The 108,005-nt window shown below is 62.2% G+C and carries 105 protein-coding genes, 3 tRNA genes and 4 pseudogenes (1 of these 112 running past the window's edge); 48 read left to right on the top strand and 64 right to left on the bottom strand.

The genetic code is table 11. From position 1 onward, the window contains the following. A partial coding sequence (locus F3H96_RS12465; protein WP_149802030.1) for a GTP-binding protein occupies positions 1-461 on the bottom strand: 461 nt, incomplete at its 3' end. A 228-nt stretch (positions 462-689) separates the two neighbouring features. Here F3H96_RS12465 and F3H96_RS12460 point away from each other — a divergent pair. Next, positions 690-1,577, top strand: a complete 888-nt coding sequence (locus tag F3H96_RS12460; protein WP_149802029.1) for a DMT family transporter — start codon at positions 690-692, stop codon at positions 1,575-1,577. 70 nt (positions 1,578-1,647) lie between these two features. Here the strand turns inward: F3H96_RS12460 and F3H96_RS12455 are convergent, their stop codons facing one another. Then, positions 1,648-1,905, bottom strand: a complete 258-nt coding sequence (locus F3H96_RS12455; protein WP_149802028.1) for a GlsB/YeaQ/YmgE family stress response membrane protein — start codon at positions 1,903-1,905, stop codon at positions 1,648-1,650. 130 nt (positions 1,906-2,035) lie between these two features. Here F3H96_RS12455 and F3H96_RS12450 point away from each other — a divergent pair, with 130 nt between their 5' ends. Next, complete coding sequence (locus F3H96_RS12450) at positions 2,036-2,491, top strand: YidB family protein (RefSeq protein ID WP_149802027.1); 456 nt, start codon at positions 2,036-2,038, stop codon at positions 2,489-2,491. A gap of 73 nt (positions 2,492-2,564) precedes the next feature. Here F3H96_RS12450 and F3H96_RS12445 read toward each other — a convergent pair. Beyond that, positions 2,565-2,638, bottom strand: a tRNA-Gly gene (locus tag F3H96_RS12445). A gap of 86 nt (positions 2,639-2,724) precedes the next feature. After that, positions 2,725-2,809 (bottom strand) — tRNA-Tyr (locus F3H96_RS12440). A 200-nt stretch (positions 2,810-3,009) separates the two neighbouring features. Here F3H96_RS12440 and F3H96_RS12435 point away from each other — a divergent pair. Then, positions 3,010-3,867, top strand: coding sequence for an RNA methyltransferase (locus tag F3H96_RS12435; protein WP_149802026.1), 858 nt, complete (start codon positions 3,010-3,012; stop codon positions 3,865-3,867). A gap of 118 nt (positions 3,868-3,985) precedes the next feature. Here the strand turns inward: F3H96_RS12435 and F3H96_RS12430 are convergent, their stop codons facing one another. Genes F3H96_RS12430 through gcl form a run of 3 tightly spaced genes read right to left on the bottom strand, consistent with a single transcriptional unit; the run spans position 3,986 to position 7,644 of the window. After that, positions 3,986-4,966 carry a 2-hydroxy-3-oxopropionate reductase gene (locus tag F3H96_RS12430; RefSeq protein ID WP_348530059.1) on the bottom strand — a complete coding sequence of 327 codons (981 nt, stop codon included), beginning with the start codon at positions 4,964-4,966 and terminating at the stop codon, positions 3,986-3,988. Positions 4,967-5,007: 41 nt separating this feature from the next. Beyond that, positions 5,008-5,805 carry a hydroxypyruvate isomerase gene (gene hyi / locus F3H96_RS12425; RefSeq protein ID WP_149802024.1) on the bottom strand — a complete coding sequence of 266 codons (798 nt, stop codon included), beginning with the start codon at positions 5,803-5,805 and terminating at the stop codon, positions 5,008-5,010. A gap of 57 nt (positions 5,806-5,862) precedes the next feature. Further along, entirely contained in the window at positions 5,863-7,644 is a 1,782-nt protein-coding gene (gene gcl / locus F3H96_RS12420; RefSeq protein WP_149802023.1) for a glyoxylate carboligase, read from the bottom strand. Positions 7,645-7,847: 203 nt separating this feature from the next. On the opposite strand from gcl, the gene bhcR reads away from it, so the two are divergent. Continuing rightward, positions 7,848-8,669, top strand: a complete 822-nt coding sequence (gene bhcR, locus F3H96_RS12415) for an HTH-type transcriptional regulator BhcR (protein ID WP_149802022.1) — start codon at positions 7,848-7,850, stop codon at positions 8,667-8,669. A 79-nt stretch (positions 8,670-8,748) separates the two neighbouring features. Here bhcR and F3H96_RS12410 read toward each other — a convergent pair whose 3' ends face one another. Then, positions 8,749-9,105 carry a hypothetical protein gene (locus F3H96_RS12410; RefSeq protein ID WP_149802021.1) on the bottom strand — a complete coding sequence of 119 codons (357 nt, stop codon included), beginning with the start codon at positions 9,103-9,105 and terminating at the stop codon, positions 8,749-8,751. A 116-nt stretch (positions 9,106-9,221) separates the two neighbouring features. On the opposite strand from F3H96_RS12410, the gene F3H96_RS12405 reads away from it, so the two are divergent. Continuing rightward, the gene (locus F3H96_RS12405) at positions 9,222-9,689 is read left to right on the top strand and encodes a hypothetical protein (protein ID WP_244619972.1); all 468 of its coding nucleotides are present in this window, start codon (positions 9,222-9,224) and stop codon (positions 9,687-9,689) included. A gap of 70 nt (positions 9,690-9,759) precedes the next feature. Here F3H96_RS12405 and F3H96_RS12400 read toward each other — a convergent pair whose 3' ends face one another. Both F3H96_RS12400 and F3H96_RS12395 read right to left on the bottom strand, forming a co-directional pair. Then, entirely contained in the window at positions 9,760-10,077 is a 318-nt protein-coding gene (locus F3H96_RS12400; protein WP_149802019.1) for a BA14K family protein, read from the bottom strand. Positions 10,078-10,363: 286 nt separating this feature from the next. Beyond that, the gene (locus F3H96_RS12395; RefSeq protein ID WP_149802018.1) at positions 10,364-10,531 is read right to left on the bottom strand and encodes a hypothetical protein; all 168 of its coding nucleotides are present in this window, start codon (positions 10,529-10,531) and stop codon (positions 10,364-10,366) included. 152 nt (positions 10,532-10,683) lie between these two features. Between F3H96_RS12395 and F3H96_RS12390 the strand changes: the two genes are divergently transcribed. After that, a tRNA-Thr gene (locus tag F3H96_RS12390) sits at positions 10,684-10,759 on the top strand. Between the two features lie 190 nt (positions 10,760-10,949). On the opposite strand, the gene F3H96_RS12385 is transcribed toward F3H96_RS12390, so the two are convergent. After that, positions 10,950-11,522: a DUF2569 family protein gene (locus F3H96_RS12385; protein ID WP_149802017.1), complete on the bottom strand. Its 573-nt coding sequence runs from the start codon at positions 11,520-11,522 to the stop codon at positions 10,950-10,952. A gap of 206 nt (positions 11,523-11,728) precedes the next feature. On the opposite strand from F3H96_RS12385, the gene F3H96_RS12380 reads away from it, so the two are divergent. Further along, positions 11,729-11,929 (top strand): DUF2905 domain-containing protein, encoded by a 201-nt coding sequence (locus tag F3H96_RS12380; protein ID WP_149802016.1) that lies wholly within the window; start codon positions 11,729-11,731, stop codon positions 11,927-11,929. Here F3H96_RS12380 and F3H96_RS12375 read toward each other — a convergent pair. Further along, positions 11,926-12,573 (bottom strand): TetR/AcrR family transcriptional regulator, encoded by a 648-nt coding sequence (locus F3H96_RS12375; protein WP_149802015.1) that lies wholly within the window; start codon positions 12,571-12,573, stop codon positions 11,926-11,928. The two genes, F3H96_RS12380 and F3H96_RS12375, sit on opposite strands and share 4 nt — an antisense overlap. A gap of 92 nt (positions 12,574-12,665) precedes the next feature. Here F3H96_RS12375 and F3H96_RS12370 point away from each other — a divergent pair, with 92 nt between their 5' ends. The 7 genes from F3H96_RS12370 to F3H96_RS12335 all read left to right on the top strand — a co-directional run bounded on the left by F3H96_RS12370 (position 12,666) and on the right by F3H96_RS12335 (position 20,255). Then, positions 12,666-13,748 (top strand): spermidine/putrescine ABC transporter substrate-binding protein, encoded by a 1,083-nt coding sequence (locus F3H96_RS12370; protein WP_149802014.1) that lies wholly within the window; start codon positions 12,666-12,668, stop codon positions 13,746-13,748. 8 nt (positions 13,749-13,756) lie between these two features. After that, entirely contained in the window at positions 13,757-14,602 is an 846-nt protein-coding gene (locus tag F3H96_RS12365; RefSeq protein ID WP_149802013.1) for an ABC transporter permease, read from the top strand. Between the two features lie 2 nt (positions 14,603-14,604). After that, entirely contained in the window at positions 14,605-15,387 is a 783-nt protein-coding gene (locus F3H96_RS12360) for an ABC transporter permease (protein ID WP_149802012.1), read from the top strand. Further along, positions 15,384-16,448: an ABC transporter ATP-binding protein gene (locus F3H96_RS12355; RefSeq protein WP_149802011.1), complete on the top strand. Its 1,065-nt coding sequence runs from the start codon at positions 15,384-15,386 to the stop codon at positions 16,446-16,448. The genes F3H96_RS12360 and F3H96_RS12355 overlap by 4 nt, the downstream gene beginning before the upstream one ends. A 3-nt stretch (positions 16,449-16,451) precedes the next feature. Beyond that, positions 16,452-17,210, top strand: a complete 759-nt coding sequence (locus F3H96_RS12350) for an MBL fold metallo-hydrolase (RefSeq protein ID WP_149802010.1) — start codon at positions 16,452-16,454, stop codon at positions 17,208-17,210. 438 nt (positions 17,211-17,648) lie between these two features. Next, positions 17,649-18,422 carry an NAD kinase gene (locus F3H96_RS12340; protein ID WP_149802008.1) on the top strand — a complete coding sequence of 258 codons (774 nt, stop codon included), beginning with the start codon at positions 17,649-17,651 and terminating at the stop codon, positions 18,420-18,422. Positions 18,423-18,713: 291 nt separating this feature from the next. Beyond that, on the top strand, positions 18,714-20,255 hold the full coding sequence (locus F3H96_RS12335) for a DEAD/DEAH box helicase (protein WP_188131365.1): 1,542 nt from the start codon (positions 18,714-18,716) through the stop codon (positions 20,253-20,255). A gap of 91 nt (positions 20,256-20,346) precedes the next feature. On the opposite strand, the gene F3H96_RS12330 is transcribed toward F3H96_RS12335, so the two are convergent. The 10 genes from F3H96_RS12330 to F3H96_RS30465 form a co-directional block, all read right to left on the bottom strand. After that, positions 20,347-20,955: a hypothetical protein gene (locus F3H96_RS12330; protein ID WP_149802006.1), complete on the bottom strand. Its 609-nt coding sequence runs from the start codon at positions 20,953-20,955 to the stop codon at positions 20,347-20,349. 244 nt (positions 20,956-21,199) lie between these two features. Then, positions 21,200-21,850: an OmpA family protein gene (locus F3H96_RS12325; protein WP_149802005.1), complete on the bottom strand. Its 651-nt coding sequence runs from the start codon at positions 21,848-21,850 to the stop codon at positions 21,200-21,202. Positions 21,851-21,986: 136 nt separating this feature from the next. Continuing rightward, the gene (locus F3H96_RS12320; RefSeq protein WP_149802004.1) at positions 21,987-22,355 is read right to left on the bottom strand and encodes a GFA family protein; all 369 of its coding nucleotides are present in this window, start codon (positions 22,353-22,355) and stop codon (positions 21,987-21,989) included. 281 nt (positions 22,356-22,636) lie between these two features. Beyond that, on the bottom strand, positions 22,637-23,014 hold the full coding sequence (locus tag F3H96_RS12315) for a hypothetical protein (protein ID WP_149802051.1): 378 nt from the start codon (positions 23,012-23,014) through the stop codon (positions 22,637-22,639). A gap of 261 nt (positions 23,015-23,275) precedes the next feature. Further along, positions 23,276-23,734 (bottom strand): GFA family protein, encoded by a 459-nt coding sequence (locus tag F3H96_RS12310; RefSeq protein ID WP_244619971.1) that lies wholly within the window; start codon positions 23,732-23,734, stop codon positions 23,276-23,278. Between the two features lie 146 nt (positions 23,735-23,880). Beyond that, positions 23,881-25,012, bottom strand: a protein-coding gene (prfB, locus tag F3H96_RS12300; protein ID WP_149802002.1) for a peptide chain release factor 2 whose coding sequence is annotated in 2 segments (ribosomal slippage) — positions 23,881-24,945 and positions 24,947-25,012 — 1,131 coding nt in all. Because the reading frame shifts where the segments join, the coding sequence is not laid out codon by codon here. 126 nt (positions 25,013-25,138) lie between these two features. After that, positions 25,139-27,595 carry a penicillin-binding protein 1A gene (locus tag F3H96_RS12295; RefSeq protein WP_149802001.1) on the bottom strand — a complete coding sequence of 819 codons (2,457 nt, stop codon included), beginning with the start codon at positions 27,593-27,595 and terminating at the stop codon, positions 25,139-25,141. Between the two features lie 230 nt (positions 27,596-27,825). Continuing rightward, complete coding sequence (locus F3H96_RS12290) at positions 27,826-29,025, bottom strand: N-acetylmuramoyl-L-alanine amidase (protein ID WP_244619977.1); 1,200 nt, start codon at positions 29,023-29,025, stop codon at positions 27,826-27,828. 169 nt (positions 29,026-29,194) lie between these two features. Beyond that, the gene (locus F3H96_RS30470) at positions 29,195-29,356 is read right to left on the bottom strand and encodes a hypothetical protein (RefSeq protein ID WP_188131364.1); all 162 of its coding nucleotides are present in this window, start codon (positions 29,354-29,356) and stop codon (positions 29,195-29,197) included. A 142-nt stretch (positions 29,357-29,498) separates the two neighbouring features. Continuing rightward, positions 29,499-29,636 carry a hypothetical protein gene (locus F3H96_RS30465; RefSeq protein ID WP_188131363.1) on the bottom strand — a complete coding sequence of 46 codons (138 nt, stop codon included), beginning with the start codon at positions 29,634-29,636 and terminating at the stop codon, positions 29,499-29,501. A 92-nt stretch (positions 29,637-29,728) separates the two neighbouring features. Between F3H96_RS30465 and F3H96_RS12285 the strand changes: the two genes are divergently transcribed. Then, positions 29,729-32,674, top strand: a complete 2,946-nt coding sequence (locus F3H96_RS12285) for a ribonuclease E/G (protein ID WP_149802000.1) — start codon at positions 29,729-29,731, stop codon at positions 32,672-32,674. Between the two features lie 285 nt (positions 32,675-32,959). On the opposite strand, the gene F3H96_RS12280 is transcribed toward F3H96_RS12285, so the two are convergent. Both F3H96_RS12280 and F3H96_RS12275 read right to left on the bottom strand, forming a co-directional pair. Next, complete coding sequence (locus tag F3H96_RS12280) at positions 32,960-33,889, bottom strand: glutaminase (protein WP_188131362.1); 930 nt, start codon at positions 33,887-33,889, stop codon at positions 32,960-32,962. 5 nt (positions 33,890-33,894) lie between these two features. Continuing rightward, positions 33,895-35,043 carry an aminotransferase class I/II-fold pyridoxal phosphate-dependent enzyme gene (locus tag F3H96_RS12275; protein WP_149801998.1) on the bottom strand — a complete coding sequence of 383 codons (1,149 nt, stop codon included), beginning with the start codon at positions 35,041-35,043 and terminating at the stop codon, positions 33,895-33,897. Positions 35,044-35,230: 187 nt separating this feature from the next. Between F3H96_RS12275 and F3H96_RS12270 the strand changes: the two genes are divergently transcribed. The 6 genes from F3H96_RS12270 to aat all read left to right on the top strand — a co-directional run bounded on the left by F3H96_RS12270 (position 35,231) and on the right by aat (position 40,577). Further along, a complete protein-coding gene (locus tag F3H96_RS12270; protein ID WP_149801997.1) occupies positions 35,231-36,643 on the top strand; it encodes a M48 family metalloprotease in 1,413 nt (470 codons plus the stop codon). Positions 36,644-36,701: 58 nt separating this feature from the next. After that, on the top strand, positions 36,702-37,529 hold the full coding sequence (locus F3H96_RS12265) for a DsbA family protein (RefSeq protein ID WP_149801996.1): 828 nt from the start codon (positions 36,702-36,704) through the stop codon (positions 37,527-37,529). 132 nt (positions 37,530-37,661) lie between these two features. Continuing rightward, positions 37,662-38,096 (top strand): type II 3-dehydroquinate dehydratase, encoded by a 435-nt coding sequence (gene aroQ / locus F3H96_RS12260; RefSeq protein ID WP_149801995.1) that lies wholly within the window; start codon positions 37,662-37,664, stop codon positions 38,094-38,096. 26 nt (positions 38,097-38,122) lie between these two features. Continuing rightward, positions 38,123-38,584: an acetyl-CoA carboxylase biotin carboxyl carrier protein gene (accB, locus tag F3H96_RS12255; RefSeq protein ID WP_149801994.1), complete on the top strand. Its 462-nt coding sequence runs from the start codon at positions 38,123-38,125 to the stop codon at positions 38,582-38,584. A gap of 19 nt (positions 38,585-38,603) precedes the next feature. Beyond that, complete coding sequence (accC, locus tag F3H96_RS12250; RefSeq protein WP_149801993.1) at positions 38,604-39,947, top strand: acetyl-CoA carboxylase biotin carboxylase subunit; 1,344 nt, start codon at positions 38,604-38,606, stop codon at positions 39,945-39,947. A 12-nt stretch (positions 39,948-39,959) separates the two neighbouring features. Further along, a complete protein-coding gene (gene aat / locus F3H96_RS12245) occupies positions 39,960-40,577 on the top strand; it encodes a leucyl/phenylalanyl-tRNA--protein transferase (RefSeq protein WP_149801992.1) in 618 nt (205 codons plus the stop codon). 3 nt (positions 40,578-40,580) lie between these two features. Here aat and F3H96_RS12240 read toward each other — a convergent pair whose 3' ends face one another. The 3 genes from F3H96_RS12240 to F3H96_RS12230 all read right to left on the bottom strand — a co-directional run bounded on the left by F3H96_RS12240 (position 40,581) and on the right by F3H96_RS12230 (position 42,104). Continuing rightward, a complete protein-coding gene (locus F3H96_RS12240; protein WP_149801991.1) occupies positions 40,581-40,961 on the bottom strand; it encodes a hypothetical protein in 381 nt (126 codons plus the stop codon). Positions 40,962-41,022: 61 nt separating this feature from the next. Then, positions 41,023-41,580 (bottom strand): DUF2155 domain-containing protein, encoded by a 558-nt coding sequence (locus tag F3H96_RS12235; protein WP_149801990.1) that lies wholly within the window; start codon positions 41,578-41,580, stop codon positions 41,023-41,025. A 125-nt stretch (positions 41,581-41,705) separates the two neighbouring features. Beyond that, a complete protein-coding gene (locus F3H96_RS12230) occupies positions 41,706-42,104 on the bottom strand; it encodes an NADH:ubiquinone oxidoreductase subunit NDUFA12 (protein WP_140678429.1) in 399 nt (132 codons plus the stop codon). Between the two features lie 213 nt (positions 42,105-42,317). On the opposite strand from F3H96_RS12230, the gene panB reads away from it, so the two are divergent. Continuing rightward, positions 42,318-43,157, top strand: a complete 840-nt coding sequence (gene panB / locus F3H96_RS12225) for a 3-methyl-2-oxobutanoate hydroxymethyltransferase (RefSeq protein ID WP_149801989.1) — start codon at positions 42,318-42,320, stop codon at positions 43,155-43,157. Then, positions 43,154-44,005, top strand: a complete 852-nt coding sequence (gene panC / locus F3H96_RS12220) for a pantoate--beta-alanine ligase (RefSeq protein ID WP_149801988.1) — start codon at positions 43,154-43,156, stop codon at positions 44,003-44,005. The genes panB and panC overlap by 4 nt, the downstream gene beginning before the upstream one ends. 36 nt (positions 44,006-44,041) lie before the next feature. On the opposite strand, the pseudogene F3H96_RS12215 reads toward panC, so the two are convergent. The 3 genes and pseudogenes from F3H96_RS12215 to gatB form a co-directional block, all read right to left on the bottom strand. After that, positions 44,042-44,621, bottom strand: a pseudogene (locus tag F3H96_RS12215) (AIM24 family protein). Positions 44,622-44,869: 248 nt separating this feature from the next. After that, positions 44,870-45,358 carry an N-acetyltransferase gene (locus F3H96_RS12210; RefSeq protein ID WP_149801987.1) on the bottom strand — a complete coding sequence of 163 codons (489 nt, stop codon included), beginning with the start codon at positions 45,356-45,358 and terminating at the stop codon, positions 44,870-44,872. Positions 45,359-45,362: 4 nt separating this feature from the next. Further along, positions 45,363-46,862 carry an Asp-tRNA(Asn)/Glu-tRNA(Gln) amidotransferase subunit GatB gene (gene gatB / locus F3H96_RS12205; protein WP_149801986.1) on the bottom strand — a complete coding sequence of 500 codons (1,500 nt, stop codon included), beginning with the start codon at positions 46,860-46,862 and terminating at the stop codon, positions 45,363-45,365. Positions 46,863-47,144: 282 nt separating this feature from the next. On the opposite strand from gatB, the pseudogene F3H96_RS12195 reads away from it, so the two are divergent. Continuing rightward, positions 47,145-47,358 (top strand): annotated as a pseudogene (locus tag F3H96_RS12195) (YjhX family toxin). A 166-nt stretch (positions 47,359-47,524) separates the two neighbouring features. Here the strand turns inward: F3H96_RS12195 and F3H96_RS12190 are convergent. Next, on the bottom strand, positions 47,525-47,956 hold the full coding sequence (locus F3H96_RS12190) for a CBS domain-containing protein (RefSeq protein WP_149801985.1): 432 nt from the start codon (positions 47,954-47,956) through the stop codon (positions 47,525-47,527). A 217-nt stretch (positions 47,957-48,173) separates the two neighbouring features. Next, complete coding sequence (locus F3H96_RS12185) at positions 48,174-48,911, bottom strand: rhomboid family intramembrane serine protease (RefSeq protein WP_149801984.1); 738 nt, start codon at positions 48,909-48,911, stop codon at positions 48,174-48,176. A gap of 427 nt (positions 48,912-49,338) precedes the next feature. On the opposite strand from F3H96_RS12185, the gene F3H96_RS12180 reads away from it, so the two are divergent. The 4 genes from F3H96_RS12180 (at position 49,339) to F3H96_RS12165 (ending at position 52,492) form a co-directional block, all read left to right on the top strand. Beyond that, positions 49,339-49,977: a PAS domain-containing protein gene (locus F3H96_RS12180; RefSeq protein ID WP_149801983.1), complete on the top strand. Its 639-nt coding sequence runs from the start codon at positions 49,339-49,341 to the stop codon at positions 49,975-49,977. Positions 49,978-50,148: 171 nt separating this feature from the next. Further along, the gene (locus tag F3H96_RS12175) at positions 50,149-50,766 is read left to right on the top strand and encodes a PilZ domain-containing protein (RefSeq protein WP_149801982.1); all 618 of its coding nucleotides are present in this window, start codon (positions 50,149-50,151) and stop codon (positions 50,764-50,766) included. A gap of 254 nt (positions 50,767-51,020) precedes the next feature. Further along, positions 51,021-51,626 (top strand): transglutaminase-like cysteine peptidase, encoded by a 606-nt coding sequence (locus F3H96_RS12170; protein WP_149801981.1) that lies wholly within the window; start codon positions 51,021-51,023, stop codon positions 51,624-51,626. A gap of 314 nt (positions 51,627-51,940) precedes the next feature. Continuing rightward, positions 51,941-52,492, top strand: coding sequence for an ankyrin repeat domain-containing protein (locus F3H96_RS12165; protein ID WP_149801980.1), 552 nt, complete (start codon positions 51,941-51,943; stop codon positions 52,490-52,492). 22 nt (positions 52,493-52,514) lie between these two features. On the opposite strand, the gene F3H96_RS12160 is transcribed toward F3H96_RS12165, so the two are convergent. Both F3H96_RS12160 and F3H96_RS12155 read right to left on the bottom strand, forming a co-directional pair. Next, positions 52,515-53,042, bottom strand: coding sequence for a gamma carbonic anhydrase family protein (locus F3H96_RS12160; RefSeq protein ID WP_149801979.1), 528 nt, complete (start codon positions 53,040-53,042; stop codon positions 52,515-52,517). Positions 53,043-53,060: 18 nt separating this feature from the next. Then, the gene (locus F3H96_RS12155) at positions 53,061-53,405 is read right to left on the bottom strand and encodes a hypothetical protein (protein ID WP_149801978.1); all 345 of its coding nucleotides are present in this window, start codon (positions 53,403-53,405) and stop codon (positions 53,061-53,063) included. A 110-nt stretch (positions 53,406-53,515) separates the two neighbouring features. Here F3H96_RS12155 and F3H96_RS12150 point away from each other — a divergent pair, with 110 nt between their 5' ends. Next, positions 53,516-54,244 carry a hypothetical protein gene (locus F3H96_RS12150; RefSeq protein WP_149801977.1) on the top strand — a complete coding sequence of 243 codons (729 nt, stop codon included), beginning with the start codon at positions 53,516-53,518 and terminating at the stop codon, positions 54,242-54,244. A 34-nt stretch (positions 54,245-54,278) separates the two neighbouring features. Here the strand turns inward: F3H96_RS12150 and F3H96_RS12145 are convergent, their stop codons facing one another. Beyond that, positions 54,279-55,382, bottom strand: coding sequence for an FAD-dependent oxidoreductase (locus F3H96_RS12145; RefSeq protein ID WP_149801976.1), 1,104 nt, complete (start codon positions 55,380-55,382; stop codon positions 54,279-54,281). A gap of 99 nt (positions 55,383-55,481) precedes the next feature. Here F3H96_RS12145 and F3H96_RS12140 point away from each other — a divergent pair, with 99 nt between their 5' ends. After that, entirely contained in the window at positions 55,482-56,744 is a 1,263-nt protein-coding gene (locus F3H96_RS12140) for a cytochrome P450 (RefSeq protein ID WP_149801975.1), read from the top strand. Next, positions 56,741-57,460 carry a transporter substrate-binding domain-containing protein gene (locus F3H96_RS12135; RefSeq protein ID WP_149801974.1) on the top strand — a complete coding sequence of 240 codons (720 nt, stop codon included), beginning with the start codon at positions 56,741-56,743 and terminating at the stop codon, positions 57,458-57,460. Before F3H96_RS12140 ends, F3H96_RS12135 begins: the two co-directional genes overlap by 4 nt. Before the next feature lie 3 nt (positions 57,461-57,463). Here the strand turns inward: F3H96_RS12135 and F3H96_RS12130 are convergent, their stop codons facing one another. The 5 genes from F3H96_RS12130 to F3H96_RS12110 form a co-directional block, all read right to left on the bottom strand. Continuing rightward, positions 57,464-57,808, bottom strand: a complete 345-nt coding sequence (locus F3H96_RS12130) for a cupin domain-containing protein (RefSeq protein ID WP_149801973.1) — start codon at positions 57,806-57,808, stop codon at positions 57,464-57,466. 5 nt (positions 57,809-57,813) lie between these two features. Next, positions 57,814-59,094 carry an O-acetylhomoserine aminocarboxypropyltransferase gene (locus F3H96_RS12125; RefSeq protein WP_149801972.1) on the bottom strand — a complete coding sequence of 427 codons (1,281 nt, stop codon included), beginning with the start codon at positions 59,092-59,094 and terminating at the stop codon, positions 57,814-57,816. A gap of 159 nt (positions 59,095-59,253) precedes the next feature. Further along, positions 59,254-59,775 carry a CoA-binding protein gene (locus tag F3H96_RS12120; RefSeq protein WP_149801971.1) on the bottom strand — a complete coding sequence of 174 codons (522 nt, stop codon included), beginning with the start codon at positions 59,773-59,775 and terminating at the stop codon, positions 59,254-59,256. Further along, on the bottom strand, positions 59,772-60,554 hold the full coding sequence (locus F3H96_RS12115; RefSeq protein WP_149801970.1) for an AAA family ATPase: 783 nt from the start codon (positions 60,552-60,554) through the stop codon (positions 59,772-59,774). The genes F3H96_RS12120 and F3H96_RS12115 overlap by 4 nt, the downstream gene beginning before the upstream one ends. Positions 60,555-60,598: 44 nt before the next feature. Then, complete coding sequence (locus F3H96_RS12110; protein WP_149801969.1) at positions 60,599-61,420, bottom strand: enoyl-CoA hydratase; 822 nt, start codon at positions 61,418-61,420, stop codon at positions 60,599-60,601. A 152-nt stretch (positions 61,421-61,572) separates the two neighbouring features. Between F3H96_RS12110 and F3H96_RS12105 the strand changes: the two genes are divergently transcribed. The 3 genes from F3H96_RS12105 (at position 61,573) to rpsI (ending at position 63,197) form a co-directional block, all read left to right on the top strand. Continuing rightward, positions 61,573-62,037 carry a PaaI family thioesterase gene (locus F3H96_RS12105; RefSeq protein WP_149801968.1) on the top strand — a complete coding sequence of 155 codons (465 nt, stop codon included), beginning with the start codon at positions 61,573-61,575 and terminating at the stop codon, positions 62,035-62,037. Between the two features lie 225 nt (positions 62,038-62,262). After that, positions 62,263-62,727: a 50S ribosomal protein L13 gene (gene rplM, locus F3H96_RS12100; protein ID WP_140820201.1), complete on the top strand. Its 465-nt coding sequence runs from the start codon at positions 62,263-62,265 to the stop codon at positions 62,725-62,727. Continuing rightward, positions 62,727-63,197, top strand: coding sequence for a 30S ribosomal protein S9 (rpsI, locus tag F3H96_RS12095; protein WP_040983171.1), 471 nt, complete (start codon positions 62,727-62,729; stop codon positions 63,195-63,197). The genes rplM and rpsI overlap by 1 nt, the downstream gene beginning before the upstream one ends. A gap of 56 nt (positions 63,198-63,253) precedes the next feature. Here rpsI and F3H96_RS12090 read toward each other — a convergent pair whose 3' ends face one another. Beyond that, positions 63,254-64,162 (bottom strand): LysR family transcriptional regulator, encoded by a 909-nt coding sequence (locus tag F3H96_RS12090; RefSeq protein ID WP_149801967.1) that lies wholly within the window; start codon positions 64,160-64,162, stop codon positions 63,254-63,256. A gap of 95 nt (positions 64,163-64,257) precedes the next feature. Between F3H96_RS12090 and F3H96_RS12085 the strand changes: the two genes are divergently transcribed. Further along, positions 64,258-65,130: an aldo/keto reductase family oxidoreductase gene (locus F3H96_RS12085; protein ID WP_149801966.1), complete on the top strand. Its 873-nt coding sequence runs from the start codon at positions 64,258-64,260 to the stop codon at positions 65,128-65,130. A gap of 219 nt (positions 65,131-65,349) precedes the next feature. Here the strand turns inward: F3H96_RS12085 and F3H96_RS12080 are convergent, their stop codons facing one another. Further along, positions 65,350-66,408 carry a glycerophosphodiester phosphodiesterase family protein gene (locus F3H96_RS12080; protein ID WP_149801965.1) on the bottom strand — a complete coding sequence of 353 codons (1,059 nt, stop codon included), beginning with the start codon at positions 66,406-66,408 and terminating at the stop codon, positions 65,350-65,352. A gap of 84 nt (positions 66,409-66,492) precedes the next feature. After that, positions 66,493-67,707, bottom strand: coding sequence for an acyltransferase (locus tag F3H96_RS12075; RefSeq protein WP_149801964.1), 1,215 nt, complete (start codon positions 67,705-67,707; stop codon positions 66,493-66,495). A 124-nt stretch (positions 67,708-67,831) separates the two neighbouring features. On the opposite strand from F3H96_RS12075, the gene speB reads away from it, so the two are divergent. The 3 genes from speB to F3H96_RS12060 are packed head-to-tail and all read left to right on the top strand — an operon-like array spanning position 67,832 to position 70,632. Further along, positions 67,832-68,833 (top strand): agmatinase, encoded by a 1,002-nt coding sequence (gene speB, locus F3H96_RS12070; RefSeq protein ID WP_149801963.1) that lies wholly within the window; start codon positions 67,832-67,834, stop codon positions 68,831-68,833. A gap of 28 nt (positions 68,834-68,861) precedes the next feature. Next, on the top strand, positions 68,862-69,794 hold the full coding sequence (gene argC, locus F3H96_RS12065) for an N-acetyl-gamma-glutamyl-phosphate reductase (protein ID WP_149801962.1): 933 nt from the start codon (positions 68,862-68,864) through the stop codon (positions 69,792-69,794). 4 nt (positions 69,795-69,798) lie between these two features. Continuing rightward, entirely contained in the window at positions 69,799-70,632 is an 834-nt protein-coding gene (locus F3H96_RS12060) for an aminoglycoside phosphotransferase family protein (protein ID WP_149801961.1), read from the top strand. Here the strand turns inward: F3H96_RS12060 and F3H96_RS12055 are convergent. After that, positions 70,622-71,713, bottom strand: a complete 1,092-nt coding sequence (locus F3H96_RS12055) for a COX15/CtaA family protein (protein WP_149801960.1) — start codon at positions 71,711-71,713, stop codon at positions 70,622-70,624. The two genes, F3H96_RS12060 and F3H96_RS12055, sit on opposite strands and share 11 nt — an antisense overlap. Before the next feature lie 151 nt (positions 71,714-71,864). Between F3H96_RS12055 and F3H96_RS12050 the strand changes: the two genes are divergently transcribed. Beyond that, complete coding sequence (locus F3H96_RS12050; RefSeq protein ID WP_149802048.1) at positions 71,865-72,080, top strand: DUF2842 domain-containing protein; 216 nt, start codon at positions 71,865-71,867, stop codon at positions 72,078-72,080. Between the two features lie 6 nt (positions 72,081-72,086). On the opposite strand, the gene F3H96_RS12045 is transcribed toward F3H96_RS12050, so the two are convergent. After that, positions 72,087-73,145, bottom strand: coding sequence for a polysaccharide deacetylase family protein (locus F3H96_RS12045; RefSeq protein WP_149801959.1), 1,059 nt, complete (start codon positions 73,143-73,145; stop codon positions 72,087-72,089). Between the two features lie 89 nt (positions 73,146-73,234). Between F3H96_RS12045 and F3H96_RS12040 the strand changes: the two genes are divergently transcribed. Both F3H96_RS12040 and F3H96_RS12035 read left to right on the top strand, forming a co-directional pair. After that, a complete protein-coding gene (locus tag F3H96_RS12040; protein ID WP_149801958.1) occupies positions 73,235-74,464 on the top strand; it encodes a GNAT family N-acetyltransferase in 1,230 nt (409 codons plus the stop codon). A gap of 119 nt (positions 74,465-74,583) precedes the next feature. After that, on the top strand, positions 74,584-74,820 hold the full coding sequence (locus F3H96_RS12035) for a hypothetical protein (protein WP_149801957.1): 237 nt from the start codon (positions 74,584-74,586) through the stop codon (positions 74,818-74,820). A gap of 226 nt (positions 74,821-75,046) precedes the next feature. Here F3H96_RS12035 and F3H96_RS12030 read toward each other — a convergent pair whose 3' ends face one another. Together F3H96_RS12030 and F3H96_RS12025 are read right to left on the bottom strand one after the other, a co-directional pair. After that, the gene (locus F3H96_RS12030; protein WP_149801956.1) at positions 75,047-75,481 is read right to left on the bottom strand and encodes a peptidylprolyl isomerase; all 435 of its coding nucleotides are present in this window, start codon (positions 75,479-75,481) and stop codon (positions 75,047-75,049) included. A gap of 392 nt (positions 75,482-75,873) precedes the next feature. After that, positions 75,874-78,102, bottom strand: coding sequence for an exopolysaccharide transport family protein (locus tag F3H96_RS12025; RefSeq protein WP_149801955.1), 2,229 nt, complete (start codon positions 78,100-78,102; stop codon positions 75,874-75,876). A 262-nt stretch (positions 78,103-78,364) separates the two neighbouring features. On the opposite strand from F3H96_RS12025, the gene F3H96_RS12020 reads away from it, so the two are divergent. The 4 genes from F3H96_RS12020 (at position 78,365) to F3H96_RS12005 (ending at position 83,059) form a co-directional block, all read left to right on the top strand. Beyond that, complete coding sequence (locus F3H96_RS12020; protein WP_149801954.1) at positions 78,365-78,928, top strand: polysaccharide biosynthesis/export family protein; 564 nt, start codon at positions 78,365-78,367, stop codon at positions 78,926-78,928. A 10-nt stretch (positions 78,929-78,938) separates the two neighbouring features. After that, positions 78,939-80,066 carry a glycosyltransferase family 4 protein gene (locus tag F3H96_RS12015; RefSeq protein WP_188131361.1) on the top strand — a complete coding sequence of 376 codons (1,128 nt, stop codon included), beginning with the start codon at positions 78,939-78,941 and terminating at the stop codon, positions 80,064-80,066. A 96-nt stretch (positions 80,067-80,162) separates the two neighbouring features. Then, positions 80,163-81,698, top strand: coding sequence for an undecaprenyl-phosphate glucose phosphotransferase (locus F3H96_RS12010; protein WP_149801952.1), 1,536 nt, complete (start codon positions 80,163-80,165; stop codon positions 81,696-81,698). Between the two features lie 167 nt (positions 81,699-81,865). Further along, positions 81,866-83,059, top strand: coding sequence for an O-antigen ligase family protein (locus tag F3H96_RS12005; RefSeq protein WP_244619976.1), 1,194 nt, complete (start codon positions 81,866-81,868; stop codon positions 83,057-83,059). A gap of 103 nt (positions 83,060-83,162) precedes the next feature. Here the strand turns inward: F3H96_RS12005 and F3H96_RS12000 are convergent, their stop codons facing one another. Together F3H96_RS12000 and F3H96_RS11995 are read right to left on the bottom strand one after the other, a co-directional pair. After that, positions 83,163-84,275 (bottom strand): site-specific integrase, encoded by a 1,113-nt coding sequence (locus F3H96_RS12000; RefSeq protein ID WP_149801951.1) that lies wholly within the window; start codon positions 84,273-84,275, stop codon positions 83,163-83,165. Further along, positions 84,158-84,460, bottom strand: coding sequence for a helix-turn-helix domain-containing protein (locus F3H96_RS11995; RefSeq protein ID WP_149801950.1), 303 nt, complete (start codon positions 84,458-84,460; stop codon positions 84,158-84,160). Before F3H96_RS11995 ends, F3H96_RS12000 begins: the two co-directional genes overlap by 118 nt. A gap of 72 nt (positions 84,461-84,532) precedes the next feature. Between F3H96_RS11995 and F3H96_RS11990 the strand changes: the two are divergent. Continuing rightward, positions 84,533-84,861: pseudogene (locus tag F3H96_RS11990) on the top strand (transposase); the annotation flags it as partial. A gap of 190 nt (positions 84,862-85,051) precedes the next feature. On the opposite strand, the gene F3H96_RS11985 reads toward F3H96_RS11990, so the two are convergent. The 6 genes from F3H96_RS11985 to F3H96_RS11960 are packed head-to-tail and all read right to left on the bottom strand — an operon-like array spanning position 85,052 to position 93,223. Then, entirely contained in the window at positions 85,052-87,397 is a 2,346-nt protein-coding gene (locus F3H96_RS11985) for a S8 family serine peptidase (protein ID WP_149801948.1), read from the bottom strand. A 4-nt stretch (positions 87,398-87,401) separates the two neighbouring features. Continuing rightward, positions 87,402-88,694, bottom strand: coding sequence for a hypothetical protein (locus tag F3H96_RS11980; RefSeq protein WP_149801947.1), 1,293 nt, complete (start codon positions 88,692-88,694; stop codon positions 87,402-87,404). 1 nt (position 88,695) lies between these two features. Further along, complete coding sequence (locus tag F3H96_RS11975; protein WP_149801946.1) at positions 88,696-89,877, bottom strand: hypothetical protein; 1,182 nt, start codon at positions 89,875-89,877, stop codon at positions 88,696-88,698. A 28-nt stretch (positions 89,878-89,905) separates the two neighbouring features. Further along, on the bottom strand, positions 89,906-91,594 hold the full coding sequence (locus tag F3H96_RS11970; RefSeq protein WP_188131360.1) for a GMC family oxidoreductase: 1,689 nt from the start codon (positions 91,592-91,594) through the stop codon (positions 89,906-89,908). Further along, positions 91,564-92,085, bottom strand: coding sequence for a gluconate 2-dehydrogenase subunit 3 family protein (locus tag F3H96_RS11965; RefSeq protein ID WP_149801944.1), 522 nt, complete (start codon positions 92,083-92,085; stop codon positions 91,564-91,566). Before F3H96_RS11965 ends, F3H96_RS11970 begins: the two co-directional genes overlap by 31 nt. A 25-nt stretch (positions 92,086-92,110) precedes the next feature. Next, positions 92,111-93,223 (bottom strand): HAD family hydrolase, encoded by a 1,113-nt coding sequence (locus F3H96_RS11960; protein ID WP_149801943.1) that lies wholly within the window; start codon positions 93,221-93,223, stop codon positions 92,111-92,113. Positions 93,224-93,323: 100 nt separating this feature from the next. Between F3H96_RS11960 and F3H96_RS11955 the strand changes: the two genes are divergently transcribed. After that, on the top strand, positions 93,324-94,259 hold the full coding sequence (locus F3H96_RS11955) for a hypothetical protein (protein ID WP_149801942.1): 936 nt from the start codon (positions 93,324-93,326) through the stop codon (positions 94,257-94,259). A gap of 1,676 nt (positions 94,260-95,935) precedes the next feature. On the opposite strand, the gene F3H96_RS11950 is transcribed toward F3H96_RS11955, so the two are convergent. Further along, a complete protein-coding gene (locus F3H96_RS11950) occupies positions 95,936-96,745 on the bottom strand; it encodes a hypothetical protein (RefSeq protein ID WP_149801941.1) in 810 nt (269 codons plus the stop codon). Position 96,746: 1 nt separating this feature from the next. After that, the gene (locus tag F3H96_RS11945; RefSeq protein ID WP_149801940.1) at positions 96,747-98,147 is read right to left on the bottom strand and encodes a hypothetical protein; all 1,401 of its coding nucleotides are present in this window, start codon (positions 98,145-98,147) and stop codon (positions 96,747-96,749) included. Positions 98,148-98,960: 813 nt separating this feature from the next. On the opposite strand from F3H96_RS11945, the pseudogene F3H96_RS31070 reads away from it, so the two are divergent. After that, positions 98,961-99,109, top strand: a pseudogene (locus F3H96_RS31070) (IS3 family transposase); the annotation flags it as partial. Positions 99,110-99,157: 48 nt separating this feature from the next. On the opposite strand, the gene F3H96_RS11940 reads toward F3H96_RS31070, so the two are convergent. The 7 genes in view from F3H96_RS11940 to F3H96_RS11910 are tightly spaced (at most 33 nt apart) and all read right to left on the bottom strand, a layout consistent with a single transcriptional unit that may run on beyond the window. Continuing rightward, entirely contained in the window at positions 99,158-100,345 is a 1,188-nt protein-coding gene (locus F3H96_RS11940; RefSeq protein WP_149801939.1) for an ATP-binding protein, read from the bottom strand. Positions 100,346-100,376: 31 nt separating this feature from the next. After that, complete coding sequence (locus F3H96_RS11935) at positions 100,377-100,823, bottom strand: hypothetical protein (protein ID WP_149801938.1); 447 nt, start codon at positions 100,821-100,823, stop codon at positions 100,377-100,379. Continuing rightward, positions 100,823-102,904, bottom strand: coding sequence for an AAA family ATPase (locus F3H96_RS11930; protein WP_149801937.1), 2,082 nt, complete (start codon positions 102,902-102,904; stop codon positions 100,823-100,825). The genes F3H96_RS11935 and F3H96_RS11930 overlap by 1 nt, the downstream gene beginning before the upstream one ends. 1 nt (position 102,905) lies before the next feature. Then, positions 102,906-103,130, bottom strand: coding sequence for a hypothetical protein (locus F3H96_RS11925; protein ID WP_149801936.1), 225 nt, complete (start codon positions 103,128-103,130; stop codon positions 102,906-102,908). Then, a complete protein-coding gene (locus F3H96_RS11920) occupies positions 103,120-105,264 on the bottom strand; it encodes a DEAD/DEAH box helicase family protein (RefSeq protein WP_149801935.1) in 2,145 nt (714 codons plus the stop codon). Before F3H96_RS11920 ends, F3H96_RS11925 begins: the two co-directional genes overlap by 11 nt. 33 nt (positions 105,265-105,297) lie before the next feature. Beyond that, positions 105,298-106,134 carry a phosphoadenosine phosphosulfate reductase family protein gene (locus tag F3H96_RS11915; RefSeq protein ID WP_149801934.1) on the bottom strand — a complete coding sequence of 279 codons (837 nt, stop codon included), beginning with the start codon at positions 106,132-106,134 and terminating at the stop codon, positions 105,298-105,300. Then, positions 106,131-108,005, bottom strand: the 3' portion of a protein-coding gene (locus F3H96_RS11910) for a hypothetical protein (RefSeq protein ID WP_149801933.1). 1,425 nt of this gene lie beyond the right edge of the window; the window shows 1,875 of its 3,300 coding nt (coding positions 1,426-3,300); the start codon falls outside the window, past its right edge; its stop codon occupies positions 106,131-106,133. Before F3H96_RS11910 ends, F3H96_RS11915 begins: the two co-directional genes overlap by 4 nt.

Below are 108,005 nucleotides of genomic sequence, written 5' to 3'. Positions count from 1 at the left end.
GACAGAAGCTCGCGAACCTCGAGCTCGACCAGCTCCAGCAGCTCGGCGTCGTCGACCTGGTCGACCTTGTTGAGGAACACCACGATCGACGGCACGCCGACCTGGCGGGCCAGCAGGATGTGCTCGCGGGTCTGCGGCATCGGGCCGTCGGCGGCCGACACCACCAGGATCGCGCCGTCCATCTGCGCGGCGCCGGTGATCATGTTCTTCACATAGTCGGCGTGGCCGGGGCAGTCGACATGGGCGTAGTGACGGTTGGCCGTCTCATACTCGACATGCGCCGTCGAAATGGTGATGCCGCGCGCCTTCTCTTCCGGCGCCGCGTCGATCTGGTCATAGCGCTTGTATTCGCCAAAAAACTTCGTGATCGCCGCCGTCAGCGACGTCTTGCCATGATCGACGTGGCCGATCGTGCCAATGTTCACATGCGGCTTGGTGCGCTCGAATTTACCTTTTGCCATAGTCTCTTTCCTTGGACGGCCTTGACCTTCAGTTCAGTCGAATGCGGGGCGATTAGCGACAACGGCCGAAAAACACAAGTGCCTTGTGGCTGAGCGGATTCCCGCTCGACCGAACCGATGGTCGATTTCAGTGGGATGTGGCGCGGATATAGGGATGCCGCGTGCGCAATCAAAGGCTCCGGGGCTGGCCCATTGCCGCCGCGGCGCCGCTCTGATCTTGTTCGCCGCATGCAGTTCATTCCAGCAAATATCCGCGGTCCGCTGTTCATGATCGTCTCGACGGGGTCCTATCTCGTCAACGACACGATGATGAAGCTCGCGACCGCCGGGCTGCCGCCCTATGAAGTGCTCCTGCTGCGCGGCGCGGCCGCCACGCTCTGGGGCGTGCCGCTGCTTTTGATGCTGGGTTATGCAAGGCAGGTCCCCCTGCTCTTCGAGCGCAAGGTGCTGCGCCGGAACCTGTTCGAGCTCCTGGCGATCCTCTGCTATGTGGTCGCCTTGGCCAACATGCAGATCGCGGATTCCACCGCGCTCGGACAGGTCACGCCGCTCATCGTGCTCGTCGGCTCCTCGATGGTGTTCGGCGAAAGGATCGGTGCCACGCGCATGGCGCTGATCGGTCTTGGCTTTGTCGGGGCGCTCATGGTGGCGCAGCCTACCATGCAGGGCATTTCGGTCTATGCCCTGCTGGCGCTCGGCAATGCGGCCTTCGCGGCGGTGCGAGACCTTGCCGGCCGCAAGGTCGGCGCTGACGTGCCCGGCATGATCGTTGCCATATCCGCGGTCGTGGTGGTGCTCATCGGCTCAGGCGCTGCGCACCTTGTCTCGGAGCGATGGGTGATGCCCGAGGGACGTCATTTGCTTCTGATAGCGGGAGCCGGGCTCTTCCTGATCTTCGGCCATTTCTTCATCTTCATGGCTTACAGGATCGGGCCGACGAGCGCGGTCGCGCCCTTCTATTACTGCTTCACCGTCTGGGCGGTGATTTCCGGCTTGCTGGTGTTCGGACAGTTTCCCAACGCGCTTGCCGTCTGCGGCATCCTGCTGGTGATGGCCAGCGGCCTGGCGATCGTCTCGCTCGACGAAAGAAGGCGCCGACTGGCCATGGTCGCCTGATGACGTAAACCCAGCCCAGGCCGGTCCCCGCAGACCGACCTCAGCCGAACGACGGACATTCGCCTTCGCGCTACAGCGTGCGCTTGCCGGAAAACTGGTGATACGCCCAGAGCACGACGACCGAGCCAATCACGGCCACGATCAGGCTGTAGATGTTGAGGCCGGTGACGCCCGATGCACCGAAGGCGCTGAAGATCACGCCGCCGACGATGGCCCCGACGATGCCGAGCACGATATCCATGATCATGCCCTGACCGGTCTTGTTGACGATCTTGCTGCCGATGAACCCGGCGACGATGCCGAGAATGATCCAGCTGATGATGCCCATAGTTCCCTCCAAATTCCCCCGCTGTCCCAATCATTTTCATATGATTGTCAAAAGCTCAAGGCAGGTTGAAATTCCGCCCGTTTGCGCCATTCTGGAGCCAGGCGGACTTGGCTTGACAAGGAGATCCACGATGGGCCTTTTCGACAATGCCGTTCCGGGCGGCAATATCACCAAACCCCTGATGATCGCGCTCGGCGCGCTGCTGGTCGGCAAGATGCTGAGCGGCAGAAGCGAAGATCCGGCCGCGCCGCAAGCGCCGGCGCCGACGCCCGCGGGAACCGACGCCTCGGCCGATGGCGGGCTGCTCGGCGGTCTCGGCGGCCTGCTCGACAAGCTGAAGGACGCCGGCCATGGCAACGTCGCCGACTCCTGGGTTGGCACCGGTCAGAACCAGCCGATCAACGCCAATGATCTCGGCTCCGCGCTTGGGCCGGCGGTGATCCGCGAGATCGCACAGCGCACAGGCCTCAACGAGCAGGAACTGCTGCAGCAACTCTCCACGGCGCTGCCCGGCATCGTCGACAAGCTGACGCCGAACGGCCAGGTGCCGCAGAACCATCAGGTCGCCTCGGCCTTCAACAGCTAGGCGGCTGGACGAAATGGAAACGCTGCGGGCCACGGCGCGCGGCGTTTTCTTTGGAGCATGCGAGGAGGAAATCTGGAGCGGGTAGCGGGAATCGAACCCGCATATTCAGCTTGGAAGGCTGCTGCTCTACCACTGAGCTATACCCGCGCCTTACACTGAAGTACCGGATTCACCCGAAAAGCGCCATGCACTTTCGGTCCGAGACTTTCGTTTCAGGGCATCCGGTCCGGCAGTGGTGGAGAGGGTTGGATTCGAACCAACGTAGGCTAAGCCAACGGATTTACAGTCCGTCCCCTTTAACCACTCGGGCACCTCTCCAGTCTGCCGCCGGAGCCATGCAACGAGGCATTCGCGCCGATCCGGAGCCCGAGTAAGGATCTTCTCCGAAATCAGCGAAGCGCCTTATGGCGGCAAGGCCGGTGGGTGTCAACCGGCGTTACGAGGGTTTTTCGAGGATGTTCGGCATTCATTTCGGCAGCCCATATCCTTAGCCGGGCAGGACGGCTATAGAGGCCGGCATGAGCGACGATAAAAGCAACAAGCCCGGCACGCGCAAGGACACCCACTACGCCAAACTGCGGCGCGCGCACCGCGACCAAAAGGCGGGCGGTGCCCCGGCATTCCGGCCTCGTCACCCTGTGCCGCCGGGCGAAGCCCCCGGCGACGGGCTGGTGCGGCTTTATGGCCTGCACACGGTGCGCGCGGCGCTCGACAACCCGCGGCGCAAGGTCAGGAAAATGCTGGTCACACGCAACGCCGCCGAACGGCTGGCGATCGGCGATCTCGCAGCCCTGCCGTTCAAGGCCGAACTGGTCGAGCCGAAGGACATCGACCGCATCACCGGGTCGGACGCCGTGCATCAGGGCGTGCTGATCGAAGCCGAGCCGCTCAGGCCGAAGCGCCTCGACGCGCTCGGCGACACCAGGCTGGTGCTGGTGCTGGACCAGGTGACCGACCCGCACAATGTCGGCGCCATCCTGCGTTCCGCGGTCGCCTTCGGCGCCGGTGCGCTGATCACCACCGCCCGCCACAGCCCGCAGGAATCCGGTGTGCTGGCGAAATCAGCCTCCGGCGCGCTGGAGCATATCGACCAGATCGAGGTGAAGAACCTCGCCGATGCGCTGGGACAGTTGCACGAAGCCGGCTTCCAGACCATCGGGCTCGATTCCGAAGGGCCGGCCGAGCTCGAACAGACCTTCGGCGGCGCGAAAATCGCGCTGGTGCTGGGCGCGGAAGGCAAGGGCCTGCGCCAGAAGACCCGCGAGACGGTGACCGCGCTCGCCCGCCTGGACATGCCAGGCGCCATCCACTCGCTCAACGTGTCGAACGCGGCGGCGGTCAGCCTCTACGCGGCGAACGCATTTCTGAAGCGCTGAGCCCGGACCAGGGCTTGGGCACCGAAGCGAAAACGGGTTCCGGCGAGCAACGCAGGAACCCGTTCTCTGACAGGAAAAGAGCAGGCGGCGTGGGAACGTTGAGCCGCCTACTCCTGACCTAAGCCGCCTTGCCCTTGGCTTTCGTTGCTCCATCGCCAACCTCATGCGCCGCCATGCGCTCCAGCGCCCTGACCAGCGCCGAGTGATCTTCCTTGGCCCCGCCATTGGCGGCGCAGGAATTGAACAGCTGCTGCGTGGTCGAGGTGTTGGGCAACGAGACGCCAAGCGCCTTCGCGCCTTCCAGCGCCAGATTGAGGTCCTTCTGGTGCAATTCGATACGGAAGCCCGGCGCGAAGGTGCGTTTGATCATGCGCTCGCCATGCACTTCCAGGATGCGCGAGGCGGCAAGTCCGCCCATCAGCGCCTGCCTGACCTTGGCGGGATCGGCGCCGGCCTTGGAGGCGAAAACGAGCGCCTCTCCGACGGCTTCGATGGTGAGCGCAACGACGATCTGGTTGGCGACCTTGGTCGTCTGACCGACGCCGTTCGGGCCTACCAGGGTGATGTTCTTGCCCATCTTATCGAATACCGGTTTCGCGCGCTCGAAGGCCTTTTCCTCGCCGCCGACCATGATGGTGAGCGAGGCCGCCTTGGCCCCGACCTCGCCGCCGGAGACCGGGGCGTCGAGATAATCGCAGCCGAGATCGTTGATCTTCCTGGCGAATTCCTTGGTTTCGATCGGCGAGATCGAGCTCATGTCGATGACGAGCTTGCCCTTGGACAGGCCCAAGGCGACGCCGTTCTCGCCGAACAGCACATCGGCGACCTGCGGCGTGTCCGGGACCATGGTGATGATGATGTCGGCCGCCTTGGCCACCGTGTCGTGGCCGGTGACGGTCTTCAGCCCCTTGGCGAGCAGGTCTGCCGGCGGCTTGGAGCGATGGTCGCTGGCGACGACCGCATAGCCGGCGTCGAGCAGATGCCCCGCCATCGGCGCGCCCATAATGCCCAGTCCGATGAAACCGATGGTCTCCATTTGTATCTCCATCAATTTATCGAGGTCGCGTTCCTTCGCGCCCCCCTCTGGCCTGCCGGCCATCTCCCCCACAGGTGGGGAGATTGGAAGCTTCGTCGCCGGCCCTAAGCGGCAGCGCTCCCCTGCCCGGCGAACTCTTTGAACCAGCCGAGCCCGGCTTCGGTGCCGGACTTCGGCTTGTATTCGGCGCCGACCCAGCCGGAATAGCCGAGGCGGTCGATGTGGTCGTAGAGGAAAGGATAGTTGATCTCGCCCGTCCCCGGCTCGTGACGGCCGGGATTGTCCGCAAGCTGGATATGCGCGATGCGGCCGAGGTTCGCCTCGATGGTGCGGGCGAGATCCCCCTCCATGATCTGCATGTGGTAGATATCGTATTGCAAATAGATGTTCTTCGAGCCGATGCGATCGATCAGCGCCAGCGCCTGGTCGGAATGGTTCAGGAAGAAGCCGGGGATATCGCGGGTGTTGATCGGCTCGATCAACAGCCTGATGCCGGCCTGCTCCAGTTTCTCGGCCGCGAAGGCGAGGTTTTCGGCAAAAACGTTTTCCAGCACGGTTCGGTCGGCGCCCTGTGGCGCGATGCCGGCCAGGCAGTTGATCTGCTCGCAACCCAGGGCGTGAGCGTAACTGATCGCCTTGGCGACACCCTGGCGGAACTCCGGCACACGGTCTGGGAGCACGGCAATGCCGCGCTCGCCCTTCGCCCAGTCGCCGGCCGGCAGGTTGAAGAGAACCTGGTTGAGGCCGTTCTTCTTGAGGCGCGCGGCGACGACATCGGGCGCATGGTCGTAGGGGCCGATATACTCGACGCCCTTGAAGCCGGCACGTGCCGCGGCATCGAAGCGGTCGAGGAACTCGTGCTCGCCGAAGAGCATCGAAAGATTGGCTGAAAAACGCGGCATTCTTTCTCTCCTTCCTGTTCTGCCTAAGCGTATTGAGGCTCAGGTCAGGCAGCAGGTCTAGTCCAACATCATGATGGCCGTCGGCGCATCCTCATTGCGTTCGGCAAGTTCCTCGAATTCCGTGATCTTGTCGATTTCCGTGCCCATGGAAATGTTGGTGACGCGCTCGAGGATGAATTCGAGCACGACCGGAACCTGATGCTCCTTCATCAGCCGCCGGGCCTCCTTGAAAGCGGCGGCAAACTCCTCCGGTTTGCGCACGCGGACCGCCTTGCAGCCCATCGCCTCGGCGACCGCGACATGGTCGACGCCGTAGCCTGCCTCCGGATCGCCCACCCGGTTGACGTTCTCGAAGGCAAGGCTCACCTCGTAATCCATCGAAAAGCCGCGCTGCGCCTGGCGGATCAGGCCGAGATAGGCATTGTTCACGACGACGTGGATGTAAGGCAGCTTGTGCTGCGCGCCGACCGCCAGTTCCTCGATCATGAACTGGAAGTCGTAGTCGCCGGAAAGCGCGACGATATCGCGATCGGGATCGGCGGCGCGCACGCCGAGCGCCGCCGGCAGCGTCCAGCCGAGCGGGCCGGCCTGACCGCAATTGATCCAGTTGCGCGGCTTGTAGACATGCAGGAACTGCGCGCCGGCGATCTGCGACAGGCCGATGGTGGTGACATAGGTGGTTTCGCGGGCGAACGCCTTGTTCATCTCCTCATAGACGCGCTGCGGCTTCAGCGGCACCTGCTCGAAATGCGTCTTGCGCTTCATCGTCTTCTTGCGCTGTTGGCATTCCCTGGCCCAGCCGGACCAGTCGCGCAGCTTGCCTGCCGTGCGCCATTCCGTGGCGACGTCGAGCAATATCTTCAGCGCGGCGCCGGCATCCGAGACCAGGCCGAGATCCGGCGCGAAGACGCGGCCGATCTGGGTGGGTTCGATGTCGACATGGATGAATTTCTTGCCCTTGGTGTAGACGTCGACCGAGCCGGTGTGGCGGTTGGCCCAGCGGTTGCCGATGCCGAAGACGAAGTCCGATGCCAGCATCGTCGCGTTGCCGTAGAGATGCGAGGTCTGCAGGCCGCACATGCCGGCCATCAGCCAATGGTCGTCGGGGATCGCGCCCCAGCCCATCAGCGTCGGGATGACCGGCACGCCGGTGACTTCTGCGAACTCGATCAAAAGGTCCGAAGCATCGGCATTGATGATGCCGCCACCGGCCACGATCAGCGGCCGTTCCGCTTCGTTGAGCATCGCCAGCGCCTTCTCGGCCTGGGCGCGCGTGATCGCCGGCTTGAAGACGGAGAGCGGCTCGTAGGCCTCGATGTCGAACTCGATCTCGGCAAGCTGAACATCGAGCGGCAGGTCGATCAGCACCGGTCCCGGCCGCGAGGAGCGCATCAGGTGGAACGCCTTCTGCAGCGCCATCGGCACCAGATAGGGCTCCATGACCGTGACCGCCCATTTGGCAACGGGCGCTGCGATCGAAGCGATGTCGACGGCCTGGAAATCTTCCTTGTTGAGGCGCGCGCGCGGCGCCTGGCCGGTGATGCAAAGGATGGGGATCGAATCCGCCGAGGCCGAATAGAGGCCGGTGATCATGTCGGTGCCGGCCGGACCCGAGGTGCCGATGCAGAGTCCGATATTGCCGGCCTTGGCCCGCGTAAAGCCTTCGGCCATGTGCGAGGCGCCTTCGACATGGCGCGCCAGAACGTGGCGAACGGTGCCGCGCGCCTTCAGCGCCGAATAGAGCGGGTTGATCGCCGCGCCCGGCACGCCGAAGGCATTGGTGATGCCTTCCTTTTCGAGAACGAGAACCGCCGCATCGACAGCGCGCATCCTGGCCATGGCAAGCCTCCATTTCGTTGGTCGGCTTGAGAATGCCAGCGCGCTCTCAATTTTTCAATTTTTTCAGAATATTTTTTCATTTCGAGAAAACGGCTTTTAGCAATTGATTTTCCGTCATTTTCCGTTTTCCAGAAAATCGCTCCGCCACATCGATGAAAAACTTTTCCATTGCGTCTCGCCAGAAATCAGCGAAAGTGCACGGCATGGAAAACACCGAGAAACGCCAGCGCGGCCGGCCGCGCGCCTTCAATGGTCCATCCGAAGCGGCGTCGGTGCAGTCGCTCGATAGGGCGCTGCGGATTCTCGCGATCGTCGCCGAGGCCAGCGGCTTGTCACTGAGTGAAATTGCGGCGCAAAGCGGCATTGCCGCCTCCACAGCTTATCGCATGCTGACGACGCTGGAAAATCACGGCATGGTCGAGTTCGATACGACCGACCAGCTCTGGTCGGTCGGCGTCGAGACCTACCGCATGGGCGCGGCCTTCCTGCGCCGGCGCAAGCTTGTCGACCGCGCCCGCATCGTCATGCAGGAGCTGATGGAAAGGACCGGCGAAACCGCCAATCTCGGTGTCGCCGAAGACGATTGCGTCGTCTTCGTCAGCCAGGTCGAGACGCATCAGGCGATCCGCGCCTTCTTCCGTCCGGGCACGCGGAGCCCCTTCCATGCCTCGGGCATCGGCAAGGCCGTGCTGGCGCATCTCGAGCCGGAACGGGTCGCCGCCATCCTGCGCAAGGCAGGCCTGCAGCGCTACACCGACAAGACGCTTTCCGACATCTCCGCGCTCGCCCACGATCTGGCGACCATCAAGCATCGCGGCTGGTCGGTCGACGACGAGGAGCGCCACCCCGGCATGCGCTGCGTGGCCGCCGCCATCTTCGACGAGTATGGCGAGCCGATCGGCGGCGTTTCGGTGTCCGGCCCGACGGTGCGGGTCACGCCCGAGCGGCTGGCAGAGATCGGTCCGATGGTGCGCGACGCCGCGGGGGAAGTGACGAAAATGATCGGCGGCGTGAGAGCAGGCTGATCAAGACCACTTTGTTTTGCGCATGGTCCTTTCCGAACCGGAGGTCAGCGAGGCAAAAATCCGAGCCGATTTTTCGGAGTCATGCGCCGGGCAGCGCACTCTTGGCTGCTATGTCGAAGAAATCGAGCAGGATCGCCAGCCCGACGCCACAGGCCGCCAAGATGAGGCCGGTGATGAATATCCGACTGGCGCGATCATGAATGCTTCGCTGCAGGGATTTGATGTCGAGCAGAATGGCAAGCGCCCGCATCTGCAGCGCAATACCGACTAAGATCGGCAGGACGGCAATCAGATGGTAGGTCTGCCACGGGATCGGGTTTGCCGCCCAATGAGTGATGAAGCCTAGCGAAAACGCAAGCAGGATGCCGACGATGGTGATGGTGCCGTTGCGGAAAACCGGTTCGACCCGTTCTTCCTTGGGATCCTGGTTGTCCAAGCTACCCTCCCCCCTCGACTGGCGCGTCAAAGCCAGACTAAACGCTTGTAAAATTGCTGTACATCGTTGGTTGCTCAAATGGAGCCGACCGGCCACAGCATCGCTGGACGCCCGACTTGACCGTCTTGCCGCGGCATTCGAATGCATGCGAAAGGGCACGGATGCGGAAAACTGTTTACCTCCTATCCGCCGCTTCCCTTTGCGGATGCGTGGCGGCGGCACCGCCGCCGGATGCCGGCGGCCAGCGTGTCGATCCCATGCCGATGTCGCTGGCCCTGGAGGAGATCATCACAACAGGTGTCCGCCAGCATCTGAAAAACCCTCTGGGCGCGAGGTTCGGGGCGATGCTGGCCGGCGAGCGGACGCTGAACGGACGCCAGGAGATCGTGGTGTGCGGCTCTGTCGATGACAAAGACGCTGCCAACGGCACAGGCGGCGACAAACCTTTCATTGCCAGGATCTACCCGGACGCCGGGAATAGCTTCGACCTCGTCGCGATGGGCGACGAAAGGCCGGATAGCGGGATTCTCGTCGGCGACGCCTGCCGCATGGCCGGACTGTCGATCGAGTCGAAGAAATCGTAACCGATCAAACGGACGAAAAAGGGGCCGCGCAGCCCCCTCTTCTGGATTGCCGAGACGGTCGCCCTCGTTTTTAGAGGTGGCAATAATGCGGGTAGCCGTCATAGCCGATGTAGGTGTTCGAACCCGGATCATAGCTGGCGTAGCGGGCCATGCAGCGACGGACGTGCCAGGACCCTTCGTAACCGTCGTCCTCGACATAGACGGTGCGGGGCTGCTGCTGGGCGAGCAGGCTGCCGAGAACGAAACCGCCGACGCCGGCGGCGATGCCGATGCCGAGTTCGCGGCGATGATGGTGGTCGTGGGCGGCCGAAGGCTGGACGGTGCCGACGAGCGAGCCGGCGGCGACGGTGGTGGCGATGAGGCCGGAAACGATGGTGCGCTTGAGCATGACGATCTCCTGGTTTCAGTGGAGAGGCGAACCATCCGCCTCTTGATCATGGGTCGCGGCGGGCCGGAGAAAGGTTCGAAGATTTTTTGATTTTTTCGCGAGCGACTTTCCAGGCCTTTTCTCCCGCCTCCGGTTGCCTATCGCCTTCTCGTCAAAAGAAGATGATCACCTTGCCGTGGTGGTGGTGATTGTGGTGCCACGGCCACCGGGCATGTGATGATGGTGGTGATGGCGAATGTGAATAGTGAATGGGTCAAAAGGCGTCCGCCCTTCACCATTCACTCCCTTACCCCATCCCCATCACATGGCGCAGCCAGAAGGCGAGCACGATGAAGCCGATGAAGGTGGCGACGCCGGTCCAGTCGATATTGGCCTTCTTCAGGTCGCTGATGGCCTTTACCAGCAGAAGCCAGGTCACGACGATGAGCGGCAGGATGATGACGAATCTGATCATGCGGCACCTCGTATGGTGCGATTGCACCTGAAGAGAAATGTAGGAAGCGGCACGCCGCATTTCAGCAGGCCGGCTAAGCAGCTCGATCCATTGGCAATCCAAAACGGAGTTTTGTCTTTACTGGCGCACCAAATGTGCTACCGGAGCGCTGTGCCCTTGTAGCTCAGCTGGTAGAGCAGCGGTTTTGTAAACCGAAGGTCGCGGGTTCGATCCCTGCCGGGGGCACCATCCTTCGCTCTTCGAGCTTCGGATGGCAGGCCACCCCTTCGCTCTTCGGGCTTCGGATGACAGGCCACCCGAAGATCGTTAGACGAAGATGTGTCCTCCGACGCCTGGCCGAAGGAGGATTGCTGACGGCTCGAGCCAAATTCGGCCGAGGCGCGAAACTCAGCCGTATTCGAAGAGCTGACCTCTGCTCCTACTGAAAGGCAGACGCGATCTGCTCAGTCGCCGCGGCTCTGTCGAACGTGTTTCTCACCCGGACGGATTTGTAGACATAGACGACCCAAATCCCGGTCGCTGCAAACGATGCGATGACTGTGACCATCATATCTCCTGCCAGGATCCGGCTGATTGAAACGCCGAGAACGGTCGAAGTCCAAACAGCATCGAGGACGAACACGACGGGAATCGCAATCCACTGGTAAAGGAACAGCCGCTTGAAGCGAGGGCTACGCCGCAGCATTGCGAACAGAGCGACCACCTGAAGCACCGCAAACGCCAGCAACAGCACGATTTCGCCACAGACGGCCAAAGGGCCGTTGGGCAGCGGCATGAGCTGCTGGTAACCCTCGCTCGAGGAGAAAAGCTCAGTCAGCGTGCGGAACGGCGACAAGACCTGCCCGATTGCCAGGAGCATGAGCCAACCGCCAAACCCTACCAAGCCGTTCGGATTCGCTGACGGCTTGATCGCCGAGCGAACAGCAAAGAAAACAGGCACGCCGATCAGCAGCAGCACGATCGCCCAGTGCCAGATAGAAAACGTCCCCATTCAATCCTCCCCCTGCATTCTACTTTAGATTGTAACAGATTTCAATCTCAACTCAAGGGACAATCTCGGGAAGTAAAGCGCCTTCGCGGTCCAGGCGGCAAAGTCGCCCGATAGCCGAAAAGGCAGAGCAGGCTTCGAACCCAGCCCTGCCGGCAAGAGCCACCGCCCTATATTCCAGCAAGATGCTGTTCCGGCAGGATGCTGCCATGTCGCGCACACTGATCGTCGTTGGCCTCAGCATAATTGCTATGGGCCTGCTGTGGCCCTGGCTGACCCGGATCGGCCTTGGCAGGCTTCCCGGCGATATCGTGATCGAGCGCGAGAACTTCAGGCTCTACGTTTCCATCACCACGGGAATACTGATCAGTATCGTGCTCTCAGCCATCCTATGGTTGATCAATCGCTAGGGGCACGTTCTTCTGCTCGCTCCTGGCGTCACGCCCCCGATCGCCGCCACCAAGATCCGGTTCTGCCGCCTGATCGCCGCCCGCAGCTCCGGTATCCTCGCCTCGTCGTGTTTCACGAACTCGATGAACATCATGTTCATGTTGTTGAAGATGAGCTCGCCCACCGCCGGGCCGTCAATGTCTGGGCGCACGAGGCCGATCTCCTGCAGGCGTGCGATGAGCGCCCTTATCTGCTCGGTCAGCGCGCGGTCGAGCCCGGTGTAGGCCAGGCCGAAAGGGCTGTCGGGCAGTTGCGTCGAGATTGCCATTGCCTGCCGCCACATCTCCTTGCTCAGGTAATTGAGCGAGTGCTCGATATAGATGCCGATGAGCGTATCCAGCGCGTCGCCGACATTGGCCGGCGGGCTGGCTACCACCCCTCGCCCGGCATTCAGCACCTCGTTGACTTCGAGGGACACGATGGCGCCGAGAATGTCGCCCTTGTTCTGGTAGTAGTTGTAGATGGTTCCGATCGACACTTCCGCCTGCGCGGCGATCGCCTCGATCTTGGCGCCTTCATAGCCGACCTCGCGGAACAGCTCTGCCGCCGCCTCGATGATGCGGCGGTGCCGGTCCGCTTTCTGCCTCTCGCGCAATCCGCTCATATCGGTCCCTTTGCCAGAAAATCATAATTGACTCAATTTTAGAATTGGTTCAAGTTTTCTCCAACAAGCCAGCAAGGCAGGGAGAACACTCGATGACTACCAATGCCCGGAATCCGCTTTCCACTTTGAAGTCCAGCCTCGCCGGCGCCTGCGCGGCCGTGGCGCTGCTCATCGCGGCGGGTGGCGCCAAGGCCGCCGATCTGAACGCGCTGATCTGGTGCGATCACTCCGATCCGGCGCTGCTGCAGCCCTTCGAGGAGGCCAACAACGTCAAGGTCAACGTCAAGGAGTTCGAGGGCACCGGCGCGGGGCTTGCCATCGTCGACCAATCGCAGCCCGGCGACTGGGACGTGATGGTGATCGATTCCATCGACGTGCCGCGCGGCGTCGAGAAAGGCCTGTTCGAGCCGCTTCCCGAGGACAAACTGCCCTTCGCCGACCTCTTCCCTGAAGTGAAGATGGACAAGTCCACCATCGTCGACGGCAAGCGCTACGGCATCACCGAAAAGTTCGGCTACAACACGATCGGCTTCAACAAGACCAAGGTTGATCCGGCCGACATGCAGTCGCTGGCCTCGCTGACCAGCGATAAATACAAGGGCAAGATCGCCATCTACGATTACTACTTGCCGGTCATCGGCATGGCGGCTTTGGCCATCGGCAAGAAGACGGCTGACCTCACCGAAGCCGACCTGCCGGCGCTGAAGGCCGAGCTGCTCAAGATGAAGACCAATGCCAAGCTGGTCGGCGAGGTCACCGCCAGCCAGACCGCCTTGGCGACCGGCGAGGTCGACATACTGGTCGGCGGCGGTGAGTGGGTCACGGCGGGCCTTGCCAAGGAAAACCCGGCGCTCGACTTCTCGATCCCGAAAGAGGGCGCGGTGCTGTGGTCGCAGTCGCTCGCCATGTTCAAGGATTCCAAGAACAAGGACATGGCGCTGAAATTCATCGAGTACATCATGAGCCCGGAAGGCCAGGCGCGGCTTGCGACCTCGTCCTGCTACTGGGGCATGCCGTCGAACAAGAAGGCTGCGCTCACCGACGACCAGAAGAAGATTCTGCGCTTCGACGAGCAGCCGGGCTTCCTCGCCCGGGCCCAGGCCTATCCGGCGCCGAGCGCCGATCTCGACAAGAAGATGCAGGATATGTGGACCGCAATGCTGCAGGCGCAGTAAATCGGCCGATGAGCGTTGCAGGAGACAATTCGCGTGCCCTGCCCTGGGCGCTGGTCACGCCGGCGCTGGCATGGACGCTTCTCTTCTTCGTGCTGCCCTTCATCGCCATGGGGCTGTCGAGCCTGACGGCGCATGAAGGCGGCGCCTTCACGCTGGCCAATTACAGCCAGTTCTTCACCGACCCATCCTACTGGCGCGCGATGGTGAACTCGCTGGAGGTGACGGCGATCGTCACCGCCGTCTCGATCCTGCTCGCCTACCCGTTCGCCTGGATCCTCGCCGAGATGGTGCCGGAACGCTGGCAGCGGCTGGCGCTGATGCTGGCCGTGCTGCCGTTCTGGACGTCCTATGTCGTGCGCTCCTATTCGTGGCTGCTGGTGCTGGCGCAGAACGGCGTCATCAACCGGGCGTTGACCGACATCGGCCTGATCGGCGAACCACTGCAGCTCGCCAATACCCGCTTCGCCACCGTCACCGGCTTCGTGCACTTCTTCGTCATGCTGCTGACGCTGACGATCTTCGCCAATCTCAAGCAGCTCAGCCCGAGCTACCGCAAGGCCGCCGCCGATCTCGGCGCCGGGCCAGTGCGCATATTCCTGCATGTCGTGCTGCCGCTGACCTTGCCCGGCATCATGGTTGGCGCCTTCCTCACCTTCGTGCTTTGCATCGGCGACTACATCACCCCGCAGATCCTCGGCGGCAACAACGAGCTGGTGATGCCGCAGCTCGTCATGATGCAGATCGGTCGCCGCGGCGATTTCCCGCTGGCCTCGGCGCTGTCGATCATCCTGATGGCAGTGGTGACCGTCGCCTACCTCGCCTGCGCGCGCTGGTTGAAGATCGAGCGGGCCTGACCATGCGCGCCATCGTCCGCTTCGCCGCCTGGATCTACGCAATCGCGATTTATGGCTTCATCTTCCTGCCGGTGGTCGTGCTGGTGCTGTTCTCGCTGCAGGCGACCTCCTTCCCGATCCCGCCTTTCACCGGCCCGTCATTGCGCTGGTACCAGGCGGTGCTTTCCGATGCACGGCTGACCTCGGCGTTGGTCAACTCGCTGCTGGTGGCGGTGCTGTCTTCTCTCGCGTCGGTCACGCTCGGCTTCCTCTCCGCCTGGGGTTTTGCCCGCTTCGTGCTGCCGGGTTCGGCGCTGCTGCGCGGGCTGATCACGCTGCCGCTCACCGTCAGCTATCTGATCATCGGCATGGGGCTCTTGGTGCTGTTCAACTGGGCAGGCGTGCCGAAATCGTTGCTTGCCGCCGGCATCGGCCATGTCGTGATCAACCTGCCGCTTTGCTTCGCCATCATCTACAGCCAGATGGGCGATCACCAGATCAATATCGAGCGCGCCGCGCGCGACCTGGGTGCTGCCGAATGGAAGGTGCTGATGATGATCACGGTGCCGGTGATGGCGCCGGCGATCTTCGCCGGCTTCTTCCTGTCGATGACCTTCTCCTGGGACGAGTTCGTCATCTCCTTCCTGCTCACGCGTTTCGAGACGACGCTGCCCGTGGAAATCTGGAACCTCCTGCGCTCCGGCCTCAACCCCAAGACGAATGCCGTCGGCTCGCTGGTGTTTGCCGTCTCCATCGTGCTCGTGGTGTTTTTCGAATTGACCCTGCTGCGGAGAAAGCCGGCATGAGCGCGCCTCTGGTCGATATCCGCAATGTCTCGCACCGCTTCGGCCAGCTTGCGGTGCTGAAGAACGTCTCACTCGCGATCGAACCCGGCAGTTACACGATCCTGCTCGGGCCCTCGGGTTCCGGCAAGACGACGCTGCTTTCCATCCTCGGCGGCTTCGTCACGCCCAGCGAAGGCAAGGTATTCATTCGCGGCGCGGATTGCACCGCCGTGCCTCCGGCCAAGCGCCCGACGACCACTGTGTTCCAGGACTACGCGCTGTTCCCGCATATGAGCGTCGGCGGCAATGTCGGCTTCGGGCTGCGCATGCAGGGCGTCGACGGCGCGACGCGGGCGGCCAAGGCGCGCGATGCGCTTGCCCTCGTCGGGCTGGCGGCCGCCTTCGACAAGAAGCCGCATCAGCTCTCCGGCGGCCAGCGCCAACGTGTGGCGCTGGCCCGCGCGTTGGTCATCGAACCGGCGGTGCTTTTGCTCGACGAGCCGCTCGGCGCGCTGGATCTCAAGCTGCGCCGACAGATGCAGGACGAGTTGAAGGCGATCCAGAAGCGCGTCGGCACCGCCTTCATCCACGTCACCCACGACCAGGAAGAAGCGATGGCGCTGGCGGACCATTGCGTGGTGATGAATGACGGGCGCATCGAGGACGAAGGCCCGCCGGAACGGGTCTATGCGCGGCCGGCGACGCGCTTTTCCGCCACCTTCATGGGCGAAAGCACGATCCTTGCCGGCACCCTGGCCGAGGCGAAGAACGGGATCGTCACGGCCTCGACCCCGGTTGGACCGGTTTCGCTGCCCGGCGCTTCACCTGCCGGCGCCAATGTCGCCCTCGCCATCCGGCCGGAGCATCTCGTTCTCGGCGAAGCGAAGGGCGATGTCGCGCTCGGCACCGCCAAGGTCGGCGATGTCGTCTTCCAGGGCAGTTTCAAGCGAGTGCTGGCGGTCTCAACGCTCGATCCGGCATTGCAATTCATCGCCAAGGCCCCCGCGTCCGCCGCCGTCCGGGCGGGCGACACAATCGCGGTTTCATGCAACGCTCAAGACATCATCCTGCTGGCGGACTGATCCATGAGCATGCTTCCGGTCATCGAGGCTCCTGACTGGTACGAAACCATCCGCATGGGTGATGACATCACGCTCATCCACGAGCCATGGATAAAGCCGTTCTTCCGCTGCAACATCTGGCATGTGCGCGGGCGCGACCGCGACCTGTTGTTCGACACCGGCCTCGGCCATTTCAGCCTCAGACGCCATGTGCCGCTGGTGACCGGGCGCGGGCTCACCTGCGTCGCCAGCCACACGCATTTCGACCATATCGGCTGCCACCATGAGTTCCCCGATCGCTGCGTGCATTCGGCCGAGGCCGCGATCCTCGCCGATCCGCGCAACGAATGGACAGTCGCGGACCGCTACGCCAATGAGGATATGTTCGATGGCATGCCGCGAGGCTGGGACACGGCGCACTATCGCGTCCAGCCCGCGCCGGCCGGCCGGCTGCTCGAGCACGGCGACGTCATCGATCTCGGTGACCGCGCCTTCGAGGTCATGCATACGCCCGGACATTCGCCGGGCGGCATCGCGCTCTACGAAAAAAAGACCGGCATCCTGCTGTCAGGCGACATCGTCTATGACGGGCCGCTGATCGATGACGTCTATCACTCCGACATCGATGAGTATGTCGGGACGCTGCTTGGCATGCGCGAGGTCGACGTCTCGGTCGTGCATGGCGGCCATTTTCCGAGCTTCGGCAAGGTGCGCTATCGGCAACTCATCGACGAATATGTTGAGGGCAAGCGCAAGGCCGGCTGTCACCTGCAGAGTGGCTGAGCGAGCGGAAAAGCGAACCCTATAGCGCCCTTTGCGGACAGGGCGTCCCGGTGGCGTCACCACAGCGGGAGGTCGTCGGCTGCGGCCGCTGGCTCATCTCTTCCGAATGGCGCACCAGTTCAGCGAACATCAGCGCGAAACTTCCCATCATCAGGAAGACTATAATCAGACGCGTTACTGGCAATAGACAGGTCTCTCGACTGGTCAGCCCCCGCCAACCCATCCACTGTCGGCTAACATGGTCCTCGTGTGTTTACGAGTGTTTAAGCATCGCCTTAACCATTGCAGCCATCACATTCGTGTCGCGGCTGTCACGAAGCGCGATTGTCGCGTCCGCGAACGCATCGGCCGGCGCGACATAGCGCCCTTCACAGATATGGGTGCCCCATGCTACGCCGTCGCCGGCGCGGCCCCTCAGATGGTCGCCCTCCGGGAGCCATGAGCAAAGCCGACAGCCGTTTCGCCTTCGTCTCGTCCGACACCGACGACGCCCGCGCCGCGCTGGAAAGCCTGTCGACGCGCTATGGGCAGGTGCCGGTCGCGGAGGCCGAGATCATCATCGCGCTCGGCGGCGACGGTTTTCTGCTGCAGACGCTGCGCGAGACGATGAGCACGGGCAAGAAGATCTACGGCATGAACCGTGGCACCATTGGCTTCCTGATGAACGAATATCGTGCCGGTGGGCTCGAGGAGCGCATCGCCAACGCGGTAGCCGAGACGATCCGCCCGCTGGAAATGGTCGCGCTGACGCATGACGGCGACACGATTTCGGCGCCGGCCATCAACGAAGTGGCGCTGTGGCGCCAATCCTACCAGACGGCGAAGATCCGTATCACCGTCGACGGCCAGGTGCGGCTGGAGGAGCTGAACTGCGACGGCGTGATGATCGCGACACCCGCCGGCTCCACTGCCTACAATCTGTCGGCGCATGGGCCGATCCTGCCGCTCGACGCGCCGCTCCTGGCGCTGACGCCGGTCAGTCCTTTCCGGCCGCGCCGCTGGCGCGGAGCGCTTTTATCCAACAAGGCGACCGTGCGCTTCGACATTCTGGAAGCTGAAAAGCGCCCGGTGAACGCCGCCGCCGACCATACCGAGGTCAAGGCGGTGGCCTCCGTCACCGTGCGGGAATCGCCGACGGCGACGGCGACTTTGCTGTTCGATCCGAACCATTCATGGAACGAGCGCATCCTTGCCGAGCAATTCCGCTACTGAGCCGGCGCAACGATACCGTTCGATCAATGCATGTCGGCCAAAGTGCCCAGCGGTTTTGGGAACACGACATGCATCAAGCAGGATTTAAAGCGCCTAGCCTGATTCCGTTTCGACGCGACGCGCTTTAAGCATCGCGATTAAGGTTACGTCTTCACAATCGCCGGATTCCTGCCCGTTTCTGTTGACAAATCGCGGACTTGCGCCTAACTGCAACCGCGATCTTGCAGGTGCGCGGCGCCTGCCGCAACACGTGTTGCGATTTTTTCCGAACCAGCCAAAGACATCAAACACTTGTCCTCAGACACCACGACCGCTCAAGAAGCGTTGACATTTTCGGACCTCGGCCTGTCGCCGAAGGTCCTCTCCGCAGTCACCGATGCCGGCTATACCAAGCCGACGCCGATCCAGGCCGGCGCCATCCCGCATGCGCTGCTCGGCAAGGACGTGCTAGGCATCGCCCAGACCGGCACCGGCAAGACCGCTTCCTTCGTGCTGCCGATGCTGACGCGCCTGGAAAAGGGCCGCGCCCGAGCCCGCATGCCGCGCACGCTGATCCTCGAACCAACGCGCGAGCTGGCCGCGCAGGTCGAGGAAAACTTCATCAAGTACGGCAAGAACCACAAGCTCAACATCGCGCTGTTGATCGGTGGCGTCTCGTTCGACGAACAGGATAAGAAGCTCGAACGCGGCGCCGACGTGTTGATCGCAACGCCCGGGCGCCTGCTCGACCACCGCGAGCGCGGCAAGCTTCTGCTCAACGGCGTCGAGATCCTGGTGATCGACGAGGCCGACCGTATGCTCGACATGGGCTTCATTCCCGATATCGAGCGCATCTGCGAGATGATCCCGTTCACGCGCCAGACGCTGTTCTTCTCGGCCACGATGCCGCCCGAGATCACCAAGCTCACCGAAAAATTCCTGCACGCGCCGGTGCGCGTCGAGGTTTCCAAGGCCGCGTCCGCCGCGACCAACATCATCCAACGGCTGGTAAAATCGGGCACGAAGCCGTGGGAGAAGCGCGAGACGCTGCGCAACCTGATCAAGGCCGAAGACGCCGACCTGAAGAACGCCATCATCTTCTGCAACCGCAAGGTCGAGGTGTCGGAGCTGTTCCGTTCGCTGCTCAAGCATGATTTCGACGCCGGCGCGCTGCATGGCGACATGGACCAGCGCGCGCGCATGCAGATGCTTGCCAATTTCCGCGACGGCAAGCTGCGCTACCTCGTCGCCTCCGACGTTGCCGCGCGCGGCCTCGACATTCCCGATGTCAGCCACGTCTTCAACTACGACGTGCCGATTCATGCCGAAGACTACGTCCACCGCATCGGCCGCACCGGCCGCGCCGGGCGCTCAGGCAAGTCCTTCACCATCGCGACCCGCTCCGACACCAAATATGTCGACGCCATCGAGAGGCTGATCGGCACCAAGATCGAATGGCATGACGGCGACTTTTCGATGGTGACCGAAAGCGAGGGCGAGGAGTCTCCGCGCCGCGGCCGTGGCGCTCCGCGTCGCGCCGGCCGCAAGGACGAGGACCGCAAGGACCGGGGCGAGCGCAAGAAGGACCGTCATACGAAGCGCGACGAGACGCCCGACACCGCGCATGAGGAGCAGCCTGTCGCCGAGGTGGCCGACATCGCCGAGCGCCGCGCCCGCAAGGATGCGATCCGTTCCGAGAACGAGCGCAAAGGTTCGGGCAACCGTCACGAGCAGCGGGGCGACGCCCGGCCGCAGCGCGACCGCCCCGGCCGCCATCGTCAGGAAGAAGACGATGCAACCGTCGGCTTCGGCGACGACGTGCCGGCCTTCATGCGGATCGTCGCGAAAGTTTGACTGTAGTCGATACCGGAATGAAAACGGCCCCTGAACGGGGCCGTTTTCTTATCGTCGTCGCTTCGCCCGATGCAATCCGAGGGCCGATGTCTCACATCGGGCCCGGCATCATCTTGGTCGGCTTCTCCAGCATCGGAAATTCGGCCTTGGTGCATTTCACGTTCGGGTTCGTCGGGCTGAACATGCCGTTGGGGTTGTCCCTGAACAGCCAGGCATGCAGGTCGTAGTGGACGAACTCCCTCGGAATGAGAGGATAGTGCCCCTCCATCGGCCCCATGAATTTCTGGCCAAACAGCGTCGGCGCTTCCTTGGTGTCCGGGGTCAGCGGCATCAGCCATTCCACACCGACCAGTTTCAAGCCTTTCCCGGTCGGCTCGTAGATCAGGACGTTGGGCTTCATCGGGTCGAGCGGCTTGCCGATACTGGGGACGTTGACGAAATGAATGCCCATGGCACCCTTCGGATAGTACATCGCGCCGGCTACCTTTTCGCCGCCATAGTGCACGCAGCCGACGGTCGACAAATAGAGGTCGCGGACAGCGGCCGTGTAGTCTTCATACTTGGCCAGCGACTTCTTCAAGGCTTCGATGTCGGCCTTGTTGGCGTCCTCGGCCCGTGCCGCGCCGGCCCCGAGCCAGGCGCCTAATAGACCAGTCAAAACGAGGACGCTGCAGCGCCCAAGGCGAGCCGTTCTTGTCATGCCTTCCTCCCAGATCTGGCCGTGCAAGACCGGGGCGGCAGATGCAGATTGCGCGGCCGTTTTTTCGCCCCATCCCCTTGGGAACGGCACGAATGTTAGTCCTTTCCCCGGTTTGGGAACAGTATCATTTAGGGCAAGCTAATGTCCTAAGACCTTTGACCCATCTTTGGATGACCCCAAAACAAAAACGGCCCCGCTCGGGGCCGTTTTGGCTGTTTGAGTTGCTCCGCCGGAAGCGGTTTTCTCAGGTAAGCGGCGAGAGCTGGATTTCCACGCGCCGATTCTGCTCGCGGCCGGCAGCCGTCGCATTGGATGCGATCGGGCGGGTCTTGCCGAAGCCGGTGACGGCGAAGCGGCGCTGATCGACGCCCTGGCCGGCCAGATAGTTGGCGACCGCAAGCGCGCGGCGCTGCGACAGATCGAAATTGTGCTCGTCGCCGCCGGTCGAATCGGTGTGGCCGAAGACGTCGACCGTGGTCTGGCGGAACTTCTTCAGCACCAGCGCGACCGAATTGAGCACCGGATAGAAGCCCGGCTTTACGGCGTCCTGGTCCACGTTGAAGGTGATGTCGGACGGCATATTGAGGATGATCTGGTCGCCGCTGCGGGTGACGCTGACGCCCGTGCCCTGCAGCTGACGGCGCAGCTCGGCCTCGTTCTGGTCCATCGTCGCGCCGATCGCGCCGCCGGCGAGCGCGCCGATGCCCGCGCCGATCAAGGCGTTGCGGCGGTCATTGCCGCCGGCGAGCAGACCAAGGCTGGCGCCTGCCAGCGCGCCAAGGCCGGCGCCGGCGGCCGTGTTGGAAATCTTCTGGTCGCCGGTATACGGATCGGTGGTGGTGCAGGCGCTCACCAGTACAGCCGTCGCCACGGCGACGAGCACAGTCTTCTTCATACGATTGGTCCCTCTCCAATTCACGGCCTTTGCGGCCGTGCCAAATCAGCCCTTCCGGAGCCTTGTAGCATGAAATGCGGCGAAAAACGGAACGGGAAGGCAGTCGGCAAGTTCGGCCGTCGTTCCCGCTTCGCCTCTACCATAAATTCTTGCCGTCGATGACCACCACCTCGACCTTGTCCAGATCGAAATCATCGAACAGGCGCGAATTGACGCTGATTTTCGGGTTGTCGAAATCAGGCTTCCCGGTCGACCAGTCGGGGGTCTCGGTGAAGGTGCCGCAGCCACAGATAGCGCAAAAACCATGCTTTATGGTCCTCGAGCCCCAGCGGTAGAAGGAGACGTTCTTTGGCGGACTCGTGAGCTTGAACTGCGACGGCACATAGTAGGACCATAGCGAACCCCGCTTGGAGCAGAACGAGCATGTGCATTGCGTCACCGTCTGCGGCGCCTCGGCAACCTCGAAGGTCGTCGCCTTGCAGTGGCAGCTTCCCCTGATGGTCATGAACTCACCTCCCTGTTGTCCGCCGCGCCCTTGGTCCACAATCCCCGACGGAAAACCGCTGCGCGGTCTTCCTGGAATTGCTCGCCCTTCCTTCACGCAACTCCGCACGGAAAACCGCTTCGCACTTTTCCCGGAATTGCTCCGTGGCAAGGCAACATAAAGAAGCCGTCCTGACAACCGCCTGTCGGCAGGCTCGGCAACGTTCTCCTGCCATGGATCGAGGCCCCCGCGCCTTGCGCCGGCCTGCCGCGGCAGCTTCACAACCCCAGCAGGAGGGCGGCCTAGTAAGAGGGTGGCGGCACGAACAGGCAGATGGTCTTGCCGGCGTCGAGCCCGGCCTGATGCGCGCACCAATGATATTCGCCGTCGGGCGAATTCTTGACCCGCTTGTCGCTATAGGCCACCACCTCGCCCGTGCCTTTTATGACATAGCCTTCGGGCCGCTCGCTGATCGACGACTGCGGCACCTCCTTGCAATCGAAGTTGGCACAACAGGCAAAGGGGTATTTCCAGCCTTGCGGCATGGCCGCCGTGGGCTGCGCATCGTGTGCGGCAGCCGGTGGCGACAGCACTGCGATCATCCCAATAGCGATCAGGGAAAACAAAAGTCGGCCAGCCGGTCGAACGGCTTGGGCCGATCTTGATATGGCAGCAGACATCGAAAAGTTCCTTTCGAGCATCAAGCGTTTTCGCTTGCCCGTTCCCGGAACGTGTCTTCCCAGCAGCCGGATCGTCAGTCGCAGATATGCCGCGTCCGGCCATAAATGCTTCTATCCCACAGCCCGAATGCTGAGCTGATTCCTTGGTCGGCGCAAGAAGTGGGCGCGTCCTCGGGGCGCGCCGGGCTTCAGGCTTCGGCCGCGGAAAAGATGCGCAGGCTTGGCTGGTGAGAACAAACGACAGGCCTGCGCCCAGGGTGCCTAAGAACGAAGTTCCGCTGACGGAGGTTCCGGGCTTCGGCCGTCGACATGTTCACGATATTGCGGCAGATCGTCTGCAATCGTGAACCACGGCGCCTTTGAACCGACGAAGATATGTGCGCTCGGGCGGATGCTTGGGTCATCCACCAACGTCCCCATGGCGACATGGACGTAAGCGCCATCACGCACCAGCGAATAGACGAGCGAGCCGCATCGGCCGCAATGCGCGTCATGGCCGCTCTCGTCGCCGAAAATCAGCAACCCGTCATCGCCGGCGCTGAGACGGAACTTGTCGCGCTCGATGCCGGCGAAGGGTTTGAACGCCGACCCGGTCGTGCGCCGGCAGTTCGAGCAATGACAGTTCGCGGCGTAAACGAATTCGTCCGCCACCTCATAGCGGACGGCGCCGCAGAAGCATTTTCCGGTAAGTTTGCGCGTCACCTGCTCCTCCTTCTCCACGCCGGGATATGTTCAGATTCAGGTCAGGCTGAGCCGAGAATAGTGGTTTCCTAGAACCGGAGCGGAGCGTATTCAAAGTACGTGAGCACCGGAAGCGCAGGAAACCATCAACTCGCAGGCCAGCCTCACCTGAATGTGGGCATATCCTAGTCGAGGTCCGCCACCGCTTCGCCCGCGCCACCCTCGATGCGATGCGAGAGCGAGGCTTCCATGAACTCGTCGAGGTCGCCATCGAGCACGCTCGACGGCGAGGTGCTTTCGACGCCCGTGCGCAGATCCTTCACGAGCTGATAGGGCTGCAGCACATAAGAGCGGATCTGGTGACCCCAGCCGATGTCGCTCTTCGATGCCTCGGTGGCATTGGCAACCGCCTCGCGCTTCTTCAGCTCTTCCTCGTAGAGGCGCGAGCGCAGCATTTCCCAGGCCTTGGCGCGGTTCTTGTGCTGCGAGCGCTCGGCCTGGCAGGCGACCGCTATGCCGGTGGCAAGATGGGTGATGCGCACCGCCGAGTCAGTGGTGTTGACGTGCTGGCCGCCAGAACCCGAGGAACGATAGGTGTCGATGCGCACATCGGCTTCGGAAACATTGATCTCGATCGAATCGTCAATGACCGGGTAGACCCAGACGCTGGCGAAGGAGGTATGGCGGCGCGCATTGCTGTCGTAAGGCGAGATGCGCACCAGGCGGTGGACGCCGGATTCCGTCTTCAGCCAGCCATAGGCGTTGTGGCCCTTGATCATCACCGTTGCCGACTTGATGCCAGCTTCTTCGCCATCATGGACTTCCAGCACCTCGACCTTGAAGCGGCGGCGCTCGGCCCAGCGCGTGTACATGCGCAGGAGCATCGAGGCCCAGTCCTGGCTCTCGGTGCCGCCGGCACCGGCATGGATTTCGAGATAGGTATCGTTGGCGTCGGCTTCACCGGAGAGCAGCGTCTCGACCTGGCGGGCCTTTGCCTCGCCCTGCATCGAGCGCAGCGCCGCCTCTGCTTCCGCGATGACGCCTTCGTCGCCCTCTTCCTCGCCGAGCTCGATCAGGCCGATATTGTCCTCCAGCGCCTGTGTCATGCCCTTGACGGCGGCGATGCCTTCCTCGAGCCCCTGGCGCTCCCGCATCAGCTTCTGGGCTTCGATCGGATCATTCCAGAGACTGGAATCCTCGGCGCGAGAATTGAGATACTCAAGCCGCTTTACAGCCTGATCCCAGTCAAAGATGCCTCCTCAGCAGGGTTATCGCCTGCCTGATCTCGTCGACAATGTTGAGCGTTTCCGCGCGCATGGGTCTTCGTTCAGTCCTGTTCTTTTCATTTTTTCGGAATAGGCGCGATACATAGGCACGCCGTCGCGGCCTGTAAAGCGAAATGGGCCGGCCGCCTTCGGCCGGCCGGTCTCAAAAACAAGGACGTCAGTAGAGGCCGCCGCCGCCGCTCTGAATGGCCTGGTTCGCCTGCGGCGACAACGGCCCGCCGGCGCCGTTGGAGCCGTCCGCGCCCATGCCGATCACCCAGTAGCTGTCGGCCGGGCCGGTGCCGGGCTTGAACGCCTCGACGATGGTGTTGGGATCACCTTCGGCAGCGCGCATGCCGGTCTTGCGGTTGATGGCGATCAGCTTCATGCCGTCCGGAACCTGGAAGTCGGTGTTGGGCTTGCCGTCGAGCGCCACGCGCATGAAGTCCTTGAAGATCGGCGCGGCCAGACCGCCACCCGTGGCGCCCTTGCCAAGGCCGCGCGGCGTGTCGTAGCCCATATAGAGGCCGACGACGAGGTTCGGCGTGAAGCCGATGAACCAGGCGTCCTTCTCGTCATTGGTGGTGCCGGTCTTGCCGGCGATGTGGCGGCCAAGCTCGGCAATGGTCGCCCCGGTGCCGCGCTGCACGACGCCCTCCATCATAGAGGTGATCTGGTAGGCGGTCATCGGGTCGAGCACCTGCTCGGAATTGTCGACCAGCTCCGGCTCGGGCTGGTTCTTCCATTCGGTCGCGTTGCAGCCTTCGCAGCCGCGCTCGTCCTGCTTGAACACGGTCTTGCCGTAGCGGTCCTGGATGCGGTCGATCAGCGAGGGTTTGATCGACTTGCCGCCATTGGCCATGATCGAATAGGCCGAAACCATGCGCATGACGGTGGTCTCGCCGGAGCCCAGCGCCATCGGCAGGTACGGCGCCAGATGATCGTAGACGCCGAAGCGCTCGGCATATTCCACGACCAGCTTCATGCCCATGTCGTTGGCGAGCCGCACCGTCATCAGGTTGCGCGACTTCTCGATGCCGGAGCGCAAGGTGGCCGGTCCCGCGACCGTGCCGTCATAGTTCTTCGGCGTCCAGGTGGTATTGCCGCTCTGGATGGTGATCGGGCCGTCCATGATCACCGAGGCCGGCGTGTAGCCATTGTCGAGCGCTGCCGAATAGACGATCGGCTTGAACGAGGAGCCCGGCTGGCGCATCGCCTGGGTGGCGCGGTTGAATTCCGACTGGGCGTAGGAGAAGCCGCCGACTATCGCGAGCACGCGCCCGGTATGCGGGTCCATGGCGACGAGGCCGCCCTCGACTTCCGGCACCTGGCGCAGCATGTAGGTGTTGTCGGAGCCCTCGTTCTTCTGCACGAAGATGACATCGCCGGGCTCCAGCACCTCCGCCGGAGATTTTGCCCTGACGGACTTGCCGTTGACGAAATGGCGCATGGCGAAGCCCATGTCGTCCTTGCTGACGGTGCCCTCGACCCGCTCCTTGGCAAGGTCGCCGGAGACCTGGCGCGTCGGCTGGATGCCGATGGTCAACCCGTCGGCGGAACTGTCGAGCACGACGGCCAGCGTCCATTCCGGCACATCCTCGAGGCCCTTCACGTTGCCGAGCGGCACGCCCCAGTCGCCCGAGACGTCGATATGCTTCACCGGACCGCGATAGCCGCGCAGCATGTCGTATTTAAGCAGGCCGTTCTGCATCGCCTTGCGCGCGATAAGCTGGATCTTCGGATCGAGCGTGGTGCGCACCGACAAGCCGCCCTCGTAAAGCGCATTCTCGCCGTAGCGCGCGATGATCTGGCGGCGGACTTCCTCGGTGAAGTATTCGCCGGCAAACAGGTAGGAGCCGTTGCGACGCGGCGTCACGCCGAGCGGTTCGGCCTTGGCCTTGTCGCCCTCCTCGCGGGTGACGTAGCCGTTCTCGACCATCTGATCGATGACCCAGTTGCGACGCTCCAGCGCGCGGTCGGCATGCTTGAAGGGATGGTAATTGTTCGGGCCCTTCGGCAACGAGGCGAGGTAAGCCGCCTCGGCTACCGTCAGTTCGTTGACCGACTTGTCGAAATAGGTGAGCGCGGCGCCCGCGACGCCATAGGCGCCGAAGCCGAAGAAGATTTCGTTGAGATAGAGTTCGAGGATACGATCCTTCGAATAGGCCTGCTCGATGCGGAAGGCCAGGATCATCTCCTTGATCTTGCGCTCATAGGTCTGGTCGGAGGTGAGCAGGAAGTTCTTCGCTACCTGCTGCGTGATCGTCGAAGCGCCGACCTGCCGCCTGCCAGAGCCCAAATTCTGCAGGTTGACGAAGACGGCGCGGCCGAGACCGGTGATGTCGATGCCAGGGTGGTTGTAGAAATTCTTGTCCTCGGCCGACATGAAGGCGGCCTTGACGCGGTCCGGGATGGCCTGGATCGGAAGATAGAGACGCCGCTCGCGCGCGTATTCGGCCATCAACGAGCCGTCGGAGGCATGAATGCGCGTCGTCACCGGCGGTTCGTATTTGGCCAAAACCTCGTAGTCGGGCAGGTCCTTGGTCAGATGGCTGATGTAGATGGCAAGTCCGGCCGCCACCAGCAGCGCCAGCGTCGTGCCGATGCCAAAGAAATAGCCGATGAGACGAATCATGCCCGCTCCAGTCCGAGGTTCGGGAATTTCCTAGACGAAGCCGACAGTCGCGCAAGCTTCCCGGGGCGGTCCCAATCCGCAATCAAAGACCCATGTCGCGGCCATGTGGACAAAATACGGCAGCGCGAAATTTGAGGACTCGGTTGGCCGAATAATAACGCTGGGTGTTGTCGTCATGCAACGCCGCTTGTGGTTGTAGACGTCCGGCGGTTGTCGGCGAGTGCGGCCGTTCAGCCACCCGTCGTGGTTCCGGCCTTGGCCGCGGCAAACAGCGCGATGGCGTTGGTTATGCTTTGCGCCGCCTTGCCGCGCCAGTCGGCGTTGAGCAGTTGCGCCTCGTCCTTGACGTTGGAAAGATAGCCAAGCTCGACCAGAACGGACGGCACGTCGGGAGCCTTGAGCACCCGGAAGCCGGCCGAGCGCTGCGGGTTGTTGATGAGGCCGACGCTGGTCGACAGCTGACCGACCAGCGTGTGGGCGAAGCTCATCGAGAAACCATGGGTTTCACGGCGGATCAGGTCGATCAGGATGTCGGTGACTTCCTTGTTGTCGTCCTCGATCTTCATTCCGGCGAACTGGTCGGACAGGTTTTCGCGATCGGCGAGCGCCTGCGCTTCGGGGTCGGATGCTTTGTCCGACAGCGTGTAGACCGTGGCGCCGCGAAGGCCTTTGACGGCGATCGTATCGGCATGGATCGAGATCAGGAGATCGGCCTCGTGCTGGCGGGCGATGCGCACGCGCTCGTCGAGCGGCAGGTACACGTCGTCGTCGCGCGTCATATAGACATCGTATTTACCGACAGCGGCCAGCTTGTCGCGCAATTCCCTGGCGAACGCGAGCGTGACGTCCTTCTCGACAGTGCCGGCAGAGCTTTCGGCGCCGCCGTCGACGCCGCCATGGCCCGGATCGATCACCAGGGTGAAGCGATGGCCGGGCGCCGAGACCGGACCGGTGCCGACCCGCTCGCCCTTCTGGGTGGAAACCGTCGAACCGGTCGTCAGCGACTGGTTGGCCAGAGCGTCGTTGAATTCCCGCTCGGAGGCGGCCGACATGTCGATGGCGATGCGGTAGCCGCTGCCGTCGTCATTCTTGAGCACGTCGAGCCTGTCGACGGCGAACGGGCCCTTGCCGGTGAGGATCAGGCGCGAACCATGGCCCTGGTCGCCATAGCGGACAGCGCGCACGAGGCCGCGCGGCTTCACATCCTTGGCGTCAAGCGCGAATCGCGTGCGCGGCAGATCGACGACGAGGCGATTGGGGCCGCGCAGCAGGAACCATTTGACGTCCGGCTCGCGGTCGAAATTCACCACGATGCGCATCTTGGCGGCGTCGCCGGCCATCTTATAGCCGGTCGCGCCAAGCAGGGGGTCGGCACGCGCGGCGACCGTCAAACCGGACAGAACCGCCAGTAGCAGGGCGATCCAGGCCATGCCCAGGAAATGCCTGGCGACCCCACCCCTCTTGCCTGCGGCGCCCGTCAGTCCCATCTCTTCCCAGTCGCTCCCGGTATGACGCATTGCGCCCGGTCTTCTCGCAGAATGCCCGCCAGGCCGCCAACTCAATTAACGATTGGTATTCAGAGAAGGTTAACCAAGCCTTTCATGGATTGGATGAAAGACTCCTTCCCTTGCGGAAGCGCTTTTTGCCGGCATCCGAAATCGGGGTTGCCTTCCATCCCGTCAAATCATAAAAGCGACGTTGGATCACTGCAATCCTGGAACCGCTCGCCTCAGCAGTTTCCTGCCAAAGGTCGGGTGCCAAGGCGGCTCCTTCACCCTTCCAGGCTCAAGTGATCGCGACGATTTTCGCAGGCGTGCTCCCGTGGCGGGGGAATCGCTTGCGTGAGGAAAACGGCCGGGTTTGCCCCGCGCCGGCTCTTTGTGAGCAAACAAGCTGGTCCGGCTCAGCCCGGGCTTTGGTTCAAAAGGTTCTGCTGGGTGCCAATGGCTACAAGCGCAATCATGGAAAGGTCCGCATCAAACCGCGCCACAATGGCTGCGGGCGGCACCGCCATTGCGCTCAAGCGGCGGCTGGCGGACATTCAATTATCCGGCATGCACACAAGTACAAGCGCACAGCGGCGGGCTCTGCCACGCCAGCTGCGGCTGTCGGCTGCCGGCAGGAAACAAAATAATGCCCAACAAGATGCTGATAGACGCCTCCCACCCGGAGGAAACACGCGTTGTTGTCGTTCGCGGTAACCGTATCGAAGAATTCGACTTTGAATCTCAAGACAAGAAGCAGCTCAAAGGAAACATCTACCTCGCCCGCGTAACCCGCGTCGAACCTTCCCTCCAGGCAGCCTTTGTCGAGTATGGCGGCAACCGTCACGGTTTTCTCGCCTTCAGTGAAATTCACCCCGACTATTACCAGATCCCGGTCGCCGACCGTCAGGCTCTGCTGCGCGCCGAAGCGCAGGAGGCCGAGGACGAAGACGACGAGGAGACCGAGAACGGCGAAGAGCAGCAGGCGCGCGATCGTGGCGGTCGGCGCAGCCGGCGGCGCGGCGGCAAGAACCGCGACCGCGGCGAGCACAAGCACGATGCTGAAATCGCCGCCTCCTCCGAAAAAGGCGAAAACGCGGCCGAAGCAACAGCCGCAGCCGACGAAACCACCGCCGCGGTTGCCGTGAGCGAGGATAGTGAGGCTGGCGGCGAGACCATCGACGCCCCGGCTGAAAACACGGAAATGGCCGCCGAGGTGGTCTCCTCCGCATCGGAAGCGGCTGAAGAACCCGCGGCCGAGACGGGCGACTCCGCCGGCGACGAGGATGGCAAGCCATCCGAAGGCGGCCCCACCTCGATTGCAGCGAGCGTCGAAGCCGACGTGATTTCCGAGGCTGCCCCGCAGGCGGATCAGCCCGAGCAGACCGGTGAAGCCGCGGCCAGCGACAATGATCGCGGCATGCTGGAGGATGTCTCATCCTCGCATTTGGATGAGCACGAGGTCGAATCGGTCGGCGCCGAGGACGCGCTCGAGGAAATCCGCAACCGCCGCAAGCCGGTGCGCCGCCAGTACAAGATCCAGGAAGTCATCAAGCGCCGCCAGATCCTTCTGGTGCAAGTGGTCAAGGAAGAGCGCGGCAACAAGGGCGCGGCGCTCACCACCTATCTGTCGCTTGCCGGCCGCTATTCGGTGCTGATGCCGAACACGGCGCGCGGCGGCGGCATCTCGCGCAAGATCACCAACGCGCAGGACCGCAAGCGCTTGAAGGAGGTCGTGGCCGACCTCGAAGTGCCGCAGGGCATGGGCGTCATCCTGCGCACGGCCGGCGAAAGCCGCACCAAGGCCGAGATCAAGCGCGATTACGAATACCTGATGCGGCTTTGGGAGAACGTGCGCAGCCTGACGCTGCAGTCCACGGCCCCTGCCCTGGTCTATGAGGAAGGCAGCCTGATCAAGCGCTCGGTGCGCGACCTCTACAACAAGGACATCGACGAAATCCTGGTCTCCGGCGAGGACGGCTACCGCGAGGCCAAGGACTTCATGCGCATGCTGATGCCGAGCCACGCCAAGGTGGTTCAACCCTTCCGCGACACCACGCCGATCTTCGTGCGCAACGGCATCGAGGCGCAGCTTGACCGCATGCTGCAGCCACAGGTGACGCTGAAGAGCGGCGGCTACATCATCATCAACCAGACCGAGGCGCTGGTTTCGATCGACGTCAACTCCGGCCGCTCCACCAAGGAGCATTCGATCGAGGAGACCGCGCTCCACACCAATCTGGAAGCGGCCGAGGAAGTGGCGCGCCAGTTGCGACTGCGCGACCTTGCCGGCCTCATCGTCATCGACTTCATCGACATGGAGGAGAACCGCAACAACCGCTCCGTCGAGAAGCGGCTGAAGGATCACCTCAAGAACGACCGCGCCCGTATCCAGGTCGGCCGCATCTCGCATTTCGGCCTGATGGAAATGTCGCGCCAGCGCATCCGCGCCAGCGTGCTGGAATCGACCATGAAGCCCTGCCCGCATTGCGGCGGCACCGGCCATGTGCGCTCCGATTCCTCCGTGGCGCTGATGGTAGTGCGGGCGATCGAGGAATTCCTGCTCAAGGATTCGCGCAGCCACATCATCGTGCGCACGCCGTCCGCGACCGCGCTTTACGTGCTCAACCACAAGCGCGCCAACCTGGTGGAGCTCGAAACCCGCTTCGGCCTGACGATCACGATCGAGGCCGACGAGACGCTCGGCACCCAACACTACGCGATCTTCCGCGGCGCGATCGCCGAGAAGCCTGAAGGCTTTGTCGAGGTGCGCAGCCTGCCGGCTTATGTCGAGCCGGAAGAACCCGAGGACGAGATCGTCATCGAGGAGGAAGAGGAAGTTTCGGTCCAGGCCGAACAGCCGCGCCACCCGCAACAGGGCCAGCATCAGCGCTCCGAGGACGGCGAAGGCCGTGATCGCAAGCGTCGCAAGCGTCGCCGGCGGCGTGGCGGCAGGGATCGCGAGCGCGAGCACGGTGAGGATGCCGTGGCGGCGCCGACCGAAGCGGGTGAACCCACCGACGATGCGGCAGAAGAAGCCCAGGACGTGACCGCCGGCGGCGAGGCCGTGGCGGCGACCGCCGAGGACGGTTCCGGCAAGAAGCGCCGGCGCGGGAAGCGCGGCGGCAAGCGCAATCGCCGCGAAGACGAGGCTTCAGAAGCCGTTGCCGGCGAAGCTGTCGGCGACACTGCAGATGAAGCGGCGGAGGCCGCCGGCGAGCCGGTCGCGGCAGCGGCGCCCGAACAGCCTGCCTCTCCCGCGGCGGCCAATGACGATGCCGAGGCGGCCAAGAAGCCGAAGAAGCCCCGCCGTTCGAGGGCAAAGAAGGCGGCCGAGGAAACCGTGGCCGAGACGGTGTCCGAACCTTTGGCGGCTGCCCAGGTCGCGCCTGTCGCTGCCGAGCCCGAACCGGCTGCCGCGGCTCCAGCGGCAGCGGAGGCGGAGCCTGCCGCCAACGCGCACCCGACGCGGCGCAAGCCGCAGCCGGTCGACGCCCCGGTTGTCCCGGTCGTGTCTTCCAGCGTGTCGGACGAGGCAAAGACCGAGGACAAGCCGAAGCGCGCCGGCTGGTGGCAGCGCAAGGGTTTTTTCTAAACCCTTCAGACTGTTAGGCTGATCTTTTAAAAAATCCCGCGCCCAATCCGGCGCGGGATTTTTATCGTATGCAGCCATTTCCACGGCGGAAAACCACTGTTCACTTTTCCTGGAATTGGCTTTTAGCCGCGCAATTCCGGACGGAAAACCGCTGCACACTTTTCCTGGAATTGGCCTTTACCCGCGCAATTCCGGACGGAAAACCGCTGCGCACTTTTCCTGGAATTGGCCTTTACCCGCGCAATTCCGGACGGAAAACCGCTGCGCACTTTTCCTGGAATTGCTTTACGGCGCGAAGATCGACCAGTTCATCATCCGGGCGAGCTTCTCCAGGGCGATTGAGCCGAGCTTGGAGTTGCCGTTGTCGTTGAGGCCGGGCGACCAGACCGCCAGCGAAGCCACCCCGGGCACGATGCCGAGAATGCCGCCGCCGACACCGCTCTTGCCCGGGATGCCGACGCGGAAGGCAAAATCGCCCGACCCGTCATAGTGCCCGCAGGTCAGCATCAGCGCGCCGATGCGGCGCGCCCGTTCGGCCGACACGACCGAGTGCCCGGTCGCCGGGTTCCTGCCGCCATTGGCGAGGAAGCGGCCCGCCATGGCAAGCTGGCGGCAACTCATGGCAATCGCGCAATGATGGAAATAGACGCCAAGCGCGAGCTCCGGGGCATGGTCGATATTGCCGAAGGATTTCATGTAGTTGGCCAATGCGAAGTTGCGGTAGCCGGTGGCTCGTTCGGATGCAGCCACTTCGCGATCGATGATGATCGTCTCGTCATCGGCGAGAAACTGGACGAAGCGCAGGATCTCGCCGATCGCCTCGCGCGGCTGATGGCCGGCGAGCAAGACGTCGGAGACGACGATGGCGCCGGCGTTGATGAACGGATTGCGCGGGATGCCGTTCTCATGTTCGAGCTGGACGATCGAATTGAACGGATTGCCGGACGGCTCGCGGCCGACGCGCTGCCACAGCGCATCGCCGACCTTGCCGAGCGCCAACGTCAGGGTAAAGACCTTCGAGACGCTCTGGATCGAAAAGGGTTGATCGGCATCGCCGGCAAGGATGACGCGACCATCATTGGTCACGGCGGCAATGCCGAACCTCTTCGGATCGACCTTGCCGAGCTGCGGGATGTAGGTCGCCACCTCGCCGCGATCGGTGCGCTCCGCCATTTCCGCGGCCACTTCGGCCAATGCCTGCTCGAGCTCCGGCATGGCTTCTATTTCAGCCAGCGTTCGATGCGCGCCAGAGCCTCGACCATGTCGTCATGGCTGCCGGCATAGGAAAAGCGCATGGTGCGATGGCCCTGCAGCGGATCGAAATCGCGACCCGGGGTTGCCGCGACATGCGCCTCGGCAAGCATTTTTCGCGCAAAAGCCATGCTGTCATTGGTATGGCGGGTGACGTCGCAGAAGGCATAGAAGGCGCCGTCCATCGGCGCGGCGAGCGCGAAGCCGAGTTCCGGCAGACGCTTCATCAGAAGATCGCGGTTCCAGGCATAGCGCGCCTTGACCTTTTCCAGCTCCTGCGTGGCCTTGAACGCCTCGATCGCGGCGATCTGCGACAGTTCCGGCGGCGAGATGTAGAGGCTCTGGGCGATGCGCTCGACCGGCCGCACCAGTTCCTGCGGCAACACCATCCAGCCGATGCGCCAGCCGGTCATGCAGTAGTATTTCGAGAAGGAGTTGATCACCGTCACGGCGGCGCCGTACGCCAGCGCGGTGACATCCGGCGCCGCATAGGCCAGCCTGTGGTAGATTTCGTCCGAGATCACAGCGATGCCGAGTTCCTCAGCCGTTCTCACCAGGGCCGCAAGTTCATCCGCCGGAATCACCGCGCCGGTCGGATTGGCGGGACTGGCGAACAGCACGCCCTTGAGCGGCTTTTCGCGATGCGCGCCCTTCAGGTGCTCGGCATGAAGGTAGGCATCCGCGCCGAGCTCGATCTCGACGATCTCGATGCCGAGCGCGGCCATGATATTGCGGTAGGCCGGATAGCCTGGCGCGGCGATGGCGACGCGGTCGCCCGGATCGAACATTGCCAGGAAGGCGAGGTTGAAGGCGGCTGACGAGCCGGTCGTCACCGCAACGCGCGACGGCGCGACGTCGATCCCGTAATGCTCGCCATAGTGCGCCGCGATCGCCTGGCGCAATTCGGCCAGACCCAATGCATCGGTGTAGCCGATGCGGCCATGCCTGAGAGCCGCGGCCGCCGCCTCGCGGACCCCGGCCGGCGCGGGGTCCGACGGCTGGCCGACGGCCATCGACACCACGGGCACGCCGGTAGCCTTCAGCCGATTGGCTTCGGCCAGGATATCCATGGCGTGGAACGGCTCGACTTCCCCCCGGCGCGAAAGCGAAACGACCATTTGACCTCTTCCAGCTGCCGTTATTCGGCGAAATTCCAGACGCAACCCGCCGCAGACTTGCCCTTGAGCTGCCCGGGTTCAAGGACAGCGCCGCACAAATGCCCGATTGATGTGGGGATCACAAGCGCGCAGGAAGTTGCCGGCGCCGACTTTTCATCTTTCGCCCGCTCGTCTACCAGTGGACCTTATGTTGAGCCGACCCCGACCATTGATTGGCAAACCGAAATCTCTCGGCCGAACCGCGCGCGGCTTGGCGACGCTTCTGCTTGCCGCGACTGTTGCCCTCTCGAGCTCGGTGAGCGTCTTCGCGCAGGGCGTGCCAGTGGTGCGCGACGCCGAGATCGAGGCCTTGGTGCGCGATTATGCCCGGCCGATCTTCAAGGCGGCGGGGCTCGCCAATGACGGCATCGATATCGTTCTGGTCAACGATCAGAGTTTCAACGCCTTCGTCACCGGGCGGCGCCTGTTCATCAACACGGGCGCGCTGGCGACCGCGGAAACGCCGAACGAGATCATCGGCGTCATCGCGCACGAGGCCGGCCATATAGCCGGCGGACACCAGCAGAAATTGCGCGACCAGCTCGACCGCGCCAAGACCATGGCCATCATCGCCACGCTGCTCGGCGCCGGCGCCATGGTTGCCGGCGCCACCACCAACAGCCGCGGCCTTGCCGGCGCCGGCATGGGCGTCGCCGCCGGCGGCGGCGAGATGGCGCAGCGCAGCATCCTTGCCTATCAGCGTACCGAAGAAATCACCGCCGACCGTTCGGCGATCACCTATCTGAACGCTACCGGTCAGTCCGGCATGGGCATGCTGAAGACCTTCGGCCGCTTCCAGAGCGCGCTGTCGCTGGCGGGCACCCAGGTCGACCCCTACCGGATCAGCCATCCGATGCCGCAGGAGCGCATCGCCAACCTCGAAGCGCTCGTCAAGCAAAGCCCCTTCGTCAACAATGTCGACCCGCCGGCGCTGCAGCAGCGGCATGACATGATGCGCATCAAGATCGCCGCCTATATGCAGGGCCAGGCGGCCGTTGCACGGCTGATGCGCAAGAACCCGACCAGCCTCGCCTCGCGCTACGGCGACGCGCAGCAGACCTATCTCTATGGCAATCCGGGCGCAGCGCTGACCAAGACCGCGGCGCTGATCAAGGAGCAACCGAAAAACCCGTATTTCCAGGAGCTGCGCGGCGATATCCTGATGAAGATCAACAAGCCGAAGGACGCCGCGGACGCCTATGCCAAGGCGGTCAGCCTCGATCCCGCGCGTTCCGGCCTGCTGTCGGTCTCGGTCGGCCAGGCGCTGATGGCGGTGGGCACGCCCGATTCGCTGAAAAAGGCGGTCACCCAACTCAACATCGGCGTCGGGCGGGACAAGGACAATTCGGAAGCTTATCGCTTTCTGGCGCAGGCATATGGTGAACTCGGCGACATCCCGGCCGCCGATCTCGCCACCGCCGAAGGCCACTACTATGCGGGCGACTACAAAAACGCGAAGATATTCGCCATGCGCGCTCAACAGAAATTGAAACGCGGCGAGCCCCGCTGGGTCCGCGCTCAGGATATCATAAACTACACGCCATCGAATAAACTGAAATGAACCTCCCGGACTTTGGCGGCGACCAAGGCGGACAGGAACAGGCAAAAGGAACGAGATGATGAATAAGGCAATCCTGCTCGGCAGTGCCGGCGGTCTGGCGGTGGCGCTCGGCATGTTGGCCTTCGGCTTCGTGGCGGGAAATCCCCAGGCCGCGAGGGCCGACACCGTGCAAGTGGCACAGATGACGTCCTCTACCGACACCAAGGCCCCTGCCGACACCAAGATCGATCGAAAGGAGGTCGAGGGCATCATCCGCGACTATCTCTTGAAGAATCCGGAAGTTCTGCTCGAGGTGCAGGACGCGCTCGAGGCCAAGCAGAAAGAGGAGCAGCGGCTCGCCGCCCTCGGCGTGATCAAGAATTCCAAAGACGAGATCTTCAACTCCACCTTCGACGGCGTCGTCGGCAACCCGAAGGGCAAGGTCACGATCGTCGAGTTCTATGACTACAACTGCGGCTTCTGCAAACGCGCCATCGAGGACATGCGAGCCTTGACCAAGTCCGACCCGGACCTGCGCTTCGTGCTCAAGGAATTCCCGATCCTCAGCCCGGATTCGCAGAAGGCCAGCGTCGTTTCCATGGCGTTCCACCTGATGCACCCGGAGAAATACGGCGATTTCCACACCGCGCTGCTCGGCGGCCAGGGCCGCGCCACCGAAGCGACCGCCATCAAGGTGGCGCTTTCGCTCGGCGCCGACGAGGCGACGCTGCGCGAGAAGATGAAGGATCCCCGCATCGCCGAAACGATTTCGCGCACCTATGACCTTGCAACGAAGCTGTCGATCACCGGCACGCCGTCCTATGTGGTCGGCAACGAGGTGATCTTCGGAGCGCTCGGCCAGCAGGTTCTGGCGGAAAAGATCGAGGAGGCAAAGAGCGCGCTCTAAGCACCCACGGGTGCAGAAGCCGACCGCTGTGAACAGCGAAAGAACGCACTTGCGCTCTTTTCGCGGGCGGCTATGCCCATTATAGAGGCCCAGTGCGCCGGCTTGGGGTCGGCGCAGAAAAAGGTCTGCATATTGAAAACGATTTTCGTCCTCAACGGTCCCAATCTCAATGCGCTCGGCAAACGCGAGCCGGGGATTTATGGCGGCAAGACGCTTGCGGCCATCGCCGAGGACTGCAAGGCGGCGGGCGCCGCGCTCGGACTCGAGATCGACTTTCGCCAGTCCAACCATGAGGGCGACCTGGTCGACTGGATCCAGGAAGCCGGCGACAAGGCGGCGGGCATCGTCATCAACCCCGGCGCCTACAGCCACACATCGATCGCCATCCACGACGCCATCCGCGCCATCGCGCCGCTGCCCGTCGCGGAAGTCCATCTTTCCAACATCCACGCGCGGGAGCCCTTCCGCCACGTCTCCATGGTCTCGCCGGTCGCTGTCGGCATGATCTGCGGGTTCGGGCCGCTCGGCTACACGCTCGCGCTGCAGGCATTGGCGGCACGCCTGTGACCGGCCCCCAAACAGAAGGCTCGAAAATGTCGATAAAAAAGAACGGTGTTGACCAACAGCTGATTCGCGACCTGGCGGGCATTCTGAACGACACCAACCTGACCGAGATCGAGGTTGAGCTCGGCGATCTCAAGGTGCGCGTATCGCGCCAGACACAGGCCGTTCATGCGGTTGCCGCGCCGATCGCCGCAGCTCCCGTAGCCGCGACGGCTCAGTCCGGTGCGGCGGCCGCAGCCGTGGCCGCCGATCCGTCCAAGAACGCCGTGCCTTCGCCTATGGTCGGCACGGCCTATCTGGCGCCCTCGCCCGACGCCAAGCCGTTCGTCGAGATCGGCCAGAAGGTGAAGGAAGGCCAGACGCTGCTCATCATCGAGGCGATGAAGACGATGAACCAGATCCCCTCGCCGCGCGCCGGCACGGTGACGGCGATCCTCATCGAGGATGCCCAGCCGGTCGAGTACGGAATGCCGCTAGTGGTCCTTGAGTAAGGCCGGGAACAGTCAACAGATGTTCCAGAAGATCCTCATCGCCAACCGTGGCGAAATCGCGCTCCGGGTGCTGCGCGCCTGCAAGGAACTCGGCATCCAGACGGTGGTGGTCCATTCGACCGCGGATTCCGACGCCATGCATGTGCGGCTTGCCGACGAGAGTGTGTGCATCGGCCCGCCGCCCTCGCGCGAAAGCTATCTCAACATCCACCAGATCGTCGCCGCCTGCGAGATCACCGGCGCCGACGCCGTGCATCCGGGCTACGGCTTCCTGTCGGAAAACGCCAAGTTCGCCGACATCCTTGCCGCCCACAACATCACCTTCATCGGCCCGTCGGGCGACCATATCCGCGTCATGGGCGACAAGATCGAGGCCAAGCGCACCGCAAAGCGGCTCGGCATCCCCGTCGTGCCTGGCTCCGACGGCGCGATCAGCGAGGAGAAGGAAGCCAAGCGCGTCGCCGCCGAGATCGGCTATCCGGTGATCATCAAGGCTTCCGCCGGCGGCGGCGGGCGCGGCATGAAGGTGGCGCACACCGAGGCGGATCTCGAAGTCGCGTTGCAGACGGCAAGGTCGGAGGCGGGTGCGGCCTTCGGCGACGATGCCGTCTATATCGAGAAGTATCTGCAGAAGCCGCGCCATATCGAAGTACAGGTGTTCGGCGACGGCGCCGGCCGCGGCGTGCATTTCGGCGAGCGTGACTGCTCGCTGCAGCGCCGCCACCAGAAGGTCTGGGAGGAAGCCAATTCGCCCGCGCTCAACGCCGAGGAGCGCTCGCGCATCGGCGGCATCTGCGCCAAGGCGATCGCCGATCTGGGCTATTCCGGTGCCGGCACGATCGAATTCCTGTATGAGAATGGCGAGTTCTATTTCATCGAGATGAACACCCGTCTGCAGGTCGAGCACCCGGTGACCGAGGCGATCACCGGCATCGACCTCGTGCATGAGCAGATCCGCGTCGCCTCGGGCGGAGGGCTGTCGGTGAGGCAGGAAGACATCAAGTTCAATGGCCATGCCATCGAGTGCCGCATCAACGCCGAGGACGCGCGCACCTTCACGCCCTCGCCCGGCACGATCACGCATTTCCACACGCCTGGCGGCCTCGGCATCCGCGTCGATTCCGGCGTCTATTCCGGCTACAAGATCCCACCCTATTACGACAGCCTGATCGGCAAGCTCATCGTGCACGGCCGCAACCGCGTCGAATGCATGATGCGGCTGCGCCGCGCGCTCGACGAATTCGTCGTCGACGGCATCAAGACGACGCTGCCGCTGTTCCGCGACCTTGTCGGCAATCCCGACATCGCCAATGGCGACTACGACATCCACTGGCTGGAAAAATACCTGGCCAAGGGTGAATAGCACGGGAACGCGATGACCCGACCCTACGCGCCAGGCTATCGCATACCAACCGATCTCTTGCTCAGGGCCTATGCCTCGGGCGTCTTCCCGATGGCCGAAAGCGCCAACGACCCGGAAGTGTTCTGGGTGCGGCCGGAAACGCGCGGCATCATTCCGCTGGATGGATTCCATACGCCGCGCAGCCTCAAGAAGACGATCCGCAGGCATCCGTTCGACATCCGCTACGACTTCGACTTCGAGGCGACGATCGAGGGTTGCGCTGAAAAGCGCGAGGAGCGCCGCTCGACCTGGATCAATGCGCCGATCCGCGAAGCCTATGTCGAGCTTTTTCGCCTGGGCCACTGCCATTCGGTCGAAGCGTGGCGCGAGGAACGCCTGGTCGGCGGTCTCTATGGCGTTTCGCTGGGAAGGGTGTTCTTCGGCGAAAGCATGTTCGCCAGGGAGACCGACGCTTCAAAGACCTGTCTCTACCATCTCGTCGAACGGTTGAAGGCGCGCGGCTTCGCGCTGCTCGACACGCAGTTCACCACCGAGCATTTGAAGCGCTTCGGCGCCGTCGACGTGCCGCGCGGCCAGTATGAGAAGCTGCTGGCCGAGGCGTTGAAGGGCGAGGCCGTGTTCTATCCCTGAGGATCAGTCTTGCGCTCTATCCAGCGGCGCCTGCGCATGGAACATCATCTTCCAGCCGTTGACACGGTGGACATAGCCGGTGCTGACGAGGGCGGCATAGCGCTCCCCGTTCTCTCGCGTCGCGCGCGCATCGTAGGTCAGCATGACGATGTCGCTGCCGGGTTCGATCATGCCCTTCAACTTTATGTCGAGGTCGCGCCAGCGATTGGGCTTGCTGGCCGTCTCCGCCAATTGCGCATTGGTCATAGCCTTGGCCATCTGTGGAAACGCGACCAGGCATTCCGTGTCGGCATTGGCTTCATAATAGGCGGAATCGCCGGTCCAGAACCCTCTCTCGATATCGAGGAGTTCTTCCTTGTTGGCGGTGATCGGCTTCGTGGCCATCGCGCAATCCTCCTCGCCTGTCGCCAATTTGGAACGGCTGAAGAGCGGGCAGGTTCCGAGATCAGTTTGCGGTGGCGGGCTCGTCGTCAGCCGGTTCGGGCGCGGCGTCGGCAGGTTGCGCCGGAGCCTTGGGCTTGGCGGCCTCGATGTTCGGCTTGGTCGCGTCGGCCTTGGCCGCGGTCGGCGGCGGCACGTCGGACTTCTGCTTGCAGCCCTTGAGCCAGACGTCATAGACGGCGTGCTCGACCGCATTGAGGCCAGGGCTTTCGGCAAACATCCAGCCGGTGAAGATGCGACGGATCTTGCGGTCAAGCGTGATTTCGTCGACCTCGACGAAGGAATCGGTCTTGGGCTGCTCGGTGTCCGGCCGCGAATAGCAGACGCGCGGCGTCACCTGCAAAGCGCCGAACTGCACGGTTTCGTCGATATAGACGTCGAAGGTGATGATGCGGCCGGTGATCTTGTCGATGCCGGCGAACTCGGCCACCGGATTGGTGATGCGGTCGGAGGACGAAGGCGCGGCGGCCGGCGCCTGCGCGGCGGCGACGCCCGCCGGGGCGGCAACCAGAATGGACGTCGCCGCGATCAGCGCCTTTGAGATTTGGCCGAAAGAGCTCATGCGAAATACCGGTGGTTGCGCCCGGGTGATTCTTCAATGCCCAAGGCTAATCGTGGCTGCGCCATCAGCAAGCAGCTAAACGCCAATTGTGGCGACAAAGGACCGAACCTGTGCAGCGGAAAGGATTAAGATCCGGGCGTCCAGGCGTCGTAGTCGCCGGTCACCTGCGGGCGGTGCTGGTTGGTCAGAATGGAACCCTGCGGACGATAGGCGCCGGGCGTTCCGGTCAGGTTCGGCCGATGCTCTTTCTGCCACTCGCGAGCCTTGTAGCTCTCGCTCGATGGAGGTGTGTCGACGCGGTGGTGAATCCAGCCATGCCAGCCCGGCGGGATCTTCGAGGCTTCCGAATAGTCGCGATAGATGACCCAGCGGCGGGTCCGGCCTTCCGAATCGATGCCGCCCTCATAGTAGACGTTGCCGGCTTCGTCCTCGCCGACCCTCTTGCCGAAGCGCCAGGTGTGGAAGCGGGTGCCGAGCGTCTGGCTGTTCCACCAGGTGAAAAACTGCAGCAGGAAAGTTTTCATCCAGATCCTCGCGGCGGCAGCGGCTGCGCCTTTCCCCTGCTTATGGCGTCACGCCACAACGAAGGCAAGGGTTTTGCCATAACCCAAACGCAAATGCTTCGTGCATTAAATCGATGCAGCCGCCCTGCCGGCTACAACGCGGCTTGCCAAGCGCTGCCTGTCTTTCTAAAGCTCGGCCCGCCTATTTCGGGCACGCCTTGAGGGAGGTGACGATTGACCCGGGATCCGTCCGCCGACCGCCGGATCGACGCCGAAGACATTCGCCGCCGCAAGGGTGGCGTGCCGATCGTCTGCCTCACCGCTTACACCTATCCCGTCGCCCGCCTGCTCGATCCACATGTCGACCTGCTCCTGGTCGGTGACAGCGTCGCCATGGTCCTGCACGGCCACGCCACGACGCTCGGCGCCTCGCTGGAGATGATGATCGCGCACGGGCAGGCCGTGATGCGCGGCTCGGCCAAAGCCTGCGTCGTGGTCGACATGCCGGCCGGCAGCTATGAGGCCTCGCCGGCACGGGCCGCGGCGTCGGCAAGGCGTATCGTCGAGGAAACAGGCTGCCAGGCCGTGAAGCTCGAAGGCGGCGTCGATATGGCCGCCCAGATCGCGGCGATCGTGGCCGAAGGAGTCGCGGTCATGGGCCACATCGGCCTGCAGCCGCAATCGGTGGAAAAGGACGGCGGCTACAAGATCAAGGGCCGGACGGAGGAAAATATCGCCGCGCTGTTGCACGATGCCGAAGCGGTTGAAAAAGCCGGCGCCTTCTCGCTCGTCATCGAGGGCACGATGGAGGCCGTGGCCGCGAAGCTGACCCGTCATATTTCCATACCGACCATCGGTATCGGCGCCAGCGCCGACTGCGACGGCCAGATCCTGGTGATCGACGACATGGTCGGCATGACCGTTGATCGCGTGCCGAAATTCGTCAAGGAATATGCAGACTTGCGCCGTGTGATTGCGGATGCGGCGGCGCGCTACGCCGCTGAGGTCCGCAGCCGCGCCTTTCCCGGTTCAGACCACGTCTTCACGACGGCATCCGGCAAGGACGAGACATGAACGAGCCAATCGTCGTCGACAGCGTCACCGCCCTTCGCGCGCAGGTTCGGGACTGGCGGCGGGCCGGTCTCGGGGTCGCCATGGTGCCGACCATGGGCGCATTGCATGACGGCCATATCTCGCTGGTCAGGATCGCGCTCGAACGGGCCGATCGCTGCGTCGTTTCGATCTTCGTCAATCCGACCCAGTTCGCGCCGACGGAAGATCTCGACAAATATCCGCGCCACCTGGCGCGCGATCTCGACCAGCTGCGGGATGCGGGCGCGCATCTGGCCTTCACCCCAGGCGTGAGCGAAATGTACCCCGATGGCTTCGCCACCAAGATTTCGGTGGGCGGCCCCTCCTTTGGCCTCGAAACGGATTTCAGGCCGAGTTTCTTCGATGGCGTCGCGACCGTGGTGGCCAAGCTCTTCCTGCAGGCGGCGCCCGATTGCGCCGTGTTCGGTGAGAAGGACTACCAGCAGCTTTGCGTCGTCAGGCAGCTCTGCCGCGATCTCGACCTGCCCGTCGAGATCGTCGGCGCGCCGACCGTGCGCGACGCCCACGGCCTCGCCATGTCGTCGCGCAATGCGTATCTCGGCGCGGCCGAGCTCGAAACCGCGTGCAAGCTCAACGTGATCCTTCGCCGCACGGCGGCCGCACTTTCGGCCGGCGCGGATCAAGCTGGCGCCACGGATGCCGCTGTAAAGGCCCTGGTCTCCGCCGGCTTCCGGAAGGTCGACTATGTCGCCGCCCGCACGAGCGTCACGCTCAAGCCTTGGCAGCGGGATCGCGACGGCCGCCTGCTCGCGGCAGCCTGGCTCGGCACGACAAGGCTGATCGACAATGTGGAAATTCCCTCCACCTGACCGAGGGCTCAATGCATCCGGATCAGGCGCGCCCTCTTATTCGTCCGATGGCATGTGCAGGTACATCGACTGGATGCCGACACGGCCAGGCCCGGTAAAGCGATTGACGACGAAGTTCATGGCGGCGCCGAAGAAGCCGCTGGAAAGCCGATCGATCCTGGTATCCATCTTCACCGAAGCGTCCTTGAACAGCCAGCCGCCGGGCTCGACGTCGATGGTCTCGCCTGGCGCCAGCACCTTCTCGAAGACATTGCCGTAGCCGTGCAGCCAGACGATGCCGTCGCCGGACTCGCCACGGAAGCGATCGATGAAGAAGCCGCTCTGGCCGAACAGCATCGTTCCCAGTCCGCGCACGCGCTCGAAGGTGTAGTCGACGCTGGCCGTGGCGGCGAGAATGCTCGCGCACCTGGATCTCCTCGCCGCGCCGCAGATGGATCGGCACGTTATGGCCCGGTCCGTCACGGCTGAAAGCAATGACGCCCGGCCCGGACGCCTCGGTGACGAAAATCTGCATGCCGGCGATCATGCGTTTCAGCGCGCCGCGCAGCGACTTCAGACCGATGCTGATCGTGGTGTTCTTCCAAAGCAGAATGTGGTGTTCGAAATAGACCGGCATGTTGGTCACATCGACCGACAGCACCGGCACCAGTTCGCCGGCGACGTGATAAGTCACGCCGCCAAAAGTCTCGTCCGACACTTCGGTCGGCATCAGTTCCGGCAGGCTCGGCATGGTTTCCCCCCTCAGCGAGCGGCGCCCCTTGCCTTGTGGCGGGTGCGAGCGCTGCGAGGAACAGGTTTGATCGGGCGGATAGGCGCGATCAAATCAAAACCGCGCGATGATGTAACGGCATGCACGCGGGCGACCTAGCCGAGCCGCTTCTCCAGGATGAGCGCGGGCAATCCCGAATTGCCGCCGCAATCGGCGGTCCTGCCTGCAGGCCGGAACCCATTCGCCTCGTAGAAAGCGATCGCCACGGCATTGGCTTCCTCGACCTCGAGGCGCAGCGTATGCATCTCCGGAAAGCTGGCCTCGACCTCGTCGAGCAGCGATTGGCCGATCCCTTGCCGCTGGCAGGCCGGGTGCACGTAGAGCTGGCTCAGGAGGACGATCTTCGGGTCGGTGGTGGCGGCGGCGAACGCCATACCGCCGAGCCGCCTGCCGTCATCAGCGACCAGGAACTCGGAATTCGGCCGCGTCAGCCGCGCCTTGAGCGAGGCGATCGAATGCCAGTCGTCGGTGATCTCGGTCACCCGCTCGACGCCATAAATGGCGTCATACGTCGCATGCCAGGTCTCGACCAGCAGCGCACGGACCGCAACAAGATCGCGATCGCTGGCGGTGCGGACAAACACCGCCCTACTCGATGCCGAGCTTGATCTTGACGAGGTCGTTGACCGCCTGCGGGTTGGCCTTGCCGCCGGTCGCCTTCATCACCTGGCCGACAAACCACCCCGCCATGGTCGGCTTGGCGCGCGCCTGCTCGGCCTTGTCCGGGTTGGTGGCAATGACCTCGTCGACCGCCTTTTCGATGGCGCCGGTGTCGGTGACCTGCTTCATGCCACGGCTCTCGACGAGCGCGCGCGGATCGCCGCCTTCGTTCCAGACGATCTCGAACAGGTCCTTGGCGATCTTGCCGGAAATGGTGCCTTCCTTGATCAGGTCGATGACGGCGCCGAGCTGCTCAGGCGAAAGCGGTGCATTTTCAATATCCTTGCCGGCTTTGTTGAGAGCGCCGAGCAAGTCGTTGATGACCCAGTTGGCGGCGAGCTTGCCATCGCGCCCGGAGGCCACCTTTTCGAAATAGTCGGCGATCGACTTTTCCGACACCAGCACCGAGGCGTCGTAGGTCGACAGACCGAGCGAGCCGATCAACCGCGCCTTCTTGTCGTCGGGCAATTCCGGCAGATGCTGTGCCAGGGCGTCGACATAGGCCTGGTCGAATTCCAGCGGCAAAAGGTCGGGATCCGGGAAATAGCGATAGTCATGCGCCTCTTCCTTGGAGCGCAAGGAGCGCGTCTCGCCCTTGTTCGGATCGAACAGCCTGGTTTCCTGATCGATCGCGCCGCCATCCTCGAGGATGGCGATCTGCCGGCGCGCCTCGGATTCGATAGCCTGGCCGATGAAGCGGATCGAGTTGACGTTCTTGATTTCGCAGCGCGTGCCGAAGGCGCCGCCCGGACGGCGCACCGAGACGTTGACGTCGGCGCGCAGCGAGCCCTCGTCCATGTTGCCGTCGCAGGTGCCGAGATAGCGCATGATGGTGCGCAGCTTCGTCACATAGGCCTTGGCCTCGTCGGCCGAGCGCATATCGGGCTTGGAAACGATCTCCATCAGCGCGACGCCGGAGCGGTTGAGATCGACATAGGACATGGTCGGGTGCTGGTCGTGCATCGACTTACCGGCGTCCTGCTCCAGGTGCAGGCGCTCGATGCCGACCTCGATATCCTCGAACTCGCCCTGGCGGTCGGGGCCGACGGACACGATCACCTTGCCCTCGCCGACGATCGGCTGCTTGAACTGCGAGATCTGATAACCCTGCGGCAGGTCCGGGTAGAAATAGTTCTTCCGATCGAAGACCGACTTGTGATTGATCGCCGCCTTCAGTCCCAGGCCGGTACGGATCGCCTGCTTGACGCATTCCTCGTTGATGACCGGCAACATGCCCGGCATCGCCGCGTCGACCAGGCTGACATTGGCGTTGGACGCGGCACCAAACGACGTCGAGGCGCCGGAGAAGAGCTTGGCATCCGAGATCACTTGCGCATGCACTTCGAGCCCGATGATGATTTCCCAGTCGCCGGTGGCGCCGGCGATCAGACGTTTTGCGTCGGGGGTGCGGGTGTCGATGATGCTCATGGGGGCCTGCGAACTTAGAATTCTTGGATGCATTAATGCACATTTCGGTGCGCAACTTCGCTAGTGCAAACAGCACGGCGAGACAAGCGCAAAGCCCGCACACTGGCCTTTTCCGCCGTATTCGCCTATAGGGACAACCATTCCAATGGAGAGTGGATCTCCACTTACGCTCAGTCCCGGTGAAGCCCTGACCTCGTAGCGAGGCAGGGCAGCAAAACCTGAAACCCCGTGCCACGACGTCTCGCGGCGGCGGCTTTTGTTGTTTTCCCGGGACTTTCTCCAATGGATATTTCGCGTAACGAACAGCGCGTCCTGCACCTGCTCGCGCAGGGCGGGCGCATCGAAATCGAAAAGAACAAGAGCAGAAAGATCGCCTCGGTCCAGTGCCAGACCCGCGACGGCTGGCGCTACCCCGGCTTGGTCAACGGACGGCGGACCTTATCGCATCACCCGACGCGGGCTCGAGCTCGTCCGCGCCGAGCTCGACAACCGATAGAAGGTGCTATGCGCCGCCGGCTGGAGACAGCCGGCGGTTATCACCGTCTCAGTCCGCTTGACCGTCACTCTCGAGCATGATGCCGATAATTTCAGATCATGCTCTATCCCGATCGACCCAGAAACGGATCCAGATTCAGGTCGATGCGACCTGAAATCATCCTTCCCTAGGCGGTGGCGATATAGGCCTTGATCTCCTCGGCTTCGCGCTCGACGTCCTCGATGCGGCGCTTGACCACGTCGCCGATGGAAACGATGCCGTCCAGCTGGCCGCCCTTTTCGACCGGTAAATGACGGAAGCGGCCTTTCGTCATGATCTCCATGACCTCGTTGACGGTGTGGTTTTCGTTGCAAATCTTCACCTTCGGCGTCATTGCCGAACGCACGGGGATGTCGAGCGCCGCGGCGCCCTCCCTGGCCACCACCCGCACGATGTCGCGCTCCGAGAGAATGCCGACGATCTTGCGATCGCCATTGGTGATAACGAGCGCACCGATCCTGTGCTCGGCCAGCATGCGAATGGCCTCGCTCAGTTTTTCGTTGGGCCCCAGCGTGAACACGTCATGGCCCTTGCTTTCAAGAATTGCCTTAACCGTCATGGCGTCCTCCACTGCCGTTGACGCCGGCTCCCCGCCCCGACCGGCTTTTCCGCCCTGGCGCCCCAGTTAGAGACGCAGGGTGTTTGAAGCGCGTCGAAGGCGCTTCAAGTTTGTGTTTTGATGCATGTCGTTTCCCAAAACCGCTACGCACTTTTGGGCGACACGCATGGCAACATCGTGCGCCGTGATTGGTTGCATTTCAAGTGGATGCGAGGTTTCAGATCGCAGGCAGCGGGCGGTCGAAAAAGCGCAGTCCGAAAAAGCCGGCGACGAAGCCGCCGATATGGGCTTCCCAGGCGATCTGGCCTTCGATACCCGGCGCGAAGCCGAGCAAGCCGGTGGCCAGATTTATGACCATCCAGACGCCCAGAAACGTCATCACGCCTCGCGAACGCAAGACCGCCGCGATCGGCAAGGGTTTGCCGGCGAAGGCCGCCCGTCCGGACGACCGGTCGATGCGGAAGCCGTAGCGCGCCGCCGCTCCCATCATGCCGGAAATTGCACCAGACGCGCCGACCAGCGGCTCTTGGCCAAGCGGATGAAGCGCCCAGAAGAGCGCAACCGAAGCCAGGCCCGTCGCCGCGAAGAACAATGCGAAGCGCGGCGCGCCAAATCGATTGGCCAAAGGCGAACCAAAGGCGGCAAGCCAGATCATGTTGATCAACAGATGAGCTAGCCCACCATGCAGGAATGCATAGGTGAAGGGGCTCGAAAAGGCATAGAAATCAATGTCGTATCGGCCGGAATAGCGAATGGGGACGAAGGCTGCCCGAACGAGCAGGGCAAAGTCCTGATCATCGGTGAGCAGATAGACGCGCACCAGGTGCACCGCTACGCATATGCCGATCACCGCCAGCACCGCAGGCGGCAGGTTGAACACAGGCTCGCGACGCCGAGGTTCGGAAGCCTCGTGCGGCAGCGGTTCGTTCTCGGCGGGACTTGTCGGTTCGCTCATGCGCCCTTGCAGGTCTTGGGGGGACTCGATTTCGGCGAGCATGTAGATCACGCCCTTTCGAATCACAAACAGCGAATCGCCACAGTGCCGATTGGAAACCAGCCGAATCAGAACAGGGGCGAATCAAAAAAGAAGGCCGTCCAGGATTTCCCTGAACGGCCGGTCGAGCCCCCTGCTCCCCATAAACCCTTGACTGAAATGCTGCCGATCGCTGCTGAAACGACCTTTTTGGAGTGGTTTTGATGTGCCACAGGCCTCGGCCATGCGCAACGTAAACCACTTGTTAACCTTAACGACCCCGAGGCGTGAACAAACGTTAACGATACTGGCACGCATCCTGCTCCGCACCGCATGAAGGTCATCGGAGGGCGCCCTGTCTGTTCGCCGATGGGACATCAAAAGACAGATTGTGCGGAGCGGAACGAAAATGAAAGAAAAAGGATCGATCGCGCTGTTCCAATATTGGAACGAGCTGCGTGATGGCCGCCTCGCCCCGAAACGATCGGAAGTGGAGCCGGCCGACATCAAGTCGCTTTTGGCCGATACTTTCATCCTCGAGCGCGACACGCGTGGCCAGGCGGTGTTCCGGCTCGCCGGAACAAGGCTCTGCGCCTATTACGGCCGGGAGCTCAAGGGCTTCTCCTTTCCTTCGCTCTGGCGCGAGAAGGACCAGCGGCTGGTGTCGCGGCTTATGCAAGGCGTTTTCGATCAGAAATCGGTTCTGCTGATGACCTATGAAGGGTTCAGCCGCAACGGGCGTTCCAACAATTTCGAACTGCTGGCGCTGCCGTTGGACGGGGGCGCCGAGAACCAGCGCTGCCTTGGCATCATCAGCACCGCCGACAGGCCGTTCTGGCTCGGCGCCGACCCGCTCGCCGACGCGCTCATCGACACGATCCGGGTGATAGACCCCGAGAAGGAGCCGATGTTCCTGAAGAACCGGCCGGCGATCGATGTTCCCTCGCTCGTTCCGACCGAATTCGAGCCCCCCGAAACCATCTCGGCGCTCGGTCGCGTGCGACGCATCCGTCATCTCGTCGTCTTCGACGGCGGGCGTCACGAATGAGCTCGGACGCGGGGTATTTGCCTGGCCAGCTGTTGGCTTTTGCGCTTGGTGACAGCCTTCCGACGTAAGCATTCGCGGCCGACTTTTCCCGTTTGTTAACCTGCTTCGCTGTAGTTTTTGCGGGAAATTCCTCGCATCGTCGCGCGGAATGCCAACAGGGTGTAGGCAGTCATGAGGTCAGCGGCGGTAGAATATGCACCGTCACGAGCTGAACGGCGCAACTTTCAGCGTGTCCGTGTCAAGATTTACGGGCGCTTCATGCTGGAAGACCGCACCGAGCATCCATGCCAGGTGATCGACATGTCACCCGGCAATGTTGCACTGCGCACGGACCGCATCGGCATGCCGGGCGAAAAGGTCATCGCCTATATCGATCATATCGGCCGTGTCGAAGGCGTCGTGACGCGCACTTCGCAAGACGGTTTCGCCATGACCGTCATCGCCTCGGATCGCAAGAAGGACAAGCTTGCCGCGCAGCTCACCTGGCTTGCCAACAAGCATGAGCTCGACCTGCCCGAGGACCGTCGCCACGAGCGCGTGGCGCCGCGCAATCCGACGAGCGTTCTGCAACTCGTCGACGGACGCCAGTATCAGTGCCGCATCATCGACCTGTCGCTCTCCGGCGCGGCAGTCGAAATCGACGTCAAGCCGGCGATCGGCGTCCAGGTCATGCTCGGGACGATGCGCGGTCAGGTGGTGCGCCATTTCGAGGACGGCGTCGCCATCGAGTTCGCCGTCATCCAGCGACCGGAAACTCTCGATCAGGAATTCAACGCGCCGCGGGCCTGACGCGGGCCGCACCGCAATCGAAGCAAACCGGCCGTTAGCGGCCGGTTTTTTGTTGCCTTGCTTTGGCAGGTCGGACAGGCTGCCCAGCGCCGTCGAAACGTCCCGCGAGCCGGGCGAAATCTGAACAATCCAGGATCGCGATAGTTCAAATTTTATGTTTATTCTACTGGCGTTTTACTCAATAACTACTTCGGGTTTTTGCGTCAAATAAATCCCAACGTGGCACAGTCTCCTCAAACGGGGAGACTACCACTATGAAAATGACGAGGGGCAAGCTGTTGCTCTTGGCAATGGCGATGCAGCTTTCCGCGTGGGGGACGGCAAGCGCAGGACCGGCTTTCATGCATACGGGTGGCCGCACCACCCAGCCCGTCGGTCACTATGATTTCTGCCAGCGCATTCCGGCCGAATGCAACCAGCGGACGCCGAAGGGGGCGCCGGTCGAACTGACGCGCAAGCTGTGGACGACGATCGTCAACGTCAACAATTCGGTCAACACCCGCGTCAAGCCACGCACCGACATGGAGAATTACGGCGTCGAGGAATACTGGGCCTATCCGGTCAACGGCTATGGCGATTGCGAGGACTATGGACTGGAGAAGCGGCGCGAGCTGATGGCCGTAGGGGTTCCGGCCGGTGACCTGTTGATGACGGTGGTGCGCCAGCCGAATGGCGACGGTCATGCGGTGCTGACCGTGCGCACCAACCTCGGCGAGTACATCCTCGACAATCTCGAGCCGAAAGTGCTCGCCTGGAACGACACCGTCTACACCTACCTCAAGCGTCAATCGACCGAGAATTCTGGCGTTTGGGTTACCATCAACGACGGCCGCGACGCCGCGGTCGCCAGCGTCCGCTAAGGGCGCCAAGCATGTCGCCCGGAAGTCCACAGCGATTTTTCGATCGCGGCATGCGCATCGAGGACAAGCACGCCGCCTTGACGCGGCGCGCTTAGGAAGAAAGCCCGGTCGAGTCCCCACCCTCCCCGTCCCCAACGACCGGGTTTTAGGAGCCGGCCCCCGTCCCCGGGGCCGGCTCCGCCATTTTCTGCCTTGAGTCTGTCGTGGTGAGTCCGTCGTGGTGGGTCCATCATGGCCGACGGCGTGTCACGCAGGACCGCTTTCGGATCGGAGCAGACGGGAGCAGTATGGGCCATTCATTGCGGAAGAAGGCGATGCTGGAAGTCCCTGAGGATCGCGGTGCCCGACACCGGTTGTTCAAGGCGATAGACGAAGCCTTCAAGGCCGGTGATTTCGAGGGCCTTGGCAGGATATTCGGTGGTTGGGCGCGCTGGTTCGACGAGAGAATGCCGTTCGAGCTCGGCCTTGGCCATCCGCTGGAATATGCCATCTACTGGAGCCCGACCACGTTCATCACCGCCTTGCTCGATGCCGGTTCAAACCCGAATTATGAGGATCTTGCCGGCTTTCCCTCGATCATTGCCGCGTTGTCGACGGAACGGCCGGACCGGCTGGAAGTCGTCCGTATCCTGCTCGCGCATGGCGCCGATCCGGATATGCGCGGCGTGAACGATTGGACGCCCCTGCATTATGCAGTGTCCCGGCGGGATGCCGAATCGATCCGCCTGCTGCTTCTCTCAGGCGCCGACCCGTCGCTGAAGACCCGCATCGACGATTATGAGACGGCACTGGAAGGCGCAGAAGAGGCCGGGTTCGAAACCGGTGCTTCCCTGCTGCGTGAAGCGATGAGTCGCGTGCTACGATGATGCGCGAGGCAACCCGCCGCCGTCACACCGTCTTCAGCTTGGCCTTGAAGCGTTTGGCGTTGGCGACATAGTGGGCGGCGGAGACGCGCAGCCGCTCTATCGCCGTTTCGTCCAGCGTCCTTATCACCTTGGCGGGCGAGCCGACGATCAGCGAATTGTCGGGAAAAACCTTGTTCTCCGTCACCAGGGCGCCGGCGCCCACCAGCGAGTTGTTGCCGATCCTGGCGCCGTTCAGCACGATGGCGCCCATGCCGATCAGGCTGTTGTCGCCGATCGTGCAGCCATGCAGCAGCGCCCTGTGGCCGATCGTGCAGCCTTCGCCGATGGTCAGCGCAAAGCCCGGATCGGTGTGCATGATCGTATGTTCCTGCACGTTGGTGTCGGCGCCGATCGCAATGAGCTCGCCATCGCCGCGGATGACGACGCCGAACCAGAAGCCGGCGTTGCGGCCGATCCGGATATTGCCGATCAGGGTGGCGTCCGGCGCAATCCAGTTCGTATCGGCATCCTCGAACTGTGGCGCTTTCCCATCGATCGCATAGACCGGCATTTTCGTCTCCGAATCGTCTCAACCAGAGAATTCGAAAGACCCTAAGTTGGCGGTCGCCCAGGATGCAATGGCGATCAGCACGACGCCGAGCGCCAGCGCCCAGGCAATGGCCGTGCAGCCGCAGGACAGCAGCGCCATCGTGCCGATGCGGCCCTCGCGCCTGGCGGCCAAAGCCTCGTTGGTGAGCATGAACGGCCCGGCGCAAGCGGTTGCCGCGAGCGACCGCAGGATATGGAGCGGCGAAACGTAAGGTTCAGCAAAGGCCAGGCGTCGGCCGGACAGCAGTTCCATGACCGATCCGGCCAGCCCGCAAGCCGTGAGACAAACCGCAAAAGCGTAAAGAACAAGCACAACGGGAGCCATGTTTACCAACCATTTACCATGAAAACGCACAGTCGTGCCAACGCGCTGCAAGAGCCATGCCGCGCAGCTTGTGCCGCCCAAGGACAGGTAGGCGGATCGGAGAAATGCGAATGAGAGAGGCAAGCGTCGCCGAGAGCCCGGACTTCGAGGTCGTCGATTCGACCTTGATGAAGCGGGTCTTCTATGTCTTCGCGGCGCTGGCGCTGCTGTCGGTGGCGATCAGCGTCGGCGGCAAATGGCTCGGCCGGTCGATCGCCATGGCCGGCTACACGGATGACGCGACGGTGCGCCGGATCGTCATGGGCAACAATCTGATCAGCGTGCCGGCAAACCTCATCCGCTTCGACCAGGCTAGGCGCGACGGCATCGCGTCGCGACTTGACCTCTACCTGCGCTATCCCGAGATGGACGGCTACAGCACGGCCGCGCGCGACGACTTCAATCACGCGACGACCAGGAAGATCATTTTCCTGTCGTTCGAGCCGCGAATGATGTCGCGCGACATGAGCGGCCGCTTCGCGCCGATCTACAGCGCCCTGATCGAAAAGCCGGGCACACCCGGTCCGGGCGGCACGACGGTTTATGCCTTCACGGAAAAATCAGGCTATCTGAACGAGGTGCTGGCCGTCGCCGAACGCCCAGGCAAGGGTCCGTTCGTCGCCCGCTGCCTGAGCGGGCCGAGCGCGGAGGAATCGTTGGCGCCCTGCGAACGCGACATCCAGGTCGGCGACGATCTCAGCCTCACCTACCGTTTTCCGCACGAACTGCTCGCGAATTGGCCGGCGCTGGACGCGGCAATCGCCGCCAAGGTGGCGAGTATTCTCAAGACGGGCCACTGACGCGATCGCGCCGATCAATCAGCCGGCCGTCCAGCTAGATCATTTCGGCGCGCAACCAGCGTTTCAGGCTGGCTATGTCGCCGTCCCCGACGGCCTTGGCGACACGTCGGCCGACGCTCGCGCCGAACTTGTAGCCATGGCCGGAACAGGCGGAGACGACCAGGCATTTGCCTTTTTCATGCGCGAGGAATTTCTCGTCGGCGGTAAAGGTGTAGGCGCAGGTAACGACCTCGGTCACCTTGTATTCGGTGATGCGGGCGATCGGCGGCGAGAACAGGTTGCGGATCACCTCGCCCTCGCCCGGCACCGGCTGGCGGTTCCAGTCGGCATCGCTGGTCGGCACCTTGTGCAGGCCGGAGCCGAACTTCATGCCGGCGCCGCGCGTGATCGGGATCATGTAGCCATCGGTGACGCCGCCGACGTCGAGGATGACGGGCGCCGCTTCCCAGGCGGCCTTGAGATCCGCCGGCGGTTCGACATAGGCAAGCGCGGTGCGAAAGATCTTCAACTCGCCACCGAGTTCCGGAAACAGCTTCAGCACCCAGGCACCGGCCGCCACCACGACGCGATCGGCCTGCATCGTCTCGCCGCTTTCCAGCAAGATGCGGCCGGCATCGGCGTCGATCTCGACCACTTTGCTGTTTTCATAGACATTGGCGCCGTGGGCGCGCAGCCATCTTGCCAGGCCGGCTGCGATCTTCCTGCAGTGCAAGGCGCCGCCTTCGGTGGAAAAATAGGCATAGCGGAAGGTGCCTGCTTCGAGGAACGGCCAGCGCTCCACCGCGGCCGCCGGTTCGAGCAATTCGAAGGGAAAATTTCCTTCCTCCAATCCCTCGCGATATTCCTCCGCCTCGTCGCCCGCCTCTCGCGAGACGCAAAGGAAACCACGCGGATCGAGGTGGTTTTCGCCAAGGTCGGCCCACAGCTCATCCCAGGCCTCATAGGCCTCGCTGATCAGTTGGCCGTAGCCGGTGCCGGCGCGGTAAGCACGGCGGATGATTCGGTGATGGTCGCCGGAAGCCGCGAGCGGATTGGGGATGGTTCCTTGCTCGACGATCGAGACATTATGGCCGGCCCTGACCAGCGACCAGGCGGTAGACAGTCCCGCGATGCCTGCGCCAACGACGATCACATTCATCAAGACATCCACCCCGGCTCGCCTGGCTCAACGTTTCGGCTTCACGGGCGCCAAAATACGGTCTGGCATCGGGCTGACAAGGCGCGCTAATGGTCTGGCATGACCGATTTGATGCCTGCCTATCTCGCATTTGATCCAACCGGCCGCCGCCTGCGGCTCGACCCGCACGAGCCGGCTTTTGTGCAGAACCCTTATGAGGCCTACGCTTTCCTGCATGGCGCGTCGAACGCCTTCTTCTGGGAAGACTACGGGTTCTGGTGTTTCGGCGGCTTCGACGACGTCAACCGTCTGTTGCGCGACCGCCGCTTCGGGCGCCAGAACCCGGCCGGGATTCCCGACAGCCGCGGCGTGGGCGATGATCGCTCGCACCTGACTGCCTTCGACGCGATCGAGGCCAATTCCATGCTGGAGCTCGAGCCGCCTGTGCACACCAGGCTACGGACGCTGGTCAACCGCGCCTTCGTCTCGCGCCAGGTCGAGCGGCTCAGGCCACGTGTCGAGGTGCTGGCCAAAGAGCTGATCGACCGCTTCGAGCCGGGCGGCGTCGACCTTCTGCCGGCCTACGCCGCGCCGCTGCCGATCACCATCATTGCCGAGATGCTCGGCGTTCCGGTCGAGATGGGGCCGCAACTGCTCGACTGGTCGCACCGGATGGTCGCCATGTACATGCATGGCCGCACCCGCGACACCGAGGACACGGCCAACCGCGCCGCGCGCGATTTCGCGGCCTTCCTGCGCGGCTACGTCGCCGAAAGGCGCAAGAAGCCGGGCGACGATCTGCTTTCGCTGCTGATCGAGGCGCGCGACAACGGCCAGAAGCTTTCGGAAGACGAGCTGGTCTCGTCGGCCATCCTGCTTCTCAATGCCGGCCACGAAGCGACCGTGCACCAGACCGGCAACGCGGTGCGCTCGATCCTCGCGCAAGGCGGCGACCCGCGCCGCTTCTTTGAGACGCCGGAGAGAAACGTCGCGGCCGTCGAGGAATGCCTGCGCTTCGACGCGCCGCTGCACATGTTCCTGCGCTACGCCTATGAGGAGATCGAAGTCTCGCCGGGCATTCTGGTCAAGCCCGGTGAGATGGTGGCGCTGCTGCTCGGCATGGCCAATCACGACCCGCTGGCGTTTTCCGGGCCTGGCACTTTCAACCCGGCGCGCACGGACCAGAAGAATGTCTCCTTCGGCGCCGGCATCCATTTCTGCATCGGCGCGCCACTGGCCAGGCTCGAACTGCAGGTCTCGCTGAAAACGCTGTTCGAGCGGTTGCCGGAGTTGCGCCTGGCCGAGGCGCCGCGCTTCCGCGACAGCTATCACTTCCACGGGCTAGAAAAGCTCGCGGTGACTTTCCGGGGCAACACGAAATGAGATTCGCTTTCCTGCAGGAACCTCCTTTCTGCTTCACCGATGCTTCCGGCAAGCTCGGCGGCTGCGACGCAAAGCTCGCCGAGAAGATTGGCCAGATGCTTGAGCTGGCGGATTTCTCGCCCATCGAGACAGAGTTCGCCGAGTTGCTGCCCGGAGTGGCCAAAGGCCGCTGGGATATGACCACAGGCCTGTTCATCTCGGACGAGCGCCGAAAGCTCGTCGACTTTACGCGATCGATCTGGGCATTGCCTGACGGGCTGATGGTCGCGAAGGGCGATCCGCTGGGGTTGGCGGGCTACCGCTCGCTCGCCCGGAACCCCTCGGCGATATTGGCCGTGATCTCAGACCAGATTCAGCATCAAACCGCACTGCGGAACGGCGTTCCCCCCGGACGAATCAAAACATTCGCAACGCAGGCGGAAGCAGCGGAGGCCGTGGCGCAGGGTGCAGTGCAGGCCTATGCCAGTGTCGCCATGGCGCATCGAGGTTACATCACCCGCGAACCCGATGCTCGGCTCGACGTCGTCGATGTTCCAGCATCCGAGAAGCAGCCTGCCGCCGGCGCCTTCGCGCTGGCCAAGAACAATGCCGCGCTACGTCAAAAGGTGGATCGGTGCCTGGATGAATTGCTCGGCAGCTCGTGGCACCGGGAGATGATGAGCCAATACGGTTTTTCCAACGATGATATCGACCGGCTGCTGTGGGCCGGCCGCTAGCCGTTAAAGCCTGATCACATATTCCTTGCGGGTGGTCTCGAGCACTTCCCAGGTCCCTTTGAAACCCGGCCGCAGCACGAAACTGTCGCCCGCCCGCACGGTGCGCGCCTCACCGCCGTCCTCGGCGATCACCGACACGCCCGCCAGGATGTGGCAGAACTCCCATTCGTCGTAGACAATGCGCCACTTGCCCGGTGTCGCTTCCCAGATGCCGGCATAAAGGCCGCCGTCGCGTTCCTCGACATTCCAGGTGCGGAATTTGGGATCGCCCGAGATCACCCGGTCCGGGGCCGGCGCGCCGGCCTCCGGTTCGATAGTATCGGTGCTGACCGCAAGGAAAGCCGACATCGCGGTCAGACCTTGCTCAGCGCCTGTTCCAGGTCGGCGACGATGTCCTGGACGTCCTCGATGCCGATCGACAGCCGGACCGTGTCCGGGCCGGCGCCGGCCTTGATCTTCTGCTCATCGGAAAGCTGGCGGTGCGTGGTCGAGGCCGGATGGATGACGAGCGACTTGGTGTCGCCGACATTGGCGAGGTGCGAGAACAGTTCCAGCGCCTCGACGAATTTGACGCCGGCCTCGTAGCCACCCTTGAGGCCGAAGGTAAACACGGCTCCCGCGCCCTGCGGCGAATATTTCTTCTGCAGCGCGTTGTTCTTGTCGCTTGGAAGGCCGGGATAGTTCACCCAGGCAACCTTGGGGTGGTTGGAAAGCCAGCCGGCTACCGTGACCGCGTTGTCGCAGTGGCGCTGCATCCTGAGCGGCAGGGTTTCCAGCCCGGTCAGGATCAGAAAAGCGTTGAACGGCGAGATCGCCGGGCCGATGTCGCGCAGGCCGAGCACGCGCGCGGCGATGGCGAAGGCGAAATTGCCGAAGGTCTCGTGCAGGACGATGCCGCCATATTCGGGGCGTGGCTCCGACAGCATCGGATACTTGCCCGACTTCGACCAGTCGAAGGTGCCGCCGTCGACGATGGCGCCGCCGATGGAATTGCCGTGGCCGCCGATGAACTTGGTCAGCGAATGCACGACGATATCGGCGCCGTGCTCGATCGGCCGCACCAGATAGGGCGAGGCCAGCGTGTTGTCGACGATCAGCGGCAGGCCGTGCCGGCGGGCGATGTCGCCGATCTTCTCGATATCGACGAAGATACCGCCGGGATTGGCAAGGCTTTCGATGAAGATCGCCTTGGTCCTGTCGTCGATCTGGCTCTCGAAGGTCGAAGGCTCATTGGTGTCAGCCCAGCGCACCTCCCAGCCAAAATTCTTGAAGGCGTGGCCGAATTGGTTGATCGAGCCGCCATAGAGCTTTGTGGCGGATACGAAATTGTCGCCCGGCTGCAGCAGGTTATGGAAGACGAGGACCTGCGCGGCGTGGCCGGAGGCGACGGCAAGTGCTGCGGTGCCGCCCTCGAGCGCGGCAAGGCGCTCCTCGAGCACGGCCTGCGTCGGGTTCATGATGCGGGTGTAGATGTTGCCAAAGGCCTTCAGCCCGAACAGCGAGGCGGCATGGTCGGCATCGTCGAAGACATAGGAGGTGGTCTGATAGATCGGCGTGGCGCGGGCGCCGGTTGCCGGATCGGGCTTTGCGCCTGCATGAACGGCAAGCGTGTTGAAACCGGGCGTGCGGGTCATCGAAACCTCCCTCTCAAATCTCTCGAAAATCGCCGGGCATTCTTGGCGAAGCGCGGCTGGGAATGCAAAGAAGAAAAAACCTTTCGGGATGCGATCTGCGACGAACGCCCGGGAAAATCCATTTCTTCCCGGAATAATTTTGCGCGAGCCGTAGCCGGCCTATTTCTGCCGCACACCAAGACTCTGGAAGCCCTGCCGCATCAGGGGCTTCTTCGAAGACAGCACGCCGGAATTGACGCCGGTCCAGCCGATCTCGCCAGACAGCTTGCCGTATTCGATCTTCGGGCAGCGGTTCATCACCACCTTGATGCCGGCGGCCTCGGCGCGGGCAGCCGCCTCGTCATGACGCACGCCGAGCTGCATCCAGACCACCTTCGGCAGCGGGTCGAGCTTCAGCACCTGGTCGACGATGCCCGGTATAGCTGCCGAACCGCGAAAGATGTCGACCATGTCGACCGGCTGAGGCAGGTCGGCCAGGCTGGCATAGACCATACGACCAAGGATCTCCTTGCCCGCATGACCCGGATTGATCGGAAATACCGAAAAGCCCTTGGCCAGAAGATATTTCAGCACGAAATAGCTCGGCCGCACGTCGTTTGGCGAGGCGCCGACCATGGCGATCGTTTTCACCGCGTTCAGAATGCCGGCGATGTAGGTGTTGTCGTAGGCGTCGTGATTCATGGTTCGTCCTCATACAGCGCTTCGGCGAGAAAGGCAGCCGGATCGCTGCAGAAGTCGCGCATCATGCGAAAATGATCGGTGTCCTGAAAATCGATCAGGTCGAGGCCGAAGCGGCTGATGCGGAACAGCCGCGCATTCGGACACGCCATCAGCAGCGGCGAGTGCGTGGCCATGATCACCTGCGCGGTGCCGGACTGCTCCATGCGCCGGAGCAGTCTCAGCAGTTCGATCTGGCGCGTCGGCGACAGCGCGCTTTCGGGTTCGTCGAGGATATAGATGCCTTGCCGTCGGCAGCGCTCCTCGAAGAAGCGGATGAAGCCTTCGCCATGCGACCACGAGAGGAAATCGGGCGGCGGTGGCTTGAACGGATCTTCGAGCGCCGCGCGGTCGAGATAGCGTGCGACGGAATAGAAGGATTCAGCCCGGAAGAACCAACCGGCGGTGACCTTCGGCAACCAATGGCCGCGCAACGTGTCAGCGAGGGACGCGCCGCTTTTGTCGATGGCAATGGAATGGTCGACCGGGCGGTAGCCTTTGCCGCCGCCGGCCTCGTCATATCCGGCCAGCGCGCCGATGGCTTCCAGCAGCGTCGATTTGCCGGTGCCGTTCTCGCCGACGATGATGGTGATGGCGCTCGTGAATTCAAACTCGAATTCGCGGGCGTGGAAGATCGGCAGGCTCCACGGATACTGGTCCCAATCCGCGACGCGCGACGGCTCGAGCAGGATGCGCTTGAGATAGGGCGCCTTCAGCCGCGTCAGTTGCTTGCGGGCAGCCACGTCGAACCTTCAGCGATGCAATGGCGCGGCTCCATTCAAGTCGACTACTCGTCGGTCCATTCGGGCTTGCGCTTGCCGATGAAGGCGCCGATGCCTTCCTCCGCGTCTCGCGCCAGCATGTTCTCGACCATCACGCGGCCGGTATAAGCATAAGCGTCGGCCAGCCCCATTTCGGCCTGAGCGTAGAAGGCTTCCTTCCCGGTCTTGACCACCAAAGACGATTTGGATGCAATGGTTTGCGCGTATTTGTTGACAACTTGATTCAGATATTCGCGCGGCACGATGCGATTGACCAGGCCGAAATCCTTGGCCGTCGCCGCATCGATCGTCTCGCCGGTCAAAAGCATTTCCATCGCCTGCTTGCGCGAGACGTTGCGCGACAGCGCCACCATCGGCGTCGAGCAGAACAGGCCGATGTTGACGCCGGGCGTGCAGAAGCTCGCCTCGTGCGAAGCGATGGCAAGATCGCAGCTCGCGACCAGCTGCAGGCCGGCGGCGGTGGCGAGGCCATCGACCTCGGCGATCACCGGCTTCGGATGGCGCACGATGGTCTGCATCAATTTCGCGCAGGCCGCGAAGGTCTTTTCGAAGAAAGCCTTGCCGCGGTCCGCTTCAGCGCGGTGCGCCGTCATTTCCTTGAGATCGTGACCGGCGCAGAACACCTTGCCGGATGCCGCCAAGATGATGACGCGCACAGATTTGTCGGTCTTCACGCGGTCAAACTCCGCCTGAAGTGCCGCCATCGTCGCCAGCGAGAGCGCATTGGCCGGCGGGCTGGCGAGTGTGAGGCGCAAAATGCCTTTGTCCTGGCTGACAAGAACGGGGCCGTCGGCGACGGCGGGCTTGATGGCGACGACTTCAGCCACTTGTGAAACCTTTCGATTTGCTCACGCAGCCATGGAGCAACAGAACTAGCACGCTGCCGGTTGAAGAACAGCCGGGAGGCGTGTTTTCTCCGTCGCGCCGATTGGTCCAGGCATACCGCCCGGAGCTTACCATCTCATATAGGACGCCGCCCATGCCTGCCCAAAGCAATCTGAAGCCAATGCTCAACGCGGCTGAAGTCAATGCGCTGATGGCAAGCGTCTATCCGCAACTTAACGACCAGTTCACCTCCTATGAGGCGATCGATGTGTTTCCAGGCGGCTGCACGGTGCGGCTCAACGCCGACGAGCGACATCTGCGTCCCGGCGGAACGGTGTCCGGTCCGTCGCTGTTCACGCTGGCCGACATCGGCGGTTATGTCTGCGTGCTCAGCCACGCCGGTCCGGACGCGCTGTCGGTGACGGTCAACCTCGACATCAACTTCATGCGCAAGGCCGGGGCCGGGCCGATCGACGGCCATTGCCGGATCCTCAAGCTCGGCAAAAGCCTGATGGTGTTCGACATCGACATGGTCGCCGGCCCGGACGGACACACGGTTGCGCACGCCACGGGGACCTATTCGATCCCGCCGAAGCGAAAGAACGATGGGGTAAAATAATACCACTCTATCAAGCCATTGTTTTTGCTTTATTTTGTTCGCCAAGCTTGTTTTCCAGTGCCTTGACGTTCGAACCTCCCTCGCCTATAAGCCCACCCGAAGCAGCGGCCCGCAATGGCCGCCGTTTTGTTATTGGCGGTTGGCTTCGGCCGCGCGCCAATCCAAGCAACAAGAAACGCCTTCCTTGTTCCTCACGGATCGGAAGGTCAACGTGAGAGCAAAACCATGGCTACCTTTTCGCAGAAGCCTGCGGATGTGGTGAAGAAGTGGGTGCTGATCGACGCCGAAGGTCTCGTCGTCGGTCGTCTGGCCACCGTCATCGCCAACCATCTGCGCGGCAAGCACAAGCCCACCTTCACCCCGCATGTCGATGACGGCGACAATGTCATCGTCATCAATGCCGACAAGGTGGTGTTCACCGGCAAGAAGTACACCGACAAGGTCTATTACTGGCACACCGGCCACCCCGGCGGCATCAAGGAGCGCACCGCGCGCCAGCTGCTCGAGGGCCGCTTCCCAGAGCGCGTCGTCGAAAAGGCCGTCGAACGCATGATCCCGCGCGGCCCGCTTGGCCGCCGCCAGATGAAGAATCTCCGCGTCTATGCAGGCGCTGAACATCCGCACACCGCCCAGCAGCCCGTCTCGCTCGACGTGGCCAAGCTGAACTCCAAGAACAAGAGGGCCTCGTAATGGCTGAGCTTTCCTCGCTCGCAGAACTCGGGACTGTCGCCGCGCAGCCGGCCGCGCCGGTGCACGTCCAGAAGCTCGACAAGTCCGGCCGCGCCTATGCCACCGGCAAGCGCAAGAACGCCATCGCGCGCGTCTGGGTGAAGCCGGGCTCCGGCAAGATCACCGTCAACGACAAGGAATTCGCGAGCTATTTCGCGCGTCCGGTGCTGCAGATGATCCTCAACCAGCCGATCGTCGCGGCCAACCGCGCAGGCCAGTACGACATCGTCGCCACCGTCATCGGCGGCGGCCTTTCCGGCCAGGCGGGTGCGGTGCGTCACGGCATCTCCAAGGCGCTGACCTACTACGAGCCGGGCCTGCGCTCGGTGCTCAAGAAGGGCGGCTTCCTGACCCGCGACAGCCGCGTGGTCGAGCGCAAGAAGTACGGCAAGGCGAAGGCCCGCCGCAGCTTCCAGTTCTCGAAGCGCTAACGCAACGAGATCCAAGCTTTTCGAAAGGCCGCCTCCGGGCGGCCTTTTTGTTTCTGCTACCAGCGGCCAACCGGCGTCTTGATATAGTCTATGAAGGCGCGCAGCGGCGCCGGCACAAGACGGCGGCCGGGATAGTAGAGGAACGGTCCTGAAAATTCCTCCCACCATGGCTCGAGAACGGGCTCGAGCGCGCCGCTTTCAAAATGCGGGCGAAGCCAGTCCTCGAACAGGCTGACGATGCCGGTGCCGGCGACGGCGGCATCGACGGCGAGATCGACGGCGCCGCCCAATGTGACTGTCAGCGGGCCCGAAGGATTGACGCTGACCACCTCGCCATCCCGCACGAATTCCCATGGCATTACGCCGCGGCCCGCGAAGCGCCCGCGCAGGCAGGCGTGATCAAGCAGGTCGCGCGGGTGCTGCGGCCGGCCGTGCCGGTCGAGATAGACAGGCGAAGCGGCTGTCGCAAAGCGCTGCGCGCGCGGGCCGATCGGCACCGCGATCATGTCCTGCTCCAGCCGCTCGTCATAACGGATGCCGGCGTCGCAGCCCGCGGCCAGCAGGTCGACGAAGCTTTCCTCGGCCGTCACCTCAAGGCGGATGGCCGGATAGGCGGCAAGGAAACCTGGGACGATCCTGGGCAGAACCAGCCGTGAAGCACTGACGGGCACGTTGAGCCGCAAGGTCCCTGCCGGCCGGTCGCGAAAACCGTTCACGACATCGAGCGCCGCCTCGACCTCGCCGAGCGCCGGGCCGAGCCGCGCAAGCAGGCTGGCGCCGGCCTCGGTCAAGGCGACGCTGCGCGTGGTGCGGTTGAAGAGCCTGACGCCAAGTTGGGTTTCCAGACGGCGGATCGCTTCGCTCAGCGCGGAGGCGCTGCCCGCGGTCGCGCGGGCGCCTTCGCGAAAGCCGCCGGTGCGCGCCACGGCCAGGAACGCCTGGAGATCGTTGAGTTCAGTCGCCATTGTTCTTAATTCCGCACAAGCCGTGCCGATTATATCCGGTTATCAGGACAGCGGCCATGCCCTATCTCCCTCGTCGACAGCGAAGGAGAACCACGATGTCCAGCGTAGACAAATCCGGCACCTACACTCTCGGCGACCGTTCGGTTCACCGCCTCGGCTACGGCGCGATGCAGCTTGCGGGCAAAGGCGTGTTCGGTCCGCCGAAGGACCATGATGCGGCGATCGCCGTGCTGCGCGAAGCGGTGGCGCAAGGAGTGAATCATATCGACACCAGCGATTTCTACGGCCCGCATGTCACCAACAAGCTGATCCGCGAGGCGCTGGCGCCCTACCCTGACGAGCTCGTCATCGTCACCAAGATCGGCGCCCGCCGCGGCGACGACGCCTCGTGGCTGCCGGCCTTTGCGCCCGAGGAACTCGAGAAGGCGGTGCACGACAATCTCCGCAACCTCGGACTGGACGTGCTGGACGTGGTCAACCTGCGCCTGATGTTCGACGTGCACGGACCCGCCGAAGGCTCGATCGAGGCGCCGTTGACAGCCTTGGCCGAACTTCAACGGAAGGGTCTCGTGCGCCATATCGGCCTCAGCAACGTCACCCGCGCCCAGATCGCGGAAGGCCGACGGATTTGCGAAATCGTCAGCGTGCAGAACCAGTACAACCTGGCGCATCGCGACGACGACGCGCTGATCGATCAACTGGCGCGCGACGGCGTCGCCTATGTGCCGTTCTTCCCGCTCGGCGGCTTCAGCCCGCTGCAATCGTCGACCTTGTCGGGTGTTGCCGAACGGCTCGGCGCGACGCCGATGCAGGTGGCGCTGGCGTGGCTCTTGCAGCGTTCGCCGAACATCCTGCTGATCCCGGGTACGTCGTCGGTGGAGCATCTGCGCGAGAATCTGGCGGCAGCGGAACTGGAACTGTCGGAAGATGTGCTGCGGGAGTTGGAGGGCGCGGCGAAAGCGGCGTGATTAGCTAGTCTCCCCCCTCGTGGGGGAGATGGCCGGCAGGCCAGAGGGGGGCGTGAAGGAACTCGACCTTGCAAAATGACCCCCAAAAGCGATCTGAAATGCGAATTCTGTTGCGCGAACACCTTGTAGGCTGGCGGGACAGCGCCCCCTCTGCCCTGCCGGGCATCTCCCCCACTAGGGACCCACAAGGGGGGAGATCAGCAGCGTCAGCGCCGCGCTCTAATTGATGCTCGCCGTATGCGTTGGCTCGGCTGGTTTCGCGTCCGTCGCGTAAGGCACGCGATGACCGTTGGCCGCCAGCCAGTCGATCGCCGCCTTCGGCTCGTCTGTCTGGATGATGGTGGCGCCGCGGTCGACCCAAAAACCCCAGGCTTCGCGCGGCAGGCTGGCGGCGACGGCCAGTTCGTCGCCACGGCCGCCGGCGAGGAAGCCGCCCGGTTTGTTGACGATGGCGTAGGTGTCGGCCCAGAGATGCCAGTCGCCGCGCGCCGCTTCGGCCCGCATTCTGGTGCTGAAAAGCGGGCCGCCGGTCGCCGTCAGCGTCTCGGCGCCGTTGCGCCAGTTGATCAGCTCGACCGCGCGGAGGGGAAACGCCCTGCCTACTTCCTCGGCAAAGGCGGCATCATGCACGGCGTCGTCGGCGAGAATGGGCATGAACTGGAAGCCACCGCCAGCCTGGCCAAGCGCCGCCCTGGCGGCATCGATGCGCGGCCGGTTCCACAGGTTTTCCTTGACGATCACCTGGTCGGCCATGCCGAGATCGCGCGCCACCGCGATCATGCCCGGCAAGTCGGTCACCTCAAGCTTGTTGTCGAGATTGATCAGGACCCGGTCCCTGGTCGCGAGCAGCATCTCGCGCAGTGTCGAAACCGGCTCGTTGGTGACCGCGCCCGTGCCCTCGATCACCAGCCGGCACGTCTTCAGCTCGGCAAGCGTGTATTTCACCACCTCGCCCTTGCAGGTGGTCGTGCGGTCGAGCCAGCTGTCATGCATGATGACGAATGCGCCGTCTTTCGCGCGCCGGACGTCGACCTCGACGATCTCGGCGCCGATCGCGATCGAGGCCTCGACCGCGGCCAGCGAATTCTCGGCATAAAGGGTCTTGCCCGCCTGCATGCTGCCGGCGCGGTGCGCGGCGATCATCACATGGTCGCGCCACTGGTTGGCGTGGTCGAAGCGGTCGAGGATCTGCGCGGCGCGCGTCTCGCCGGCTAAACTTTGACTTGCGCAGGTCGCAAGCGCGGCGGCAAGCATAAGGCTCAGCCAGAGTGTTCGCATCGGGGAATCGCTCCGTTCCGGGTCGGAACCCGGTTAGGCGATGCCCATGACAGGGCGGTGAACGAAGCCGGCTAGTGGTTCAAGTCAAATCCGCTTGGCAAGGCGGCGGAACCAGGCGAGCGCCGGCATTTCGACGAAACGCCAGGTGAACCAGGACACGACGATGACGGCGAGCAACATTGCGATCACAGCCACGAAGCCGATCCAAGGCGAGCCGGTGCCGAAGCCGGTCGCATGGTCGCCGCGCAGCACCAGGTCGCCGACGATGGCGAGCCCGAGCTTGCGTTCGATCAGGCCGCCGACATTGATCATGCGGGCCTGGACGAAGATGTGGACCATGTAGATCGAATAGGAGAGCGAGCCGAGCAACAGCATCGGCCGGCTGCGCAAAGCCAGGCTGACCCATCCGCCTTCATGGGCAAACAGATAGAGCGCCAGAGCGAAGACGACTGGGGCCGCGATGCCCGCGTCATTCGTTCCCGCCACCGAGACAAACGGCGCGATCACCGCGATCATCGCAAGCTCGGCCAGCGTCCAGGCGACACGCCCTGCCCCGCCGCTAAGCGCCTGTCGCGCCTCTGCAATGGAATCGTGCTGAAACCAGGCGAGCAGCGCGCCGAGCGAGAAGCCGTAAAGGCAGCGGATGAAGCCGAAATCGAAGGACACGTCCATATGACGGGTCGAGAACGCGAGCAGGAGGAGCGGAGCCGTCACGGCGGTGGCGACGAACCATATCCAGGCACGCCGGCCTGCGGTGAAGACGACGGCGGCAAACAGCAGATAGGTGAAGAACTCGGCCGAAATGCTCCAGCTTGGGGCGTTCCAGCTCAGATGATCCTCAACGCCCATGCCCTGCAAAAGGAAGAGGTTGGCGACGAGGCTTCTCAGGTCGAAACCGGCGGTGAAGGGTGCGGGACCCGTTCCGTGCAGCGCCGGCAGGACGAGCCGCAGCGCCTCGAATCCGCCGAAGGCGGCAAGCATCAGGACATGCAGCGGATAGATGCGGCCGAATCGCACCAGCGCGAACCGGGCAAGCTCGTCCTGCTCATTCAGCCGTCCGCCGTAAGCGCCGGCGATGACGAAGCCGGAGAGCACGAAGAAGAAATCGACGAACAGATAGGAGCCGCCGACAAAGGCGCTCTGCGAAACCATCGAGGTGGTGGGGAAGTGAAACAGCGCCACCAGCAGCGCACAGATACCGCGCCAGGAATCCAGCACCAGGAAGCGCTCGCCAGCCGCCGTGCCGACACGGGTCGCCGTGGGTGCCGGTACCAGGTTGAGCAGAGCGGTCTCAGCCATAATGATACAGATCCTGTGTTGCCGCGGCACGCGCCGAGCGCCGCCCCGTTTCCGCAAGCTGTGACTGGCATGTTGCGTGCCGGTTCTGTAGTGGTGGCTGCCCGATGAAACCGAGGGATCCGTAATGGCGAACCAAGAGATCGACCACGCCTTCACCGCCCGCTCCAAGACGGGCGCGTCGTTCGAGCCGACCTATGCCGGCGCGCTGTCTTTCATGCGGCGCAAATACACGAAGGACGTGAAGGGCGCGGACGCCGTGGTGTGGGGCATTCCGTTCGACGCAGCCGTCACCAACCGGCCGGGCGCCCGCTTCGGGCCGCAGGCGATCCGCCGCGCCTCGGCGATCCTCGACAACGATCCGCAATATCCGTTTTCTCGCGATCTGTTCGAGCACCTCTCGGTGGTCGACTATGGCGATTGCCTGCTCGACAGCGGCAACCACCAGAAGACCCCCGGCACGATCGAACGCGAGGCGGCCAAGATCCTGAAATCAGGCGCGTTCCTGCTGACGCTCGGCGGCGACCATTTCGTCACCTGGCCGCTGCTCAAGGCGCATGCCGCGATCCACGGGCCGCTGGCGCTGGTGCAGTTCGACGCGCATCAGGACACCTGGCCGGATGACGGCAAGCGAATCGATCACGGCTCATTCGTTGCCCGCGCGGTGAAAGAAGGGATCATCGATCCGGACCGCTCGATCCAGATCGGCATCCGCACCCATGCGCCCGACACGTTCGGCATAAAGATCCTGTTCGGCCACGAGGTCGAGGACATGCGCGCCTCAGACATCGCCTATGCGATCGTCGAGCGCACTGGCGGCAGGAAGACCTATCTTACCTTCGACATCGACTGCCTCGACCCGGCCTTCGCGCCCGGCACCGGCACGCCGGTGGCCGGCGGCCCTTCCTCGGCAAAGATGCTGTCGACGCTGCGCCAGCTCGGCCAGATCGACATCGTCGGCGCCGACATCGTGGAGGTTGCGCCGGCCTATGATCATGCCGATATAACGGCGATCGCCGGATCGATCATCGCCATGCACTATCTCGGCCTGCTGGCGGAGCGAAAGGCAAGGCTTGACGAATTGAGCAACGGCGATCATGCAGCGGTGAATCACGCGCACGGCATATAACATTGGAATCGCAGGGAATCTGGCAGAGATGAAACCGAAGATCTTCATTGACGGCGAACACGGCACCACGGGCCTGCAGATCAGGGCGCTGCTGGCCGATCGTGGCGATCTCGAGATCATCTCCATCCCGACGGAACGCCGCAAGGAAGCCGCCGCCCGCGCCGAATTCCTCAACGCCGCCGATGTCGCGATCCTTTGCCTGCCGGACGTCGCGGCGAAGGAAAGCGTGTCGCTGATTACCAACGACACGACCAAGGTGATCGATGCCTCGACCGCGCATCGCGTTGCCGAGGGCTGGGAGTATGGCTTCGCCGAGATGGACAAGGACCAGGCGAGGAAGATCGCCAGCGCGAAACGCATCGCCAATCCGGGTTGCTGGCCGCAAGGACCGATCGCGACGCTGCGGCCGCTGGTTGCGGCCGGCCTGCTGCCGCCCGACTTCCCGGTGACCGTCAACGGCATTTCCGGCTATTCCGGCGGCGGCCGGCCGATGATCGAGGACTATGTCGGCAAGGGCGAGGACGCGCCGGAGTTCCTGCCCTACGGGCTGACGCTGCAGCACAAGCACGTCCCGGAGCTCCGCACCTACGCGAAGCTGTCGCGCGATCCGATCATGCAGCCGGCGGTCGGAAATTTCGCGCAAGGCATGATCACAGTGGTGCCGCTGCAGCTTGGCGGCCTCGACCGCGTGCCGACGGGCGCCGAGCTTCACGCCGCGATCGCCGACCATTACGCCTCGATCGATGGCGGCGTGGTTGAGGTCGCGCCCTATACCCATATGGAGCGCATGCCGGAGATCGACCCGGAGGTCTATAACGGCACCAACCGGATGAAGGTTTATCTGTTCGCCAATGACGACCGGGCGCAGGCGCTGCTCCTGGCGGTCTACGACAATCTCGGCAAGGGTGCCTCGGGTGCGGCCGTGCAGAACCTGGACCTGATGCTCGGCATCAAGCCCTAGAGCGATGCAGGCATTCCCTGAGCGCTGGAAAGTCAGCGCTCCCGAACTCATCGCCGAGACTTTCTCGAGCCGGATCTGGAAGGTAACGCGCGCGGATGGTTCGCCGGCGATCGTCAAGGACCTGAAACCCTTCGACGATGTCGCGGACGAGCTGCGCGGCGAGCATTTCCTGGCCTGGCGGCGTGGCGAAGGCGCGGTGCGGCTGCTCGGCCGTGACGGCAATCGCATGCTGCTCGAATATGCCGGCCACCGGCTCTTGTCACAGCATCTCGCCGAGCATGGCGACGACGCCGCCACAGCGATCGCGGCCGAGGTATTGGCGAAACTGCTCTCGCCTTCGGAACCTCATCCGCCACCGGACCTACAGCCGCTGGGCGAAAGATTTGTCAGCCTGTTTCGGGCAGCCAAAGCCGACCGCGATGCCGGCCAGGGCACGCTCTACGTCGAAGCGGCGACAACCGCCGAGCGGCTGCTTGCCGATCCCCACGAGGTCAAGCCGCTGCATGGCGACCTGCATCACGACAACATCCTGTTCGGGTCGCGCGGCTGGCTGGCGATCGACCCGAAGGGCGTGCTCGGTGACCCCGGCTTCGACGCGGCGAACATGTTCTACAATCCGCTCGATCGCGACGACCTCTGCCTCGACCCGTGCCGCATCGCGCATATGGCCGAGGTATTTGGGAAAACGCTCGGACAGCCGCCGCGCATCATCCTCGACCACGCGATCGCGTATGGCTGCCTGTCGGCCGCGTGGCATCGCGAGGATGGCAATGCGATTGATGAAAATCGCGAGTTGGCGGTCGCCGAGGCGATCCGAAACGTTCGTCTCAGCTTCTGACGGCAATCTCGGTGGGCAGCGGATAAGCACCCTTGGTGCCGCGCCAGTGCGCAGTGGCGAAACCGAGCAACACCAGCGCGATCGCCTGATGCGTCAGCGCCATGTGCAGCGGCACCTCCATCAGCAGCGTGCCGATGCCGATCGAAGCCTGCACCGCGACAAGCACAAACAACAACGTGGCGCGGCGGGCATGCGTGGTGCCCGGCAAGCGCCGCCATGTGGCGATCATCTGCCAGAGCGCTACGACAAAGAGCGTATAGGCGCCCATCCGGTGCACGAACTGCACGGTCTTCGGGTTCTCGAAGAAGTTTCGCCAGGCTGGTTCGAGCAGCAAGAGATCGGACGGGATCAGCTTGCCGTCCATCAGCGGCCATGTGTTGTAGCTCAGGCCGGCGTGCAGGCCGGCAACCAGCCCGCCGAGATAGATCTGGATCAATGCCAGAAGCACGATGAAGCCGGCGAGCCGCTGCGTCGAACGGTCGGCGGCGGGCTCCGAATGCGGCGCTAGGCCGCGCGCCACCACCATGGTGGCGGTGAAGATCAGCGCGGCAAGCGTCAGATGCGTGGCGAGCCTGTACTGGCTGACCGAGACGCGATCGACCAAACCCGACGCCACCATCCACCAGCCGATGGCACCCTGAAGGCCGCCGAGCAACAGGATGCCGGCCAGCTTCCGTCCGAGACCGCGCTCGATGCGGCGTGTTGCCCAGAAGAACAGAAGCGGCAGAGCAAAGACGACGCCGACGCTGCGGGCGAGGATGCGGTGCACCCATTCCCACCAGAAGATCGACTTGAAGGCTTCGATGCTCATGCCCTTGTTGAGCTCGGTATATTGCGGGATCTGCTGGTAGCGCTGGAACTCTTCCTGCCATTCGGCATCGTTCAGCGGCGGGATGACGCCATGGATCGGCTGCCATTGGGTGATCGACAGCCCCGAGCCCGTGAGACGAGTGGAACCGCCGACCAGCACCAGCGCGAACAGCACGAGCAGGACGAGATACAGCCAGCCACGCACCAGGGCGCGGTTATGCAGGTGGCGGTCGCGTGCGGCATAAGGAGCCGCGGCGGTGATGGCTGCCATTTCGCTTTCCCGGCGGTTGAAACGCGCGATTGGTGGACCAAGGCTCGCGTCGTGGCAAGACTGCACAGCGCGGCACGCCGTCGCGCCGGACCGCGACGGTTGCACGCGGGCTCCAATCGGCCTAAGCCGGGCTGGTCAACGAGACCGCGATATGCCCATTCGCCTGAAAAAGCTGATCGGAACCATTTTGCTGGTGGCGCTGGTCGTCATCTACGCGCTGATCGCCTCGGCCGTCGCGGTCACCAGGCTCGCCGCGTATGGGCCCACCGCGCATCTTTTGTTCTTCCTGCTCAGCGGCTTTCTCTGGGTTCTGCCGGCGATGGCCATCATCAAATGGCTGATCATCGAGCCACGCCCCAAAGGCTGACACGCCTTAGACCGTAACGACCATCTTGCCCGCATTGGCGAGCGGCGTTGTGATGCCGGACAGCATCGTGCGGAGATGCGACACGCTCTGGTAGCGGCCGTTGACGGAGATGCGCGGCAGCGCATGCAGGAAGCCGGCATGCTCGGCGCGCAGCACGCCGTGCCGTGTGGTCACCGCCGAGACATAGCCCGCGTCGCGGGCGAAGCCAACCTCACGGCGGCCGACGGCGCTGGCATAGCCGTAAGGATAGGCCAGATGGTGCGGCTCTCCGCCGAGCTTTTCCGCGAGAATGCGGCGAACGTCCTCGATCTCATGGCGCGCATCGGCCTCGGACAGCCGCTTCAAGTTGCGGTGATTGACGGTATGGCTGCCGATGGTCACCAAAGGGTGCGTGCTCACGGTGCGAAGCTCGTCCCAGTTCATCAAGGTGCATGGGCGGCCCGAGCCGAATTCGAACCCGTTCGAACGAGCCAGGTCTCGCAGTGCCGCGCGCTGCTCTTCCTCGGGGACTTCCAAGGTCAGCCACGCGTTCAGCCGCGCGACGGCCTGGGCCTTTCTGCCGGGTGTCGAGCAATCGACGACCGTCGTGCCGTTGGCGGCATTCAGCGTCAGACGCGATCTGGTGTCGACGATGTCTTCAATCACATCCCACCAAAGGTCGGCGGCGCCGTCGATCAAACCGGGAGCGACGTAGATGGTGATCGGCGCGCCGTGCTTTTCCAGCACCGGCAGCGCTTCCGTCATGTTGTCGCGATAGGCGTCGTCCGCCGTGATCGTGGCGAACTGACCGCCCTTGCCGCCAGTCCTGATGCGCTCGATCGCTTCATCAAGGGATACAAAGGCATAACCCTGTCCCTTCATGTCGGCGATCAACCTGTCGAGGAAGGCGGGAGCGATGTTCAGGTGGCGATTGACGCTGTTCGGCTTCTCGGGCGCCGCGGTCACGCGGTGCAGCATCAGGATCGCGCCGATGCCGCCGACAAACGGCCGCGCCAGAGGCGCAAGGCCGGAGTAGCGGGCAAGGTTCAACGCCAGTTTGCGGATCGCCTCGCCCCCGTCGATCATTCCTTCACCTTTTGCGCCTAGGCTCTTCCAAGCACACTTGCGCCCATGCGAACCCCAGGTTGCAACCAATACGTCTTAAGGATTGAGGGATGGTTGACGCCGCCGCGTCATTTGACGGCAACCGGGTCGCGGCCAATGAGGCTTCCGCGCGATCCGTTGGCGCCGATCAAGGCCGGTGGGCTGCGATCGCAAGCGACGGCGCCGGCCTTGCCGATTACGTGCAATTCTGCGCCTCGGCGCTGTTCGCGCCGGCGCAAAGCGCATCCTGGGTGAGGAACTGGGCGACAGCGACCGGCGCCGACATCGTCGTCGCGACGCTGACCTGCGATGGCCGTCCGGCGCTATCTCTGGCGCTGGAAGTCATTCAGCGCGGTCCGTTCAGGCTTGCCCGTTTCGCCGGCGGACGCCATGCCAACGGCAATTTCGCGGCGGCGGATCCGCGTCTCCTGCCCGCTGTCGACGGCCCGGCGATCCGCTCGATGTTCAAGGCAATCACAAAGGCCCGGCCGGACATCGACCTCATCTCGTTGGAAAGGCTGCTGCCCGACCTCGACGGCGTCGCCAACCCGCTCGCCGCGCTGCGCAGCTTCCCCAGTCCGAACCTCGCGCTCGCGGTCGATCTCGACGGCGGGTTCGACGCGCTGCTGTCGCGCGCGAGCGGTAAACGCAAGCGCAAGAAGCACCGCTCGCAAACGCGCAAGTTCGAGGCCGTCGGCAGCTTCCGCCGCATCGAAGCCGGCACCCGCGACGAGGTCGACAGGCTGCTCGATGCCTTCCTCGATATGAAGGAAGCGCGTTTTGCCAAGATGGGGATCGCCAATGTCTTCGGCGACAGGCAAGTACGCGACTTCTTTCGGGCGCTGTTTGCCAACGCGCTGACGGAGGAAAAACCGTCCTTCCTGTTGCATGGTCTGGAGGTGGCGGGAAAATTGCGCGCCGTTACCGGCTCCAGTCGATCGGGCAAGCGGCTGATCTGTGAGTTCGGCGCCATTGCCGAGGACGACCTGGCCTTCACCAGCCCCGGCGACTTCCTGTTCTTCGACAATATCCAGGAAGCCTGCGAGCTCGGCTTCGACGTCTATGACTTCTCGGTCGGCGACGAGCCTTACAAGCGGCTCTGGTGCGATATCGAGATCCAGCATTTCGAAGTGCTCGCACCGCTGACGCTGAAGGGCCGCGCACTGGCGGCGGCGATGCGGCAAGGCGCACGCGCCAAGGCCTTCATCAAGAACAATCCGACGGCCTGGAAACTGACCAAGATGCTGCGCCGCAAGGCAGCCGGGCCGGCGGCGCCCGCCGCGGCCGAAGACGACAGCTAGGCCTGGTAAGAGTTGCACAATAACCGTCGCGGACTGCGGGCAAGCGTACCAAGACCCAGAGGGACTCGACGGAACCTATCGAGCGCCGAGAGGTTTTCGCACTCGGAAGGAGAATGGCCATGGCTAAATGCGACCAGTGCGGCAACGACTATGACAAGGCATTCCTGGTGAGCCTGGGCGGGCAAACCTACACGTTTGACAGCTTCGAGTGCGCGGTCCAGAAGCTTGCGCCGACCTGCCCGCATTGCAGGGTGCGGATCATGGGACATGGCGTCGAGCAGGGCGATATCATCTATTGCTGCGCGCATTGCGCCGGGCAGGAAGGGGCCAACGCCCTGACCGATCGCGCGCCGTGACAATCGCGATTCCTCTGCCTCTGCCTTGGAGGGCCGCGCGGGAATGCCTTTCTGGTAGCGCTCGTGGCCGCGCTCCCCGGGGCAGTCTTTCAGTCCTAGAGCGGTTTCACCGTTTCACGGAAACGGCGAACCGCTCCATCTCTTTGTTTTTAACGCAATTCCGGACGGAAGGCTACGCCGACGTCGCCGAGCCTAACCGCTCACACTTTTCCTGGAATTGCTCCAACTACGCCGCCTGAACGATCTCGACCAATTCAACGTCGAACACCAGGTCCTTTCCGGCCAACGGATGATTGCCGTCGAGCTTGACGCTGGCGTCGTCCACGCCGATGACCGTTACTTGCATGGCACGTCCCTCGCGGGTGCGGGCCTGCAATCGGGTGCCAATATCGACGTTGATGTTTTCCGGCACGCTAGCGCGATCGATGGTTACGACCGCTTCGGGGCGATGCGGGCCATAGGCGGCGTCAGCAGGAACGGTGACGGTGCTTTTCGTGCCGACCTCCATGCCCTCGACATGGGTTTCGAGACCAGGAATTACCTGTCCTTCACCCAGTGTAAACTGCAACGGTTCGCTTCCGGAAGAATCGAATTGGGTGCCGTCGACCAGACGCCCAGTGTAGTTGATGAGTACAGTGTCGCCATTCTTGGCCTGTGTCATAGCAGCCATCCTTTGGGAGTTTTGGGGGACCGGCCAGGGGGTTCACGGTCCCGCTCTCGATCATCCACGCACGAAAATGCGCAGCGCGAAACATCAGAACTAGGTGTTTTGCCGCCGATGTAAAGGTGCAGGAGCCGCCGAGAAATGCCCCTTGTTCGGTCTGCGACCCTAAAGCGGGTCGCGCTGAGACAGATTCAGGCGACGCGCTTTTAAGTCTTTGTTTTGACGCATGTCGTCATCCCAGAACCGCTGCACACTTCTGGGCGACATGCATTAAGGACTGCCATACCCCCGACCGAGCAGTGCTCGATTCGTCGCGGCCTGGGCCTCCGGTATCTCGCGATTATCCTTGGCTAGCGTCGCAGCGCAGGACAGTCCTGTCGGCCCCCGCCTCAGGCAGCCGAGCGGCGCCCGGGCACCGGTGTCCCTGGCGGTTCGTGGCCGACCGGCGTCACCAGCGTCAGATCCGGATAGCCGCTTTCGATCAGCTTGACCGCGGCCTGCGTCACCTGCTCGTCGGCCTCCAGCATCGACAGGAAGACCTCCGTGCCGTCGCCGACCAGGCGGCCGATGCCTTGCGCGTCGGCCGGGCCGCATTCGACCACGACGAGGTCGTAAGCCGTGGTCAGCGACTGCATGATAATCGGCAGGCGGTCGGCCGCCCGCATGGCGCGGACCGGATCGGCGGTGCCGACCGGAATGACATGCGCGTCCGAATAAAGATCGGGATGGATGACGTCGCTGAACTGCGCCTCGGAAGCAAGCAGATTGGTGATGCCGGGGAAGAGGCTCGAGTCCAGCATCGGCCGCGACGCGGCCCCCGATGCGGTGAGGTCGAGCAGCAGCACGCGCAGCCCGGCGTCGGATACTTCGCGCGCCACCAGCACCGCGGACGCCGCCGCCTCGTCGCCCTCCGGCGACACGAAGATCGCGCGCGCGGCACCTGAAGCGATCAGCTTCTCGGCCGCCTTGTCGACATCGATCTCGCCGAGCCTCGACGGACGTGGCTCAGCCTGCTCCGCTGCCGCCGCGCCTGGCGCTGCCTCGACCGGCTCACGCGCCTTGCCGCCTGCCATGCTGGCAGCCGGCGCCTCCGCCGGAGGCTCGCCGGCCACGACTTCCTCATAGGGAGCAAAGGGGCGGCCATCGTCTTCGGCTTCAGCCGGTTCGCTGCGCGCGGCTGGCATTGCAACCTGTTCTATGTCCTCGATGCGGGCGCCTGGGGCCGGACGCATGGCGCGACCGGAAAACAATTCGCCGAGCAGCGTGGCGATCGACATCGCAAGCAGCGAGGCCGCGGCGGCGGCCCCGGTGATCGGCCCGATCTTGGGGAAGTAAGGCTGGGACGGCACCTGCGCTTTCCCGATCAGGCTCGCCGCGACGGGCGAGTATTTGCGATCCTTGCGCGAGGCCACGGCGTTATAGCTGGCCATATAAGATTCAAGCTGTTGGCGCTGAACGTTCGCGTCGCGCTGCAAGGCGTCAAGTTCGACCTGCTGCTCGCCGGCGCGGGCGGACGCGGCTTTCAGGGTGTTGACGTCCGAGACCAGCTGATCCTCGCGGGCCTTGGCCGTCTCAGCCCGAGCCGACAGCCCGCGAATGATCTTTTGAGCCTCGTTGCGTATCTGGCCGTCAAGGTCGGCAAGCTGCGACTTCAGCGCCCGGATGCGCGGATGATTGTCCAGCAGGGTCGTGGAAAGATCGGCGATGTTGGCCCTGAGCTCGACCTGACGCTCGCGCAGGCGTTGGATCAACTCGGAAGACAGGACTTCCGGCACGCTGTCCAGCGAACCGCCATTCTGCAGCGCCCGACGCACGCTCTCGGCGCTCGCCTCGGCCGCGGCGCGGCCGGCGCGCACGCGCGACAACTCGCTCGACAGTTCAGACAGCTGCTGGGTCGGAAGAACTGAATTGTTGCCGCCCATCAGAAGATCGGATTGGGCGCGGAAGGCGGCGACCTTGGCCTCGGCGTCCTTGACTCGATTCTGCAGGTCGGCAATTTCCGGCGCCAGGAAGTCGGTGGCGGCGGCATTCGATTCGAGCTTGGCGTCGCCCTTCGAGGCGATATAGGCGTCGGCAATGCCGTTGGCGATCGCCGCGGCAAGCTTTGGATCCTTAGAAGAGAATTCGATCGCGATCGCGCGAGTCTTTTCAACGGCATAGACATTGAGCTTGTCGTGCATGGCATTCAGCACGCGCTCTTCCGGCGGAATATCGAAGGGATCGCTTTTCAAGCCGACGAGGACCAGCACGCGTCCGAGCGCCGACATCTTCAGCGTTTCGTCGAACTCCGGCAGCTTGTCCAGGCTGAGCTTGGTCGCCACCTGCTTGAGGATGTCGGGCGAGGAAATGATCTGAACCTGGGTGGCCACGCCTTGCTCGTCGAAAATCGGCTTGTCGTCATCATTGGTGCCCGGCGGCCGGGTGTATTCCGATTCGCGCGAGCCGATTTCCAGCTTGGCCGTCGCCTTATAATAGGGCGTGGCGAGCCAGGCGAAAGCGAAGGCCAGCCCGGTAACCAGAAGCGTGACAAAAACAATGCGCAGCCAATTCCTCGCCAGGCTGGCGAAGAGCTGCCTCAGATCGACATCGACGTCTGCGGCCGCGGACTGAACGGACATGCATCCTGCTCCGAACTTTGAGTCGAGGATGGACCGTAAACAACTATGGTAACTCACCCGTTAAGATCAGAATGCGCGCTTATTAGTTATCACTCAAAGAACATTGAGCGAAGACAATGGAACAATTGGGCTTTTTGCCTGCCTTCTCCGCCTCGGGCTACGAGCCTTTACCGCCCATTAACCCTAACAGGATGATAACGGACGCACTTTCCTGGGGTTGGCCGCGGCATGCGGCAAGAGCGATGAAGGTTCCTGGCCGGTCATGAAAAGCACTGCTTCCCTCTTTCGCGCTTTCATTGCCTTGTCACTGCTCACCGGCTGCTCGAGCTACCGCCCGACGCCGGCCGCCTTCCATGAGGTGCTCGACCAACCCTACCGACTCGGCGCCGGTGACCGCGTCCGCGTCACGGTGTTCGAGCAGGACGGATTGACCAACACCTACAGCGTCGATCAGTCCGGCTATCTCTCCTTCCCGCTGGTCGGCGCGGTTCCGGCCCGAGGCCACACCGCGCAGCAGCTGGAAAAGGAGATCGCCGACAAATTGCGCCAGGGCTATCTGCGCGATCCAGACGTCTCGGTTGAGATCGACCGCTACCGGCCGATCTTCGTCATGGGCGAAGTCGGCGCCGCCGGCCAGTATTCCTACGTGCCCGGCCTCACCGTGCAAAAGGCGGTCGCGATCGCCGGAGGCTATACGCCGCGCGCCAACCAGGAGAGTGTCGACATCACCCGCGACATCAACGGCAAGGTGATGACCGGTCGGGTGCTGACGTCCGACCCGCTCCTGCCGGGTGACACCATCTACGTCCGCGAACGCCTGTTCTGAAAAAGACGTCGTGGCGAATCTCAGGATCGTCCACTGCTTTCGCTCACCTGTCGGAGGAATCTTCCGGCACGTGCGCGATCTGACCGAGGCGCAGGTCGCCGCCGGCCATTCGGTGGGCATTGTCTGCGATTCGACCACGGGCGGCGACTATGAGGAGCATCTTTTCGAGGCGATGAAGGACAGCCTCGCGCTCGGCATCCACCGCACGCCGATGCAGCGCCATGTCGGTCCGGGCGATCTCGCCTCGGCCAGGCGCACCTACCGAATCATCCAGGAATTGCGGCCGAACGTGCTGCACGGGCATGGCGCCAAGGGTGGCGCCTATGCCCGTCTGTTCGGCTCACTGTTGCGGGTATCAAGGTCTCGCGTTGCCCGCCTCTATTCGCCGCATGGCGGCTCCCTCCACTATGACGAAACGACGGCGACCGGAAAGCTGTTCTTCGGCCTGGAACGCTTGATGGCGCGCTTCACCGACTGCCTGCTGTTCGTGTCCGACTACGAGCGGACGACCTACCGGCGAAAAGTCGGCGAGCCGCCCATACCCAACCGGCTTGTCTATAACGGCCTGCGCGCCGCCGAGCTCGAACCGGTGGCGACAGCAACGGATGCCGCAGATCTCCTCTACATCGGCATGATGCGCGACCTGAAAGGACCGGACATCTTCATCGATGCGCTGGCGTTGGCCGGCAATGCGCTCGGGCGCCCCTTGAGCGCCGTGATGGTCGGCGACGGCGACGACCTGCCGCGCTACCGCGCGCAGGTCGAACGCCTCGGGATCGAAGGCCACGTCCGTTTCCTGCCGCCGATGCCGGCGCGGCAGGCTTTTGCGCTGGCGGAGATGATCGTCGTGCCCTCACGCGCGGAAGCGATGCCCTATATCGTGCTTGAGGCACTCGCCGCGGGCATGCCGATGATCGCGACCGCGGTCGGCGGTATTCCGGAAATCTTCGGCGACGGCTCCCCTGCCCTCATCCGGCCCGATGCCGGCGAACTCGCCGGCAAGCTGGAGAGGGCGTTCGGCGACCTCGACGCCTACCGGAAACTGATGCCGCAGACCGATGAGCTCAAGGCACGATTCGGCGCCGACGTGATGGCGGGCGAGATCGAGGAGGCCTATTTCGCGGCGCTGGACAAGTAGGCCACGGCGCACAACAACTCCAAAACCACCGGTTGCTTCAAGGCTTTCTTAGCTCTCTTTTGCTATGCGGTTGCGCGAAGCTCGCGGACAGTTCCCATGAATGAGATCGACCCTGCGCACCGCTTTTCCATGGATGCGGTGCGCAACTACGACGCTCCTGCCGGTAGCGAAAACGCCGGCGGCATCAACGACGTCGCGCGCCAGGTCGCCTCACAATACCGGCGCGATACCATGTCGCCGATCATGGTCAGCGGCGTGCTGCGCATGGTCGAGTTCGCGCTGCTGTTCCTGTCCGGGCTCGGCGTCTATTTCTACTATGTCGGCTTCTTCAATTATCTGGCCTGGCAATATCCGCTGACGATGGCAGCCTCGTCGCTCCTCGCCGTGGTGCTGCTCGACGTCACCGACTGCTACCAGATCGCGGCGCTGATGCGCCCACTCGCCAATTTCGGCCGCGTGCTGCTGGTGTGGGCCGGCAGCTTCGCGCTGATGGCGCTCACGGCCTTCGCCATGAAGGCGTCGGAAGACTATTCGCGCCTGTTGTTCGGCACCTGGTTCGTGGTCGGCCTCTTGCTGATCTTCGGCCTCAGGCTGGTGATGTCCAGCCTCATCCGGCGCTGGGCGCGTGACGGCCGCATGGAGCGCCGCGCCCTCATCGTCGGTGGCGGCAAAGCCGCCGAACAGCTGATCCGATCGGTCGAGAAGCAGCCTTATAACGATATCCGCATCTGCGGCATCTTCGACGACCGCAACGACAAGCGCTCGCCGCCGATCGTCGCCGGCTATCCGAAGCTCGGCACCATTTCCGAGTTGATCGAATTCGCGCGCATCGCCCGTATCGACATGCTGATCGTGTCGCTGCCGCTGACCGCCGAATCGCGTGTCCTGCAACTCCTGAAGAAACTGTGGGTGCTGCCGGTCGACATCCGGCTGTCGGCGCATTCGAACGCGCTGCAGTTCCGTCCCCGCGCCTACTCCTACATCGGCTCGGTGCCGATGCTCGACATCTTCGACAAGCCGATCAACGACTGGGATTCGGTCGCCAAGCGCGCCTTCGACATAGTCTTCTCGCTTGTCGGCATCATCCTCTTCTCGCCGGTGATGCTCGCCACCGCGATCGCCATCAAGCTCGACAGCAAGGGCCCGGTGCTGTTCAAGCAGAAGCGGCACGGCTTCAACAACGAGATCATCGAGGTCTATAAATTCCGCTCGATGTTTACCGACAGGTCGGACCCGACCGCCAGGCAGACGGTGACCAAGAACGATCCGCGCGTCACCCGCGTCGGCCGCTTCATCCGCAAGACCTCGATCGACGAGTTGCCGCAGTTCTTCAACTCGCTGTTCGGCTCGCTGTCGCTGGTCGGGCCGCGCCCGCATGCGATCGCCGCGCAGTCGCACAATTTGCTCTACAACGAGGTGGTCGACGGCTATTTCGCCCGCCACAAGGTCAAGCCCGGCGTCACCGGCTGGGCGCAGATCAACGGTTGGCGCGGCGAGATGGACACCAATGAAAAGATCCGCATGCGCACCGAATACGACCTCTATTACATCGAGAACTGGTCGATGCTGTTCGATTTGCGCATCCTGTTCCTGACGCCGATCCGCCTGCTCAACACGGAAAACGCCTATTGAGCGCCATCGCTCATGAAATGCCGGCTTCAGCGGTCAGCAAGTTGCAGCCGCGGGCTGTCAACAAGTTGCCGCCCTCAGCGGTCAACGAGTTATCGCCCTCGGCGATCAACAAGTTGCCGCCCTCGGCGGTCAACGCCAAGCTGATTTCGCTGATCGCCTCGGCCGCGATCGGCACCGGCATGCTGCTCTCCGGCTTCGTCATCAGCGAGCCGGCGCCTTACGAAATCTATATGGCCGGACTGATCGCGGTCTGGGCGCTGTTCGGGCTGCGGATCTCACGCGCCATCGTGCCGTTGCTGGTGCTGCTGGCGGCGATGAACGTCGGCGGCATGATCGCCATGACGCAGATGGCGGACCTCGCCAACACGCCGCTCTACCTTGCCGTCTCGCTGTTTCTCGCCTTCAGCGCGGTGTTCTTCGCCTCGGTGACCTCGGTTCAGCCGAGCCTCTACCGGCTGATCTTCATCGCCTATGTCGTGTCGGCCGTTGCGACGTCGCTGCTCGGCATCGCCGGTTATTTCCACGCCTTCCCGGGCGCGGAAATGTTCACCAAATACGACCGCGCCGCCGGGGCCTTCCAGGACCCGAACGTGTTCGGGCCGTTCCTGGTGCTGCCCGGGACCTATCTGCTCTACCTGCTCTTGACCGGCCCTGTATCGCGCATGCCGCTGCTGGCGATGCCGCTGCTCGTCATCACGGCCGGCATCTTCTTTTCTTTCTCACGCGGCGCCTGGGGCATGTTCGCGGTGTCAGCGGTGCTGCTTACCGCCTGCCTTTTCCTGCAGAGCGCCAGCGGCAAGTTCCGGCTGCGGGTGGTGGTGATGACGATCGCGGCCGTGGCGCTGCTGGTGATCGCCTTCCTGATCATCCTGCAACTGCCGGGCGTGTCGGACATGTTCACCCAGCGCGCGCAGCTCGAGCAGAGCTACGATTCGGCGCGGCTTGGCCGCTTCGCCCGCTATGCGATCGGCTTCCAGCTGGCGATGGAGCATCCGTTCGGCATCGGCCCGCTGGTCTTCGGCACCATCTATGGCGAGGACACGCACGACATCTGGCTGAAGGCGCTGATGGATTACGGCTGGCTGGGCTTCGTGTCGTTCCTGACGCTGACACTATGGACGATCGGCGCCGGCTTCCGCATCCTGCTGCGCGACCGGCCATGGCAGCCTTATCTGCTGTGCGCCTACGTCGCCTATCTCGGCAATATCGGCCTCGGCACCTTCATCGACATCGACCACTGGCGCCATCTTTACCTGCTGCTGGGATTGATCTGGGGCGCGATCGCGCTGGAGTACCGGCATCAGCGGGAATTGCGGCCGAGAGCGCCTGCATCCCTCCTTGCAATTTCGCTTGCGCGATAGGCACCGAATTCGGTTGACCCGCACGGGGTTATCACGATACATCGCCACCCGGTCCGGAGTGTAGCGCAGCCCGGTAGCGCACTTGACTGGGGGTCAAGGTTGCTCAGGCCGATTTCTTCTTATCTTTCAATTTACTAGAGGCTTTCTTTCCTCTTCCGGTGGGACTTCCGGTGTGATTTGCTGCCTCCATTGCGACGCGCATATCTTCGATCATGGCATGCGCGTATTTCGCCGTAGTAGCGATGTCTTCATGGCCGAGCATCCTCTGGACAACCTTCATATTGCCGGTGCGGAGAGTGCGCGTAGCAGCGGTGTGGCGCGTGTCATGGAAGCGGAAGTTCTCAACTCCGGACTTGGCACGGTGACGCCGCCAGGCCGTCTTGAAGCCCTCCATCGTAATCGGATAGCGCTCGCCCCGAATAAGCCCAAGCTGTTTGCTCGTCCTTTTCGCCACATAGGTGAAGACGCCGGTCGAATGGTGTCCCCGAAGAGCCCAGAGCAGATCGTAGACTGCATCCGTCATTGGCAACATCCGGGTCTTCTCGCCCTTGCCTACGATGGTGAAGGTCTTGCCGAAGAAGTCAACTCGCGCCCAGGTGAGATCCACGATCTCCATCCGACGGCAACCGGTAAGGATCGCGAAACGGACCGCGGGTGCGTAGTCATCACGCATGGCGGCCATTAGGCGCTTTTCCTCGTCCACGCTGGCCTCGCGGACACGCTCCTTCGGCTCCTTTAGCAGATGGCGGCTCCAGTCGATGTCGGCGACCGGGACCTTCCACGTTTTCTTCGCCCGAGTCATGATGCCGCGCAGCGGGACAGTCGCGGTCCGATTGACAGTCGCGTTGCTGACACCATCGGCCCGACGCTTAGAGACCATAGCCGCGACCTTTGAATCCGTGATGCGGTCGAGCGTTAGGTGCTTACCGAAATGACCAAGGAGCCAACCGAGGAAGCGGAAATAGTTATCGGAGTTCGCCAGATGCTGCCCCACCTCGTGCCAGTAGCGGGAAGTAGCTATCTCGAGTGTCATGGGGCCTTCAGCGGTGAAGCTTGCAGCCGTTTTCAGCGTGGCACGAGCTTCCTGCCGCTTCTGCTCTAGGATGCGCTCCGCCTGCCGCTTGTTGCTCGTGCCGGTGGGGCCGAAAAATCGACGACCGCAAAGCTGGAAGTCAAACGTGTATTCTGGTTTGCCGTGCTTTCGATATACCGGCATGCCTTTTGCCTCCGTCTTTCAATGAAATCAGCAAGGTCGTCTTGTTTGTAGCGCCGGGTAGGCCTCTTGCCCTCAAGACCTATGTTCACCCAGCGCAAAGCGCCCTCGTTGGTCAATTCAAGCAGGTGCTTGGGGGTGACGGCGAGGAATGACGCGGCTTGGGCGGGGGTTAGCAGGCTCGACATTCACGACGTTATAGCGGTCGTCGAACCGGTTACTTTCACGAATTATTACAAATCGCAACGACTCCGGCGCGCGGTGCATGGAAGACGCAGACCTTCATCGCCGGCTTGAGATGCCACGCCATGATTGCGCCTTGGATCGTCGATGCGCCGATGAACAAGGCGCGTTTCGAACTCTATGTCGAGACCCAGCTTGCACCCGAGCTCAAACCGGCGACGTCGTCATCCTCGACAACGTCGCCTTCCACAAGAGCGAGCGGGCGGCCGAACTGGTGCGCCAACGCGGTGCTTGGCTGCTGCCGCTGCCGGCCTACTCGCCGGACCTCAATCCAAGGACATATGCGACCTGTTCGACCCGCTACAGTGCAGAAACTTCAAAGGCTGCCGGATTTGAGGCCAATTAATCGTGACGTGCTTTAGGATCCAGTTGCGCCCGTCCGCGAGAAAGGAGCTCGCTCCGGACGTTCTGGACTAGAATGCCAATAAGCGCGTGGCTTTTGCCTTGATTAGCACCTGCCATGATTCAAACTCTGCTGTTTTCAAGGCTGCACCAAGAAGACTAAAATCAGTCAACAACCTGATTGGGTTCGGAGCTTAAGGATCGGCATGAAGGGTGCCGGTCAATTCGCCGCAGATGGCTAAGGCGTAGCCTTGGGGTGGGTAGACAGTGTTGCGGGCCCAAACGCGTACCCGATATTCGCCGGCTTCGGGCGAAGGAATCCGGACCTGCTCCACGGTGTTGTGGCGGTCGGAGATGAAAGGATCGCCAGCATCCGGCGGACCGAATATTCGGTCGAGCTTGTGGTCGGGATTGCCGACGATCTGCTTATTGCTCGGGGTAGTGACAAGAAGCTGCAAGTCGTTCTGCACGTCGGCCCCAGGCGCGTCGGTCCAAGCGAGTGTGATCCGCATCTGATCGACTGCGCCCGGCTTCGCGGTAAAGGAGTAGCGGCGCAGGCTTCGACCATTATCACCGGGCCTAACGCCGCTGGTTAGCGCCCGTCTCGGATCGTCATTAGGCACGTCGTCGAACATGATCGTTCGGCCGCTCGGAGAGCCCGATACTGGAAGCAGCGTGGCCAGGTCGAGGCGTCCAAAGCCCTGGTCGAAGTCCGGATAGCCAATAGGCGGGGCGGCCGGATGATCCAGGGCTGGCATCGGTCGCGTGGCGCTTATAAGAAGTGCTCGCATCAAAGCGGCTGAGGGCGGTGGGCCGCTTGCCAAGAGGTGCTGTCGCAGGATCGCCGCTGCTCCTGCGACTACCGGGGCGGCCATGCTGGTTCCATGAAGATAGCCATATTGGCCGCCGTAGGCATCAAAAGGTTCGTAGGGGAGCGGCCCGCCCGCCAAACGCGGCGCTAGCACCCAAACCCCCGGCGCTGTCAGATCGGGCTTGATCCCGCGGGTATCAGTGGGCCCGGCGCTTGAAAGCAAAGCCACCTCGTCGATTGCCGGCGTCATCCTTGCCGCACCCGCCGGATTCGCGAACAAATTAGAGTCGTAAACATTCCACGTCTTATCAATGTTAATCCGATCTGTGCCACTGGCACCGACAGCGAGTGCATTCTTGGCGGTAGCGGGCGAGCCTACAGTCCACAGCGAATGGGTGCCGGATCGCGCGTCGCCCTTGTTGCCGGCAGCAAATACCACCAGCACATCCGGATGAGCGCACACGAATCTGTCCACCGAAAGAGCGGCGGAATCGTAGACAGCGCCAACGGGGGTACCCCAGCTGCAGTTGATTATTCGAGCACCGTTGTCGACTGCGACTCTAAGGAGGTCACCTAAATCCAGCGGGAGAGCAAGCTCGCCGTTATCACGGCGCATGCCTATTACGACCAGTTCTGCGGCCGGTGCTATGCCACGAAGCACCCCACCCGAAGCAGCGCCTGAGCCGGCCGCAATACCCGCCACATGAAGACCATGACCGTAGATGTCCTCGGGATCGCAGCCGTCGAAACCTATCTTGCTTTTGATCCGGCCCTTGAAATCCGGATGGTCAGTAATGCCACTGTCGAGGATCGCGATAATCTGGCCCTCGCCCATTAGTGGAACCTCGCCGCCAGCCGCCGCAACGCCGCAAAGCGGCCGTATATGGTCGACGGCTAATCTGGCGGCTCGTACCGGGGTAAGCATGCGCACTTGCGGCAAGGTCGCCACCCGGGCCAAAAGGGCATCGCTGCCGACAGCGCAGAAACGCACGGCATCCACAGACGCGGCAACGAAGGTGACACCCGGCATAGCCTTGAGTCTGCTGGACAGTCTGCCTGTATCTTCCGCATGGTGAGTCAGGGCATCATAAGTCGCCAGAGTGGGTGGCCTACCTGCATCATCATGGTCGGCGAGTGCGCGAAGCAGGTCGCTGGAGACGCTATCGAGCAAATCATAGGCTCTCAGACTCGCAACAAACGGCAGCGCCTTTACTGCTTCCCGAACGGATGGTGGCACCTCGACCTGATAGTAGGCTTTCCTAAAGTTAAGCAGGCGAACGCCGAGGTCCTCCAGTGTCTGGCGGCGCTCGGTTGTTAGCGATCCATTTAGAGCCAAGCGCATCGGACCCCGCTTTGGCTTGCCTCGCGGCACCTGACTGGCGAGTTGAGCGAACCGGCGCTTGAGGCGAGGATCGTGGCGCTTGTCGGGTTGGGCGATCCACACCGGCTGTGGCTCGACGATCCCCGGCGTGTCGGCAGCGAACCCGGCTTCGGGAGGCGTAGGGATGGCGTCAGAAGGTTGTGCGCCTAACTCAAGCGACTGCTTCGCCTGCGGTCGCAGGTAGGTCTCGAACCCCGCCGCGGTGACCCGCGCAAGCGTGGCGCTGTCAAGATCGGCCTCTACATATTCCTTGAAGCGAACCGGGGCCGTGGCGGCCTGAGCGAGGATCGCGTCCAATTCGTTGGCCCGCTCTGATTCGCAGAAGATATAGCCACGCGGACCGCTCATCGGCCTAGTCCTCCGATGCCTCGTCGTCGCTCCATAGGCCAGGCGCAGGGTTCAGGTCGGACAGGAAAGCGCCCATCAGCGACTGCTGCGTCGCCTTGTCCGGGCCAATGCCGGGAATTCGGTCTGCAGTCAGTGTCGGCTGAAGCTCGAGAGGCGTTAGCTCGCTGCGATAGTCGCAGGGGCCGACGTCGAGAATCGGGCAAAAAGCGCAAGAACCCGGAGGCCGGGCCAGTCGCCTAGTGGCGGTGTTGAAGGTCAGCCGGCCCTGTCGGGCGGCAGCTACCAATTGGGCCAGAACCTTGGGTTTACCCGCAGCCCACGCGGCTGGACTGCCGGTGGGATGGGGCCCGAAGACCACTCGCGCATCGAGCGACCGGCCGTCCGGAAGGTCCCCATAATGCAGGATGACCTCACGGCTCATCAACTCTTCGATGGTGTCGGTGTTCTTGGGATCACCCTTGGAGAAACGGCCCTGCAACTCCCCGATGAAGGTCGAGGCGGTGTTTTGGCTGAACACCACGATCACCGACGGCAGGCTCTGGAACAGCTGGCGCAGGAAGTATTTCCGTTGCCGAAAGCATTCCGATACGATCCCCACCTTCTGGGTGTCGGTCATGCCCGGAAGGTTGTCTGGTGGAACCGGGTTGCCCGTCACCCATTTGGCGGAGGGGCAGGCCACCATGTTGCCGTAAGAGAGGTCTTCGCCGACTGCAAGGCGGCCGTCTGGCCAGCCCATTGCGTGGGCTAGTCCGTCTAGCAGCCCCTGATATTCGAGATACATCTGCTGGGAGCGCCACAGCAGATTCAGCGGGTAACCCCCATCAGCACCGGGCGGCACATTAAGTTGCAGCGTGCCATCGGGCGGCGTGTCACCGGGGCCACCGCCTCCAAAGGCTGCATAGTCGGCCTTGGACAGTTCGGGCTTCGAGGTTCCGCGCCAGCGAAAATAGTGGGCATATTGGCGGTAATCGTCAAACAGCGGGTTCAATGAACTACGAAGCGGCGCCCACCACCCGGGTAAGTTGGGATTGATGCCGACGGCCATCAGCGGCGCCTTTCGGCAACCGCTAAGCATCTCCGGCACCAAGGGCGCACGGCCCACATACTCGGCAGTCGTCTGCATGCCCGGCTTGGGCGGCCCCGCGGTCTTGTAGTCGAAACTGTGATAGGTGCCCCACTCGCGGAAATAGCTGCACGCATGTGGGGTGGGGCCAGGGGTCTGAGCCACACGCTCAGCTTGGCAGGGCATGAGTTCGAAGGCGAGCTCTACCTCGACGGGAATCTGTGAGCTGGCCACCTCAGTTGCCCGCAATCACGGCCCAAGTGGTGATCGCGCTGTTCACCGAGGTCCAGTAGCCGAAGCCCATATAATAGTAGACCGCCCACATGGCCTGCAGGCTTTGCTTGGACGGACGGTTGCGTAAGGCCCCGTTGATCTGCGGGTCCGAGCAGTTGCGGATCACCAACCAGTTGGGGGTAGACTTTCCGCTGGCTGCCCGCTCCTCGACACAGAGGCCGAGCGCGGCATCGCCCATTTCCACCGCTGCCCCGAATTGATCCAGTTTGTTCACCGATGTCCCGAACTCAAAAAAGTCGGTGGTTAAGATCGGGTGGAAGGCCGGCATATCAATGCCGTCCATCTTGATGTCGGGGTCATTTTCGGCAATCGGCTTCGGAATATGGTCAAGTGGGGCATAATTGGCGGTGGGAGGCAGGAATTCCGGCGCCGCCACCTGCGATTTGAAGCCGCGCATCAGCTCGACTGCCTTGCCGAACAAACGCGTGTTGACCTGCCAGTCGGACTTATACGTTTTACCTGCAAACGGCGCTTTGCCGAACTCCTTCTGCACGCGGAACATGGCGCCGCGAGTGACCACTACGTCGCCCAAATCATGCTCGGCGAAGACGGCGCCAGCTGTGCCCGTGGTGATGATGATCGAAGGGTCGGCCTCGTCCAATATCTGGTGGAAGAGATCCTTCACCGGCAGGCTGGCATTGCCCGCCGAGAAAGGAGGATCCTGCACGCCGTCCTGGTTTAGGTGTAACTCTGACTTCAAGCACAGCACCGTCTTGGTGCCGATCTTAGTCATATAGTAGCTGGCCAGCCGCTGCGCGTTGCGTGCTGGCGCATGCTCGCGAATTTTGGGCAGATATGCGGAAAAATTTCGCGCATAGCGATACCAATGATCTCGCGTGATCTGTGGGGTTAGCACGTCAGCGAGTGCTGAAACCTCGTCCACCGTCCAAGTCACTACCACGACATCAGCTTTTGGAAGCGGATCGTTTAGCTGCGGCTCAGGGTTGATAGGATAAGGGGCCGGCCTCAGTCCTGAAGGGAAAGGAATCTTCAAGTCCGCCGCGAGCGCAGCCGACGTCGCGAGCACGCTCGGAGGCACGTCGTTCGTCATGTCTGTTGCAGTAATACCGGCGCTGAGCAGTTCGACAGCGAGTTGCTGTCGGAAGTCGAGATCGTCCGTCATGTTCAACTCCTAAGATTTTGCGGCCAGGTCAAGCCTGCGGCATAGCTGTGCAGACACGGTAGGCATTCGCGAGCAAAGTCAGGGATGGGTTTGATGCACCGGCGGTGGGCATCCACGCCGCGTCCAGCACCGTCAACCCAGCCACCTCGTGGGATTCACAATCAAGGTTGAGCACCGAGGCGCCGCGGTCAGCACCGGCGCGCAAGGCGCCATGAACATGACCGTAGCCGGGATTGGCCTCGTCCTGCGGATCGTTCTTGCGCAGCTCGCCGCCTGCGTTCCCAACCGCTTCGGCAATAGTATCCAACGCAAAGCGACTCGTAGCCAAATCCCACGGGTCGTGGCGATAGAACGTCTTGGGGACCGGCACGCCCCAAGGGTCCTTGACCACCGGGTCAAGCTCAACACGGTTGTTGTATAGGCTCATAGCGTCGCCGGTGAACGAAACCGACACGCCACCCTGGGTGCGAAGCTCCTCCATGTAGTTCACTAGGTTTGCACCCCAGATGTTCTTCTCGGATGGCCCCAGCGAGGCGCCCTTCACGAGCCGCAGCGGCGTAGTGCAGGTGAAAGGGTCATAGACCGAGAATTTGCCGCCCTTGCGCATATCGCCTGCGCTGTCCTTGTAGGTATAGAGGCCGCGCAACTGCAGGCTCCCGATCGCGGTCACCGGCTGGTAGAAATTGTTCAAGCCCGGGTTCCAGACCCCCTTGCCTGGGAAAGTAAAGTGGGCGTCGCCCTTGGTGTGATAGGTAAGGAAACGGCCAACCAGCTTATAGGGATCGGGCACCTCGGAAAGAAGAAAGAGCCGCGCCGACTGGATAGTCTGCACGGACACGATCACCCGGTCTGATGCCATGAATTGTTCCGGCCCGCCCGGCTCGGTCACATACCAGACGCCGCGGATCCGGCGGCGCCCGTCGGGGCCGGGCTCATGCTCCACGCGGATGACATAGTGATTGACCCGAAGATCGCAGCGGCCGGTGGCGAGCGCCCGACGCAACATGGTATTGGCCGCGTTGGCACGGCTGTTTACGGCGCAGCCGAAGAACTGGCAGAAACCACAGAACGAGCAGGCGGGCCGTCCGTCATAGGTCTGTGAGTTGATCGCCCTCGCGCCGAAATAAGGTTTCAAACCAGCCTTGCGGAATAGACTTCGCAGGAAGGCGGAAGACTGGTGAGGTTTGAGCACGGGCATCGGATACTGATAACCAGCTCGCATCTCCTCTTCAGACTGGCCCGCTGCCCCCGAAACGGCCCAGTCCCACTCGGCCATCTCGAACCAAGGCCGGAATTCCTCGTAGCTCCAAGGCCATTTAACCATGTGGCCGGCGTTTGGAATGCCCTTCATGTAGGGCGTGACGTCAAAATCGGGCGTTGTATAGCGCGGGAAATTGGCGTCCCAGACGTTGGTGGACCCGCCGACCATGGTGACCTCCCACCATCGCTCGCTACGGACCGGGCTATTGCCGTCGAGACCGGCGTAGATCATCGGGTCGTCGACAATCTTGGGGATCAGCGTCTTGTGTTCGCGGAAATGCAACTCATCGAAAGGCAGAAAGTCTTCAGCGTCGACCGGCCCGCCCTTCTCGAGGACCACGACGTTCCAGCCACGCTTGGTCAGAATGCGTGCGGCCGTTGAGCCGCCAGCGCCGCTTCCGACGATGATAGCATCGGGGCGAGCTATCACAATGGCGCCTGCTGCAAATGTGCGCACAATGGCGCTTGCCGGAAAGGTGCGCCGGGATAGCCCAGCCACTTCCAAATCACCCCGTTACGATTTCCGCCCCAGCGAGGGTCTGCCAGGCAACCTTCGATCGCGTGGCTTCGAAGCACCGCGAAGAAGTTCTTTTGCCAAGCCACGTCGGGGAATTCGGCCAGTGCGCCCGCCTGTAGTTGGCTTAGCAGATCCGTCGCCTGATTCGGCTTGAGAGCGGCTAGATTCGCCAGCCCCGGGAATCGCGTCTTTGCCCCTGCAGTCAGCATGGCCAGACCTTCCTGGTATGTGACGCGCCAGCCCGGCACCTCATAATATGCCTCCGCCACGGCGAGCAACTGATCAACATAGTCACTGGCGCCGGCGTCGCGCGCGCCTGGACGTCCGGGCGCACCAGGCCAAATGGCTTCGAACAAGGTTGCGAGATCTTCGTTCTGAGCCGGAGTAAAGTAGCGTGCGCCGGTCATTTTTGGTGCGCGCGGGACTGTCATTGCTGCGGTCCTCCTTCACTTGGTACTATTCCGGCTTGATCCCCAACAGAGCCTCGGCCCGCTCAACCATGCCGATATATGGAGAGATATCGGGAACGCCCGAGTGTTGGATCATGTTCAGCACGAGCGCGTCATCAGCATCGTTGAACACGGCGCCGGCATCTGGGTAGAGCTGATTGTTCTCGCGCACAGCGTGGGCCTTGAACAGTACTACGAACGCGTCGGCGAGAGCCTTGAAATCTTGCAGAGCATAGAAGCGGTCGTCATCGTCGCCGGTCTGGATCCGCCGCCAGGCGACATCAATCGCCTTCCAATAAGCGCGTGCCTGATCATGCTGGTCGAAAACCCACTGACCAGTTTTGCGCGACATCCCGCACCCTACCGCGAACTCGATCATCGCCTCCTCCGCCTTTAGGTGCACGGGGTCGGCGAAGTGGTCGATCAGATGCAGGAACAGTGCCATGGCGCGACGCAGTTCGCCGGGGACGGCGATATTCGGCGGCGAGGTCCAGCGGTCGGGAACCTGGACTGGTGCCTTGCCATCCACCAACACGCCGATGCTGGCGGCAATTGCGCCTCCGACTGCGAAGATCCGCTCGCCGAGCATATGTTCATGCTCAAGCATCGCCTCGAACTGGCGGCCGCTGCTGTTGGTAGATGCGTCGAGCTTGCCCACTAGCGCGCGCATGAATTCACCGCCAGGGGGGTTAGGCTTGATCAGGCTGTCCATCCCGGCCAGTTTCGCCCCGACGCACTCGTTGAAATTCTCCCCGATAAAAAGACATTGGCCGATCGGAACTTTGAACTTATTGGCGGCGAACTCATAGATCGCCGCAGCTGGCTTGTCGGCCGCCGCTTCGTGATTGGTAATGATATCGTCACGCGCAATGAAGTCCCCGATCGTCACGTGACCGCCATCCGGCCTCTGCGATAGCACCGCTTGGGTGACCATCTCGCGACCATGGGCATCGCTGAGGCCTGACGGCAGATTGGTAATTGCCCCCATCCGCACGCCGAGGCTCTTCACCGCCTCTAGCAACATCTGAGTAGTAGGTCGAAAGGGCACAAGGTGGCCGGGGCTGTCCACAGTACCTAGCGTATCCCGCACGTCGAAAAATATGGCGTCTATTGCCGACATTTCGACTCCCCCTATCCAGGCCTTTAAAGATGTGATTATTTCGTGCCAAGTGTCAATATGTACCTTTTCCTAGCTCAATATTCACTGGAAAACACTGACCATGGTTTTGCAGGTAGGCGCTTTTCTTTTCGATCCGGAACGTGGCGGCAGCACAGCAAAGCTGACATCTCTAACCACGGCCGCAGCACAAGACATTTTCGGGCGCTATGACCTAGTTGCCTCGGTCGAGCTTGGGGGCCTCCCACATCTTTTGATGTATGAACGCCGTAGCGGGGCAGCACAATTCTACGTGGCCGGACTTACGGCGCCATTTTTCACCTTGGCCGGTAACGAAAACCTTGGGGTGGGGTGGGACGCAATTGAGAGTTTCGTGCTCGCCAACCAACCTTATGTGATGTGCTATCAGCGTGAGAACGGACGCTTCGAATTTCGCGCGATTGACCAAAAACTTACCCTGAGCGATGCACTCGAATTCCATCGCTCGCACGAGCCAGGACCCACAGCCGGGTTCACGATGATACGGCCGTTTGTCTCGATGAACCAAGTAGCCTTCATGGGCTACAATAGCGCGACCGGAGCTGTGGCGATGTATACCGTCGCTGCCACCGTTGCAGCGCCACCAACCAAGCCGCCCCTGCAGCCGCTCTGTGTGTGGTCCCATACTTGGGCGAAGAACTGGACGCGCTTTGTGTTCTTCGCGATGGGCGGCGCTAACTTCTTCCTAAAGACCAACACTGGCGGCACGGGTAACGTTAATATAGACCGGATAATGGATGGTCTCGCCGCTGGAACGCTTGAAGTTTCAGCCCATATGGAACTCCACGAGGCCCTTGACCAGACGCTGAACGCCGCGCTGATTCTCGACGATGGATCGCCCTACTTTGTGAACTGCAAAGCTGATGGTTCGGGCGTGATCTACCGTATCCACACAGACTGCCAGGGATGGGATAAAATCTTGGATGTTGAGGGCCCTAACATGCCTGAGCACTTGCTGACCCTGCGCTTCGGAACCCGACACCTGGTGCTGTTCTGCTAATCCGGCACGCCGGCTCATGCTACAGACAAGCCGGGAAGCCGACATTTACTTACTGAAAGCCACGGCGGGCAGCGTCGCGCCTTGGCATTATGGAAAGGCAGTCCTCACCGACCGGTAAACCCCTAGGAGCTCAAGGAAACCAGAACTCCTGGGCACTCAAAACGCAGCTTCGCCATTTTTCTACCATCCGCGAGCCTGATATGGATGGTTGAGCGATGGTCGGCCGCGATCTGGTCGTGGTGGGCAATATACAATATAAGAAGCAAGCACGATGTGCCGATTTGCTGGCCGCTCGCGATCTCTAGGCCCCGACGGCCCTTAGGACAACAGCTGCTGTGGCGCGATCCACCCGTCAACCAAACGAGGTGCCGCCCTGCTGGAAGCCGCCGTACGCACTCCCGCGAGCCCGTCCGGCAAGTTGCCGCAACCCGCGCATATTTCAATCAAACCGATGTTGAAGATATCGTGTTCGGAACTGGCTTCCAAGCCGCTTGCCTCAAGAGTCGCAGAATGTTCGAACGGCAGTCAGTCGGCCCCGCAGTTTGGAGAAACGTGTCGATCGCGCACCATGTCACCCGTCTAAAGTTACCTTGATGATCGCCGATGGCGCGAGCCTCATATTGCAACAGATGAGCTCCCGGGTGGTAATTGGTTGGAGCTTTGATGTATGATGGATTAAAACTCGGGACAATTTCAATCGCAGTTTTGTTTCCAAGACTGCAAACCTGCGATAAGTGCTTACGAAATGCACTTTTGTACTCATAATGCTCCAAATCTATTAGTAATATCCGCTTCGATTTCCGCCTCCGCCGCCCTATCTGAACATTCGTGAATTCGAACACTGCGGGTAGAGTGAAATCAGTATCGCGGCAAACGCGCTGTATTCGTTCGGCAAAGTCTCCAGTCAACAATCGATTACCTTGGGTAACTGGCATACCGTCTGATCTGCTTCCGACCGCAATATCCCTGTCTGCCTGGCATGATGTGATGCCAAACCCTCGAAGAAAGAGCTCTATCCCAAGTTTGTAAATCGACTCTTCGCTATCCAGTGGATCTATGTCTCCACCAAAGCGATGCCGAGACACATGCGGCCTGACATAGAGAACGACCGGCACCATGATCGATAGTCTACTACTGAGTTTTATCATGATCGGAAGTTGTATTATGGCGAGGCACGAAACGACTCCAACCAATCCGTCGCCATCGCGACGAAAAATCTCACTGAGCAGTATTGACGTGTATAGCTCTGTGACCGCCAAATGAGCATGGAAGAGACCTGTCGAATATTCACCAAATGCCGGAACTCGGCCGGGTGGTAGGCCACCACCCTTAATATCGTACCAACTTCCGTCCACCTCGATGACTATGCTTCGATCATACTGTGGTGGCCGAACTGCCGTCACTTGGCGGTCAGTAACCGGGATTGCGCGATGCAATGCATTATCGGAAGTATGTGGAGCAGATACGAACGCAAATTGTTGCAATATCCATTCACCCAACCTCTCATCATCCCCCCCGAAACGATGCCTGCGAACCGTTCTGCAGTTCGCACGAAAATACTCCAGGTTCGCCCAAAGCAAAGTAGCGGACCGAACTTGAAAGACGCGCTCCGCTGTAGACCTTGGGCGATCATCAGCACACGGCATCCGCATCGGCCGGCTTCCTCTTCGGCGGATTTACATCCAGAATCTCAGATCCGAGATCTCTCGCCGACGTATCTCCTGGAAAAACGAAGCCATCGCATGCGCGCCCTCGACAGAAGCCTGAAACCCCACAGAGACTTCATAGCCAAGAGGGTAGTCTGCATCTATCCCGAACGCGTTGAACACGTGTCTATCAATGGAGAGCGGACGAAGACCGAACAATGGCGCGGCGCGAAGTCCAATCGCAACTCCACCCGAATTCCGTCGTACCAAACCGGATAGTTCGACATAGGTAGCTGCACGCTCTACCCTGTGGTCTACATCTTCGAATTTGAGGCCGATACCCTGCAAAATGAGATCAAATCGGCGATCAAGCATAGTCACGAATTCCCCGCCGCGCCGCCGCTCTGAAGGCCGCAACCTAAAGATCCGGACCAAGTTTTTGGAGCCCCCGAGGTCGGACCAATACCTTACCTCGCCGGTCAACAGGGAGCGAAGTTGCGTTACAGTCAATTGGCCGCAACGAGCTTCCATATTCACGAAGAGCCCTGCTCGCTCCGAGAAGAAGGGGATCGTGATCCAACCTGCCTTTCGCGCGAGAAACCCGCTCTGCACAACTACCTGTTTTGGAGAATAGACGTTTTTCCAAAAGTCTTCCGGATTTTGAACGTGGACAAACCCGGGCTTTGTTTCCGTGTCTATGGTGGTGCATACCAAGAATGGTCCGTGAGACTGAAGCCGGCCTACAACCTGCTTAGCTATAGTTGGCCAGCGCCCCGACTTCCACTGACCAAGACCGCTAACTTCAAGCTCTGGCGTATAGTTGACTGATTGAACAGGCATTCTAATACCTCCATCCCTGATCAATTGTACCGACCATGACATAATTGGAAGCAGCGGAATCGAGTTGGGCCGCGTCCACAGTCCCCTTTGACCATTGCGTACGGAAGCTGTCATTGATCCAGCTGCCCTCGGCTCCGCCTTTAATTGCAGCTAACAGTTTATCGTTGTACGATGGACAGCCGGCCTTTGCGGCCTCCAAAGCTCTGGCGATATCTTCTTGGGCCTGCAGGCCCTTTCGCCATTTTACAATGTGCCAAAACAGCATCAGCTTCCCAGGCGGCTGCATCCACATAACCTTCCCATCATAAAACTTTATGACGTCAGCCCGCAGATTCACAATAGAAGCAAAACGTCTGGCAGCCATATCAGCCGCCATTTCTTCTCGGTTTGATGACCCGATTGCATGAAAGAAACCACATTCTTCGACATATGCTTGAGCAACGAGGTCAGAACTCTGCTGAAATATTTCATGCAATCTGACAGACGATCGAGGAGCAGCATCCCTGTTCAAAATTTCTTCGATGCTCGACCGCGTGGCAACAAGGGAAGCCAGGGCTTTCGAAACGGTCGCCTTTCTCTTATTCAGTGAGCGGAATCTCGATATCTGCTGCGCGATATCGATGTTCTTGACTGCCAGTTTTCGAGTTGATGTCTCCGGTACGGCATTCAGGAGAGCGCTACTATATGCGAGATTTGAAGAGTAACCGGCGGGTGGCGCAACTGTTCTGTACCCCTCCAGTGCCAAATTTACTAAGAATGGAACGGGATCATAGTTTGTAAACGGCGTATCGCCGCACTGGCAAAGATCGTCCAGCAGGAAAGAATAGTTGGAATGAGAGACAAGCGCACCAATTTGTGAGAGGTTGCCGGGGTCGCCGACTGTTGACTCGAGCGCCCATCGGCTAAAGGCACGAAACTCCTCAAGTGAGGCGGGATCGTTTCGCCGCAATTCGGCACTACGAGTCGCAATTAACAACGGTATTTCTTTGCGGGTTGGATAGGACGAGAAATTGGAAGAGAGGGCCGTCACCAATGAAGACGACGATGGCACGCCGGGCGAATCTCGTAACTCTTCGCTGGCACTTCGAATGGCCGCATCATAAAGACTGTGCTTTATCTGGCATATTAATATAAGCACAGAAAATAAAAGTAGTGGTAAAGTCACAATCGCGAAAAAAGCAACAAGCCTGCGCGTCGAGCGGCCTACGATACGCTTTGCACACTCAACGCAACGTCTGATAGCGTCCGACCATTCTGACACGCCAATCACTGCAGCCAACAGCGCAATGGCAGATACAAGAGGCCAGAAACGCGTGTTGAACGTTTCCGCAATCCTGGTGCCGGTGTGGCTTAGCACCACGAAGACGGCTAGGAATGCAGAAAAATAGACGACGACGCTCACTTGGCTTGATCGATGCTTATGCATCCTTACTCGAAGACGAGCAAACATGATTGCGATCCCCCGATCAGTATAGACATTGGCATTCTTTGCCGAGATCAGCAATGCCAAAACTGCCGGCGCAGGACTGACGAATATAGCATCCAGAGCCAGATGCCTTGACCGACTTGAAGCGAAGCACTGATGGATAGTGCCGCAGTTCGCGGCGTCATAATGAACCGCTTGGCCTATCATCGGCTCGGCGTCAACTATGTCTGCTTTCGAAGTTCAGGCCGGGGCATGCGCAGCGCGCATATGCGGTGCCAAGCCGTTGCAAGCTATAAGTGCGATATCCAGCGTGTCTCGACTATTTGAGAGCTATCGACATGCTGTGAACTCTTCAAATGCCCGGAAAAGTTATGAGGCCACCTTGAACTATCCATCGCCGATCGAAATGGTGGCGCCGCAAACAGTGCCAGGCTTACCGGGCCACCATGGCAACCATTAGCCGAACATTTGCAACTGCCTGGGCGCAAGCACATGTCGCAACAGGCCAGCCCCGAAGTGGGTCGTTCTGGGCAACTACCTGCTGCTTAAGTGCTGCCCGCTCCTGCCGGAAAGGGGCTTGCTGGCACGCGTTGCTGCTCCTGGATCAAACGTCGTGCCTTGCAACCTCTGGGCCAATAGTTTTTGGCTTCGCCCGAAGCTGCACTAACGCCAGCAGTAGCGAAGTGCCGCGCCGGGGCTGCCGGCGCTTTAACTCCGGAGGGCGGTGGAGCATGCAACCAACAAGTTTGCAGCAGAAATCCGCGTGCGTGCCATGCTGATTTGTGGTCGTGGCGTAGCTTCGAAGCCGTCGGTGCCACGCCCAAACGGTCGACTGGCTGACCAGTCGCCGGCAGCTGGAGCCCTTCGGGAACATTCCGCCTGCCGAAGTCGAAGAGCCATATTCTGCCGCCGAAAACAAGATGGGCATGGTAGCGTGACTCACAGCCCGATGCATTCGCCAGACCACGCGCGATTCAATTGGGCGATCAGGCCTTGGGTATAAAGTCCGGTATCTCGCGACGCATGAACTCGTCGAACATCGGCACGGTGAAGCACACGTCGCCATGGGCGGGCGAGTAGATCATCGCCTTCTTTATGAGCGCGGTGCGCTGTTGGTTAGCTTTGTCGGTGTCGCAGCCGAGTTGGTCCGCAACGTCGCCTGAACGGTGCGTCCCTTTGCCGAGTTCGGCGAGGGCGCGCATATAGTTCTTCTCGGTAGGCGTGCACCGGTCATAGCGCACGCGAAAAAAGCTCTCATCAAGCTTGCCCCGCGCGACTTCGGTCGCGTCGAGCACGTCCGACCAGGTGATCTTCTTGCTGTCAGGAGCGATGTTCCATGCGCAGAATGCCCATTGCTGCAGGAAGTATGGGTAACGTTCGGTGACACGCAATATCTCGGAAATAGCGTCCGCTTCGAATTCAACTTTCAAGGCGGCTGCGGGGTGCTCAATCGCAGCGATTGCGGCTTCTTCGCTCAAAGCGTCGATGCGAGGGTACACGAACAGCCTTTCCGCATATGATTTCGCACTGCCGGCAAGTGCTAACACCTGTGGTAAGCCTGCTCCAATGAACGTCACGGGAAGAGCTTCCTGGCTTATTCGGTGAACCGCGGCGATCAGCGCGCTGAGTTCCTGCTTTTCGAGAATCTGGAGTTCATCGACGAATATGACCACCGCCTTGTTGGCGGCCGCGGCAGCTTCACCAACCTCAACAAGGATATCGGCGAGGTCGGCCTCGAGGTCGCCGCTATCCGCTACACCGATTGTCGGGTCGTAAGAGAGCGAGACGTCACCAAAGGTCAGGCCTAACCCGGCGACGAAAGCTTTCAATGCGCCAAGACTGCGTCGTGCGCGATCCTTGGCGGCTTCGATCAGGCTTAAAGAGAGCAATGCCTTGCGTAGGCCTGCCATGAGAATTTCGGGAAGCTTCTTCCCTTCGGTCGCCTCGGCGTAGATGACCTCGAAACCGGCCGCCTTGGCCGTGTCGTGCATGTGCCGCAGCAACACTGTCTTGCCCACACCTCGCAGCCCAACCATCACCATCGGCTGGATTGATCGGCCCGCAAGAAGCCGCTGAAACATGATATCTGCTTCTTTGATGACCTCATTCCGGCCCGCTAGCTCGGGAGGGCGGTTGCCGGCACCCGGCGAATAGGGATTTTCGACCGGGTTCATGATGCTGCTTGGTCGCGGATGCTGGGAACTCTCATTTGGTGAGCATGGCCTCGATAGCCTCGGACAGATGATCGAGGGCGGTATCTCCACCCCGACTCTCAAGGATTTCCAGCAATTCCGGGAAGCCTACATGCGCGTAGGCATTCGCGATGCGCATCATCTCGCCAGGCCTGTCGACGATAGATGCGTCGCCATTTTCAGCGATGGCGAGCAAGGTAAGCGCGGTCGGTCGCCATTCCGGCGACCCCAGCGCCACACCTTCGGCGGCCTTGTAGGTTTTCCCGGTCGGAGGGGACGGTTTGATCCCGTTGCGAACCGCAACGCAGATCGCGGCGAACCAGAAGTCCACGTTCCTGTCGAACGGCTGGTGCTCAGGCCGCGCGCCTTTCCCCTCGCGCCGCTGGACGTAGGTCTCGAAATGCGTCCGATAATTATCCGAAACTGTGACATCCTGACCGGCGAATGGATTCTCTGCCATCAGGCCGCCTCCCCAACCTGTTTGGGCGTCGACGGTGTGTTGCGCTCGCATATCTCGCACGAGGAGACGTGATCGCACTTGCAGATCAAAACCCGGGCGTCCGAGGTTCCAGGATCATGCTTTAGCATGACCGGATAATGGGCCGGGTTGGTCATCGTGACGACCTCACCAGCGACCTGATCGAGAATATCTTCGCAACCGTTGATTTCATCCGGGGTCAGCAAAAGGATGAGCTGGGAACTCGACGAGGCCGCGACCTTGACCACTTCCCTCTTCACGAAGCCGGTCATCATGCCGAGAGGCGTGTCGATCACATTGGGGGCTTCAACCCCGCTAACCTGCGTCAGCGCGAGAATAAAAGCGATGGTTAGAGCGCGGCGCGATGCCCCGTTGAGATCTTGTGACGGGTCGAGGAGGCGCTCGTTTCGGCCGTAGACGATGATGTTGAAATCCGTCGTGATCGCCGCGCGTCGGATCATTGCGCGGTCCGGGTCCGCGCCGATCATCTGCAAAAAAAGCTCATTCATGTGGCGTGAGACCGCATCGACCTCCCGCGTTTTCATCGTGACAAGCGTCTGCTCGACAATCTTGCGCAGATCGCCGGCGGCAGACAGCTCGGCCGCGAACTTGCGACCCTTGGTCTCGCGAGCCAGAAGCGTCTCCATCTCCTTCGCCCGTTCCCCGCGCTGTTGCCGCAAGTTCCGAACGGTGACGTCCAGTCGCGTTGCCTGTTCGCGCTTCGACGTCAACTGCTGGAGATAGGTGTCACGCATCTCGCGCGCCGACTGGACGTCATTGTCTTTGATCTTACTCAGCCGCGCTTCAAGTTCGGCCGCCTGACGCCCGAGCTCCTCGTAGGTTTCCTGCTCGCGCGTGCGCGCCGAATAGGCCTTCACATATTGATCGTGCCAAGCCATCTTGCCGTTAGTGAGTTCGCGGCTCTCGTAATATATGGTCGAGATGCGCGATTTGAGCACGTCAGTCGCGCGGCTATCCTCAATCAAATGGAGAATATGCGCGCGCCGTCGTGCGCCATCCCTGTCGTTGGGATCTAGGGACTCGCCGCAGATGCAATCAGCGTGTGTCAGCCTCTCCTCGAGGACCGGTATGGTGGAATTGGGAATCTGCCCTTTCTTCCGGAGTTGATCTAGGACCTTGCCGGCCGCCTTCAACTTCTCGCCCATCATCCCCTTGGCGAAATCGATGCCGGACAACAAGCGGGATTGATCTAGGTCCGCCGTCCGCTTGCGTGCCTCGGAGGCGGCCCGCTGCTTCTCGATGCGCTGAAGATCGCCTGCGATTTCTTCGCGGTTGCCCTTCTTCAGTGCATCCTGCAGTGTGCGATCCGCACGAGAATAGAGATCACTGAGATTTGCGATCTCTTCGGTGGTCGCTGCCAGCTTGGCTTCGTTGTCGGGGATAGCCAAGTCGAGGGCCTCGAGCTGTGCACGAACGTCGGAAAGTTGCTGGCTGCCGGATACGTTATCGGCCTTCGCGCGGATGTCGCGCTCGGCCTTCTTCACATGTTCGAGCGCAGCCTCCAGCAACGGCAACCCCATCAACTGCTCGATCGCTCGCCGGACCCGCTTCTGCTGATCGCCACGCCGCCCTTCGATGAAGCTCAGTGCGCGGTCGCCGTCGGTGAAGAATACTTCTCGAAGGTCCGCCGGCATATGTTGGCCGAGATAGCTTTCGACGTTCGGGACGGAGTCATTGCCGGTCGGCTTGATTTCCTCAAGAGCCACCGACGATTTGGGGCGACTGGAAGATCCAGCCCGATCACTCAACGACCGCACGAGGCGGTAGCGCCGCGTGCCCTTCGGGGTCTCGACCTCATAGGTAACTTCAGCCGTCGTAGTCCCGACCATGCCCTCAGGTATATCCATCGAAATCGTGGTGTAGGTGCTCGGTAACGCTTCATCTCCGAAAAGCGCCCATTGCAGGGCGCTCAGGAGTGTGGTCTTGCCGCTTTCATTGGCGGCCCGAATTACGGTCACATTTTTCTTTTTGTCGACGGAGAAGTTGAACTCGGCGCCGTCCAGCAGCCGAAATCCGTCGAAGCGGGCTTTGATCAGACGCATGTCAGCTTCCGGTTCCGGTATGCTTATTTAGGTAAGTCCCTACCCTACTGACAATGTCGCCGACCTTCACCGCGATATTTGTCTTCGCGAACTTGTTCTGTCGCTCCAGCGCGATGATGTCGGCCACGGCATGTTTTAACTCGTCCCGATAGCCAAGAACCCGTTCTTCAGTCGCTTCTGCTTGCTCCATCAAGATACTGATGACCCGTTCGTCCTTATACGCCATCTCGCCCTCCACCTAGCAGCATGGATCGAAGCTGCTCGACTTGCTCGAAGGGTCCGCCCGTCCGAGCGCCGTTGCGGCTCAAGCGTGCGAATTCCCAAACCCGGTCTAACTCCGAGCGGATCACCTTCTTCGATTCTTCATCCATTCGTTCGCCCTCCATTGCCCCCGGCGGTAAAGTCACGAGATCATGAATGACCGCGTGCGTCTTGCCAATCTCCTTGCACATCCGAAGCAGACGCCCCCGTCGTTGCACCCATTGGCGGCGAACGGTGGTGCTCGCAAGAATATAGGCCTTTTCAATTTGCGGGACATTCACGCCTTCGTCGAGAACTCTCTTGGCGGTCAGTACCCGCAGCGCACCGGACTGGAAGCGCGCCAATATTCTGGCCGACATTTTCGGGTCGGCCGTTTCGGTCGCCGTCAGCTGGTGGAAGGAGATATCGCGGCCAGCCAGCAGCGCGTTGACGAGCTCAAGCTGGGTAGGATCCTTATCGGTCGCATAGATCAGAGTGTAGCGGAGGTTCTCGATCGGTTCGTCATCGAGCAGCTCGGCCAAGCAGGTCATCTTAGCAGACGCGGTTTCCAAAACACGTCGCCGCTGTAGTAGGAGACTCTCGAGCCACTCATCCTTAATCCCCGCATCGAGCTTCCAGGCCAAACGGACGATCTTCTCCGTGAGATCTCGCCATTCCACCATTTCGGTATCGTCGAGTGAGACGAAGTGGGCGTGATAGTCATATGGGGTCAGGCAGCGTCCGATCGCTTCTTCTAACGTGAAACTGAAACAGGTTGGCCCGAAGTATTCGAAAAGGGCCGCGGTCCCATCCTGGTCATATTGGCGGACCGGAGTGGCGGACAAGCCGAGTCGATGGTCAAAACATGTCGGGGGCGCGGTCATGAAGCCGGCGGCGCCGAGATTGTGACACTCATCGGCGATTAGCAGCTTCGGGCCGGCATGTCGTGAAATCGCTTCGATGAATTCGGCCGTGCACAAGGTGTCGTTCGAGGTCACGAGCACTTCGGCTGGGCTCAACCCAAGCCGAAGCCGCCGGCGCGCATCGGCGATCACGCGGTCGCGCCCTTTGGGGCCTGGCTCGGCTGTTAGATTTACGGGGTGCAGCCCGAAAAGCTCAATCTCGTTACACCATTGTTGGACCAAAACATTGTATGGCGCCGCGACAATTATCAGCAACGGCCCGACTTTCGCATGGAGCGTATGGGCGCCGACCATCGCAGTCAGCGTTTTGCCCGAGCCCGTGCACATTTCCAGAATACCGCGCCATCCGGAATCTCGCCATGAGTCGACTGCTACACCCTGATGGGCGTAGTCTCCGCTGCGATAGTCGAGCCATTCCGGGATGGCGAAGACGATCTCGCCAGCCGGGCGACTCGCCGATTCCGGGACGAGCTCAGGAAGGCCGTGCGCCTGCCTCCAAAGCAGACGGTAGTCATCCTCGTCGGGCGGTCGCTCGCTTTTGTAATCCCGAAGCAAGCGCTCCTCGATCGCCGTTGGGAGGTCGATGACTATGCAGTCATTGTCTCCGCCGCTCCATAAAAGCTCGAACTCGGCCGCCAAGCGCGCGCAGGTCCGAGAGGCGTCGTCACCGGTCCAACCCCGGGCGATCGAAAGCTGCTCCCGATTTCGACCCAAGCCTGCCCCGGTCATATTGGCAGACCCGTGCAACGCCGCAATGTTGTCCTCATCGTGGAACAGCCAAACCTTCGGATGGAAAAGAGCGTCGCGCATCAGCGCAACTTTCATTTCGAGTCGCGCCTGCGCGATCAGCCAGGCCAGACATGTCAGCGCATGCCGAGCCAGGGCATCGGCATTCGGCAGTTGGTCATCGAATTTGATACCCACCAACGTTTCCGGGCTGAGTCCACGCCGAAGTGCGTCCTGATCCGTCGCCGAGAGGTAGGGACTAATGACCAAGCGGAGCGGTGCGCTGCTCGCGCGTAGATAGCTCGCCAACCCCGGCGCGATCTCTGCAAGCGACTGGCTTGAAAAAAAGCCAATCATAACGTCCGCATGGGCGGAGGCGGACAAACCCGGGATGATCACCTCTGTGGCGACATCGTCCTTGGGCAAGATATAGATCGGCTCAACCGCTTCGAAGGCTTTAATGAGCGACATCGCAGTACCGGAAATTTGGCGAGGCTGGAGGCGTCATTTGTGGCAAACAACGCAGCCGGCCGATTCTTCGTCCAATCCATAGACATCGTCGATGGAGCACGTCAGATCGGCACGAAGTGGGTTGGCGCGGCGACGACGCCGCAGCCTTTCCAGCCGCGCCTCATAATCACTTTCTATTGCAGCGATCCTTTCGGGACGGGCAAGTTGCTCAAGGCTTTCGCCCTGCGACCAAGTGAACGGCGAGCCGTGATCGACCGCATTCTTCTCATAGGCCTTGGCTTCCTCGAACGCGTCAGGATGCTCTCGCATCAGCCGAACCCACTCGATTTTTTGTTGGAAGAAACAGAAGGTGCAGCCTGAGCGGGAACGCCACGAATAATAAGCCGGTTCTCCGACGCCCGACCCATTGAGCAGGTCAATGACACCCTGTTTGTCGATGCCGGCGTCGCGCAATGGAAAATGGACGATCATATTCTCATGGGTGGCTTGATAGCCGGACCTGTCCTCGTCGGCACGAATAGCGACATAGGAATGCACCTTCACACCCGCTTCCAAGCTTGGTCGAAGCCACTGTTCCAGCGGGCGCAGTTTCAGTTGGCGCGTACACCATCGCGTGCGTGGTGAGGGCAGGAAGCTGTTATATTCGCGCAGCCAGAAGTCGAAGTTGCGGTCGGGATTGAGCCGAGTGATTGACTGGCCGAGATAACCTTCCAGCCGATCCAGGAAGTCGTGGACCTCGGGCAACTCCTTGCCCGTATCCGTGAAGAAATATTCCAGCTCGATATCAGGCCGGTGCTCGCGCATCCAAATCGCGAGCGACGCAGAGTCTCGCCCGCCCGACAGCCCCAGAATATGACGGGCCGGGGTCATGCGGCCGTCTCGCATTGCTCGGCGGCTTCAATCCGGCGAAGTGCTTCCACAACCGCTGCGAGCTGGACCCGCGCGCTGCCTTGTCGAAGTGCCGCTACAAGCACGTCCGCGATCGCATTGGCTGTTTCGGCCTCATCGGCGCTCACCTCGAAGGTGTGTACATGTGGCTCGCCGCCCCGGCTCGCTCTCACGATACTCAGCGCCTCCGCGCCGCTTGCGCGCCCCCGTGCGACCGCGACGGCCTCCGCCTCGCGCAGACCTCGGGCAAAGCGGACCAGTTCGGCATGGGCCTTATCCACATCCTGGTCCGCCCACTGATTCGCTGGCTTATGTACCAAAAAGCTTGCCAACCCCTCGATGGCGCCGCGACGATTGCTCGCACGCTCGAGTGCGGCCGTGCGCTGTGCAAACGCATCCAGCCTGAGATCGCCACTCATCCCAATCGCGGTAACGACCCGGCGCCCGATGCCATCGAAAGTCGCGGGGTCGCAGCCGAGCATCTGGGCAAGCGCGCCGGCAAGCTGTTCAAGCATCGCCGGATAACCCTCTTCCAGCTCACAGAGCGCCTGCTCGACCGCTTCGACGCATTGCCCGGGTGTGTCTCGGAGATGCGCGATCTCATCGAAAAGCAGCTTGTTAGGGTCGGAGGCATGCATGAGAAGATCTCGGATCCGGCGGGCCTCGGGACTGAAGGATCGAGATCTCTGCGACCAGGCCGGCAGTTCAAGTGCCACCCGCACAAGCATCTTCGATATCGTGAGCGGGGTAGCTGGGTCGCTAAACCCTCGACCAGCGAGCCGATCTGCAAGACCGTGCAAGAGCGCATCCTGCTCACGTCCAAGTGCAACATGCCGGAGCGCGATCGCGTCTGGAGATTGCAGCAGGCGGTCGGCGAGAAGCTCATCGATAACGGGCGTGAACAATCCGTCCAGATAAACCGCCGTGGTCTTCGCATTGGCGAGGAGCCAGGCGAAAGCAAGGATCGGCATCGGCCCCGCACGCAATCCAATCGGGGCCTGCCGCCATACCGCGTAGAGATCGGCAATCTTCGATCCGTCGGGCAGCGCCGATGCAGCCGACCAGACGGCGGCGTAGCTCGCGCCGATCTCTCCGTCATCTGGCGCGCCAAAGGACCACGTCCCATCCAGCTGCTGAGAGTGGAGACCCGACTCGCGCAAAACTGAGGCATAGAGCGCAAACTCGGGCGGATAAGCGACAAGGCCTAGCCGGGCGCTCGACCCAGCGCTGGCCATGGCGTGAAGCAGTGCACGCACCGCCGCCATGGCGTTTGACGACGGCTTATCGCGATTAATGAGTTCATTGCGGATGAGAGGCGACGCGACAAAGAGTTGATCCGCCTCGGCCGATGCGATCGCACTAAGGGCACGGCCGTCATAGCTGGCGGCCCGGCGACCGGCGGCGAACCATTTGGCACTGTCAAACGCCCTGCGGATTTCCTGTTCGAGCCTGCTTGCGACCTCGGCCATTCGGGCCCGAACCTCTCGCCGTGCAATCTGGTCTCCTTCAAGTTGCGGATTTTGCTGCGCGACGCGCTCGAGGGAATCGAGCTCGATAGCGAGCTCGCGAATGAGATAGCTTGAGCGCGGTAGCCCACAGGCCACGCAAGTGTCGTCAGCGCGCCTGGCAATCGCCTTCGCAGCCGCTTCTGCATCGCGGTCTTCCATTTTGGACGGGCGCACGGCCAGCACAATCGCAGCAGTGCTGCGACGATTGCTCCGCCAACTGTCGAAAGCCGCCTGATGCGCGACCGTGAATCTGGCCGGGTCCGTGCTGTCCGGTCCGTTCTCGAACATCGGCAAGGAATAGACCAGGACTTCGGACCAGCGGAGACATCCCGTGCGATGATAGTG

This window comes from Mesorhizobium sp. NFR06 (assembly GCF_900115245.1).
Classification (GTDB): domain Bacteria; phylum Pseudomonadota; class Alphaproteobacteria; order Rhizobiales; family Rhizobiaceae; genus Mesorhizobium.
Note: the sequence above shows the minus strand (reverse complement) of the source record. Positions and strands in the feature narration are given on the sequence as shown.

Coding starts and splice junctions, on each gene's coding strand:
- F3H96_RS11925 (WP_149801936.1), bottom strand. CDS start 103,130: ATGGCGTATAAGGACGAACGGGTCATCAGTATCTTGATGGAGCAAGCA.
- F3H96_RS12040 (WP_149801958.1), top strand. CDS start 73,235: ATGGTTGACGCCGCCGCGTCATTTGACGGCAACCGGGTCGCGGCCAAT.
- F3H96_RS12150 (WP_149801977.1), top strand. CDS start 53,516: ATGAGAGAGGCAAGCGTCGCCGAGAGCCCGGACTTCGAGGTCGTCGAT.
- aat (WP_149801992.1), top strand. CDS start 39,960: ATGACCCGACCCTACGCGCCAGGCTATCGCATACCAACCGATCTCTTG.
- F3H96_RS12380 (WP_149802016.1), top strand. CDS start 11,729: ATGTCGCGCACACTGATCGTCGTTGGCCTCAGCATAATTGCTATGGGC.
- F3H96_RS11930 (WP_149801937.1), bottom strand. CDS start 102,904: ATGCGTCTGATCAAAGCCCGCTTCGACGGATTTCGGCTGCTGGACGGC.
- F3H96_RS12130 (WP_149801973.1), bottom strand. CDS start 57,808: ATGTCGGCTTTCCTTGCGGTCAGCACCGATACTATCGAACCGGAGGCC.
- F3H96_RS12180 (WP_149801983.1), top strand. CDS start 49,339: ATGAAAGAAAAAGGATCGATCGCGCTGTTCCAATATTGGAACGAGCTG.
- gcl (WP_149802023.1), bottom strand. CDS start 7,644: ATGGCCAGGATGCGCGCTGTCGATGCGGCGGTTCTCGTTCTCGAAAAG.
- F3H96_RS12395 (WP_149802018.1), bottom strand. CDS start 10,531: ATGATCAGATTCGTCATCATCCTGCCGCTCATCGTCGTGACCTGGCTT.
- F3H96_RS12170 (WP_149801981.1), top strand. CDS start 51,021: ATGAAAATGACGAGGGGCAAGCTGTTGCTCTTGGCAATGGCGATGCAG.
- F3H96_RS12330 (WP_149802006.1), bottom strand. CDS start 20,955: ATGACAAGAACGGCTCGCCTTGGGCGCTGCAGCGTCCTCGTTTTGACT.
- F3H96_RS12055 (WP_149801960.1), bottom strand. CDS start 71,713: ATGGCAGCCATCACCGCCGCGGCTCCTTATGCCGCACGCGACCGCCAC.
- F3H96_RS12355 (WP_149802011.1), top strand. CDS start 15,384: ATGAGCGCGCCTCTGGTCGATATCCGCAATGTCTCGCACCGCTTCGGC.
- F3H96_RS12155 (WP_149801978.1), bottom strand. CDS start 53,405: ATGGCTCCCGTTGTGCTTGTTCTTTACGCTTTTGCGGTTTGTCTCACG.
- F3H96_RS11950 (WP_149801941.1), bottom strand. CDS start 96,745: ATGCCTGTTCAATCAGTCAACTATACGCCAGAGCTTGAAGTTAGCGGT.
- F3H96_RS12270 (WP_149801997.1), top strand. CDS start 35,231: ATGTTGAGCCGACCCCGACCATTGATTGGCAAACCGAAATCTCTCGGC.
- F3H96_RS12020 (WP_149801954.1), top strand. CDS start 78,365: ATGAAAAGCACTGCTTCCCTCTTTCGCGCTTTCATTGCCTTGTCACTG.
- F3H96_RS12010 (WP_149801952.1), top strand. CDS start 80,163: ATGAATGAGATCGACCCTGCGCACCGCTTTTCCATGGATGCGGTGCGC.
- F3H96_RS12455 (WP_149802028.1), bottom strand. CDS start 1,905: ATGGGCATCATCAGCTGGATCATTCTCGGCATCGTCGCCGGGTTCATC.
- F3H96_RS11915 (WP_149801934.1), bottom strand. CDS start 106,134: ATGACCCCGGCCCGTCATATTCTGGGGCTGTCGGGCGGGCGAGACTCT.
- F3H96_RS12240 (WP_149801991.1), bottom strand. CDS start 40,961: ATGGCCACGAAGCCGATCACCGCCAACAAGGAAGAACTCCTCGATATC.
- F3H96_RS30465 (WP_188131363.1), bottom strand. CDS start 29,636: ATGTCCGCCAGCCGCCGCTTGAGCGCAATGGCGGTGCCGCCCGCAGCC.
- F3H96_RS11920 (WP_149801935.1), bottom strand. CDS start 105,264: ATGTCGCTCATTAAAGCCTTCGAAGCGGTTGAGCCGATCTATATCTTG.
- F3H96_RS12460 (WP_149802029.1), top strand. CDS start 690: ATGCAGTTCATTCCAGCAAATATCCGCGGTCCGCTGTTCATGATCGTC.
- F3H96_RS12230 (WP_140678429.1), bottom strand. CDS start 42,104: ATGAAAACTTTCCTGCTGCAGTTTTTCACCTGGTGGAACAGCCAGACG.
- F3H96_RS12265 (WP_149801996.1), top strand. CDS start 36,702: ATGAATAAGGCAATCCTGCTCGGCAGTGCCGGCGGTCTGGCGGTGGCG.
- F3H96_RS12025 (WP_149801955.1), bottom strand. CDS start 78,102: ATGTCCGTTCAGTCCGCGGCCGCAGACGTCGATGTCGATCTGAGGCAG.
- hyi (WP_149802024.1), bottom strand. CDS start 5,805: ATGCCGCGTTTTTCAGCCAATCTTTCGATGCTCTTCGGCGAGCACGAG.
- gatB (WP_149801986.1), bottom strand. CDS start 46,862: ATGAGCATCATCGACACCCGCACCCCCGACGCAAAACGTCTGATCGCC.
- F3H96_RS12000 (WP_149801951.1), bottom strand. CDS start 84,275: ATGCCGGTATATCGAAAGCACGGCAAACCAGAATACACGTTTGACTTC.
- F3H96_RS11975 (WP_149801946.1), bottom strand. CDS start 89,877: ATGACGGACGATCTCGACTTCCGACAGCAACTCGCTGTCGAACTGCTC.
- F3H96_RS12175 (WP_149801982.1), top strand. CDS start 50,149: ATGAGGTCAGCGGCGGTAGAATATGCACCGTCACGAGCTGAACGGCGC.
- F3H96_RS11995 (WP_149801950.1), bottom strand. CDS start 84,460: ATGTCGAGCCTGCTAACCCCCGCCCAAGCCGCGTCATTCCTCGCCGTC.
- F3H96_RS12285 (WP_149802000.1), top strand. CDS start 29,729: ATGCCCAACAAGATGCTGATAGACGCCTCCCACCCGGAGGAAACACGC.
- F3H96_RS12105 (WP_149801968.1), top strand. CDS start 61,573: ATGCCTGCCCAAAGCAATCTGAAGCCAATGCTCAACGCGGCTGAAGTC.
- F3H96_RS12315 (WP_149802051.1), bottom strand. CDS start 23,014: ATGTCTGCTGCCATATCAAGATCGGCCCAAGCCGTTCGACCGGCTGGC.
- F3H96_RS11965 (WP_149801944.1), bottom strand. CDS start 92,085: ATGACAGTCCCGCGCGCACCAAAAATGACCGGCGCACGCTACTTTACT.
- F3H96_RS12375 (WP_149802015.1), bottom strand. CDS start 12,573: ATGAGCGGATTGCGCGAGAGGCAGAAAGCGGACCGGCACCGCCGCATC.
- F3H96_RS12185 (WP_149801984.1), bottom strand. CDS start 48,911: ATGAGCGAACCGACAAGTCCCGCCGAGAACGAACCGCTGCCGCACGAG.
- F3H96_RS12125 (WP_149801972.1), bottom strand. CDS start 59,094: ATGACCCGCACGCCCGGTTTCAACACGCTTGCCGTTCATGCAGGCGCA.
- F3H96_RS12035 (WP_149801957.1), top strand. CDS start 74,584: ATGGCTAAATGCGACCAGTGCGGCAACGACTATGACAAGGCATTCCTG.
- F3H96_RS11935 (WP_149801938.1), bottom strand. CDS start 100,823: ATGGCAGAGAATCCATTCGCCGGTCAGGATGTCACAGTTTCGGATAAT.
- accC (WP_149801993.1), top strand. CDS start 38,604: ATGTTCCAGAAGATCCTCATCGCCAACCGTGGCGAAATCGCGCTCCGG.
- F3H96_RS12160 (WP_149801979.1), bottom strand. CDS start 53,042: ATGCCGGTCTATGCGATCGATGGGAAAGCGCCACAGTTCGAGGATGCC.
- F3H96_RS12165 (WP_149801980.1), top strand. CDS start 51,941: ATGCTGGAAGTCCCTGAGGATCGCGGTGCCCGACACCGGTTGTTCAAG.
- F3H96_RS12045 (WP_149801959.1), bottom strand. CDS start 73,145: ATGATCGACGGGGGCGAGGCGATCCGCAAACTGGCGTTGAACCTTGCC.
- rpsI (WP_040983171.1), top strand. CDS start 62,727: ATGGCTGAGCTTTCCTCGCTCGCAGAACTCGGGACTGTCGCCGCGCAG.
- F3H96_RS12295 (WP_149802001.1), bottom strand. CDS start 27,595: ATGATTCGTCTCATCGGCTATTTCTTTGGCATCGGCACGACGCTGGCG.
- F3H96_RS12075 (WP_149801964.1), bottom strand. CDS start 67,707: ATGGCTGAGACCGCTCTGCTCAACCTGGTACCGGCACCCACGGCGACC.
- F3H96_RS12370 (WP_149802014.1), top strand. CDS start 12,666: ATGACTACCAATGCCCGGAATCCGCTTTCCACTTTGAAGTCCAGCCTC.
- F3H96_RS12090 (WP_149801967.1), bottom strand. CDS start 64,162: ATGGCGACTGAACTCAACGATCTCCAGGCGTTCCTGGCCGTGGCGCGC.
- F3H96_RS12085 (WP_149801966.1), top strand. CDS start 64,258: ATGTCCAGCGTAGACAAATCCGGCACCTACACTCTCGGCGACCGTTCG.
- panC (WP_149801988.1), top strand. CDS start 43,154: ATGAACGAGCCAATCGTCGTCGACAGCGTCACCGCCCTTCGCGCGCAG.
- F3H96_RS12235 (WP_149801990.1), bottom strand. CDS start 41,580: ATGAGCTCTTTCGGCCAAATCTCAAAGGCGCTGATCGCGGCGACGTCC.
- F3H96_RS12350 (WP_149802010.1), top strand. CDS start 16,452: ATGAGCATGCTTCCGGTCATCGAGGCTCCTGACTGGTACGAAACCATC.
- F3H96_RS11955 (WP_149801942.1), top strand. CDS start 93,324: ATGGTTTTGCAGGTAGGCGCTTTTCTTTTCGATCCGGAACGTGGCGGC.
- F3H96_RS12060 (WP_149801961.1), top strand. CDS start 69,799: ATGCAGGCATTCCCTGAGCGCTGGAAAGTCAGCGCTCCCGAACTCATC.
- bhcR (WP_149802022.1), top strand. CDS start 7,848: ATGGAAAACACCGAGAAACGCCAGCGCGGCCGGCCGCGCGCCTTCAAT.
- F3H96_RS12385 (WP_149802017.1), bottom strand. CDS start 11,522: ATGGGGACGTTTTCTATCTGGCACTGGGCGATCGTGCTGCTGCTGATC.
- F3H96_RS12280 (WP_188131362.1), bottom strand. CDS start 33,889: ATGCCGGAGCTCGAGCAGGCATTGGCCGAAGTGGCCGCGGAAATGGCG.
- argC (WP_149801962.1), top strand. CDS start 68,862: ATGAAACCGAAGATCTTCATTGACGGCGAACACGGCACCACGGGCCTG.
- F3H96_RS11960 (WP_149801943.1), bottom strand. CDS start 93,223: ATGTCGGCAATAGACGCCATATTTTTCGACGTGCGGGATACGCTAGGT.
- F3H96_RS12365 (WP_149802013.1), top strand. CDS start 13,757: ATGAGCGTTGCAGGAGACAATTCGCGTGCCCTGCCCTGGGCGCTGGTC.
- F3H96_RS12080 (WP_149801965.1), bottom strand. CDS start 66,408: ATGCGAACACTCTGGCTGAGCCTTATGCTTGCCGCCGCGCTTGCGACC.
- F3H96_RS12050 (WP_149802048.1), top strand. CDS start 71,865: ATGCCCATTCGCCTGAAAAAGCTGATCGGAACCATTTTGCTGGTGGCG.
- F3H96_RS12340 (WP_149802008.1), top strand. CDS start 17,649: ATGAGCAAAGCCGACAGCCGTTTCGCCTTCGTCTCGTCCGACACCGAC.
- F3H96_RS11985 (WP_149801948.1), bottom strand. CDS start 87,397: ATGAGCGGTCCGCGTGGCTATATCTTCTGCGAATCAGAGCGGGCCAAC.
- F3H96_RS12325 (WP_149802005.1), bottom strand. CDS start 21,850: ATGAAGAAGACTGTGCTCGTCGCCGTGGCGACGGCTGTACTGGTGAGC.
- F3H96_RS11940 (WP_149801939.1), bottom strand. CDS start 100,345: ATGAACCCGGTCGAAAATCCCTATTCGCCGGGTGCCGGCAACCGCCCT.
- F3H96_RS12290 (WP_244619977.1), bottom strand. CDS start 29,025: ATGGCCTGGATCGCCCTGCTACTGGCGGTTCTGTCCGGTTTGACGGTC.
- speB (WP_149801963.1), top strand. CDS start 67,832: ATGGCGAACCAAGAGATCGACCACGCCTTCACCGCCCGCTCCAAGACG.
- F3H96_RS12030 (WP_149801956.1), bottom strand. CDS start 75,481: ATGACACAGGCCAAGAATGGCGACACTGTACTCATCAACTACACTGGG.
- accB (WP_149801994.1), top strand. CDS start 38,123: ATGTCGATAAAAAAGAACGGTGTTGACCAACAGCTGATTCGCGACCTG.
- F3H96_RS12400 (WP_149802019.1), bottom strand. CDS start 10,077: ATGCTCAAGCGCACCATCGTTTCCGGCCTCATCGCCACCACCGTCGCC.
- F3H96_RS12435 (WP_149802026.1), top strand. CDS start 3,010: ATGAGCGACGATAAAAGCAACAAGCCCGGCACGCGCAAGGACACCCAC.
- F3H96_RS12360 (WP_149802012.1), top strand. CDS start 14,605: ATGCGCGCCATCGTCCGCTTCGCCGCCTGGATCTACGCAATCGCGATT.
- F3H96_RS12320 (WP_149802004.1), bottom strand. CDS start 22,355: ATGACCATCAGGGGAAGCTGCCACTGCAAGGCGACGACCTTCGAGGTT.
- F3H96_RS12140 (WP_149801975.1), top strand. CDS start 55,482: ATGACCGATTTGATGCCTGCCTATCTCGCATTTGATCCAACCGGCCGC.
- F3H96_RS12190 (WP_149801985.1), bottom strand. CDS start 47,956: ATGACGGTTAAGGCAATTCTTGAAAGCAAGGGCCATGACGTGTTCACG.
- F3H96_RS12275 (WP_149801998.1), bottom strand. CDS start 35,043: ATGGTCGTTTCGCTTTCGCGCCGGGGGGAAGTCGAGCCGTTCCACGCC.
- rplM (WP_140820201.1), top strand. CDS start 62,263: ATGGCTACCTTTTCGCAGAAGCCTGCGGATGTGGTGAAGAAGTGGGTG.
- F3H96_RS12450 (WP_149802027.1), top strand. CDS start 2,036: ATGGGCCTTTTCGACAATGCCGTTCCGGGCGGCAATATCACCAAACCC.
- F3H96_RS12430 (WP_348530059.1), bottom strand. CDS start 4,966: ATGGCCGGCAGGCCAGAGGGGGGCGCGAAGGAACGCGACCTCGATAAA.
- F3H96_RS12120 (WP_149801971.1), bottom strand. CDS start 59,775: ATGAATCACGACGCCTACGACAACACCTACATCGCCGGCATTCTGAAC.
- F3H96_RS12145 (WP_149801976.1), bottom strand. CDS start 55,382: ATGAATGTGATCGTCGTTGGCGCAGGCATCGCGGGACTGTCTACCGCC.
- F3H96_RS12135 (WP_149801974.1), top strand. CDS start 56,741: ATGAGATTCGCTTTCCTGCAGGAACCTCCTTTCTGCTTCACCGATGCT.